The sequence below is a fragment of the Streptomyces sp. NPDC036815 genome (assembly GCF_055609205.1).
In genome coordinates this window covers 56,947-172,289 of the sequence record NZ_JBVJPW010000013.1, presented here as the reverse complement: position 1 = coordinate 172,289, position 115,343 = coordinate 56,947, and the positions used below count along the sequence as shown (strand labels likewise).

Sequence of the window (115,343 nt, the reverse complement as noted above, 5' to 3'; positions counted from 1 at the left end):
ACGAGGCGCAGCGAGCGGAAGGTATGGGGGGTCATCGAGGTTCTCCCGTGGGGACGAGGTCGGGTGGACGGGCACACCGGTGAGCGGCCGGGCCGGATCGGCACGGCCCTCACCGGTGGGGCCGCCGCACACGTTCCCCGGCGCCCCGACGGGAGTCACGGGAGGTCGGCGCCGTGTCGCCGGATGCGACCCGAACAGAGGTGCGGTGCTACCCCAACGGGGGAGAGCGCGGGTCAGCCCTTCAGCGGGCCTCCGTTGATCGCGACGCGTCGGCCGTAGCGGGTCCGCGGGTAGTAGTCGTACGTCGCGTGGTGCTGGACGCACCGGTTGTCCCAGAAGACCAGGGTGTTCGGGGTCCAGCGGACGCGGCAGGTGAGCAGCGGGCGGTGCGTGACGAGGGCGAAGAGCATGTCGAGCACCGCACGGCTCTCGTCCTGCGAAAGCTGCGGGATGCGTGAGGTGTAGGCCTGGTTCACGTAGAGGATCGGGCGGTCGGTCTCGGGGTGACGGACCACGAGCGGGTGCTCGTTGACCGGGACCTCGTAGTTCGCCGGCACGCTGTAGCCGCGGAAGCTCTGCAGCCCGTCGTGGATGGCGCTCAGGCCGTCGAGGAGCCCGCGCCAGGTGGGGGAGAGCATCTCGTAGGCCAGGTGCATGTTGGCGAACAGCGTGTCACCGCCGCTGCCGCCCTCCGGCGTCTCGGTGATGTAGAGCATCGAGCCGAGGGAGGGCTCGGCGTCCGCGGTGCCGTCCGCGTGCCAGGCGTTCCCGGCGACGTTGGCCGCCGCCGTGCTGGTCTTGATCTCCAGGACGTACGGGTCGCCCTCCGGCGGCGGCGGATTGACCGGGCGCAGCTCGCCGAAGTGGCCGGCGAAGCGCTTGTGCTCCTCGACGGTGATCTCCTGGTCGCGGAAGACCAGCACGTGGTGGTCGAGGAAGGCCGTCTTGATCTCGGACAGCTGCGTGTCGGTCAGGCGGCCGAGGTCCACACCGGAGACCTCGGCGCCGGTGAGAGGGGTCAGGGGAGCCACGGAGATCTCCCGGTAGTCCCTCGGCGGCCTGGTCGTGACGGCTTCGAGGGCATCCAGCTCGTACTGCTCCACAGCGTCCTCCTGGGGTGCGGCGGTTCGGGGTGTGTACGGAAGGCGGGGCCGGGGTCGGGCCCCGTGGGTGACGGGTGGTCAGGGGTGTGGCGGCGCGTCCTCGCTCGCGGCGTTGATCGCCGCCGCCACCGCCCCGGCGTGCGGCGGCCGGACGACGCCGTAGTGGTCGGTGGCCAGCACGCGCCACTCCAGGGCCGTCGGCAGGCGGGCGCGCCACCGGGCGCGCTGCTCCGCCGGGCTGCCGAGCGCCGGCAGCCCGGCGAGCGGCTCCTCGGCCTGCCACAGCCGGGTGGTGGTGGAGCCGATCGCGGGCACCTGATGGGTCGCCATGCTGCGCAGGTTGGCACGGCAGCAACGGGCGAGCCGGTCGGCGTACGCGCGGGCCTGACGGCCCGCCAAGTCCTCGCCCGCGAGGCCGAGTTCGGCGGCGAACACCGTGCTCAGCTGCGTGTCGTCGTACTCCTGGAAGACCGGACCGCTGCCGGGCGGCGGCGGATCGACCAGGTGCAGCGAGCGGGCCGGGGACCCGGCCGTCTCGGCTGCGGCGGCCATCTCGGCGGCCACCCAGGCCCCGAAGGACCAGCCCGCCAGGTGCCAGCGCCACGCGGCCTGCGGGAAGCGGGCCCGCAGCGCCGCCGAGTACCGCAGGGCGCGCTCGCGCAGCGTCCACCCGGGAGGGTCCGCTCGCCGCAGGCCGGGGTCGGCGATCAGGGCGACGGTCAGCCGCGGATCGAGGGCGGCGACCAGGGGACGGTAGGACTGGATGTCCCCGCCGACCGGGTGCACCAGGCACACCACGTCGGCACCTGTGCCCTCCTGCCACACCTCCAGCGTGACCCCGTCCGGGTCCGTGTCCGGTTGCCCATCCGCCGGTTCGCCCCGCTGCTCGGTCAGCAGCTCCAGGATCTCGGCGAGGCCGGCCCGGGGGCCGAAGGAGGCCAGGTCCAGTTCCACGCCGTAGTGCCGGTCGATCTTCTCGATGAGGTCGAGGAGGGTCAGCGAGTCGGCGCCCAGGTCGTACAGCGACGCGTCGGGGGCCAGGTCGTCGACGTCCAGCGCGGCCCGCGCCCACGCGGCCAACAGCTCGCCGGGTTCCTCGGCGGGGCTCTCGACGGGGGCGGTGGGGCGTGGGGCGCCGGGCACCGGTCCCGCGTAGAAGGCGCGCGACCGGACGAGGTCGGTGGTGGAGACGAGCACGTGCGGCAGCCGGAGTTCGAGCGCCCGCGCGAACGTGCGCAGGCCCTCGGCCACGGTCAGGCCCACCCCGAGGTGCGCCTGATGGCGGCTGTCGCCCCGCGGCGCACGCAGCGCCATGCCGGTCTCCCGCCACACGTCCCAGTCGATGCCGATCCGCGCGGTCCGCTCCGTCCCGTCGCCCCCGTACTGCGCGAAGGCGGCGAGCAGGGCGTTGGCCGCCGCGTAGTCGTACTGGCCGACGCCGCCGAACTGTGCCGACATGGAGGAGCAGTAGACCGCTACGTCCGGCCGGAACTGCTCGACGAGGAGCTCCACCAGCAGGGCGCCGCGCGCCTTGGCGGCGTGGGCCAGGTGTGCGGAGCCCGCCTCGCGGCGGGACAGCAGACCGCCCGCGGCCGCTCCGGCCGCGTGCACCACGGACGCCAGCGCCGCCGTGCGGGCGGCGATCAGGGCCGCCACCTCCTTCGGCGCCGCGACGGCGAGGTCCGCCTCGACGAGGTCGACGCGGTCCGCCCAGCGGGTCAACTCCTCGGGCAGCCGCGGCCGTCGGGACAGCAGCAGCACCCGCCCCTCGGTGTGCTCCAGGAGCCAGGCCGCCATGCCGGTGCCGAGGCCGCCGGTACCACCGAGGACCACGTGATCGCCGCCCGTCGGAGCCGCCGTATCCGCCGGATTCCCGTCCGCCGGAGCCGCCCCGCGTACGGGCAGCGTCACCTGTTCCCACCAGTGGCCCGCGCGCAGCGCCAGATGACGCGGGGGCGGCGCGGAGGCCGGGGCGGCAAGCAGCGCGGACAGGTGCGGGGCCCAGCCGTCCGGGGCCTCGACGTCCACCCAGTGCCCGTCCGGAGCGCCCTCCTGCGGCGCGACCTCGGTGACACCGGCGAGCAGTGCCGCTTCGGGGCGGCCGACCGTGCCGAGCACCGGCCGCGCCCCGCACGACAGCCACCACGGTCGTACGGCCAGTCCACCCGGCGCCCCCTGCAGGGCGCGGACCACGGCGGCCGGGGTGTCAAGGCAGGCCCAGACCGCGTGGTCGAGCGCCTTCTCGCCGACAGGGCCGTCGATGCCGAGCGGCAGCGTGTGCAGCCAGTCGACCTCCGTGCAGCCCTCCTCGGCGAGCACCCGCATGACGCGCCGCAGCTGTTCGGGGTCGGCCGGGTCGGCCTCGAAACGGTCGTGCTCCCCGCGGTCGAAGTGTTCCGCCGCCCTGACCCACACCACGCGGCGGTGGCCCGCGGCGAGTTCGGCGGGCGCCGCGCCGTCCGGCGGGCCGTCGGCGACGACGACCAGCGTTCGCGCACACGGCTCCGCGGCGCCCGTCGTGGCTCTCCGCAGCCGCGTCCACTGCGGCTGGTGCAGCCAGTCCGCCTCCGGCAGCCGCTCCGGCACCGCCACGGCGTCGGGCGCCGCTTCCTCGCCGGTCGGCCGCGACGACGTGGGCCGTACGGCCGTGCGGGGGAAGTCGTAGTCGGCCAGGTCGAACGCCGGGGCGGGGAGGTCCCACGGCGGCTGCGCCGGGCCGTCCGGCCAGGCGAGCGCGTGGCCCGCCAGCCAGGCGTCGGCCAGGTCGGCCGCCGGACGGCCGCGGGTCTCCAGGGCGGGCCCGGCGACGGGCTCGGGGCGCGATGCCGCCGCGGCCGCCGTCCGCAGCCAGGCCACCGCCGTCGCCGCGTCCCGGCAGACGGCGGCCGCCCGCAGCGCACCCTGCGGGCGGCCCGCCTGAAGGTGCCGCAGGGTGCGGGCGTAGCTGTCGGGGTGACGTGTGAGATGGGCGGCGATACGTGTGGCGTCCGCGGCGAGTTGGGCCTCGCTGTGGCCGGAGAGCACGACGAGCGGTACCGTCTCCGGCGCCTCCACCGCGGAGGGGGCCGCCGCCTCCACGATCACGTGCGCGTTGGTGCCACCGATGCCGAAGCTGCTCACCGCGGCGACCCGGTCCCGGCCCGCCGGCCAGTCGAGCGCCCGCGTCGGTACGTAGAAGGGCGCCGGGTCGGGGCCGATCTCCGGGTTGAGTGCGCGGAAGTCGCGGGTCGGCGGTATCCGGCCGTGGTGGACCGCGAGGACGGCCCTGATCAGGCCGACGGCACCGGCGGCCGCGCCCAGGTGGCCGATCTGACTCTTCACCGAGCTGAGGGCGCAGTGGTCCGGCTCGTCAACGCCGAGGGCCTGGCGCAGCGCACCGGCCTCCACCGGGTCGCCGAGCCGGGTACCCGTGCCGTGCGCCTCGACGTACGCCACATCGGCGCCCGCACGGCCGCTGCGGGCGAGCGCGCCGCGGATGACGGCTCGCTGCCCCGCGATCGAGGGGGCACTGTAACTGAGCTTGGCCGCGCCGTCGTTGTTCACCGCCGAGCCGCTGAGCACCGCGTAGACGGTGTCGCCGTCGCGGCGCGCCCGGGCGAGCGGCTTGAGGACGAGCACCGCGGCACCGCTGCCCCCGACGGTGCCGCCCGCGTCGTCGCTGAAGGGCCGGCAGTGGCCGTCGGCGGAGAAGATGTGCTGCGGCCGGTAGCGGTAGCCGCCGGTCAGTTCCGGGTCGACGAGGACGCCGCCCGCGAGCATCACGTCGGCGTCGCCCTGCCGCAGCAGGGACGCCGCGAGGTGCACGGCGACGAGCGAACTGGAGCACGCCGTCTGGCTGGTGAGCGCGGGTCCTGTGAGCCCGAGATGGAAGGCGGCCTTGGTGGCGAGGAAGTCCTTCTCGTGGTGGAGGGCCAGCTGGAAGTCGTCGGGCAGCGCGCCCGGATCGCCCTCGCGGAGCATCGCCCGGAAGTAGGTGTTCTCGCCCGCACCCGCGACCAGGCCGGTCCGCACGGCGCCGGGGTCCGCGATGCCCGCGTGGGCGAGCGCCTCGACGCAGGTCATGAGCAGATGGCGCTGCTGCGGGTCCATCAGCCGGGCTTCCTGGCGGCTGATGCCGAAGCGTGCCGGGTCGAACGAGAGGAGCCCGTCCAGTTGGCTGCGCGCGCCGACCAGGCCGTCCGGCGCATCGAAGTACTCGATGCCGCTCCGCCCGGATTCCACCAGGTCCCAGAAGGCCGCGAGGTCCGGCGCACCGGGTGCGCGGACGGCCATGCCGACGACCGCGACACCGTTGTCCTCCGCCGCTGCGGGGGAGCCGGCCGGCCGTGACGCGGCCGCCACCGGTTCCGTACGGTCCAGGAAGCCCGCCAGCTCCCTGGGGGTGACGTGTTCGAAGAGGTCGGCGACGGTGAAGCGGAACCCGAGCCCGGCGCTGCAGCGCAGCTGGAAGCGCATCAGGCCGAGACTGGAGGCGCCCGCCGCGAAGTAGGTCTGGTCCGGCGCGATGGGCAGCCCGGTCACCTCCTCGAACACGGCGGTGAGTCGGGCCTCCCTCGCGGACGTCGGCGACGCGGTGCCCCGGCCGGGGCCGCCGGTGAGGTCGCGGCCCGGCGCACGCAGCGCGGCGTCCCGGTCGAGCTTGCCGCTCGGGGTGCGCGGCAGCCGTTCCAGGAGCCGGAAGCGCTCGACGCGGACGTGCCCGGGGAGCAACCCGGCCAGGTGCTCCCGCAGCTCCGCCGGTGCCGGGGCGTCGCCCCGGCACTGGAGGCAGGCGACCAGCGCGGACCCGTCGACGGCGACGACGGCGCCGAGGACGGCGCCGTGCCGCAGCAGCGCGGCCTCGACCTGGCCCAGCTCAAGGCGGTGACCGCTGAGTTTGATCTGCTCGTCCGCGCGGCCGAGGCAGTGCAGCAGACCCGCGTGGTCGAAGCGGGCCCGGTCGCCGCTGCGGTAGAAGAGGCCTTCGCCGGGCAGTTGGACGAACCGCTCCTGGTTCAGCGGCGTCTCGCCCAGATAGCAGGGCTCGTCCAGCACGCCGCCGATGAGGAGTTCACCGGCGCAGCCGGGCGGCAGCGGGAGGTCCGCCTCGTCGACGACGCGCAGCACCGCGCCGCTCACCGGGTGCCCGATCGCCGGGCGGTCCGGCCAGTCGGCCGGGTCACCGTCCAGGCACAGGGCGCTGACGACGTGGGTCTCGGTCGGGCCGTAGTGGTTGAACAGCCGTGAGCCGGGCATGCCGGCGAACCACCGCCGTACGGCACCGGTGCAGACCAACTGCTCGCCCGCGGTCACGACCTCGCGGAGCCGGGCGGGGAAGCGGCCCAGGTGTACGGCGTGCTCGGCGAGCAACTGCAGCGCCACGTACGGCAGGAAGATCCGTTCGACGCCCTCCGCGTCGAGGCGGTCGAGGAGCGCGGGGACGTCCCGCCGCAGAGCGGGGTCGATCAGCCGCAGGCAGCCGCCGGTGCACAGGGTTCCGAAGATCTCCTGGAAGGAGACGTCGAAGGAGAGCATGGAGAACTGCTGGGTGAGCGCGGGCGTACCCAGGCCACCCGAATTCGCCTGCCAGTGCAGCAGGTTGCACAGCGTGCGGTCGAAGACGCGCACGCCCTTGGGGCGGCCTGTCGAACCGGAGGTGAAGAGGGTGTAGAGGGGACGCGTGCCCCGGTGCGGGGGGAGCGGTGGTGTGTCGGGGGCGGCGCCGGACAGCGTGACGTGCAGGCGGGGCACGCCGCCCGGGTCCACCGAGTCGAACTCCCTACCGTCACCCGGCGGGAGCAGCACGCACAACGGGTCGGTCTGGTCGAGGACTTGGCGCAGGAGCGCGGGCGGGTACGAGGGGTCGAGCGGCACCGCCGTCAGGTTCAGCCGGGCCAGCGCGAGGAGCGCAGCCACGTGCTCGACGGACGGTTCGAGGAACAGCGCGACGTGGCTCTGCGCGGCCGCGTCGGGCGGCTGCGGCAGCGCGGCCAGTTCCGCGGCGAGCGCGGCGGCGTACCCGTCGAGCGTCGCGTAGGTGACGGTGCCCGTCGCGGTCCGCAGCGCCGGGGCCGTGGGGGTGCGGGCGGCCTGCCGGGCGAACCCCTCGGCGACCGTCGTCCACGGCGATTCGGCGGGCGCGCCCCGGCCCGGCTCGGGCAGCGCGGCGCGGTAGGGCGCGGCCAGCTCCGCCGGCGTGGTCTGCGAGGCCTGGGTCAGCGCGGTCAGACCGTGCCGGAAGAGGCGGGCCAGGGCGGCGGCCTGATCGGCGTCGAGGCGGTCGTCGGCGTACTCCCAGAGACACTCCAGGCCTTCGGGGCGGTCGACCACCGTGAGGGTCACCGGGCACTTGGCCTCCGCGGGCACCGGCCACAGCGGACGGGCGGCGCATTTCGGCAGCGCGAGTGAGTCGTAGTCGGTGTTCTCCAGTACGAGGAGGAAGTCGAACGGCGAGGCGTCCGCGGCGCTGTGCGAGCGCGCGGCCAGGGCGTCGGTCAGCGCCACGTCCTGACGTTCCATCAACTGCCGTACGGCGGCAGCGGTTCGGGCTACCTCGTCCCGCACGGTCGCCCTCGGGTCCACGGACAGCGGGAGGAGCACGGTGTTGGCGAACATGCCGACGCTGTCGGCGAACTCCCGCACGGGCCGGTGGGCGACCGGCGCCGCCACGCGCAGCCTGGTGTGGCCGGTCACGCCGTACAGCGCCCACGCGTAGACGGCGGCCAGCAGCTCGAAGCGCGTCAGGCCGAACTCGCCGCGGAGCCGGTCCAGCGCGGCGCGGTCGGAGCCGTCGAGCGCGTCGCACAGCAGCCTGCCCGCGGCGTCGTGGCCGGGGCGGGGCAGCGGGAGCGGCAGCGCCCCGCCGGAGCTCGTGGTGTCGGCGGCGTACAGGGCTGACAGCTCGTCGCGCTGTGCCGCGTACGCGGGGCTCGCGTGCCAGCGGCGCTGCCAGTCGGCGAAGTCCACGGGCGTGGGTGTTTCCACGGACCGTGCCCGCGCCGCGTCGCCGGTGGTGACGGCCGCCGCGTATCCGGCGGACAGGTCGCGCAGCAGCACGTTGACCGACCAGCCGTCCACGGCGATGTGGTGCAGGTGCAGCAGCAGCGTGCCGCCCTCCGGGGACGGCAGCCAGCACGCGCGCAGCATCCTGGGCCGGGACAGGTCGAACGGCACGGCGAAGAAGGCGTCGTGCGGATCGTGTTGCCCAGCCGTTTCCCCGGCCGCGTCCGCCCTCGCTTCCTCCCAGGGGTCGTAGGGCTCGCCGACCCGCTGCCGCAGCCCGTCGGCGCTCGCCGCGAACGCGGTGCGCAGCGCCGGGTGCCGGGCGACCAGCGCGGAGAGCGCCGTGCGCAGGGCGCCCTCGGACACCGGGCCCGTGAGGGCGAAGGCCAGCCGGACGTCGTAGGCCCGGGAGCCCGGGGACCGCTGCTGGAGGAACCACAGGCGTTCCTGCTCGCCGGTGGCCGGTCCCGAGAGCTCACCGGTCGCGACGGCTTGCGGCAGGGCGGCGGGAGCCCCGTCACGACGTGCTTCGCGCACCGCTTCCGCGACCTCGGCGAGGTCGCCGTGGAGCACGCGGTGCGCGGGCACCTCGCAGCCCAGGCGGCGCCGGATCCCGTAGCGCAGGCGCAGCGCCTTCAGGGAGTCGCCGCCGCACGCGATCCACCGGTCATCGGGTCCGAGCCCCGGCACGCCCAGGATCTCGCCCGCGAGGCCGAGGATCACACGCAGCGGTTCGTCCACCGCCTCCGGGCCGGTGCCGGTGGCCGTCGGGTGACTGATGGCCTCGGGTCGCCACGGAGCGGCGCCGCTCGCGCGAAGGGCCGCCTCGTCGACCTTGCCGTTGGCGGTGAGTGGCAGCGCGGGGACGCGGTAGAGGTGGTGCGGACGCATGTAGCCGGGCAGGCCGGTGGCCAGGTGGTCCTCGAACTCGGCCCAGGTCAGGGCGGGTTCGGTGACGAGGTGGGCGAGCAGCTCGGCCGGCCGGCCGTTCTCGTCCCGGCGGGTGGACACGTGGACCTGCCGTACGGAGGGGTGCTCGGCGATGTGCCGCTCCACCTCGCCGGGCTCGATGCGGAAGCCGCGGACCTTGACCTGCCGGTCGGCGCGGCCGACGTAGGTGAGGTCGCCGTCGGCCGAGAGCCGTACGAGGTCGCCCGTGCGGTAGTACGCGGTGGCCGTGCCGTCGTCGTCGGGCAGGGTCACGAAGCGGCGGGCGGTCTCCTCGGGCAGGTTGCGGTACCCGGCGGCCAGACCGGCGCCGGAGAGGAGCAGTTCGGCTTCCTCACCGGGGGCGGCGGGGCGGGTGGTGCCCGGCGCGCGCAGGGCGACGCCGGTCCCGGGCAGCGGGCGGCCGAGCGGCACGACGGCGGCGTCGAAGTCCCGCGGGATCGGGTGGTGCAGCGCGAACGTGGTGCACTCGGTGGGGCCGTAGACGTTGTGGACCCGGGTGCGGCTGTCGGCGTTGTGGCGGTACCAGCGCCGGACGAGCGGCGCGTTGAGCTGCTCGCCGCCGACCAGCAGCTCGGTGAGCCCGGCGAAGCAGCCGGGCTCGGTGTCCACCACGGCGTTGAACAGCGCCGTGGTGACGAAGGCGCTGTGCACCCGTTCCCGCTGCAGTACGGCGGCGAGCCGCTCCGGGGACTGCACGTCCTCGTCGCCGATGACGACACAGCAGCCACCGGTCAGCAGCGGCGCCCACACCTCGAAGCTCAGCGCGTCGAAGGCCGGGTTCGACAGACAGGCGAAGCGGCCGCCCGCCGACTCCGGGAGGAATCCGGGGTCGGCCAGGCGCAGGATGCCGGCGTCGCGTACCTCGACGCCCTTGGGGCGGCCGGTGGTGCCCGAGGTGTAGAAGACGAAGGAGACCGGCGCGGGCGTCGCGGGCGGGGGCCCGGCCGCGGTGTGGACCGGCGCGTCGAGCAGGGAGTCGACCGGCAGCGCGGCCACCCCGTCGGGCAGCTCGGACGGGAAGGCGCCGTCGTGCACGAGGAGCCGGGCGCCGGAGTCGTCGAGGATGTGCGCGAGCCGCTCGGCGGGGCTCAGCCGGTCGGCGGGGACCACCTGGGCGCCGAGCCGGAGCACGCCCAGCATGACGCAGAGAAGTTGCCAGGATCGGGGCAGTCCCACGGCGACGGCGTCGCCGGGACCGATCCCGCGTGCGCGCAGATCGGCCGCGACTGCGGCGGCCGAGGCGTCGAGCGTGGCGTGGCTCAGCGTCAGGTCGCCGTCGCTGACGGCAGGTGCCGCGGGGGTCAGCAGGCTCTGTTCGTGCACCGCCCGGGCCAGGCCGGCGGAACGGGATGAGGTGCGCATCAGTCCTCGGTGGTGGCGGTGACGGTGGTGATGGCCGCAGTGGTGGTGGCCGCGGTCGTCGCGGCGACGGCCGTGGCGGCGACGGCCGTGGTGGCGGGCCGGGTGAGCCGCTCCGCGATCAGTCCGGCGATGCGGGGTATTCGCTCGCCCTCCAGGACGTCCCAGTGGCCGCCGTCGACCATCTCCACGGTGAGCCCGGCGTCGGCGCGGTCGCGCCAGAACCGCCGCAGCGCCTCACCCGCCGCCACGGGGTCGCCCCCCTCGGCGACCTCCGCCTCCGCGGCCTGTACGAGGAGCAGCGGGGCGGCCGAGGATCCCGGCACGTAGTCGCGGGCGGCCTCCCGGTTGTGGTTGTAGATCCGGAAGTACCGGTCGATCTGCGCGTCGTCGATCCCGGGGTACATGCCGTTGAAGCGGACCAGCTTGTCGCGGAACTCGGCGAAGTCGACCGGCGCGAACCGCTCCCGCTCCGCCGGGTCGTCCGTCCCGTGTGTGTCGAGGAGCACCACGGACACCCCGCGGTGCCCGGCCAGCGCCAGCCGCCGCCCCATCTCGTGCGCGACGAGCCCGCCGAAGGAGAGGCCGCAGATCACCAGGGCCTCGTCCGGCTCCGGACACAGCAGCGTCAGGTAGTGCTCCGCCATCGCCTCCACCGAGCGCAGCGGCTCCTCGCCCGGATCGATGCCCTGCGCCTGGATTCCCTGCACGCGGATCCCGTCCGGCAGGGCCGCGGACAACGGCAGGTAGCAGAAGGCGGTGCCGCCCGCGGGGTGGACACAGATCACCCGCTGCCTGTCCGGGCCCGCCCGGAAGTCGATGAGGCCGTCGTCGGGCGCCACCGGTGCCTGCCCGCGCAGCCGCGCCGCGAGCCGTTCCACGGTGGGGTACCGCAGCACGTCGCGGGTCGCGAGCTCCTGGCCGAACTCCTCCCGGATCAGATGCGCCACCTTGATGGCCGAAAGGGACGTGCCGCCCACCGCGAAGAAGTCGTCGGTGATGCCGATGTCGCGGTGCACGAGCACCTGCCGCCAGATCCGGTACAGCGCCATCTCGACCCGGTCGCGCGGCGCGAGGGTGTTGACCTGGTCGGAGCGCGACGCACGGGCGCGGTCGAGGACCTCTGCGCGGTCCAGCTTCCCGCTGCGGTTCAGCGGGAGCCGCTGGAACTCGGCGAAGAGCGCCGGAATCATGTAGTCCGGCAGCCGTTCGGCGAGGGCGGCGCGCCACTGCGCGGGGGTGGACTCCGGGGCCTCGCCCCGCCCGATGCCCGCGACCAGGCACAGCTCACCGGCCTCGTCCCGGTCGGCGAGGACCGCGGCCTCCTGGACGCCGGGCAGCTCCCGCAGGGCCGCCGCGACCTCGCCGGGCTCGATGCGGAACCCGCGCAGCTTGACCTGGTCGTCGACGCGGCCCACGAACTCGTAGGTGCCGTCGGGCAGTCGGCGCGCCAGGTCGCCCGTCCGGTAGACCCGCTCGCCCGGTACGAACGGGTCGTCGGGGTAGCGCTCCCGGGTCAGGTCGGGCCGGTTGAGGTAGCCCCGCGTGACGCCCGCGCCGCCGATGTACACCTCGCCGACGACCCCCGGCGGCACCAACTCGCGCCGCCGGTCGAGCAGTTGGATACGGGTGTTGTCGACCGGCCGCCCGATGGGGCTGCGCCGGTCCAGGTCCCGCGGCTCGTTGTGGGTGATGCTGTAGACGGTGGTCTCGGTCGGCCCGTAGACGTAGCAGACGCGCAACCCCGGCAGGGCCGCGCGCAGCCGCCACAGCGAACGCTCCGGCAATGGTTCGGCGCCGGTGGCCAGTTGGCGCAGCGAGAGGCCCGCGAGGCGGGCGCCCGGGTCCTCGTCGATCCAGGTGACGTAGGAGGCGGGCAGCCACGCGTGCGCGATCCGGTGTTCGCGCATCCAGTCGAGCAGCGCCTCGGGGTCGCCCCGCCGCTCGTCGGGCACGAGGTGCAGCACGCCGCCGGTGGTCGGCGGCAGGAACAGTTCGTGGACGGAGGCGTCGAAGCCGATGCTGGCCCACGCCGACGACGGCTCGCCGGGCAGGGCGCCGTAGGAGGCGAGCCAGTTCTCCAGCAGGTTGGCTATGTTGCCGTGGGTCGCGACCACGCCTTTGGGGCGTCCGGTCGAGCCCGAGGTGTAGATCACGTAGGCGGGCTGCGACGGCGACGGCGGCTCTCCGGGCGCGTCCTCGCGCTCCCCCTCGGCCTCCACCTCGGCCAGGTCGGCCCACGGTCCCGGCGGGTCCGCCACGTCGCCGAGCACCAGGGCGGGTTCGGCCTCATCGACGATGGCGCGGAGCCTTGCGTGGGGCTGGCCGGGGTCAAGCGGCAGGTACGCGGCGCCCGCCTTCAGGACGCCCCAGATGCCGACGACCAACTCCGCCGTGCGCCCGCAGTGCAGGCCGACGACCTGCCCGGGCCGCACGCCCCGGGCGCGCAGGGCGTGAGCGAGCCGGTTGGCCCGCCGGTCCAGTGCGGCATAGGTCAGGCGGGTGGCGCCGCAGACCAGCGCGGGCTCGTCGGGCCGCAGACGTACCTGCTCGGCGAAGCGCTCGACGGGCCCCACGACTGGACCCGAGGTGACCCGTCCCCGCCCCTCCGCCAGGAGTTGGGCGCGCTCGTCCGCATCGAGCAGCGCGTACCCGGTGATCTCGCGCTCGGGGTGCCGGGCCAGTTGCTCCAGGACGCGGGTGAGATAGCGGGCGAACCGCTCCACCGTCTCGTGGTCGAACAGCGCGCGGGCGTAGTCGAGGTGCCCGGCGATGCCGCCGTCCTCCTCGTGCAGCGACAGCGTGAGGTCGAACTTTGCGGCGGCGTACGGGATGTCGAGGGGCTCGACCCGGGCTCCGGGCAGTTCGAGCCAGCCCCACCGGGTCGTTCCCCAGGCGAGCATCGTCTGGAACAGCGGACTGTGCGACGGGTCGCGGCGCGGGTTCACCGCGCCCACCACCCGCTCGAAGGGCAGGTCCTGGTGGTCGAGCCCGCCGCGCAGCGCCGCGCGGACCCGGCCGAGCGCCTCGGCCCCGGTCGGGTCGCCGGACAACTCGGCGCGGATCGCGAGGGAGTTGACGAAGAAGCCGATCAGCCGGGCGTCCTCCGGTCTGCGCCGCCCCGCGACCGGGATCCCGACAACGGTGTCGGACTCCCCGGAGAGCCGACCGAGGAGGATGTGCCAGCCGGTGAGGACCGCGGTGAACAGCGTGCCCCGCTCCGCGTGGGCGGTCCTGCGCAGCGCGGCCGTCAGCTCGGGGGTGAGGCGGACCGGGACCCGGCCGCCCGTGTGGTCCTGGCGCAGGGGGCGCGGCCGGTCGGTCGGGAGCGCGAGCAGCGCCGGGGCGTCCGCAAGACGCTCCCGCCAGTAGGCGGCCTGCGCGGCGGCCTCCTCGCCCTCGACCCACGCGTGCTGGCGCGCGGCGTGGTCGGCGAACTGCGCGGGCAGCGGCGGCACGGGGTCGGGTTCGCCGCGCAGCAGGGCGGCGTACACGGTGCTCACCTCGGTCAGCATGAGCACCATCGACCGGCCGTCGTACACGGAGTGATGGACCGTCAGGAGCAGGGCGTGGTGGTCCGGCGCGAGCGTGAGGAGCTGCCCCCGGATGAGGGGTCCCGAGCCGAGGTCGAAGGGGGTGTCGCTCTCCTCGCGCTGCCGGGCGACGAGGAGCTCCTCGCTGTCCCCCCGGCCGGACAGATCCTCCGTGCGCAGCGCGAAACCGGTCGCGGGCGGCAGGATGTCCTGCCGTGCCTCGCCCTCCACCGCGACGAACCGGGTGCGCAGCGTCTCGTGCCGCGCGGTCACGGCATCGAGGGCCCGCGCGAGCACCGCCCGGTCCAGCCTCCCCCGGATGCGGTAGGCCATCTGCTCGTTGTACGCCGTGTGCGAGCCCTCGGCCTGTTCGAGCGCCCAGAGGCGTTGCTGTCCGAAGGAGCAGCGCGGCGGCGCGCCGGGTTCCGGGGCGGGGGAGGAGACGTCGCGGGAGGTGTGTGTCGCCGTCAAGGGGGCGGTCCTTCTGCCGTGAGGTGAACGGTCGATGCCGACGGGAGCCCGACGTGGTGTCGCCGTCGCGGGGGCGGACGGAGCAGGGGGTGCCGGGGCGGCGGCGGAACACGGACGGCCGGGCGAGGCTCCCGACGTCTACGCGTCACTGGTCTCTCGTGGGGGACAGGTTCTGTTGCGCGAAGGTGGGCGGCGTGCGGAATCGCGGGCTGTCGTCAGGCCTGGTCAGAGGGGCAGGGGGTCCGGCCGGTCACAATCATTGGCCTGGGTTGTTCACTGTGTCAACGGCCGCCTGTGCCCCGGTTGGTGCCCGTTTGGGCAGACCGGGCAGCAACCCGGGCATCCAGGACTGCCCTTCGGGCATCGAGGCCGGTGACCGCGACGGATCGCGGACCACCGGCCTCAGAAGCCGTCACCAGCTGATCCGGGCCGCCACCGGCAGGTGGTCGCTGCCGGTGGACGGCAGCACCCAGGCACTCATCGGTTCCACGCCGCGGACCAGGATCTGGTCGATCCGTGCCACCGGGAAGCGCGCGGGCCAGCTGTGGCCGAAGCCGCTCCCCGCCTTCTCCTGGGCCGAGTCGAGGCGCGAGGTGAGGCCGTCGAGCGCGCGGTCGTCCGTGGTGCCGTTCAGGTCGCCGAGCAGCACCATCCGCTCGTTCGGTTCGGCCGCGACGGCCTTGGCGAGCGCTGCCGCGTTGCGGTCCCGGGTGCCCGTCCCGAAGCCGTCCCCGGGAACCACGCGGACGGACCCCAGGTGGGCCACGTACACCGCCAGCGGCCCCTGGTCCGTGGCCGCCGTGGCGCGCAGCGCCCGGTTGTCGGCCCCCACCCCGCCGACCGGTCCGGCGGCGGCCAGCGGCCCGTAGTCCGTCTCGATGTCGACGGGCCGGGCGTCCGACAGCGGCAGCTTGCTCCACAGCCCGACCGTGCCCCGCACCACGTGGTACGGATACGCCTTCGCCAGCGCCTTCTCGTACAGCGGCCCGGCCTGCTCGGAGAGCTCCTCAAGGGCCAGCACGTCCGCCGTGGAGGCGGCCAGGGCGCGGGCGGTGCCGACCGGGTCGGGGTTCTCGGCCCCGACGTTGTGGCCGACGACAGTGAGGTCACCGCCCGGCCGGGACTTGTCGGTGAGCAGCCCGCCGAAAAGACTCAGCCACACCGTGACCGGCAGCAGCAGCGCGACCACCGCGGACGCGGAGCGGCGCCACAGCGCCCCGGCGAGCAGCACCGGAACAAAGAGGCCGAACCACGGCAGGAAGGTCTCCACCAGGCTGCCGAGCCCCCGGCGGTCCGTGATCTGTCCGTGCAGCAGCATGAGCAGGCCGAGCAGCACCGCCAGCGCCGCGAGGAGGAGACCGCGCTTCCACGGGCCCGGGCGGGTCAGGGAGTGGAGCGCGCGGCGAACGCGGGTCTGCCGGGTGCCGGGCCCCGTGCCGGTGCCGATAGCGGCGTCGCTCTCCTGGTGGACGGCGCTGTCTTCTCCCGCCTCCGCCGCGCCCGCCTGCGTCATCGTGTGTTCGCGCATACTGCCGCTCACTGGTGCATCCTCGGGTCCTGGGTGGGGTCGGCGTACATACGACGGCAGCCGTGCTCGATCGCGTCGGCGCGCAGTTCGTAGTGCCAGGGTTCGTTGCGGTAGATCTGGCACAGGCCGTACGCGGCACCGTGCCCGGACAGCCACGCCGCCGCCTCGGAGCGGCCGATGTCGACGGCGTCCCCCGACACGTGCGGGGACGTCGCCGTGGTGGCCACCCAGCGAGCGGCCTCCTCTTCGGAGCCGTACTTGGCGACGGCCTTGCGCAAGAGCTGCTCCTGGTACTCCGGGGAGCGCCAGCCGCTGTTGACGTAGAACTCGGTTCCGTCGGCCGCGGCGGCCGACGCGGCCCGGCGCAGGGCCTTGCGCAAATCCGGATCGAGCCGGGTCACGGCCGGAGTCGTGTCGTCGAAGACCGTCACGCCGTCGGGGACGACACCGTCGGCCTCGCCGACCGCACCGCGGTCCTCACGGCCCTCTCGGTGCAGGGAGTTCGAGGGTGAGGCGGCCGAGAAGGGCGAGTCCTTCGACACCTGGTGGAGGAAGGCCACGGTGAGCGCGGCCATCGCGGCCATGAGGACAACGACCAGGGCCGGGCGGATCCAGCGGGTCGCTGTCCGTGCCGGCCTGGAAGCCGGGGGCGGCACGGTCGGTGGGATGCGAGTCATGCCGTCAGTCAAGGCAGCGCGGTGTTGCCCACGCGTATGCCGTTTTCGATACGCCGACGATATGGACCGGCTCGTAGCATCGACGGCATGCGTGTGCTGATCGTCGAGGACGAGCCCTATCTGGCGGAGGCGGTCCGTGACGGCCTGCGCCTGGAAGCGATCGCGGCCGACATCGCGGGCGACGGCGACACCGCGCTGGAACTGCTGAGCATCAACACGTACGACATCGCCGTACTCGACCGGGACATCCCAGGGCCCTCCGGCGACGAGATCGCCGAACGCATCGTCGCCACGGGCAGTGGCATGCCGATCCTCATGCTCACCGCGGCCGACCGCCTCGACGACAAGGCGTCGGGCTTCGCACTCGGAGCCGACGACTACCTCACGAAACCCTTCGACCTCCGAGAGCTCGTGCTCAGGCTCAGAGCGCTCGACCGCAGACGCGACCACAGCAGACCTCCCGTGCGGGAGATCGCGGGGCTGCGGGTGGACCCGTTCCGCAGGGAGGTCTACCGGGACGGCCGCTACGTCGCGCTGACCAGGAAGCAGTTCGCCGTACTCGAAGTCCTCGTCGCCGCGGAAGGCGGTGTCGTCAGCGCCGAGGAGCTCCTGGAACGCGCGTGGGACGAGAACGCCGACCCGTTCACCAACGCCGTGCGCATCACCGTCTCGGCCCTGCGCAAACGGCTCGGCCTGCCGTGGATCATCGCCACGGCGCCGGGCGTCGGCTACCGCATCGACACGCAGCCGGCGGCCGGAGACGGGACCGGAGACGGGGAGGCCGACCGTGGATAGGGCGCCCGGCTTGAGCGTTCGCGTCAAACTCACGCTCAGCTACGCGGGGTTCGTGATGGTCGCCGGTGCCTTGTTGCTCTCGGCGGCATGGGTGTTCCTGGACCAGGGGACCCACATCGGGCTCGTCTTCGATCCCGAGTACCGGCTGCCCATCCTCCGGGCCTTCGCTCCGACCGTGGCCGCCGTGATGGCCTTCCTGCTGGTGTTCGGGCTCCTGGGAGGGTGGCTGCTCGCCGGACACATGCTCGCCCCCCTCACGCGCATCACGGACGCCACCCGCAGGGTCACGCACGGATCGCTCTCCCACCGGATCCGGCTGCCGGGCCGCGAGGACGAGTTCCGTGAGCTCGCCGACGCCTTCGACGCGATGCTCGCACGGCTCGAGGCGCACGTCGCTGAACAGCGGCGCTTCGCGGCCAACGCCTCTCACGAGCTGCGCACCCCGCTGGCCACATCGAAGGCGCTTCTCGACGTGGCCCGCACCGACCCGGACCGCGACACCGCCGAACTCATCGACCGGCTCGACGCCGTCAACATCCGGGCGATCGACCTCACCGAGGCCCTGCTCGTACTCACCCGCGCCGACCAGCGTTCCTTCACACGGGAGCGCGTCGACCTGTCCCTCACGGCCGAAGAAGCCGCCGAAACCCTTCTCCCCCTCGCGGAGAGACGCGGCGTCACCGTCGAGACCAGCGGCGACATCACCCCCACGAGCGGCTCATCGGCGCTCCTGCTCCAGCTGACCACGAACCTCGTGCACAACGCGATCGTCCACAACCTGCCGGGACAGGGCACGGTGTGGGTCACCACCCGTGTCCGCCCCGGAACGGTGGTGCTCACCGTCGAGAACACCGGTGAGCAGATCACCCCGGAGCTGGCCGCGACCCTCACCGAGCCCTTCCAGCGCGGTACCGAGCGCGTCCGGACCGACCACGCGGGCGTCGGACTCGGCCTGGCGATCGTCGAGACCATCACCCGGGCACACGACGGAACCCTCGTCCTGACCCCGCGGCCCACCGGTGGGATCCGCGTCACCGTGGAGCTGCCCGCGGCGCCAGGGACACGGGACGGCGGACGGCAGTAGCGGCGGGCGCCGCGCCGCCGCGGGCTCCTCGTCGATACCGCTCACCGGCTCCGCTCCGCCGTCGTCCGTCCGTCGACCCACGCACGGATCACCCCCGCGGTGGTCCCCGCGTGCTCCCGCATCATCGTCAGGTGGTCGCCGGTGTGCCCAGACAGGTGCCAATCCTGGGCGGATCGGCCTCGGCGCAGGGTCCTGTTATCGAAGCCGACCATCCCACGGTCGTTCGCAGTCACGTCTAGGTGGTGTTGAAGTGGGCTCGGCCGTGTGCACACGATGACTGAGCGGTTGCGACGGCTCTTGGCGTCCACGGGGCCGCACCGGCCGTGCGGTGCTGCTCGGTGGCGAGGAGGGCAACCATCGGGCGGTGCCACGCGCTCACAGCGAACTGCGACTGGCTCACCGGGCCCGGTGGGCGGCGTGGCGCCGCCCACCGGATGGTGCTGGTTCAGCGGGTGGTGTAGCCGCCGTTGAGGAAGATGGTCTGGCCGTTGGCCCACCAGCCGTCGGTGAGCAGATGCGTCACCCAGGGCACGATGTCCTCGATCTTGGTGAGGTCACCGTTCATCGCGGACGACTTGTGGTACGCGACGGAGTCGTCGTCCTCGGCAGGGTAGAAGAATGACGTGTCCATCGGTCCCGGAGCGATGTTGTTGACCGAGATGTTGCGGCCGAACAGCTCCTTCGACAGGGCGCGGGTGAAGTGCTCGACCGGGGCTTTGCTGCCCGCGTAGGTGGAGTACAGGCCGGTGTACGCGGCCAGCAGCGAGGTGACAATGGTGATGATCTTCCCGCCGTCCTCGATGCGGCGGGCAGCCTCGCGCATCACGAAGAACGCGGCCTTGGAGTTGACCGCGAACATCCGGTCGTACTCCTCCTCCGTGATCTCGGTGAGCGGCTTCTTCAGCACCATGCCGGCGGTGTTGATGCTGTAGTCGAGCTTCCCGAACCGGTTCACGACGTCGTCGAAGACCCGCTCCACCTCGGAGACCTGGGTCAGATCGCCCTGGATCGCGAACGCCTCGCCCGGGCCGGCGTTGATCTCCTTCGCGACGGCCTCGGCCTTGGCCCGGGAGGAGTCGCTGTTGTAGTGCACCGCGACCAGAGCACCCTGCGCTCCGAGGGTGGTGCTGATCAGCCCGCCGAGGTTACGGGACGCGCCGCCGACGAAGGCGACCTTGCCGTTGAGTGTCTTGTCCGGGGTGGTGACCATGACTGCCTCCTGCGATGTGCTGGGGTGGGACGGCCCGGCCCCGGGCGAATACCGAGGACCACGCCATATTCACCAGACTCGCCGCAGAGGCGCATGTGGATCTTGAACGATCCGATCAGAGGTGGAACAAACCACTCACGACTTCCCGCCGGCCGTCAGCGTCCGCCGTTGCCGTCCCGCAGCAGCCGTGGAGTGGCCCCGACGTAGCGCCGCATCACCCGCGTCAGATGGCTCTGGTCCGCGAAACCTGCCTCCGTCGCGATCTCCGCGATCGGCCTGCTGGTACGGGTGAGCTCCCCTCGCGCGTACTCCAGGCGCTGCTGCATCACGTACTGGTGCGGGGATTCGCCGGTCGATGCTTTGAAGACTCGGGTGAAGTGGGATTCGCTGACTTGGGCCACGGTGGCCAGTTTCGCCAGCGTGACCCGCTGGGAGAGGTTCGCGTGGATGTAGTCCATGACTTCGGCCAAGCGCCGCGGCGGCAGTCCGCCCTCTCGGCCAGGCAGCGTCCGGCCCTCGGCGGCCACCCGCAGTATCACCGCGGCGGCCGCTTGGACCAGTGACTGTGCGTACAGGGAGTCCGCGGGGCCGGGCCCGGAGTACTCCGCCACCAGACGTTCCAGCAGCATCTTCAGCAGCGGATCGGTAAAGTGGAACCGCGGAACGAGCTCTACCTGGCCGGTGGCGCCGCTCTCGGCCGCCAGCTTCTCCAGCCACGCCGGATCAATCCCCAGAAGCAGTAGCTCCACGTCGTCCTGCCAGCGAGGCCGCGACGCCCATCCGGCGGGATTGACCAGCGCCTCCCCGGCACGAAACCGCTCCTGGCGCGGTGTCCCGTCCGCTGACCAGCGCAGGTTCGCCGACTGCCCGGTGTGCACCACCAGCACATGCACGGGAGGGCCCACGGGCAGTGGGTCGACGTCCGATCTGCCCACGGCGCGCTCGATAGACCGCTCGGCCACCGCATGGCCGAGATCGGACCCGCTGCCGTCCAGACATCGCAGGTGAGGCTTGATGTGCGAAACACTCACCACACCAGTATTCACCCTCATCGCACCGCCAGCCTGCCACCTGCCGGGAGTGCCACGGCTGGCCTGTGCGCAGGCCCGGCCCCTACGGGGGGTGTACGGCCCGATCGGTTCGGGCCGGCTGTCTCCGCGTGGGGCGCAACGATGGCCGAGCGGGTTTGCGTCACATGCGCTCCGGGCGGCCCCGCAACCGCGTGCTGTCCAGCGCCAGGTGAGCGACCTCGTACCCGTTCGCCGGAAGTCCGGCCACACCGCCCGACAGCATCTCTACCTCACGCACCACGCCCGGCTGGGGCCTGTCGTTTGGATCTTGGGCAGAGTGGCTTCGTCCCAGGGAGAGAGGAATCAGGAGCGCGAGGGCAGAGAACGCGGCGCCCGTGCGTGCGTAGTTGAACGCCTCCCGTCGCGCCAGGGCCTCGGCGTGATCGGCGGGTGCTGAGGTGGCCGCTCACTGCTTGATACGGCCGTTCAGATCGAGTAGGACGACAAGCGCCCGGCTGAGAGATCTCAGCCGGGCGCTTGTCGGGGCCCACACTCCGCTGGCTACCTGTCAGTGCGCAGTAGTCGCAGGGTGCTTTGCTCCGGGCCGGTGCTTCTGTCCTCCTGGGGCGAACCGCTCACCGTCAGGTGTTCAGCAGGGGAGTGTGGTCTTGCCGGCAGCGCCGGTGGAGCCGGTGGTGCCGTCCGCGGTCGTCGTGGCGGAGGTGCCGTTGCCTCCAGGCTGGCCGGGGCATACCGGGCTGGCCGCGCCCCCGGCGCCACCCTTGCCGCCCGTGTGGCCGCCGGTGACGACGGCTGCACCGCCGTTGCCGCCCTTGCCACCGGCGATACCGGCGCCGGCGTCGCCGACACCGCCCACGCCGCCCTTGCCACCGGTGCCGCCGAGCTTGGCCTCTCCGCCATAGCCGCCGTTGCCGCCGTTGCCGTTGGCTCCGCCGGCGCCGCCCGTGCCACCGGCCCCGCCGATGCTTGCCACGCCGCTGGCGTTGCCTCCGGCGCCTCCGTTGCCGCCGTTGCCGTTGGCACCCGCGGCGCCGCCGGTTCCGCCAAGGCCACCGATACCCCCGAGGGTTCCGACTCCGTTGGCGCCGTTGGCGCCGGGAGCCCCGGCGGCGGTGCGGGTTTGGGCACCGCCTGTACCGGGTTGGGCGGAGGCGAGGGCGGGAGTAAGGGCGAGGCCGACCACGGCGATCGCCGCAACCAGGAAGGTTCGTGCAGTGTCCGTGGTGCGCATGGTGCGCATGGTGCACTTCCTTCGGTTTTCAGGTGGAGAGAATCTCCGCCTGACAACTCTCAACGTAGGGAAGTGCGACGCACCAGCGCAATCTAACTAATGAACAAATGCATTCAAATAGGCGGAATCATGCAAACTTTGGCTGAAAAGTCCAAACTTTATATCTGTCAGCCATGATGCCCTGCCTTCTGTCGCCTGGCAGGATCGTGCAGTCCTTCCGGTGGAGGGTCCGTCGGGCCGACGTGTGTGCAGCAGCGGTCGTCTGCCCGGTCGTCAGCCTGCCGGGTGCAGTCCGAACGTGGGTGTCGGCGTTGCAGGAATGCGCGGGCACCCACCCAATACGCGTGGGACCGGAACATGGGCGCGAGCGTGGGCGCTGGCCGTCATCCCCCGGCTGGAGTTCAAGCCAGGGATGACTACACCGTCGAGTCGAGGGGGCTGTCCGTTCCGATTAGACGGCCGGACGGTTCCACACTGCTGCCGACTCACACTCGTTGCACTGACCCGGCTGTCATCTATCGTGAAAAGTCGCAACTATGAGAACTGGTGGGGCAGTGGCCTCGACATGCAGAAGCTCCACGCGACGCTTAGGGGCGGGAACGTGGGCGCCGTTGCGCGGGAACTCAGCGCGACGGAAGCCACGGACCGGCTGGTCAACGAATTCGACCGTCCTGCCGTTGCCTCCAGGGGCGTAGTCCTGGAGGCCGCCGCGTGCCTGGTCGTCGCCGACCACGGGTCAGATCGTGCGCGTGCAGACCGAGCGGGTGCAGGACTCGCTTGCCACGATGTTGCCGTTCTCGTCGATCATCTCGATGACGACCCGCTGGACCCCGCCGGGGAGGGGGATGGAGAACGGCTCGTTGAGGACCTGGTCCGGGCCGCCGGCGTATGCCCAGGGGCTGCAATAGCCTTGATCCTTCGCGCTGCCGTTGTAGGCGTCGGCGCAGATCGCGCGCTGGCCGCTGGCCGCGTGCACGACGCCGCTGAGGGACGCCGTGTAGCCGCTCGTGAAGTGGATCGAGCCCGACGTCTGGCTGTTGCCGTACGTCATGGCGAAGGGCCTGTTCACGTCGCCGGTGGCCGCCTGCGCCGGTGCGGCGGCGAAACCGAGCGCCGCGGCAGCCGCGATGGTGGCCGTCAGGAGAGTCGTGCGCATGTTCGGCACCTTCTTCGGCGGACGAGATTCGGTGGACGAGCGTGAGCGACCGACATCATCGTGCCTCCCGGTGACCGCGGGCAAGGGCGTCACACCGGCCGCCGGTCACGGTGAGCCCCTCCCGCGCGTAGCCCCGTGCCACAACCCCCGCAGGATCACCCTCTGTTTTCTCCCCCTGACTGTAAGGGGGCTACCGACGAATTGGGCCGCCCCAGGTGACGAAACGCGAGCCGGTTCGGCGGACCCATAGGTGCTGAGTGCGTTCACCGTCCTGTCTCACGGGGCCTCACGCCGATTACCCACGTCGTCACGCGTGGCGGAGTGTCGGTTCTCCGAGCCAGCTGGCGTACTGGGCCGGGAGTTGAGGGTTTGGGTGCACCGGCCGGACCGTGCGGGTAGCAGGCGGCGACGGACCAGAGCGCGGCCCGCTGCGTGGACAGCACGCCCTTGGGGCGGCCCGTAGTGCCAGAGGTATAGAGCGTCCAGGCCGGATCATCGAGACCGAGCCGGTCGATGCCCGCGGCCGGGGCGCTCGTGGCGGCGGCCGCGTGCTCGAAGAGATGAGCGCCGTCCGGGGCCGGTTCGGCGCCGGTGATCGGGGTGCGGAGGTGGCCGTGCGGCGGACCGAGGCGCCGCACACGTGCCAGGTGCGCGGCGTCCGTGACGAGGTGTGCGGCGCCGCTGTCCCGAAGGAAGTGGGCGAGTTCGGCGTCGGACGATCGGGGATCGAGTGGGACGCCGACCATCCCCGCCCGCAGGACGGCGAGGCAACTCTCCACCGTTTCCACGCAATTGCCCAGGCAGAGGGCGACGCGATCGCCTCGGCGGAGTCCCGTCCCGGCCAGATGTGCGGCCAGCGCGCGGGTGCGGCGCTCCAACTCGGCGTAGGTGACGCGGCGGGAGGCGTCCGCGTAGGCGACGCGTTCCGGTGTCCGTTCGGCGTGCTCCTTCAGCAGCTCCGGAACCGGCCGGATCAGGTCGTCGCGTCCCATGGGTCTCCGCCCCTCAAATGCCCAGTTCCATAACGATGTTGAACCTAGAGGCGGGCGGACGGGCAAGGGGGCCGAACCTCCAGGTCGGAGGGAGGGGTGGCGGATGAGTCAAAGCACGCCCAAATTCGGCCCAGTTGGGAGCGCCCCTCCGCCTCGCGGTCGCCGCTGACGGCATTCCGTAAAGGCCTCGTCACCCCAGGTCACAAGGCGTGCCGTTGCCGTCCGGGCGGCCACGGGCGGTCAACGGCCGATAGATCGAGCTTCAAAGGTTGAGCACAAGTTGCACACATCCCCTCTCCAGGGCGGCTTCGATGGTCTAGATTGACCCTGCTTCACATGCGGACACGAGGCGACAAATAATGATCTATAGGTCCGATGTTCTGGGCAGCCGTGTTGTGCGCCCTTGGCATCCGACCTGGGGGAGAGCAATTCCTGTAGCCCTGGAGAGGGCCCCGGGTGCGGGGAGCACCCGGGATTCCGAAGGGTTTACGCGTACTTCGAGAGTCCGGCAGCACCTATACATCTGCTGCCGCCTGGGTGGGTTGTCGAAGTAGCGCCGATACAGCCGGATTGCCATGCGCGGGGGGCGGGGGCCTCCCGAGGGGAGGAACAGCACGGCGCGGGGGGCGGGGGTGCTTCCCGGGAGAAACGTGTTAGGCGAGCACGTCGAACCACTGGTGACCTGGGGGGTCCTGTGCAACAGGGGGAATTAGTCAACCCGTTTCCGTCGGCGCGCGTGGCGAGCGGGACAGTCAGCCGGCCGGCCAGCGACTGGGAGCAGCGCTACCGCCGCACGGTGATAACCAGCGACACGGTGGCCACCGCTTTCGTAGTGGCGGCGATCGGTAACTTCTTCGGAGTACGCGACGCGGCGAACTGGCACGAGAAGTGGGGAATTCTCGCATTCGGCACCGAGCTCCTCGTATTGGGAGCGCTTGCGGTGAGCCGTGCGTGGGCTCCGGCCGTACTCGGCCAGGGCGCCGAGGAATTCCGCAGACTCGGCCGCTCACTGTTCACGGCTGCCGTCGTCCTGGCGCTCGGCGGTATCGCTCTCACTTCGCGCAACATCAAGCTCTGGATCTTCGTCGCGATCCCGGCGATCGCGCTCGTCACCATGACCGCGCGATATCTGCTGCGCCTCTGGCTGCACAAGCAGCGGAAAGAAGGACGGTGCCTGCGCCCGGTGCTCGCGGCCGGCAGCCTGGCCACCGTGCGCGACCTGATCGCCCGGGCCCGTAAGTTGCCGCACCTCGGCTGGCGGGTGGAGGCGGTGTGCACGGCCGATGGTCTGGGGCCCGACGGCGACCACTTGGACGGAGTGCCGGTCGTCGGTCGCCTCGCGGACGTCGCGGGCCACGTCAGTCGCGACGGGTACCGCGTCATCGCGGTCACTCCGGACCCGCACTGGTCACCGGAGCGGCTGCAGCGCCTTGCCTGGAACCTCGAGGGCAGCGATGCCGAGATGGTCGTGGCCCCCGTCCTGATGGAGGTGGCAGGACCGCGGCTGCATGTCGACGCGGTGCTCGGCATCCCGCTGCTGCGGGTCAGCATGCCGACGTTCACCGGGGGCCGCCGGGCGGTCAAGGGAATCGTCGACCGGCTGGGCGCGGCGATCCTCCTGCTGCTGTTCGCGCCGCTGATGGTGCTCGTCGGACTGTTCGTCCTGGCGGACAGCCGGGGCGGGGCGCTGTACAGACAGCGCAGAGTCGGCAAGGACGGCCGCGAGTTCACGATCTTCAAGTTCCGCACCATGGTCACCGGCGCCCACCAGGCACGCGCCGAACTGGCCGAGCTCAACGAAGGCGCGGGGCTGCTGTTCAAGGTGCGCAGGGACCCGCGGGTGACCCGGGTGGGAGCGGTGCTGCGCCGGTACTCGATCGACGAGCTCCCGCAGCTCTTCAACGTCCTCACCGGTTCGATGTCGCTCGTCGGTCCGCGGCCGCCGCTGCCGGAGGAGTCCGCGGCGTACGGCCCGGACATCCGGCGGCGCCTGCTGGTCAAGCCCGGGCTCACCGGTCTGTGGCAGATCAGCGGACGCAGCGATCTGCCCTGGGAGGAGGCGGTCCGCCTCGACCTGCGGTACGTGGAGGACTGGTCGCTCGCCCTGGACACGGTGATCTTGTGGAAGACGCTGCGTGCGGTGCTCCAGGGCCAGGGGGCCTACTGATGTACGGGGGGCCGATGAACGGGGGGCGCCGTCCGATCGGCGCACGGACGGCAGGCCGCAAGGGCCTGCCCGGGGGGGAGGAGCGGTTCATGAGAATAAGCGTCTTAGGGCTTGGCTACGTGGGCTGCGTGTCGGCCGCGTGCCTGGCGAGCCTGGGTCACGAGGTCATCGGGGTCGACGTGAACCCGGTGAAGGTCGACCTGGTCAACGACGGCAAGGCCCCGGTGGTCGAGGAGCGGATCGGCGAACTCACCGCCGAGGTCGTGGCCTCCGGAAAGCTGCGCGCCACCGGTGACGTGCGCGAGGCGATCATGGGCAGCGAGGTGTCCCTCGTGTGCGTGGGCACGCCGTCGGCGCCCAACGGCAGCCTGAGCACCAGGTACCTGGAGCGGGTCACCGAGCAGATCGGCGCCGCGCTCGCCGAGCGGGACGGGCGGCACACCGTCGTGTTCCGCAGCACCATGCTGCCGGGCACCTGCCTCAACCTGCTCGTGCCGATCCTGGAGAAGTCCGTCGGCGGCACGGCAGGGGTGGACTTCGGGGTCGCGGTCAACCCGGAGTTCCTGCGCGAGGGCACGAGCGTGCGGGACTTCTTCGACCCGCCCAAGACCGTCATCGGCGAACTCGATACGGCGAGCGGCGACGCGGTCGCGGCGCTGTACGGCGGCCTGCCCGGCGAGACGTTTCGGGTGCCGGTCCCGACGGCCGAGGCGATCAAGTACGCGGACAACGCGTTCCACGGCCTCAAGATCGGCTTCGCGAACGAGCTGGGCGCGGTGTGCCAGGCGCTCGGCGTGGACTCGCACCAGGTGGTCGACGTGTTCCTGGCCGACCGCAAGCTGAACATCAGCCCCGCCTACCTGCGGCCCGGCTTCGCCTTCGGCGGCTCCTGCCTGCCCAAGGACCTGCGCAGCCTGGTGTACGCGGCGCAGCGGGCCGACGTCTCGGTGCCCATCCTGTCCCACGTACTGCCCTCCAACTCCGACCACCTGCAGCGCGCGGTGGAGCTGGTCGAGCGCACCGGCAAGCGCCGGGTCGGCCTGTTCGGGCTCTCCTTCAAGCCCGGCACCGACGACCTGCGCGAGAGCCCGCTCGTCGAGCTGGCCGAGCGGCTCTTCGGCAAGGGGTACGACCTGCGGATCTACGACGCCAACGTGAGCCTCTCGCGGCTGATGGGCGCGAACCGGGAGTACATCGAGACCCGCCTTCCGCACCTCGCGCAGCTGCTCGCCGACTCCGTCGACGAGGTGCTGGAGCACGCCGAGGTGTGCCTGGTCGGGACCAAGGACCCGGCCGTGCTCGCGGAGCTGCCCCACGGCGACGCCCCGGTGATCGTCGACCTCATCCACCTTCCCGACGCCGAAACGCGCCGAACCGAACCGGGGTACATAGGCCTTGCTTGGTGACACGTCCAGTAACGACCGCCCGGCACGGCGCGCGCTGATCCTGGTGGAGAACCTGTCGGTGCCGTTCGACCGGCGGGTGTGGCAGGAATGCACGACACTGCGCGACGCGGGCTGGGAAGTGCACGTCATCTGCCCGCAGGGGACCAAGCGGGACACCGAGCCGGAGGCGGAGATCGACGGGGTGCGGATCCACCGCTACCCGCTGCGCGCCGCCACCGGCGGACCGGCCGGCTACCTGCGGGAGTACGGAGCGGCGCTGTGGCACACCGCCCGCCTCGCCCGCAAGGTCGGGCCGGTCCACGTGGTCCACGCCTGCAACCCGCCGGACCTGCTGTTCCTGCCGGCGCGGTGGCTGACGCGGCGCGGCGCGCGGTTCGTCTTCGACCAGCACGACCTGGTGCCCGAGCTGTACCTCTCCCGGTTCGACCGCGGTCAGGACCTGCTCTACCGGGGCGTGTGCGCGCTGGAACGGATGACCTACCGGGCCGCGGACATCGTGATCGCCACGAACGAGAGCTACCGGGACGTCGCCGTGCGCCGCGGCGACAAGCGGCCGGAGGACGTCTTCGTGGTGCGCAGCGCGCCCCAGGTCGACCGGTTCCAACCGGTCGCGCCCGAGCCGGAGTTGAAGAACGGCAAGCCCCATCTGCTCTGCTACCTCGGGGTCATGGGACCGCAGGACGGCGTCGACTACGCCCTGCGCGCCCTCGCCACCCTGCGCGACGGGCTCGGGCGGACCGACTGGCACGCGGTGTTCGTCGGCTCAGGGGACGCCTTCGACGCGATGGTGGAGCTGTCCCGGCAGCTCGGGCTCTCCGACCAGGTGCGGTTCACCGGCCGAATACCCGACGCCGACCTGGTGCGTTACCTGTCCACCGCGGACGTGTGCCTCTCGCCCGACCCGCACAATCCGCTCAACGACGTGTCGACCATGAACAAGGTCCTGGAGTACATGGCGATGGGCCGGCCGATCGTCTCCTTCGACCTCCGGGAGGCACGCGTCTCCGCCGGCGACGCCGCCCTCTACGCGCCCGCCAACGACGAGGCCGAATTCGCCCGCCTCATCGCACTGCTCCTTGACGATCCGGAGCAGCGGGCGAGGATGGGCAAGACCGGCCAAGAGCGGATCACGGGGCAGCTCTCCTGGCAGAACTCCCAGCGCTCGCTGCTCGCCGCCTACGCGGCCGCCTGTGGTGGCCGCACTCCGGCGGCGCCAGGCGGCCCGGCCCGGTCAGGGAGGAGGCCGCGCCGTTGAGCGACGACACGATACGCCTGGTCACCATCGGGCGGATTCTCCGTCGGCGCTGGCGGCTCCTCGCCGTCGTCGCCGTGCTTGGCGCAGCGGTGGGCTACGGCTCCTCCCTGCTGTTCCCGCCGAGTTACACGACGTCGGCGTCGGTCCTGCTGCCGGGGCAGTGGGAGGAGCGCGAGCTGCTGACCCAGGGGGAGATCGCGACGAGTTCGGAGGTGGTCGACCGCGTCGCCGACGCGCTCCACTGGTCCGGCGTCAGCGCCACCGACCTGCGGGACCAGGTGAGCGCCAAGGCCGCCGACGGCAACATCATCAAGATCTCGGGCACGGCAGAGACCCCGGCGCGGGCGCAGCGGCTCTCCGACGAGGTGGCGGCCCAGTTCGTCACCTTCGCCGGACGGATCGCGGGTGACACCTCCGACCCCGACGCGGAGTCGGGGCCCGAGGCACTGAGGCAGAAGGTAATGCAGACCAATCGCCGTATCACCGAACTGGCCAACGCGGCCGATCCGGGACAGACCGTGGAGAGCGTGCAGGCCCGCACCGAGCTGGAGAAGCTGCGGACAGCACTGGCGGAGGCAATGAAGAAGCTGGACGAGGCCGACCCGGCGTCGAACAAGGCCAACATGGTCGTGATGGGGCCCGCGGCCCGGCCGACCGGCGAGGCGCCGCCGACGAGGACGCAGCTCGTCGTCGCGGGGGCACTGCTGGCCTTCCTGTGCGCGGTCATCGGCCACCTCGCCGCCGCGCGGATGAACCGTCGGCTGCGCACCGAGGCGGAGATCGCCGCGGCCCTCGGCTCGACCCTCCTCGGCACCGTCGACGTACCGGGGGACCGGTCCTCGTACCGACGCGCGGGCCACGGCCCGCGGGCCGTGATCCGGCGACTCCTCGGCCTCGACACGCGGTGGGACCTGCCGGCCCCGCAGGCGTCCGGCGACGAGGCGAGCAGACGCACCCGCTACCGGCGGGTCTGCGCCCGTCTTCGCAACCAACTGAGCTCGCCCCGGCCGCTCCTTGTCGTCGTTCCGGACGGCGACGAAATAGCGCGCCGGGCCGCCGGGCAGCTCGTCGCCGAGTCCGACCTCGATGCCTCCGCCTCCTCCTCGAGTCGGGGATACCCCGCGCTGCGGGCGGTGGAGATCCCGGTGCACCGGCCGATGGTGCCCGACCGCGGCACCGAGTCCGGCGCCCTGGTCGTGCTCAGCGCGGGCAGTTGGACCGCGCCGGAGCTCGCCGGCCTCGCCGAAGCGTGTACGGACGCGGGGCACGAGGTCGTCGGCATCGTCCTGGCCGGACCGGTCCGGGCCCGTCCGGAGCGCGCCGCCGGGCGTCCTCCGCGGCGCGCCGTACCGGCGGGCGCGGTGGGCGACGACGCGAGGGGCGGTGCGGTGTGACGACGGACAAGGCTTCGGAGCCGGCGGGCGGCTCGCCGCTCTTCGACCTCCAGGCTCTGGTGGTGTCGGTGCGCAGGCGCCGCCGCCTGTGGGCGACGCTCGCGCTGCTCGGGATGCTGGCCGGCGCGGCGCTGGCGGTGCTCAGGCCGCCGCCGCCGAGCGCGGCGACCAAGGTCCTCGTCACGCATGCGGAGGACCAGGCGAACGACACCGGCACGCTGATCCGTACCGACGTCGAACTGCTCGGGACCACGCGGATCGCCGCCAAGGCCCTGCAGGCCCTCAAGTCCTCGGAGAACCCCGAGGACTTCATGCAGGACTACCGGGGCACCGGCATCACCAACAACCTGCTGCGGATCGACGTGACGGCCGACAGCGACGCGGCAGCGGTGGCCCGGGCCAAGGCACTGGCCGACGCCTTCGTCGCCGACCACGTACGGCGGATGCGGGAGACCGCGAAGGCCGAGTCCAAGGCCCTGATCGAACAGCGTGACCGGATGCGGGACGAGCTCACCGCGGTCAACGAGTCGATAGGCGACCGTTCGCCGGGCGGCGACCCGAAATCGTCGGCGAGCATCGAGTCGCTCTTCGCCCGCCGGGCCGAACTCAACTCGCGGATCGCCGACTTCGACCAGCGCGCCGCGGAGGCGCGCACCGGCACGCCGAAGATCGTCTCCGGCACGCAGATCGTGGACGCCCCCCGAGCCGTGCGCCACTCCCTGCCCAGGACCGCCGTCACCAACTCCGGGATCGGGCTCCTCCTCGGACTCTTCCTCGGGCTCGCGGTGGCCGCGGTCGGCGCGGTGGTGGCGGACCGCCCCGTGCTGCGCCGGGAGATCGCGGCACACCTGGGCGCCTCGGTCATCGCCGAGCTGCGCCGCACTCCCCGCTGGCCGTCCAAGTTCTGGCAGCGCCTGCGGAGCCGGACGGCGCACGAGCGGCTCACCACGACCCTCGCCCGCACCGTGCGCGGCTCCGCGGAACCGGTCTCGTTCCTCGAACTGGGCTGCGCGCGCAGCACGTGCGAGATCGCCCTGAACGTCGCCAGGGAACTGGCGACGGAGGGGCCGCCGGTGGTCATCGTCGACGGCCTGCCGGGGCCGCAGCTCGCCAACCTCCGCCGCAAGCCCGACGACCCGGCCGTGGTCAGCGGCGAGCGCGCCGAGGCCGAGGCGCACCAGGTGCGCAGGCTCGGCGTCGGCTCGGTGGCGCCCGGCACGGCGTGGACCGACCTCCAGTACCTCGGCGGGCAGACCGTGCTCGTCGTCCGCGCCGGGCACGGCAGCGCCTCCTGGCTGCACACCGTGGCGCGGCAACTCGCCGACCAGCGCATACCGGTGATCGGCGTGGTGCTGATCGACCCCGATCCGCGGGACAGGACCGACGGGACGCTGTGGGACGGGCTGCACATCGCGCTGCGCGGCCACAGCGAGCGGCTGGACCGGCAGAGCCGGATCAGCCAGATGTGGACGGAAAGGCTGCCGATGTGGGCCGCACGCGTTCCGAACAGCGAATAGGAGGCACGGAAAGACATGTGTGGCATCGCAGGCACGTACCGGTGGCCGGACGGGAAGGCCGTGACCGACCGGCTCACCGATACCCTCGCCCACCGCGGCCCGGACGGCGCGGGCCGCTACAGCCACCTCGCCGGTGACGGCGAAGTGCAGCTCGGGCACCGCAGGCTCGCCATCATCGACCTGTCCGAGACCGGCGCCCAGCCGATGGTCTCGGACGGCCTCGCCCTGACGTACAACGGCGAGCTGTACAACGCGCCCGAGCTCCGCGCCGAACTGGCCGCCGCCGGGGTGCGCTTCCGCGGTACCTCCGACACCGAGGTCCTCCTGGAGGCCTGGCGGCGCTGGGGCACCGACTGCCTGCCCCGGCTGCGCGGCATGTTCGCGTTCGGGATCTTCGACGAGCGCACCGGCGAACTGGTGCTCGCCCGCGACCAGTTGGGCATCAAGCCGCTGTTCCTGCTGCGGCGCGGCGGGGGTCTGGTGTTCGCCTCCGAGCTCAAGGCGCTCGCCGCGGTGACCGGCGGGACGCTGGAGGTCGACCACGGGGCACTGGTGGCCTCCCTGCTGTACTACTGGGTGCCGGACTCGCGCTGCGCGTTCCGCGAGGCGGAGAAGCTGCCGCCGGGGAGCTGGCTGCGGGTCCGGCCCGACGGCCGGGTGGACCGCGGCCGGTACTGGAACCTGAAGGACGTCGCCACCGAGGGCAGGGAGCGGGCCCGCGGCGGCGAACTGCCGGACCTCGCCGCCATCATCGAGGAGTCGAACCGGCGGCACCTGCTCTCCGACGTCCCCGTGGCGACCTTCCTCTCCGGCGGTCTCGACTCCAGCTACCTGACCGCGCTCGCGGCCCGCGAGCGGCCCGGGATCTCCGCCTACACGATCGGCTTCCGTGCCGAGGACGCCAAGTTCGAGGCGATGCCGGACGACCTGCGCTACGCCCGGCAGGTGGCCGAGCAGTTCGGCGTCGACCTGCACGAGATCGAGATCGCCCCGGACGTGCTCGATCTGCTGCCGCGGATGACGTACCACCTGGACGAGCCGATCGGCGACCCCGCCGCGATCAACACCTATCTGATCTGCTCGGCCGCCCGCGAAGCCGGCGTCAAGGTGATGCTCTCGGGGATGGGCGCCGACGAGCTGTTCGCCGGTTACCGCAAGCACCTGGCCAACCTCCTCGCGCTGCGCTACCAGCGCGTCCCGCGGCCCCTGCGGCGCGGGGTCTCCGCCGCCGTGGACCGGCTGCCGGTCGCCACGGCCCGCCGGGGGTACCGGTCGGTGCGCTTCGCCAAGCGGTTCCTCTCCTTCGCCGATCTCCCGGAGGAGACCGCGTTCCGGCGCAGCTACACCATGTACGACCAGGCCGAACTGCTCGCCCTCGTCAACCCGGACCTGGCCGGAACCGTCGACGACGTGCTGACCGAGCACGCGGACGTCTACGAGGACAACGAACTCGACGACTTCGTGAACCGCATGTGCCTGGGCGACGCCCGCATGTTCCTGCCGGGACTGAACCTCGCGTACACGGACCGCTCCAGCATGGCCGCGTCGACCGAGGTGCGGGTGCCGTACGTGGACGTCGAGGTGGTCAGGGCGGCGTTCGCCGTGCCCGGCGACCGCAAGATCGTCGGCCGGCAGGGCAAGGCCGTCCTCAAGGAGGCGGCCACCTCGATCCTCCCCAAGGAGATCGTGTACCGGCCCAAGGGCCTGTTCAGCGCCCCGCTGCGGGCCTGGATGAGCCGGGACCTGGCGCCGCTGGTGCGCGAGGTGGTGAACGACGGCGAGCTCGTCCGCTCCGGGTTGCTGCGGCGCGACGCGCTGGCCCGGATGGTCGCCGAGGACGCCGCGGGGCAGCGGGACTTCTCCAAGCACCTGTGGCACGTGCTGACCCTGGAGTACTGGTATCGCGACGCGACCTCTGGCTCCGGCCAGAGCCAAGCGGCTTGACGGCATTGCAAGTTGAAACAAGAGGAGCTCGGGTGAAACAGGTCGTTCAGAACTACAAGAGTGGCGAACTGGCGCTGCTCGACGTGCCCGTGCCGGGCTGCAAGCCGGACGGTGTACTGGTGCGGAGCGCCTACTCGCTGATCTCCACCGGGACCGAGCTCATGAAGGTGTCCGAGGCCGGGATGTCGATGGTGGGCAAGGCCCGCTCCCGCCCCGACCAGGTCGCCAAGGTCATGCAGAGCGTGGCCACCAACGGAGTGCCCGCCACCTACCGCAAGGTGATGGGCAAGCTGGACTCCTACACGCCGCTGGGCTACTCGCTGTGCGGCGTGGTCGAGCAGGTCGGCGCCGGGACCGACGACGTGAAGGTCGGCGACCTGGTGGCCTGCGCCGGCAACGAGCACGCGTTGCACGCCGAGCTGAACTGGGTGCCGAAGAACCTCTACACCCCGGTGCCGGACGGCCTCGCGCCGCGGCACGCCGCCTTCGGCACCGTCGGCTCCATCGCGATGCAGGGCGTCCGCCAGGGCGAGCCGCAGCTCGGCGAGGTCGCCCTGGTCATCGGCCTCGGCCTCATCGGGCAGCTGGTGGTACAGCTCCTCACCGCCTCCGGAGTGCGCGTCGTCGGGGTCGACCCCGACCCGGCGCGCTGCGAGCTCGCCGAGCGCTCGGGCGCCGCGGCCTGCGGCGACCCGGAGTCCGCGGCGGTGGAGAGCGCCGTCGCCGAGCTCACCGGCGGCCACGGCGTGGACCAGGTGTATCTGGCCGCGGGCGGCGGCAGCAACCAACCCGTCGAGCTCGCGGCCAAGTTGAGCAGGGACCGCGGCCGGGTCGTCGACATCGGCAAGTGCCGCCTCGACCTGCCGTGGAACGCGTACTACGAGAAGGAGCTCGACGTCCGGTTCTCGCGCTCATACGGCCCCGGGCGCTACGACCCGGCCTACGAGCTGGAGGGACGCGACTACCCGATCGGCTACGTGCGCTGGACCGAGCGCCGCAACCTGGCGTGCTTCCTCGACCTCGTCGCCCGCGGCCGCGTCGACGTGGAGCCGTTGATCTCCCACATAGCCGACTTCGACGACGCGGTGGACACCTACCAGCGGCTGAAGGACGGCGACCTGAAGGCCGTGGCGGTGCTGTTCCGCTACCCCGGCCCCGCCGAGGACAAGGACACGGCGCAAGCGGTCGCCCCGGAGGTTGCCGTGCCCGCGGTCAAGCGACCCGGTGGCACCGCGTCCGCCCCGGCCCGGGCCGCGAAGACCCCGGTGCGCCTCGCGTTCGTCGGCGCGGGCAACTACGCGACATCGATGCTGCTGCCGCACCTGGCCGGGCGCGACGGCGTCGAGTTGTCCACCGTCGTCACCACGACGGCGCTGTCCGCGGCCAACGCGCAGCGCAAGTTCGGCTTCGCCGGGGCGACCACCGACCTCGACGCCGTACTCGGCGACGAGTCCGTCGACGCGGTGTTCGTGGTCACCCGGCACAGCTCGCACGCCGAACTGACCCGCAGAGCCCTCCTCGCGGGCAAGACGGTGTTCGTGGAGAAGCCCCTCGCCCTCACCGAGGACGAGCTGGCCGGGGTGCTCGCGGCCGTCGAGGAGTCGGGCAACGACCGGTTGCAGGTGGGCTTCAACCGCCGCTTCTCGCCGCTGCTGCAGGAGGCCAAGAAGCGCTTCGGCGTCCGGACCGGCCCCGCGAACCTGCGCTACCTGGTCAACGCGGGCCAACTCGGGCACGGCAGCTGGTACCTCCAGGAGGGCACCGAGGGCTCACGGTTCGTCGGCGAGGGCGGACACTTCATCGACACGGCGAGCTGGCTCCTCGGCGCCGACCCGGTGTCGGTGTACTCGACGGCCACGTCCGGCAACGAGGACCTGCAGGTCGTGCTGCGCTACCCGGACGGGTCCACCGCCACCATCAGCTACGTCACCACGGGCCCCGCGGGCTTCCCCAAGGAGACGCTGGACATGGTCGCGGACGGCCGGGCCCTGCGGCTCGACGACTTCGTGCGCGCCTCGGTCTACGGCCGCAAGCGGTGGGTGAGTTCGCGGCTGCCCAAGGCCCGGGACAAGGGCCAGAACGCCGAGCTGGCCGCGTTCGTCAGGGCCGTGCGGACCGGCGGGCCGATGCCGGTGCCGCTGGAGTCCCTCGTCGCCACCACGGCGGCCACCCTCGCGGTGCGGACCGGCCTGACCGGCGGCGCGCCGGTGACGTTGGCGAGAGCGCGATGACCCTGAGTGCGGGCTGGTACCTGCGACGCCTTTCCCGGATGGGCCCGCGGGAGGTCGGCGGCCGGGTGGGCGACGCGGTGCGCAGGCGGCGGTGGAAGTCGGCGCGCCCGGAGTGCCCGGGCGTGACCGGTGCCCGCTTCACCGCGGTGCTGCCCGCGGAGGCGATCGCCGCGGTGCCCCAGGACGCCGCGGAGCGGCTCGTCGCCGAGGCGGACCGGCTGATGGCCGGGCACGCCGAGTTCTTCGGGGTGGGCCGCGACGACCTGGTCGACCCGGACTGGTGGCTCGACCCGAAGACCGGGCGCCGGGCTCCGTGGGGCTACGCCTTCGACGTGCCCTACCGGGACGAGGAGGCGGTCGGGGACATCAAGCAGATCTGGGAGCTGTCCCGGCACCAGTACCTCACCGTGCTCGCCGCCGCCTACGCGATCACCGGCGACGAGCGGTACGCCGAGCGCGTGGCCGAGCACCTGCGGCTGTGGTGGAGGGCCAACGCGCCGCTGCGCGGCGTGCACTGGATCAGCGGCATCGAGCTGGGGATCCGGCTGCTCTCCTGGGTGTGGATCCGCCGGCTGCTCGACGGCTGGCCGGGCGCGGCCGGCCTCTTCGAGGACAATCCGGTGGCGGTGCACCAGATCTGGCACCACCAGAACTGGCTGGCCGCCTTCCCCAGCCGGGGCTCCTCGGCGAACAACCACATCATCGCCGAGGCCGCCGGACAGGCCGCCGCGGCCTGCGCGTTCGGCTGGTTCCCCGAATCGGCCCGCTGGCAGAAGGACGCGCTGCGCTCCCTCGAACGGCAGCTGCGCGGCAACACCTTCCTCTCCGGCCTCAACCGCGAACTGGCCACCGAGTACCACGGCCTCGTCCTGGAGCTCGGCCTGGCCGCGGTGGCCGAGGCGGACGCCGCGGGCGTGCCGGTCCCCGGCGCGACCCGCCTCGTGCTGCTCCGGATGACCGACGCGCTCGCGGCCGTCGTGGACAACCGGCTGCGGCCGCCGCGCCAGGGGGACGCCGACGACGGACACGGCCTGGTCGTGGACGGCGCGGGCACCGACCGCTGGGGCTCGCTCCTGGCCACCGGGGACGCCGTGTTCGGCCGCCTCGACTGGTGGCCGAAGGTCACCGGCACCGACGTGCGCACCCCGCTCCTCGCCGCGCTCGTCCGGCCGTACGCGAAGGACGGCGGCGCACCCGCCGTGGCCCGTCCGGAGAGCCGACCGGGCCACTTCGCCGACGCGGGCCTGACCATCCTGCGCGGGCCGGAGAAGATCTGGTGCCGCTGCGACGGCGGGCCGCACGGCTTTCTGTCCATCGCCGCGCACGCCCACGCGGACGCCCTGTCCGTGGAGGTCAGGCACGACGGGGTCGACGTGCTCGCCGACCCGGGGACGTACTGCTACCACGGGCAGCCCGAGTGGCGGCAGTACTTCCGCTCGACCCTCGGCCACAACACCCTCCAACTGGACGGCGCCGACCAGTCCGTCTCCGGCGGCCCGTTCCTCTGGACGCGGCACGCCCGCAGCCGCGTCCTGGCCGCGGACACGACCCGCTGGTGCGCCGAGCACGACGGCTACGAGGACTCCGTCCACCGCCGCCGGGTGGAGCTGACGGCCGCGAGCCAGGAGCTCAAGGTGGTCGACGAGGTGCGCGGCCCCGGCCGGTCCGTGCGTCTGGCCTTCCACCTCGGCCCGACCGTCACCGCGGACCTGGTGGAGAACCGGGCCGTGCTCACCTGGACCCGCGACGGCGAGGCCCGCTCCGCGGTGCTCGACCTGCCGGGGGAGCTGTCCTGGCGGGCGCACCGCGGCGAGACCGGCCCGCCGCTGGGCTGGTACTCCGCGGGCTTCGGGCGCAAGGAGCCCACCACCACACTGGTCGGCAGCGGCTCGGCCGACGGTGTGCAGGGGTTCACCACCGTGCTCAGGTTCCGGGGCTAGGGGGCGGGCGTGGTGATCAACTGGCGGACATGGGCGGGGCCGGTGGCGGCCCTCGCCCTGCTGGCGACCGGCTGCGAGAGCACGCCGGGCGCCGGGGCCGCGGAGCCGACCACCCGGCCGTCCACGTCCGCGGCCCGGTCGGTGGCCCGGGTGTGCGCCAAGCCGGAGGCCGGTCCCGCGAAGGCACCGGCGGGCGCGGTGACGGTCGACCCCCGGGTGGTCGGCGACCTGGCGGCGAAGACCAAGAAGAGCCCGGCGCACACCACGTTCTGGCTGCGACCGGGCAAGCACCGGCTCGACCCGGACCGCTACGCCCAGGTGATCCCCAAGAAGGGGAACCGCTACCTCGGCGCGCCGGGCGCGGTGCTCGACGGCCGCAAGACCAACCAGTACGCGTTCGGCGGCTCCGCCCACGACGTCACCGTCAGCCACCTGACCGTGCAACGGTTCGTGGCGCCGCCGGACGAGGGCGTGGTCAACCACGACTCGGCCGACGGGTGGCTGATCGAGCACGCGACGATCCAGCACAACTCCGGTGCCGGACTGATGGCCGGCGCCCGCCAGCGGGTCCGCGCCAACTGCCTGCGCGACAACGGCCAGTACGGCATGAACGCGTACAAGGCCAAGGGCCGGATCAGCGGCCTGGTGGTCGAGGGCAACGAGATCGTGGGCAACAACACCGGCGACTGGGAGCGCCGTCGCAAGGGCTGCGGCTGCACCGGAGGGATCAAGTTCTGGGCCGTCGACGGCGCCGACATACGCGGCAACTGGGTGCACGACAACCGGGGAACCGGGCTGTGGGCGGACACCAACAACAACGACTTCCGCATCGAGAACAACGTCCTTGAGGCCAATGACGGCGCCGCGCTGATCTACGAGACCAGCTACAACGCGGTCATCCGGGGGAACACGATCCGGAAGAACAACTGGGTCGAGGGCCGCAGGTACGCCGACCGCGACGACAACTTCCCGTACGCGACCGTCTACTTGTCCGAGTCCGGCGGCGAGCCGCGGGTCAAGGCCCGCACGAGCAAGATCGAGATCTACCGGAACGTGCTGGAGAACAACTGGTCCGGCATCACCCTGTGGGAGAACGCCGACCGGTTCTGCAACAGCCCCGCCAACACCTCCTCCGGTGACTGCACGCTGCTGGTGCCGGAGACCGACCGCTGCGCGAGGCCGAAGATCGCCGACGAGCCGCTCTACTCCGACTGCCGGTGGAAGACCCAGCGCGTGGACATCCACGGCAACCGCTTCGTCCTCGACAAGTCCGTCGTCGAGTGCACGGTGAGGTGCGACCGCATGGCGCTGCTCGCCAACTACGGCACCTATCCGGACTGGTCGCCCTACCAGGGCGAGCAGGTGGCCGAGGCGATCACCCGTGACCAGCACAACCGCTGGCACGACAACGTCTACGTCGGGCCGTGGAAGTTCGTCGCCCACGACCCGAGCCGCGTGCTCGACCCGGGGCAGTGGCAGGGCATGCCCTACCGGCAGGACAAGGGCAGCACCTTCCGGATACGGGACGGTGATTGAGCTGCGCGCGGACCACACGTCGAAGATCGTCGGGACGGTCTGGGGTCTTCTGATCCTCAACACGCTCGGCTCCGCCGGGGCGAAGACCATCGTCCCGCTGCCCCGCTCCCTCATCCAGATGGCCACCATGGGCGCGCTGGTCGCCGCGTTCACGCTGGCGCTCGCGGTCAACCTCCAGTTGCGCATCCGGCCCAGCGCCTACGTGTTCCTGCTCACCCTGCTCCTGGTGCCGAGCGTGATCTCCAGCGCGAACCTGGAGTCCGGGTTCGGCGCGCTGTTCCGCTGTGCCCGGCTGGCCCTCTTCGTGGCCACGCTGTGGCTGCTCAGCCGCTGGTGGGACGGTGGCCTCGGCTTCGTGCGGCACCACATCCGGATGTACTTCGCGGTGCTCGGATCGGTCGCCGCGGGCCTGGTCGTGTCACCGGGCGCGGCCCTGCCCGACCTCTACGGAGGACGTCTCGTCGGCGCGCTCTGGCCGCTCACCCCGCCGCAGATCGGGCAGTACGCCGCGGTGATCATCGGCCTCACCGTGCTGCTCGTCCTGGGCCGCCGGGTCGACCGGGCCGGCGCGACGCTGGTCATCGTGCCCTCGCTCATCCTGCTCGCGCTGACCCATACCCGCACGGCCACGCTCGGCCTGTTCCTCGGCCTCGCGCTGGCCATCGGCTCGCTCATCCTGACCAGCGCCGCCGCCCGCCGGTTCTTCGTCTGGACGGTGGTGATCGCCACGGTGGCCGCGGTGGGGTTCGCCTCCGCGCTCCAGGCGTGGTTCCTGCGCGGACAGAGCCAGGAGAACTTCTCCAACCTCACCGGCCGGGCCAAGGTCTGGGACGCCCTGCTCGCCGCGCCCCGGTCGACCTCGGAGCAGCTGTTCGGCATGGGCCTCGGCGACAAGTCGTTCGGCGGCCTGCCGATCGACAACAGCTGGCTGGCCGTCTACAACGAACAGGGCTTGACCGGCACTGCCATCGTGGCGGCGGTCATCCTCGTGCTCGGCGGCGTCGCGCTGTTGCGCCCGCCCTCGCTGCAGAGGGCCTGTGCGATCTTCCTGATCAGCTACTGCGCGATCGCGTCGTACACCGAGGCCGGTCTCGGCGACGCCTCGCCCTATCTGCTCCACCTGGCGCTGGCCGCCTCGCTGCTCGCGGCGCCCGCCGCGGCCACGCCCCCCTCGACGCCCGCGGTCCCGCGGCGACGTGTCCCGCGCTGGGCCAAGGATCGGAGGTGACCCCGGACATGCGCATCCTCGTAGTGCACAACCGTTACGCATCGGCGCAGCCGAGCGGGGAGAACAAGGTCGTCGACCAGGAGGTGGGGCTGCTGCGCGCGGCCGGCCACCGGGTCGAGGTGTTCGAGCGGCGCAGCGACGACATCGCCGGCATGTCCCTGGCGAGCAAGGCCAAGCTGCCGCTGCTCGTGCCGTGGAACCCGTCGGTCCGCTCGGAGCTCGCCGCCCGCCTGCGCGCCGAACGGCCGGACGTGGTGCACGTCCACAACGTCTTCCCGCTCCTGTCGCCCGCGGTACTCGCCGCGTGCGCCGACGCGGGCGTGCCCGCCGTCGCCACGCTGCACAACTACACCCAGGTCTGCCCGCCCGGCACGCTGCAGCGGGACGGCCGACCGTGCACCGAGTGCGTCGGAGCGGCGGCGCCGCTGCCCGCCGTCCGGCACGGCTGCTACCGCGACTCCCGCCTCGCGACGCTGCCGCTCGCCCTCAGTCTCCTCGTCAACCGGCGCCGCTGGTGGACCGGCGTGGAGCGGTTCTTCTGCATTTCCGCGGCGCAGCGCGACGTCCTGGTGCGGGCCGGGATGCCGGCCGAACGCCTCGCGGTCAAGCACAACTTCGTGCCGGACCCGGACGAGCGGCGATCGGGCACCGGCGAGCACGTGCTCTATCTCGGGCGGCTCGCGGAGGCCAAGGGCGTGCGGCTGCTCATGGCGGCGTGGGACGAGATCACCGCGGCCGGCGGGGTGGGCGTGCCGCTCGTCATCGCCGGGGCGGGGCCACTGGAACCCGAGGTGACCGCCTGGGCCGCGGGCCGCGACGACGTGCGGTACGTCGGCCTGTACGACACGGCGGAGTGCCGCGCGGCGATCGCGCGCTCGGTCGCCGTGGTGGCCCCCTCGACCTGGCTGGAGGCGTTCGGCCTGGTGGTCGTGGAGGCGATGGCGGCCGGGGTCCCGGCCGTCGCCGCCGGTCACGGCGCCTTCGTCGAGCTGGTGGCGGACGGGGAGACCGGGCTGTTGCACCGGCCGGGCGAGGCAGCCTCGCTCGCGTCCTGCATACGCCGGATCGCGGTCGACGACGACCGCAACCGGGAGATGGGCCGGGCGGCCCGACGCCGGTACGAGCAGGGCTTCAGCCCCGCCGTCGGCCTCGAACGCCTGGAGGAGGGGTACCGAGCCGCGATCGCGGCTCGGTCGGGCGGCGGGGACAGCCCGCCGCCGCTGGGGAACGAGAGCAAAGGCCCGCGCCGGGGGATCCGCGCGGGCAGGGATGGGGGCAGTAAATGACACGATGCCGACTCTGCGGCTCCGCGACGCTGGCCAGCGTCGTCGACCTGGGGGCGACCCCGCCGTGCGAGAGCTTCCTCGCCGCGGACCAACTGGACAAGCCGGAGCCCGCGTACCCGCTGCACCTGCAGGTCTGCACCGACTGCTGGCTCGCGCAGATTCCGCCGCTGATCACGCCGGAGGAGACGTTCAGCGAGTACGCGTACTTCTCCTCCTTCTCGACCTCCTGGGTGGAGCACGCGCGCACGTTCGTCGCCGACGCCGCGAAGCGGGTGGGCCTCGACTCCGAAGCGAAGGACGCCTTCGTCGTCGAGGTCGCGAGCAACGACGGGTACCTGCTGAAGCACGTGGTGGACCGGGGGATCCGCTGCCTCGGCATCGAGCCGTCGGTGAACGTCGGCGCCGCGGCGCGCGACGCGGGCGTGCCCACGCTCACGGAGTTTCTGAGCCCGGAGACCGGCGCGGCGGTCCGCGCCGAGCACGGTCCGGCGAACCTGGTCGTGGCCAACAACGTGTACGCGCACATCCCCGACGTCGTCGGGTTCACCCAGGGGCTGCGCGCCCTGGTCGCCGACGACGGCTGGGTCTCCATCGAGGTGCAGCACCTGCTGACCCTGATCGAGGAGAACCAGTACGACACGATCTACCACGAGCACTTCCAGTACTACACGGTCGCGTCCGCGGTCAGGGCGCTCGCCAGTGGCGGACTCGCCCTGGTCGACGTCGAGCTGCTGCCCACGCACGGTGGCTCCATCCGGCTGTGGGCCCGGCCCGCCGAGGTGGCCGGCGAGCCGTCGCGGCAGGTGGCCGAGGTCCTCGACCGGGAGAAGGCCGCCGGACTCCAGGATCTGTCGGGGTACACCGAGTTCTCCGCCCGCGTGGCCAAGGTCCGCAGGGACCTCCTCAAGTTCCTCATCACGGCGGCCGAGCGCGGCGAGACGGTCGTCGGCTACGGCGCCCCGGGCAAGGGCAACACCCTGCTCAACCACTGCGGCATCCGGCCCGACCTGCTCGCGTACACGGTCGACCGCAACCCCTACAAGCACGGCAGGTTCACGCCGGGCACCCGCATCCCGATCCTGCCGCCCGAGCGGATCGCCGCCGACAAGCCCGACTACGTCCTCGTCCTCCCGTGGAACCTGCGGACCGAGCTGGTCGAGCAGCTGTCCTTCGTGCACGAGTGGGGCGGCCGCCTTGTCTTCCCCATCCCGGAACTGAGCGTTGTCGAGGCCGCGCCGTCGAAAGAGGTCACAGCATGAAGGTCGTACTGTTCTGCGGCGGTTACGGGATGCGGATGCGCAGCGGCGCGGCCGACGACGTCCCCAAGCCGATGGCGATGGTCGGCCCGCGACCGCTGATCTGGCACGTCATGCGCTACTACGCGCACTTCGGGCACAAGGAGTTCGTCCTGTGCCTCGGATACGGCGCCCACCACATCAAGAACTTCTTCCTCAATTACGAGGAGACGACGTCCAACGACTTCGTGCTGCGCGGCGGGAAGACCGAACTGCTCTCCACCGACATAGCCGACTGGACGATCACGTTCGCCCAGACCGGCATCGAGTCACCGATCGGGGAACGCCTGCGCCGGGTGCGGCACCACCTGGACGGCGACGAGATGTTCCTCGCGAACTACGCCGACGTGCTCACCGACGCGCCGCTGCCCGAGATGATCGACTCCTTCTCCCGGCGCGACGCCGGTGCGTCGATGATGGTGGTGCCGCCGCAGTCCTCGTTCCACTGCGTGGAACTGGGCGACGACGGCCTGGTGGGGGGCATCACCCCGGTCAGTGAACTGCCCATGTGGGAGAACGGCGGCTACTTCGTGCTGCGGCAGGAGGTCTTCGACCACATACCCGAGAACGGTGACCTGGTCGCCGACGGGTGCGCCCAACTGGCCAAGCAGAACCGCCTCGTGGCGCACCAGCACCGCGGCTTCTGGAAGCCGACCGACACCGTGAAGGAGCGGGCCGCGCTCGACGAGGCCTACGCCCGCGGTGAGCGCCCGTGGGCCGTGTGGGAGCGGGACGGCGCGGGGGTGAGCGCGTGATACGGCTCGGGTCCGGGCGTCTGGACAGGATCGTCGCGGTGGGCGCGCACTGCGACGACATCGCCATCGGCGCCGGCGGCACGCTCCTCACGCTGTGCCACGGGCGGCCGGGCATCCGCGTCGACGCGCTGGTGCTCTCCGGGGGCGGCAGCGAACGCGAACAGGAGGAGCGGGCCGCGCTCGCCGCCTTCTGCCCGGGCGCCGACCTGCGGGTCACCGTGCTCAAGCTGCCGGACGGCCGGATGCCCGTGCACTGGGACGAGGCGAAGGCCGCCGTCGAGGAACTGCGCGGGGAGACCGAACCGGACCTGATCCTGGCCCCGCGCACCGACGACGCGCACCAGGACCACCGCGGCCTGGCGCAGCTGATGCCCACCGCGTTCCGCGACCACCTCGTGCTCGGCTACGAGATCGTCAAGTGGGACGGCGATCTCGGCCGCCCCTCGGCCTACCAGCCGCTGTCGCCGGAGACCGCCGAGGAGAAGGTGCGGCTCCTTCAGGAGCACTACCCCTCGCAGCGCCACCGCCCCTGGTACGACCGTGAGGCCTTCCTGGGCCTCGCCCGCATCCGCGGCATCGAATGTCACGCGCGCTACGCCGAGGCGTTCGCCGTCACCAAACTCACTCTGAACCTGGGGGATTGAACCTTGCGCGTACTACTGACCGGACACCAGGGCTACTTGGGCACCGTGATGGCCCCGGTCCTCGCCGCCGCCGGGCACGAGGTCGTCGGTCTCGACGCGGGCCTGTTCGCCGACTGCGTCCTCGGCCCGACACCCGCGGACCCGTCCGGGCACCGGGTCGACCTGCGCGACGTCACGGCGGAACACGTGGCCGGGGTGGACGCCGTGATCCACCTGGCCGCGCTCTCCAACGACCCGCTGGGATCCCTCGCACCCGAGCTCACCTACGACATCAACCACCACGCGTCGGTGCGCCTGGCCCGGCTGGCCCGCGAGGCCGGCGTGCGGCGCTTCCTGTACGCGTCGACGTGCTCCGTCTACGGCGCCGCGGGCGGCGGCGACCTGGTGGGCGAGGACGCCCCGCTGCGCCCGGTGACGCCGTACGCGGAGTCCAAGGTGCGGGTGGAGGACGACCTGCACGCGCTGGCCGACGGCGACTTCAGCCCGGTGTACATGCGCAACGCCACCGCCTTCGGCTACTCGCCCCGGCTGCGCGCCGACATCGTGCTGAACAACCTGGTGGGGCACGCGCTCCTGTCCGGCGAGGTGCTCGTGCTCTCGGACGGCACACCCTGGCGCCCGCTGGTGCACGCCGCCGACATCGCACGGGCCTTCACCGCCGCGCTGACCGCGCCCCGGGAAGCGGTGCACGACCGGGCGTTCAACATCGGCAGCGAGGTCAACAACGTCACGGTCGCCGAGATCGCCGAGCAGGTCGCCGAGGCGGTGTCGGGATCGCGGGTCGTGATCACCGGGGAGAACGGCGCCGACCCGCGGTCGTACCGGGTGGACTTCTCCCGGTTCCGCGCCGCGATCCCCGGCTTCGACTGCGAGTGGACCGTGCGGCAGGGCGCGTTCGAACTCGCCGACGCCTACCGCAAGCACGGGCTGACGCCGGAGGACTTCGAGCGGCGCTTCACCCGCCTCGCGGTGCTGCGTACGGCCTCCGAAGCCGGTTCCGTCGACGACACCCTGCGGTGGCGCCGATGACCGAGGTCGGCGCGGACATGCACGAGCTGGTGGAGCGGCTGTACCCGCTCTGCCGGAGCATCACCGGCGACGGCGTACGGGCCACCCTGCGCATCGTCGACGAGTACCTCCCGCTGACGGTGCACGAGGTGCCGACCGGGACGCAGGTGCTCGACTGGACGGTGCCGCAGGAGTGGAACATCCGGGACGCCTACGTCGCCGACAGCGCGGGGAACCGCGTCGTCGACTTCGCCGCGTCCAGCCTGCACGTGCTCGGCTACAGCGTGCCGGTCTCGGCGACCATGCCGCTGGCCGAACTGCGCGAGCACCTGTACACCCTGCCGGAGCACCCGAGTTGGGTGCCGTACCGCACCAGTTACTACAAGCCGGAGTGGGGGTTCTGTCTGGCCCGGGAGACCCTGGACGCGCTGCCGGACGGCGACTACGAGGTCCGCGTCGACTCCACGCTCGCCGACGGCCACCTCACCTACGCCGAGCACGTCGTCCCCGGGCAGGTCTCCGACGAGGTGATCGTCTCCTGCCACGTCTGCCACCCGTCGCTGGCCAACGACAACCTGGCGGGCATCGCGGTGGCGACGTATCTCGCCAGGGCCCTCGCGGAGGAAACCCCGTACTACACCTACCGGTTCATCTTCGCCCCCGGCACCATCGGGGCGATCACCTGGCTGGCCCGCAACGCGGAGCGGGTGGAACAGGTCAAGCACGGGCTCGTGCTGGCCTGCGCGGGCGACTCGGGACAGCTGACGTACAAGCAGAGCAGGCGCGGCGACGCGGAGATCGACCGGGTGCTGCGGCACGTACTGCGGGCCTCCGAACGCCCGCACCAGATCAACGAGTTCACGCCGTACGGCTATGACGAGCGGCAGTACTGCTCGCCCGGGTTCGATCTCGGCGTGGGCTCGCTCAGCCGCACCCCGTACGCGGGCTACCCCGAGTACCACACCTCGGCGGACAACCCGGACTTCGTCTCCCCGGAGGCGATGGCGGACACGCTCGCGGTCTGCCGCGAGGCCTTCACCGTGCTCGACCGCAACCGGCGGTACGTCAACCTCAGCCCCTACGGCGAACCCCAGCTGGGGCGCCGTGGGCTGTACGACGCGCTCGGTGGCCGCAGCGACACCAAGCAGGCCCAGATGGCCATGCTCTGGGTGCTCAGCCTCTCCGACGGCGAGCACAGCCTCCTCGACGTCGCCGAGCGCGCCGGGCTGCCGTTCGACACCGTCGCCGGCGCGGCCGACGCCCTGCACGGCGCCGGACTGATCAAGGCATGACGCCCATGACCACCGAGGGGGAGCAGCCCACGCCGGCGGCGGTCCCGGCGGGCGCCGGCCGGCGGAGCGCCCGGCGGGCCATCGTCGGCCGACTGTCCTGGGGCCTCGCCGACCAGGCGGCCTCCAGCCTGTCCAACTTCGTGGTGGGCATGTACGTGGCCCGCTCCCTCGGCCTGACCGCGTTCGGCGTGTTCAGCCTGGCGTGGGTGACCTACGGCGTGGTGCTCAGCGTCTCCCGGGGCCTGGCCACCGACCCGCTCGTGGTGCGCTTCAGCGGTGTGCCCGACACGGCCTGGCGCGGGGCGGTGGCCCGGTCCTCGGGCACCGCCCTCGGCGTCGGCGCCGCCGTCGGCGCGGCGTGCCTGGTGGCCGGGCTCGCCGTCGGCGGGCGCGTGGGGCCCGCGTTCGCCTGCCTCGGGGTCATGCTGCCGGGGCTGCTGCTCCAGGACGCCTGGCGGTACGCGTTCTTCGCCGCGGGCACCGGGCGCAAGGCGTTCGTCAACGACGTCGTGTGGGGCGTCGCGCTCGTCCCCGCCATGGTGGTCGCGGCCCGCGTCGGCAGTGTCTCCGCCTTCGTGCTCGCCTGGGGCGCGTCCGCCGCGGTCGCCGCGGTGTACGGCCGCTTCCAGTCCGGCATCCGGCCCCGGACGACCGGGGCACGCGCGTGGCTGCGCGAGCACCACGACCTCAGCTACCGCTACCTCGTCGAGAACGTCGGCGTCAGCGGCGCGAGCCAGCTGCGCGCCTACGGGCTCGGCGCGATCGTCGGCGTCAGCGCGGTGGGCGTGGTCCGGGGCGCCGAGCTCCTGCTCGGCCCGTTCATGGCCGTGCTGATGGGGCTCTCGCTGGTCACCGTCGCGGAGGCGGCACGCGTGCTGCGGCAGGCCCCGCATCGACTCGGCGTCTTCTGCCTCCTGCTCGGCGGCGTACAGGCCGTCGCTGCGCTGCTCTGGGGCGCCGCTCTGCTCCTCATGCCGGACCGGCTCGGCGAGCTCGCGCTCGGCGACGTCTGGAGCTCCGCCTCCGAGCTCATCGTGCCGGTCACCCTCGGTGTCGCGGGCGCGGGCCTCGGCACCGGCGCGGCGGCCGGACTCCGCGCGCTCGCCGCGGCCCGGCGCAGCCTGCGCAGCCAGCTGTTCGCCTCCGCCTGCTACGTCGCGGGCGGACTCGGCGGAGCGGCCGTGGGCAACACGGTCGGCTCGGCCTGGGGCGTCGCCTCCGCCACCGTCTGCAGCTCGGCCGTGTGGTGGCTGCAACTGCGGTCCGCCCTGCGTGAGCACCACCAGAACACGATCCCCGAAGTGAGGACCCCATGACCGCCCACCCCCGGTTGAGCATCGGCCTGCCCGTGTACAACGGCGAGGAGTACCTCGCCGAGTCGCTCGACGCCCTGCTCGGCCAGACCTACGAGGACTTCGAGCTGGTCATCACCGACAACGCCTCGACCGACGGGACCCAGGACCTCTGCCGCAAGTACGCCGCGCGGGACTCGCGCATCCGCTACATCCGTCTGCTCCGCAACATCGGCGCGGCACCGAACCACAACTACGTGTTCACCCAGTGCCGCGGCGAGCTGTTCAAGTGGGCATCGCACGACGACCTGTACGCCCGGGACCTGCTGCGACGCTGCGTCGAGGCGCTCGACGAGCGGCCGGACGTGGTCCTGGCGCACTCCGGCCAGGCGGTCATCGACGGTGACGGACAGGTGAAGGTCCCCTACGAGTACGGCATCGCCACCGACTCGCCGCGCGCGCCGGAGCGCTTCCGCAGCTTCCTGTTCGAGCCCGGCGGCGACGACTTCTACGGGGTGATGCGCGCCGACGTGCTGCGCCGCGTGAAGCCGCACGACAGCTACCACCACGCGGACCGCACGTTCGTCGCCGAGATCGTCCTGCACGGCCCCTTCCACCAGGTGCCGGAGCTCCTCTACTTCCGCCGCGACCACCCCACCCGCGCCGAGCGGGCCAACCCGGGCAAGCGCTCCCGGTGCGTCAACCTCGACCCGCGCAGGGCAGGGGCGCTGCACCCGACGCCCCGGCTGCTCGCCGAGTACGTCTGGGGATTCGCCTCGGCGATCCAGCGGGCGCCGCTATCCGCCGCCGACCGGCGCGCTTGCTACGTCCACCTGGCCGCGTGGATGACCAGCCGGGCGCGCCCGGGCACCGGCGAGCGGGTCGAGGACCGCGCCGCGGTCGACCCGGCCGAGCTCACGGTCTCCGTGGACGAGCTCGTCGCCGGGCGTGAGAGGAGGCAGGGGTGAGCGCCGCCCGCGTCGGGGTGTTCGGCCTGCTTGGCTCCGGCAACCTCGGCAACGACGGATCCCTCGAAGCCGTGCTCGGCTACCTCCGCGCCGAGCATCCGCAGGCGTCCGTGGACGCGCTGTGCGGCGGACCGGAAGCCGTGGCGACCCGGTACGGGATTCCCGCGACCCGGCTGCACTGGAACCGCGGGGAGTACCGGACCGCGTCCCGTGCGGGCGCGATCGCGGCGAAGGGCGTGGGCAAACTCGTCGACGTCGCCCGCACCGCCGCCTGGGTGCGCCGCCACGACGTGGTGATCGTGCCCGGCATGGGCGTCCTGGAGGCCACCCTGCCGCTGCGGCCGTGGGGCTTCCCGTACTCGCTGTTCCTGCTCTGCGCGTCCGGCCGGCTGTTCCGCACCCGGGTCGCACTGGTCGGTGTCGGCGCGGCCCCGATCGCCGACCGCCCGACCCGGGCCCTGGTGCGCTGGTCGGCGCGGCTCGCCACCTACCGCTCGTACCGCGACACCCTGTCCCGCGACGCGATGCGGGAGATGGGCGTGGACACCGCGCGCGACGAGGTCTACCCGGACCTCGCGTTCGCCCTGCCGACGCCTCCCGCGAACGGCCCCTCGGATGCGCCGGGACCGGTCTGCGTCGGCGTCATGGACTTCCACGGCGGCAACGACGACCGGGACAGCGCCGAGGAGATCCACCACCGCTACCTCGCAGGAACCACCCGCTTCGTCCGCGCCCTCGTCGAGGACGGCCGGCGGGTCCGGCTGCTCACCGGCGACGACTGCGACGCGACGGTGGTCGACGCGATCCTCGCCGCGGTGGACTCGCCGCTGGTCACCGCCTCCGGGGCGGCCTCGCTCGCCGACCTGATGGAGGAGATGGCGGCCGCCGACACCGTGGTGGCGACCCGCTACCACAACCTGGTCTGCGCACTGAAGGTCGGCACACCGACGCTCGCCCTCAGCTACGCGGCGAAGAGCGACGCGCTCATGGCCGAGATGGGCCTCGCCGCGTACCGCCATCCGGCGCGCGAGGTCGACGCCGACCAACTGCTCGTACAATTCCATGAGTTGGAGAAACGGTCGGCCGAGCTGCGGCGGACCCTCGCCGCGCGGAACACGGCCGTCGCCGAGCGCCTGGGACGCCAGTTCTCCGCACTGACGGCGGCCCTGTTCCCGGCGGCCGCCCCCACTCACACCCGTACGCACACGTCCACTCACACCCACGCCATGCGGGAGACTCCATGAAGGCGACCGAAGTCCCTGCGATCGACGGCGCGTTCCTCTTCGAACCGACGCCGTACGCCGACGAGCGCGGCTTCTTCTGCCGCACCTTCGACGCCGACGTGATCGGCTCGGTGGGCCTCGACCCGGACGCCTTCATCCAGGACAGCGTGTCCCGCTCGGTCCGCGGCGTGCTGCGCGGCCTCCACCTGCGCTCCGGCGGCGGCGAGGCCAAGCTGGTGCGGTGCTCGTACGGGAAGATCTTCGACGTCGTCGTGGACCTGCGCGAGGACTCGCCCACGTATCGCAACGTGGCCACCTTCGAGCTGTCCGGCGAGACGCAGGTGACCCTGTACATCCCGGCGGGCTGCGCGCACGGCTTCCAGGCGCTCACCGAGACGGCCGACACCTCGTACCGGATCGACCGCCCGCACGACCCGGCCGAGGACGTGACGATCGCCCACGACGACCCGGAACTCGCCATCGCGTGGCCGCTGCCGCCCACCTCGATGTCCCGGCGGGACCGGGAGGCGCCGAGCCTCGCCGAGGCCCTGAAGCAGAAGTCCTGAAGCACAGAGAGAGTTGAGGTCGTCGTGGACACCGAAGAATTCCAACTGCCCCGGTCACGGGAGGCGAACGAGCGCCTGCACGCCATGATCCCCGGCGGCGCGCACACCTACGCCAAGGGCGACGACCAGTACCCCGAGAACCTCGCCCCGGTCATCAGCCACGGCAGCGGCGCACACGTGTGGGACGTCGACGGCAACCGCTACATCGAGTACGGCTCCGGCCTCCGCTCGGTCAGCCTCGGCCACGCCCACCCACGTGTGACCGAGGCGGTGCGGCGGGAGATCGACCGGGGCAGCAACTTCGTCCGCCCCTCCATCGTGGAGGTCGAGGCCGCGGAACGCTTCCTGGCCACGGTGCCGACCGCCGAGATGGTGAAGTTCACGAAGAACGGCTCCGACGCGACCACCGCCGCGGTGCGCCTCGCCCGCGCCGCGACCGGCCGCCCGCGGGTGGCCATCTGCGGCGACCACCCGTTCTTCTCCGTCGACGACTGGTTCATCGGCACCACCCCGATGTCCGCCGGAATCCCGACGGCGACCACCGATCTCACCGTGGCGTTTCCCTACGGGAATCTGGCCGCCACACAGGAACTCCTGGCCCGCCACCAGGGCGAGATCGCCTGCCTGATCCTCGAACCGGCCGCCCACACCGAGCCTCCGCCCGGCTACCTCGCGGGCCTGCGCGATCTCGCCGACCGGCACGGCTGCGTCCTCGTCTTCGACGAGATGATCACCGGCTTCCGCTGGTCCGAGGCGGGCGCCCAGGGCCTGTACGGCCTCGTCCCCGACCTCTCCACCTTCGGCAAGGCGCTGGGCAACGGCTTCGCCGTCTCCGCCCTCGCCGGGCGCCGCGACCTGATGGAGCGCGGCGGGCTGCGCCACTCCGGCGAGCGGGTGTTCCTGCTGTCCACCACGCACGGTGCGGAAACGCATTCGCTGGCGGCCGCGATGGCCGTCCAGAGCACGTACGTGGAGGAGGGGATCACCGCGCGGCTGCACGCCCTCGGCGAGCGGCTGGCCGCCGGAGTCCGCGACGCCGCGGCGGGGATGGGCGTCGGTGACCACATCGTCGTCCGGGGCCGGGCCAGCAACCTGGTCTTCGCCACTCTCGACGAGCACGGGCAGCCCTCGCAGCAGTACCGCACGCTGTTCCTGCGCAGGCTCCTCGCGGGCGGCGTCCTCGCCCCGTCGTTCGTGGTGAGCAGCGCGCTGAGCGACGCCGACATCGACCGCACGGTGGAGGTGGTGGGCCAGGCGTGCGCGGTGTACCGGAAGGCGCTCGACGCAGGTGACCCCACTCCGTGGCTGGCCGGGCGACCGGTGAAGCCCGTGTTCCGCCGCCTGGCGTGACGCGACCTGACCCGCTGGGGTGACGTCCACAGAGGGCCTCACCTCAGCGGGTCTGCCGCCCTCCGGCATCGGCCGTCCGACGGGCGAACCGGTCGGCCGTCCGGTCGACCAGCCACGCGGTCACCGGAACCACCACGAGGGCGGTGCACCAGCCGCCGAGGACGTCGGTCGGATAGTGCGCTCCCAGAGCGACCTGCGCCCAGCCCATGACGGATCCTGCGACCAGCGCGGCGGCGAGCACGAGAAGCGTCCCGACCGACCTGCTCAGGCCCAACCGGCCGACCGCGAGCAGCGCCCCCACGACGGCGACCGCGGTGAGGAAGGCGGTGTGCCCGCTCGGGTAGGACAGGTTGTCGTCACCGTGGATGGTGCGTCCCACCAGCGACTTGAGCAGCGTCGCCGTCACCACGGTGATGCCAACCCCGGCAACGAGGAACGCGGCCGCGCGTCGCCACCGAAGTCGCAGGCAGCCCACCACCGCGGCCACGACGAGGACCGCCGACCCGGCGGGCTCGCCCAAGAAGTCCGTGGCCAGCGCGAGGGACCGCCACGGCCGGCCGACACTGTCGGCCGTCGGATCGATGACCCACCTGTCCGCGGTTCCGGGCTCGCTGTGACCGGCGTAGAGGACGCCGAGCGCGATGACCCCCAGCGCGGCGAGTGCCACGATCAGCCCGAGCCACGCGCGGAGTGACGCGGGCAGCACCGCGCCGCTCGCCGGCCGGCCGGTCACCCGTCCACCGCGTCCGGCCGGGGCGCGGCAGCGCACTTCTCTTCCACTCTGAGCAGGCGATCCAACGCGAGCCCCCCGTCGTGTGCGACCCACCGTGGATCCGCAAGCCTGTGCCGTCCCGAACTCGCCTGCCAGACGGTCGACTTGACAGAGACCTCGGGATCACTTCCGACGTGTCACCTTAACCAACAACCCGGCCGCGACGCACCGCAGTCGGGTGTCGTCCGCGCGGAAAGGCATTACCCGCGCCGGAAGAAGACACGTGCGCCGGGCCGGAGGGGTCGGCGGAGTGCGGGGGCCGCCGCCAGGCCGCTCACTGGCCCAAGACTTGTCCCCCGTGCGAAGGCGGTCGAACGATGCCGCGGTTCCCGAGGGGGCGGCCCGGGACAAGATCGCGGAGCGTCCGCGAACGCCGGATGCCCCTGCCCGTCTTCGGAGGTGCACCTCGTGGTCCTCGTCATCGTGGTCGCTGTTGTCGCCCTGCTCGCGGGGCTCATGGCCAACCGTTTTCTCCGGCCGAGACTGCTCAGCGATGACGACGACACCGGCATGGCCGTCAAGGACCTCGTCGGCCCGCTGCTCACCCTGACCGTCCTGCTGCTGGCCTTCGTGCTGGTCACCGCGAACGGGTCCTACGGCAAGGCGGAAGTCGCCGCCCGCGGCGAGGCCCGTGCCCTGGACCAGCTGGTGGAGGCCGCCGAGTACGCCCCGGGCGCGCAGCGTGCGAAGGTGCAGGCCGATGCCGTCTGCTACGCCCGCGCCGTCCGCGAGCAGGAGTGGCCCGCCATGGCCGACGGAAAGGGATCCACGGCCCCCAGTGTCTGGTCCACGGACCTCCGGCACACCTTCGCGTCCCTGGAGGGCAAGCCCGTCTTCGGCATGCTGGTCGCCGCCGACAACAAACGCTCCGACGAACGCGAGGAACGCCTCACCCAGGCCACCGCCAGCATCCCCGGCACCATCCTGTGGTTCCTGCTGGCCACCCTCGTCATCACGGTGATGGCCCTGGGCGTCTGCATGCCCCGCAGGAACAACCGCGGACAGCTGATCACTCTGACCGTGATCACGGCGCTGCTCACCACCGCACTGTGCATCATCCGCGACGTCGACCGGCCTTTCGGCGGCATGGTGGACGTCCGGCCCGACGCGAGCACCGAAGTCGAACGCCAGGCCACCCGCGACTTCCTGCCCCACCACGCGGCGGCCGACATCCCCTGCGACAAGGCCGGTACCCGCCGCGGAGCCTGACGCACGGCGCCTCATCCGTCGGCTGGAAGATGGTGAACTTCTCCCCGCTGCCGCCGCTGCACGTCGCGCTGCCGCCCACCGAGCCCCTCGTGGCCGACCATCTGACCCACCTCACGGGTCACGCGTCCGCGCCGGGCACCTCGCCCCGGCCGACCGCGCGGCGCCTGACCGAGCACGAGACGCGCCTGGCCGACCTCGTGCGCGCGGGCGCGACCAACCAGGAGGCCGCACAGCAGATGTTCATCTCGGTCAAGACCGTCGAGACCGTCCTGAGTCGCATCTACCGGAAACTCGGCATCCGCTCACGGACCCAACTCGCCGCCGCGCTCATCCCCTGACCGGGGCCGGGTGAGCACGGCGGCAACCGGCCTCCGGTCAGGGCTTCACGGCCACGGCGCCGAACTGGGGGAGCACCGGGGCGGATTCCGACTCGGCGCGCCACTGCGAACAGGACACGAGGCCGGGGGTGAGCAGGTCGAGACCGTCGAAGAACGCGCTGATCTCCGTACGCGTTCGGGCGGTGATCGGCGGCGTGGCGTTCTCGTTCCAGAACTTCATGGCCTCGACGTTGCCCTCACCGCCGAGGTCGGTGTCGGTGGTCGGATGGGTCATGGCGAGGTAGCTGCCGGAGGGCACCGAGGCCATGATCCGGCGCACGATCTCCAGCGCCTGTTCCGTGTCGAGGATGAAGTTGAGGATGCCCAGCATCATGACCGCGACGGGCCGCTCGAAATCGAGGGTCGCCGAGGCGCCCTCTATGACGTGGTCCGGCCGGTGGACGTCGGCGTCGATGTAGTCGGTGGCTCCCTGCGGGGTGCCGACCAGCAGGCTGCGGGCGTGGACGAGCACGATGGGATCGTTGTCGACATAGACGATGCGGGATTCGGGCGCGATCCGCTGGGCGATCTCGTGGGTGTTGTCGAGCGTCGGCAATCCGGTGCCGATGTCCAGGAACTGCCGTACTCCGCGGTCGGCGGTCAGGAAGCGGACCGCGCGGCCGAGGAAGTCGCGGTCGGCGCGGGCCACGTCCCGGATCACGGGGAACATCGTGGCGACCTGGTCGCCGACGTGCTGGTCGACCTCGTAGTGGTCCTTCCCGCCGATCCAGTAGTTCCACACCCGGGCGTTGTGTGCGACCCCCGTGTTCAATCTGCCCGACACGTCCGACGGATGCTGGCTCCCGCTCACGTCTTCCCCTCACTCATTTCTCCGCGCGCACGCACGTGATGTCCTCGGTACGCGGCCACCGCCGAGACGGTGGACCGCGCTGCCATTGTGCGGGTCATTGTGGTGCTCCTGGATCAGGGTGTCCGCGAATTCAGCTCTCGGGGAGCTCCGGCGGTCGCTGCGGTACGGGTCGCAATCCGTCCAGGGTGAGGTCGAGAAGGCGTTCGGCCTGGTCCCGTTGGTCGGGCCTCGCCGAAGTGAGGGCGATGCCCGCGAGGGCGGCGAACACGTCGGTCGGGCGGATGTCGGTGCGCAGGACACCGGCTTCCGTACCGGCCGCCATGAGGCGGGAGATGGCGGTCTGGATCATGTCGCGGCTGTGGGCGTAGGGGTCGCCTCCCGAGGCGACGACGGCGCGCAGGGCGTCGGCCATGCCGAGTTTGGCGGTGGCGTAGTCGATGAAACGGTCCATCCAGGCGCGCAGGGCCGCACGTGGCGGCAGCGTCGCCAGGAGGCCGGGGACGGCGTCGCACAGCCGCGCCACTTCGTTGCGGTAGGCCGCCTCGATCAGGACTTCCCGGGTCGGGAAGTTGCGGTACAGCGTGCCGGTTCCCACCCCCGCCTCTCTGGCGATGCGTTCGAAGTGGGCCTCCAGCCCCTCTTCGGTGAAGACGCGCACCGCCGCGTCCAGGATCTTGTCCCGGTTGCGCTGTGCGTCGGCCCTCAGCGGGCGTTCCGTGTCCCGTGCCATCGACGGCTCGCTCCTTCGTCCCCGTTGCTAAGTGGAGAAGGCTCCACTTAAGGTCGAGTCAACTGGCGGCGCCTCCACTTTCAGTCTAGGGGTGCGCTGCCCTCATCCACTTTCGGAGGCTCCTGTGTCGGGAATCGAAGGCAAGGTCGCTGTGATCACGGGCGCCAGCAGCGGGATCGGCGAGGCGACCGCGCTGCTCCTTGCCGAGCGGGGCGCGAAGGTCGTCCTCGGCGCACGCCGCCCGGAGCGCCTCGAGGCGCTGGCCGCCCGCATCGAGAAGGCGGGCGGCCAGGCCGTCCACGCCCGCACGGACGTGAAGCGGCGGGAAGACCTGTCCCGGCTGGTCGAGTTGGCCCGCGACCGGTTCGGGAAGATCGATGTCCTCGTCGGCAACGCAGGCATCGGCCTGATCTCCCCGCTGGACGACCTGCGCGTCGAGGACTGGGAGGAGATGATCGACGTCAACCTCAAGGGAGTGCTGTACGGCATCGCCGCGGCGCTTCCCGTCTTCCGCGCGCAGGGCTTCGGGCACTTCGTGAACACGGTATCGACGGCCGGGCTCCGCATCGTGCCCCAGCAGGCCGTGTACGCCGGAACCAAGAACGCGGTCCGCGCCATCTCCGAGGGCCTGCGCCAGGAGGCAGGCGGCAACCTGCGCGTCACGGTCGTCTCACCTGGCGCCACGCGCACGGAGTTCACGGACTCCATGGCGCCGGAGGTGAAGGCCCAACTCCTCGACAGGATGGGCGACATCGCCATCCCGCCGGAAGCCGTCGCCCGTGCCATCGCCTTCGCCATCGAGCAGCCGGCGGGCGTCGACGTGGGCGACATCGTCGTCCGTCCCACGGCGCAGAACTAAGTCCTGCGCCGGAGCCCCCGGGCAGTTTTACGCCTCCTCGTGTCCCGCGCCGCCACGGCGCTGGCGCAGCGGTCGGAAGACCGGCCCAGGAGGGCCGCCTCGGCCGTCCACACACCATCCAGATGCCGGTCACCACGCCGTCCGACGCTGTTCACGAGCCGCCGGGCAACTCCGTTCTCGGGCCCCTTGTCTAACGGGGTGACCAAAAGCACCACTGCACACGCACACCCTGAAGGGGCACTTCCGCATGCGCATTCACCGGACCATGGCAGCCACCGCCACCCTCGCCCTGACTCTCGGCACGGCCGGCTTAGCGGCGTCCGCCGCCCAGGCGGCCCCGTCCGCCGCGCCGTCCGCCGCCCGGGCCACGGCCTCCGTCGTCGTTGCCGACGACGAGCTCTGGTACAAGGCGGCGCCGGGCCAGCAGAACAAGGTGACCGTCGACGAGAAGATCGAGCACCGCGGCGAGCACGACTCGTACTACCTCGTCACCTTCCACGACCGGTACGACATCGCCATCTCCGCCGACGCGGCGGAGGGGAACGAGTGCGTGTACCCCGAGGAGGGCGACCACACCGCCGTGCGCTGCGCGTTCAAGATCCCGGAGAACTCGGACGACTCCGACACCTACCGCATCGACCTGGGGGACAAGGACGACACCGCGACCCTCGCGCCCACCAGCCAGGCCTGGGCCGGGATTTACGGCGGCAAGGGCAACGACGTCATCAAGGCGTCGGAATCCGCGCTCCTGCACGGCGGCGACGGGGACGACCGCCTCGACGGCGGCGGCGGCCCGTTCGGCTTCGGCCCGTGGGGCGACGCGGGGAACGACACCCTCACCCACTGCAGCCAGGACTGCTTCGGCGGCCCCGGCAACGACTCCCTGACCGGCACGGGTGAGGAGAACAACCTGCACGGCGAGGACGGCAACGACGTCCTGCACGGCAAGGGCGGAGCCGACATCCTCTACGGCGGCAAGGGCAACGACAAGCTCTACGGCGAGGCGGGCAACGACACCCTGTGGGGCAACAGCGGCGACGACGTCCTGTGGGGCGGCGCAGGCACCGACAAGCTCTCCGGGGGCGCCGGGCGCAACGAACTCCACCAGGACTGAGCTGTACTGGGGCCGAACAGTCCCGGAAACCGGGGTTTCGGCCGCGTTCGGAGGGCGGGTCGCCCCTCGGCCCGGGGCACCGGAACCGAGGGGTGACCCGCCCGCGCCTGGCGTCGCACGGGCTTCGTTCTGATCATTTGCCCCTTCCCGGCAGGGCCCGTTCCAGGAGAACCTCCGCCGCCGCCCGCGCGTGCCTGCCGTAGTCCGCTTCGTCCAGCACCATGGCCCGACTGGCCGCCCCGTCCGCGAGGGTGGCCAGTTGCTCGGCGAGTACCGCCGGTTCGCGACACCCCAGTTCCGTCAGGAGCGCGGCGATGAGGTGGGCCATCCGCACCTTCTGTTCGCGCGCGTAGGCGTGGACCGCGCTCGCCGGGTCGGGGAACTCCGCGGCGGCGTCGATGAACGGACACCCGCGCACCGGGGCCGCGTCCGTCGCGGGCTGGTCGAACAGCTTGAGGAGCCGCTCCCGCGGGGGGATGTCCTCGCGGGTCAGCACGTTCTCCAGCGTGGCACCCGACGTCGCGAGGTCCCGCAGATGGGCGATGACCAGATCGTCCTTGGTCCGGAAGTGCGCGTAGAGCGTGCGCTTGGACACCGGGGCCCGCTCCGCGACCTGCTCCATGCCGGTCGCGTTGATGCCCTGTGTCCCGAACAACTGGGCGGCCGCGGCCAGGATGCGCTCCCGGCCGCCACGTCCCCGCCGCTGAAGTGAGGGAGCAGTCGTACTCATCCGGTAAGTGTACGCCTGCGTTTACTTGAACTCCGGCGTCCTGTTAAGGTCATCTCCATAAGTAAACGCAAGCGTTTACCTGGCTGTCGATGAGGGGCTCCCATGAACAGGCCGTCACCTACCGAACTGAGCTGCTGCGCCGAGAAGTTGATACGTGGCCGGCACGCGACCCGCGCCTTCCGGCCCGAGTCCGTGCCCGAGGGCACGATGCGGGACGTCTTCTCGCTGGCCGGCGCCGCACCGTCCAATTCCAACGCGCAGCCCTGGCGGATCGAGGTGGTGAGCGGAGCGGCGCGTGAACGGCTGGCAGCCGCTCTGCGGGCGGCCCACGCGGAGCAGCGCACCTCGGTGGACTTCCCGTACTCCGAGACCATGTACGGCCCGGTGCACCGGACGCGCCGGGCCGCGTTCGGCGCCGGACTGTACGGAGCGCTGGGTATCGGCCCCGACGACCGGGCGGCACGCGCGGCCTACGACGAGGAGAGCCTGAGCTTCTACGGCGCGCCGCACGCCGCGTTCCTGTTCGTCACCGGAGACGGCGGCGTGCGGCTGGCCGCGGACGTCGGCGCCTACATGCAGACGCTGCTCCTGGCCATGACCGCGTACGGCGTGGACAGCTGCCCACAGGGGCTGCTGTCCTTCTACGCCGACACCGTCCGCGCCGAACTCGGCGTCACCGAAGGGAAACTCCTTGTCGGCATCTCCTTCGGCTACGCCGACGAGAGCGCACCGGTGAACAGGGTCGTGGCCGAGCGGGCCGCGCTCGGCTCGACCACGGCCTTCCACGCCTAAGGACAACCGGGGCCGCGTCGGACACCGCTACATCAGCAGCTGGAAAGTCACCTTCCCGCGAGCCCCACCCCGCACAGAGGCTCCGCCCTCGCCGCCACACCACCGCCGCCCCGGGTGACCAACTCCCCCGGGCATCACGCTCGTTGTGGTGTCGCCCGGATTCACGAATTGTTCGCATTGCGTATGTCGACCATTGCTCAACGGACCGTATTCGGCCAACATCCAGCAAAAATGCTGACATGTACCTGGCTCGAATGGCACGCTTCCCCGCAACACGCTGCACGTACAGCATCGCGTTGCACGCCCGCATCGTGTCCTTTTCCGCCTCGGGGGGCCCTTCCTGCCTCCCGGGCCCCCACAGATGGAGCCCGCGTGACCCCTTACATATCCCGTAAGCGTTCGACGCTCGCGATCGCCACCGCTGTCGCCGCTGGAGCGCTGCTCACCGCCGGACTGGCCACCGGCGCCTCCGCGCAGCCGGACAAGGACACCGAGCCGTCCGGCTCTCCCGTCGCCCTCTCGGCGTCGGCCCGCGCGGACCTCCTCCAGGACGCGAGCGCCGAGAGATCGGCGACCGCCGAGAAGATCGGCCTGGGCGCCAAGGAGAAGCTCGTCGTCCGCGACGTGATCAAGGACCGCGACGGCACGGTCCACACCCGTTACGAGCGCACCTACGACGGTCTGCCCGTCCTCGGCGGCGACCTCGTGGTGCACACCGCCAGGAGCGGCAAGGTCGAGAGCGTCACCAAGGCGACCGAGGCCAGCGTGAAGGTCGCCTCGACCGACGCGAAGCTCGGCAAGTCCTCGGTGGCCAAGTCCGCCGAGTCGACCGCCGCCAAGGCCAAGACCGCCGAGGCCGACGCGCAGGCGCCGCGCAAGGTGATCTGGGCCGCCTCCGGCAAGCCCGTCCTCGCGTACGAGACCGTCGTCACCGGCACGCAGAAGGACGGCACGCCCAGCAGGCTCCACGTCATCACGGACGCCGCGACGGGCAAGAAGCTGTACCAGTACCAGGCCATCGAGAACGGCACGGGCAACAGCCAGTACAGCGGCAAGGTCACGGTCGGCTCCAAGAAGGTTGCGAGCGGCTACGAGCTGACCGACAAGGCCCGTGGCGGCCACCGCACCTTCGACCTGAAGCACGCGGAGAGCGGCACCGGCAAGCTCTTCAAGGACGCCAACGACGTCTGGGGCAACGGCAAGCCCTCGAACGCGCAGACCGCCGGCGTCGACGCCGCGTACGGCGCCCAGATCACCTGGGACTACTACAAGGCGGTCCACGGCCGCAAGGGCATCAACGGCGACGGCAAGGGCGCGACCTCCCGCGTCCACTACGGCAACGGTTACGTCAACGCCTTCTGGGACGACAGCTGCTTCTGCATGACGTACGGCGACGGCGATGGCAACAAGAAGCCCCTCACCTCGATCGACGTCGCGGCCCACGAGATGACGCACGGCGTCACCTCGGCCACCGGCAACATGGAGTACTCCGGCGAGTCCGGCGGCCTGAACGAGGCCACCTCCGACATCTTCGCCAGCGCTGTGGAGTTCAAGGCCAAGAACTCCAAGGACGTCGGCGACTACCTCATCGGCGAGAAGATCGACATCAACGGCGACGGCTCCCCGCTGCGCTACATGGACAAGCCGAGCAAGGACGGCGGCTCCCTGGACAACTGGAGCGCCAACGCCGGCAACGTCGACGTCCACTACTCCTCGGGCATCGCCAACCACTTCTTCTACCTGCTGTCCGAGGGCAGCGGCAAGAAGCGGATCAACGGCGTCCAGTACAACTCGCCGACCGCCGACGGCTCCAAGGTCCTTGGCATCGGACGCGCCAAGGCCGAAAAGATCTGGTACAAGGCCCTGACGACGTACTTCACGTCGACGACGGACTACAAGGCGGCCCGTAAGGGCACGCTGCGTGCCGCGAAGGACCTGTACGGCACGAACTCCACCGAGTACAAGCGCGTGGCCGCCGCCTGGACCGGCGTCAACGTCAAGTAACCCCCGGTCGGTCACATAAGGGGCGGCGTCCGGAAACGGATGCCGCCCCTGCGGCGTTCACGGCATAAGCCCCCCGCCTGCTTTCCCGCACCTTCGGCGGATACCGCCACCAGCTAAGCGACCTGATCGCGGCGTGCTCCACGGCCCAGATCCACTCGTGCCCCCGCCCCTTGCCGAAAGCTGCTCGACTGAACAGGTCGGTAGCCCGCCCGCGGGTCGGCTCGCGCCGTGTCTGTCAGGCGGCGTTTTCCGCCGAGGTCCGGGCGGCATCAGGGACCGGGACGGCGCCCGCGTCCTTCGCCGATACCCCGATTCCGAGCTTCTCGAGAATCTTCTTCTCGACCTCCTCGGCGAGGTCGGGGTTGTCCTTGAGGAAGTTGCGGGCGTTCTCCTTGCCCTGGCCGAGCTGGTCGCCCTCGTACGTGTACCAGGCGCCCGCCTTGCGGACGAAGCCGTGCTCGACGCCCATGTCGATCAGGCCGCCCTCGCGGCTGATGCCCTGGCCGTAGAGGATGTCGAACTCGGCCTGCTTGAAGGGCGGCGCGACCTTGTTCTTGACGACCTTGACGCGGGTGCGGTTGCCGACCGCGTCCGTGCCGTCCTTGAGGGTCTCGATCCGGCGGATGTCGAGCCGCACGGAAGCGTAGAACTTCAGAGCGCGGCCACCGGTCGTGGTCTCGGGCGAGCCGAACATCACGCCGATCTTCTCGCGGAGCTGGTTGATGAAGATCACCGTTGTCCTGGTCCGGCTGAGCGCGCTGGTGATTTTACGGAGCGCCTGGCTCATCAGGCGGGCCTGGAGGCCCATGTGGGAGTCGCCCATCTCGCCCTCGATCTCGGCGCGTGGCACCAGGGCCGCGACGGAGTCGATCACGATCAAGTCGATCGCGCCGGAGCGGATCAGAATGTCGGCGATCTCCAGCGCCTGTTCACCATTGTCCGGCTGGGACAGGATGAGGTTGTCGGTGTCGACGCCGAGCTTCTTGGCGTACTCCGGGTCCAGAGCGTGCTCGGCATCGATGAAGGCCACCGAGCCGCCGGCCTTCTGCGCGTTCGCGACTGCGTGCAATGTCAGCGTCGTCTTGCCGGAGGACTCCGGCCCGTACACCTCCACCACACGGCCGCGGGGCAGGCCGCCCACGCCGAGTGCCACGTCCAGCGCGGTCGATCCGGTGGGGATCACCTCGATGGGCTCGTTGGGCCGCTCACCGAGGCGCATGACCGCACCCTTGCCGAATTTCCGCTCGATCTGCGCGAGCGCGGTGCCCAGCGCCTTTTCGTGATCGGTTCCTGCCATGAGCTTTCACCCGGTCCGATTGTGTGGCACGCCGCACGTCGGAGAACGTGAGCGTCTACTGCCGACAACGGACGTCTCGGAGATCCCAGTAAGCGAACTTCCGATCGATTTGCGTGTCCAGTGAAACGTACCAAACCGAGGGGAGCGGGACGGGACGCCACCGGACCACTCCGGAGGCGGGCCGCGCCGCCGCCCGCTTCCTCTTCGGATGCCGCGTATGGCCGTCGCTCGGTTCTCTGGTGAGGAGGCCAACCCGTGCTGGTCCTCGTGCCGGCTGGGATGCCGGCAAAGGGCGGGCCTTGGGCCCGGATGCGCGGTGGGCCACTGCAGTTCGGGCCGCGCGACCGGGGACGAGAGATCAGGAGTGGCGCGCGGCGATCCGGGCGGCCGGTGATCCGGCAGTCCGGTAAGCGACGACGTCCCCCAACAGGATGTGGTTGACCGGCAGGATGACGGGCCTGTCGGGCGAGTGGACAAGCCCACTCGCCCGAGGCCATGCGCGCCCAGCAGCCGACGGCACTCCCCGACACCCAGTCCGGTGAACTGCGGGCGGTAGGGCGCTCCCCCGGTGCCGGGTGGGAGATCCATCGTGCCGCCTGCCAGTTCGGCGACCGTCGTCTCCAGCGCGCTGGCGAGGCTGGTCAGGAAAACGATACCCGGTGACGTGATGGTCTGCTCCTCCACGTATCTGACGTAGGCGGACGCCGAGGCGGCCGCGCTTGGTCAGGCGTGGGGCACCACGGTGACGGTGGGGAACTTCCCCCGCCAAGGCGCCAAACCCCGGACATGGAGCAGCCGGAGCGGCAGTCGTCGACGCGAAGCCTCACCTGCGGCCCACTCCACGGCAGCCAGGCTCTCGTGTGAACCATCGATGCCTGCGATCACGGTGCGGGGCATTGGAGCCTCCTGAGTCGGTCGTCATCGGGACGTCCGCCCCCCCGTGTGATAGGAGCGTGCAGCAGGGGCCGTTGGTCCCTCACCGTCTCCAACAGGCCTCGGCTGTCGCCGTGCGTCCCGGGCAGGTCGAAAGGATGCATCACCGTTCGTGCAGCGGCAGCGAACAGCTCTTGCCCGGGGAGAGGGACACCGTCCGAGTGGGAAGCCTGATGTCGATCGGCGATCGCTGAGAGGCGGGCGCGCTGATACGGAGCTCACCGGCCCCTACCTGCACGGTGATCCCTTCATGCCCCTGATAGCGCACAGAGAAGCCGTATTCGGAGAGTGGCGGCAGCGAGACAGGGTCGAGCCACAGTGCTCCGTCCCGTGTCTCGAGGCCGGTGAGACCGCGCTGGACCAGGTCCAGGGTGCCGGCCATGGCGCCGAGATGGATGCCCTCTTCCGTGGTGCCGCCCTGGACGTCCGCCACGTCGCCCGCCAGTACCTCCCCGACGTATGTCCAGGCGTCCTCGCGTCGCAGGCGGGCCAGCACCCAGCCGTGCACAAGACTGCTGAGGGTGGAACCGTGACTCGTGCGCCGCACATAGTGGTCGACGGTCCTTGCCCACATCGCGTCGTCCAGTTCGTAGCCCAGCCGGGCGAAGATCTGGCGCAGTTCGGCCGGCGAGAAGAGGTAGCCGAGCATGAGGACGTCGGCCTGTTTGGAGGCCTGGTAGCGGTTGGCCGTGTCGCCCTCAGCCTCCAGGATCCGGTCGAGCCTGCGGATGTCGCCGTAATGCGCCCGGTAGGCGCTCCAGTTGAGTTCCGCGAGTGCCCCGTAGCCCTCGAACTGGCTGATGACCCCGTCGTGGAAAGCCACCCTCAGCTTCCGTGACACCTCGTCCCACCGGTCCAGTTCGCTCAACCGTAGTCCGGTTCGCTCGCGCAGTTCGTCCTGGCGAGCCTGTGGCAGTGCGCGCACCACGTCGAGCGCGCGGGCGAGTACCCAGGCGGCGGTGACGTTCGTGTAGGCGTTGTCATCGAGACCGGGCGTCGAGGAGCCAGGGCGGGCGTCGTGGTACTCGTCGGGGCCGACCACGCCGAGGATTCGGTACCGTCCGGTGCTGTCGTCGTAGGTCGCGAGATCTGCCCAGAAGCGGGCGATCTCCGTCAGCATCTCCACGCCCTTGGTGTGCAGGAATTCGGTGTCACCGCTGGCCTCGCAGTACTGCCACACGTTGTAGGCGATCGCCGATCCGACATGGTGCTGGAGTCGTGAGTGGTCGGGCAGCCATCGTCCGGAGCGGGGGTTGAGGTGCACCTGCTGGGTTTCCTCGCGGCCGTCGCTCCCGCTCTGCCAGGGGTAGAGGGCACCGGCCCGGCCGACGTCGGAGGCTGCGTTCCGTGCCTGTTCGAGACGCCGGTGGCGGTAGGTGAGCAGTGCGCGGGAAACCTGAGGGAAGTGCAGGTTCATATATGGCAGGACGAAGAGCTCGTCCCAGAAGATGTGGCCCCGGTAGGCCTCCCCGTGCAGGCCGCGGGCCGGTACGCCGACATCGAGGTCGGCCGTGTGCGGGGATAGGGTCTGCAGGATGTGGAACAGGTGCAGGCGCAGGATGCCGCCCGACTTCCCCGGTACGTCCAGCTCCGCGCTGTTCCACAGACGCAGCCAGGCCGCGCGGTGCGAGATGAGGAGCGTCTCGAATCCCGGTGCCCGGCCTGCCCTGTCGACGGCGGCGTGCAGTGGATCACTGATGGCGGGGTCGCGTGACGTGTGCAGAGCCACGACCTTGTCGACGGCTGTCGGGCGGCCGGGGGCGAGGGAGAGTCGCAGGACCTGGGTGACCCGCAGGGCGCGAAGGTCGGTGTGGCGGCGATCGACGGGGCCTACGGCGGTCACACGGCTGGCCATGCCGACGCGGATCGCGGATGTATGGGTGTGACAGGTCAGCCAGGCGGAGTCCGATGTGGCGCGCCCGGTGCGGACGTCGGTGAGGTGGTGGCCGTCGAGCTGCCGGTAGCGGGCGACGCCGTCGTTGGTGACAGCCCCGTCCAGGGCCGCCTCGATCTCCATGCTGCCCGCCCACCCCTCAGCGGTGAACTCGGTGCGCAGCGCGGCGAGATGCGGGTCCGCCATGTGGACGAGCCGCAGCTGTCGCACGGACAGCACCCGGTCACCCCCGACCGAGTAGCGCATGGTGCGTTCCAAGGTCCCGGCACGCAGGTCCAGGCGCTGATGATGGTCGAGCAGCGCCGCGCTGTCCGGCGAGAGCCAGGGCGCGTCGGCGCTCTCCGCGTCGACCCTGAAGCGCAAGGGGAGCCAGTTGGGAAGGTTGACGATGTCCTCGTTCTCGACGTCGCGGCCGGCCACCGTGGAGGTGAGCCGGTCGTAGCAGCCCGCGGCATACGTGCCGGGGTAGTGGGCCTCGCCGGCCGGGCACTCGGGCGCGGCACCACGAGTGGCGAAGTAGCCGTTGCCCAGCGTGCAGAGTGCCTCGCGCAGGCGCTCCGACGCCGGGTCGTGCCCGTAGTACTCCCAGGTCCATCCGGTCACGGCTGGACCTCCCCGTCGTCGTCGAAGAGTTCGGCCAGGTCCGTGACCACGACGTCGGCGCCCCGTCCCAGCAGCGCGGCGCCCGTGCCCGGAACCGCGGTACGGTCCACGCCGATGACGAGGCCGAACCCGCCGCGGCGACCCGCCTCGACCCCCGCCAGGGCGTCCTCCACCACTGCGGTGTGCTCCTCCGGGGTGCCGAGTCTGCTGGCCGCCTCCAGGAACAGAGCGGGATCCGGTTTGCCCGGCAGCGCCAGACGAGCCGCTTCGGCGCCTTCCACCACGGCCACGAAGAGCTCGAACACCCCGGCGCCCCGCAGCAGTTCGACTGCGTGACGGGACGCGGAGACCGCGGCCATCGGCACGCCTCGGGCGTGCAGCACCCGTAACAGCCGGACCGTTCCGGGATACGCCTCGATGCGGCCCTGGTTCAGGCGCTCCACGAAGAGCTGCTCCTTGCGGGCGGCGACCGCCCCCACGGTGGCGGTTCCCGGGGGGTCGTTGAGGCAGCCTGCCGGGAGCCGCAGCCTTCGCGAGGCGAGGAACGAGGCGGCACCGTCGAGCCGCGATCTGCCGTCCACGTAGCGCAGGTAGTCAGCGGAGAGGTCGAAGGGCCGTTCGGGCCCGGGGCCCCGTGACGGGTGTGCGCGCAGACACGCGTCGAAGGCGGTCTTCCAGGCGGCGGCGTGGAGCCGTGCGGAGTCGGTGATGACTCCGTCGGTGTCGAACACGACGGCTCTCACGTCTCGCAATAGGGGGAGGCGTGTCCGGTCCCGAGCGGGCGCGTGGCCTCGATCGGCGGCGGTGGGTCCGGGATCGGCGGTGGCGGTGCCGCGGAGTTTGTCTCCTGTGGTCCACGGGTGTGCGCTCATGACGGCTCTCCTGTAATCGACGGGCTCCGGGCACTCGCGAGGCAGGAGCGGATGGCGCCGCGAGGGATCGATGCGCTGGTGGCGCAGTGGCGCAGTGGTGGGGGGCGGAGGAGCTGGTGTACGAGGGGTAGCCCGGCCGGGGCGATCGCCTGGTCAGGCATACGGTACGACGACCATCGGGCAGCGGACGTGGTGCAGTGCCGAGTGGATCGTCGGCCCCGTGAACGGATCGGAGCGGGGCCGGTCGCGCCGGCCGAGGACGAGGAGTCCGGCATCGGACGCGGCGTGCAGCAGCAGGCTCTGCGCACGGCCCCGGAGCGCCGCGGTCGTCACCGCCGTGCGGGGGTACTTCGCCCGCCACGGCTGCACCAGCGCGTCGAGAGCCGACTCGTGCTCCACTGCCGCCTCGCGGCCATCCCCGGCGCCCCGGCCCATCGCCGTGATCGAGGGCAGCCGGTAGCCGTACAGGACCTGGACGGCGGCGCCGCGCGACTGTGCCGCCTCGAAAGCGAAGGCGATGGCCTCCTCGCTGGGGTGTGCCAGGTCCACTCCGAGCAGCACAGCACGGTACGGAGTGTCCGTCGAACTATGACCTTCTACGTTCAACTGGTGTGCGTCTGCTGCCTGTTCGCCCGCCCGTACGAGGGCGACGGGGGTCGCGGACAGCGCCGTGAGGCTCAGGCTCACCGATCCCGTGAGGTAGCCGGTGAAGCCGTTGAGCCCTCGTGATCCCAGCACAAGAAGCGCGCCCTGCGACGACGCTTCCAGGAGTACGGCCGGAGCGGGTCCCGGCATCTGAGCTTCCTCGACTTGCAGGTGCGGATACAGGGATCCGAGGTGATCGTGGGCCTCGCGCAGGATGCGCTGCGCCCACTGGCGCTGGCTGGTCGTCGAGGGGACGGCGGCGGAGGGATGCGGGGACCATGTCCAGGCGTGGACGAGGCGCAGTGCCGTGTCACGGCACTGCGCCTCCCGCGCCGCCCAGCCGGCGGCGGCCAGGCTCTCGGGAGATCCGTCGATGCCGACGATGACGGGACGGAGCATGATGCTCGCCTCCTGTTGGATGTAGCTCTGCACAGACGCGTTCGGTTCGCACAAGCTCGTTCGGTTCACCCTCGCACCGGCTGCGGTAACACAAGAGAGGCCACCCGGCGTCGGCACGGGGCCGAACGGCCCCTCTCCCGCCGTCCGTTGCGGCGACCACGATGGGGGCAGTGCGAGACCGTCCGTGATCGTCAGCGCGGTCAGCGGCCGTCCACGGCCGAGCGGTGACCGTCGTCGGCCAAGGGCCCCTGCCGCCGGTGGGGCGGCCGCCCGGACCGGCTCGCCATCACCCAAGGGAGCGAGACATGGACAGTCCTGCCCAGGGAGACGCCCGTTACCTCGACGACATCGCACTCGCGTCGCTGGACGCACACTGGAGGGCCGCGAACTACCTGGCCGTCGGCCAGATCTACCTGATGTCCAACCCGCTCCTCAAGGAGCCGCTGCGGCCCGAACACATCAAGCCCCGGCTGCTGGGCCACTGGGGAACCTCGCCCGGCCTCAACCTTGTGCACACCCACCTCAACCGCGTGGCACGGGAGTGCGGACAGGACACCGTGTGTGTCTGGGGGCCCGGCCACGGCGGTCCCGCAGTCCTCGCGAACTCCTGGCTGGAGGGCACGTACTCCGAGACCTATCCGGACGTCAGCCGGGACGAGGCCGGCATGGGTCGGCTCTTCCGGCGATTCTCCTTCCCCGGCGGAGTGCCCAGCCACGTGGCGCCGGAGACGCCGGGGTCGATCCACGAGGGAGGCGAGCTGGGATACGCGCTGTCCCATGCCTATGGCGCGGCCCTGGACAATCCGGATCTCCTCGTCGGATGCGTGATCGGCGACGGTGAGGCCGAGACCGGTCCGCTGGCGGCCTCGTGGCACTCCAACAAGTTCCTGGACCCGGTCCACGACGGAGCCGTCCTGCCGATCCTGCATCTCAACGGCTACAAGATCGCCAACCCGACCGTCCTCGCACGCCTGCCCAGGGAGGAACTCGACGACTTCCTGCGGGGTGTGGGGCACGAGCCCTTGCACGTCGAGGGTGGCGAACCGCTGCGGGTGCACAGCGCCATGGCGCACGCGATGGACACCGCGCTCGACCGGATCAGGACCGCGCAGCGGCGCGCCCGCGAAGAAGGCGTGAGCGAACGCGTCCGCTGGCCGATGATCGTCCTGCGCACACCCAAGGGGTGGACCGGACCGGCCGAGGTCGATGGGCTGCCGGTCGAGGGGACGTGGCGCGCCCATCAGGTCCCTCTGAGCGAAGTGCGCGAAAACCCCGACCATATGCGCCAGTTGGAGCAGTGGATGCGCTCCTATCGGCCCGAGGAGCTTTTCGACGAGGCCGGGCGGCCCGTCGACGCCGTACTGGACTGCGTACCGGCCGGAACGCGGCGGTTGGGGGCGAGCCCGCACGCCAACGGAGGGTTGCTCGTCCACGACCTGCCGATCCCGCCGCTGGACCGGCACGCCGTACTCGTCGACAAGCCCGGCAGCACCCTGCACGAGCCCACCCGGGTTCTGGGTGGCCTCCTGGAAGGGGTGATGGAGAACACCGCGCGGCGGCGTGACTTCCGGCTGGTGGGACCGGACGAGACCGCCTCCAACCGCCTCCAGGACGTGTACGGGGCGAGCGGCAAGGCCTGGCAGGCGCAGACACTGGACACCGACGAGCACCTGGACCCGCACGGCCGGGTGATGGAGATCCTCTCGGAGCACACCTGTCAGGGATGGCTGGAGGGCTACCTCCTCACCGGCAGGCACGGCCTCTTCTCCTGCTATGAAGCGTTCGTCCACATCGTCGACTCCATGGTCAACCAGCACATCAAGTGGCTGCGCACCTCCCGGCGGCTACCCTGGCGGCGTCCCATCGCTTCGCTCAACTACCTGCTCACCTCGCACGTGTGGCGGCAGGACAGCAACGGTTTCTCCCATCAGGACCCCGGCTTCATCGACCACGTCCTCAACAAGTCACCGGAGGTCGTACGGGTGTACCTGCCGCCGGACGCCAACACGCTGCTGTCCGTGGCGGACCACGTCCTGCGCTCCCGCGACTACGTCAACGTCGTCGTGGCGGGCAAGCAGCCTTGCTTCGACTGGCTGACGCTCGAGGAGGCCCGGGGGCACTGTGCCCGCGGTGCGGGGATCTGGGACTGGGCCGGCAGCGACAACCACGACGGGGAGCCCGACGTCGTCCTCGGGTGTGCGGGGGACGTTCCCACCCTGGAGGTCATGGCCGCCGCCCAGCTCCTGCGGCGCCACCTGCCCGACCTCGCCGTCCGGGTCGTCAACGTGGTCGACCTGGCCCGCCTGCTCCCGCGGGAGGAACATCCGCACGGAATGTCGGACGCGGACTTCGACGCCCTGTTCACCCCCGACAAGCCCGTCGTCTTCGCGTACCACGGTTACCCGTGGCTCATCCACCGCCTCACCTACCGGCGCACCGGGCACGCCAACCTGCACGTGCGCGGATACAAGGAGGAGGGCACCACGACCACGCCCTTCGACATGGTGGTGCGCAACGACCTCGACCGCTACCGGCTGGTCATGGACGTCATCGACCGCGTCCCCGGCCTCGCCGTCCGCGCCGCCGCCGTCCGCCAGGAGATGGCGGACGTACGACTGCGCCACCACGCGTGGATCCGCGCACACGGCACCGATCTCCCCGAGGTCAGCGACTGGGTCTGGACCAACTGACCTCCAGGGACACCCGGAACCAGAGCAGGCGGAGCCGTCGTGTCGATATCGTCAGATGTCCACCCCATCGTCGGATGGCCACCCCGACCCGACCCACGAAGCGGGCCTGAGCCGGGGACCGGCTGCCCGGCTGTTGACCGAGTGCGGCCCCAACACGCTCGCCCCGCCCATCGCGATCCCCCTGTGGTCCCGCGTCTTAGCGCAACTCCACGACCCGCTGGTCGTCCTGCTGCTGGCCGCGGTGGCACCGACCGTCGCCACCGCGGACTACGCCGACGGACAGTACGGTGAACAGCGAGGAACCGGTTCGAACTGCCTTGTCTGCTGTGTCGGTCGGAGGAAGTCATGAGCGGGGATGGACGCGGCGGTTCCGAGGAGCACGTGCCCAAGCTGCGGCTCGACGAACTGCTGGGCGAGCTGCAGGTGCGCATCGACGCGGTCCGCGGCACCCGGGACCGCCTGCACAGCCTGCTGGAGGCCGTCCTCTCGGTCGGACGGGAACTCGACCTGCCCCAGGTACTGCGCAGCATCGTCGAGGCCGCGGTGCTGCTGGTGGACGCCGAGTACGCAGCGCTGGGCGTGATCGGCGGTGACCAGAGTCTGTCAGAGTTCCTGACCGTCGGCATCGGCGAAGAGGGACGCTCGGAGATCGGGGCACTGCCCAGCGGGCACGGTCTTCTCGGCGAGCTGATCCGCCATCCGGTGCCATTGCGGCTGCCGGAGCTGTCGGAGCACCCGGCGTCGTACGGCTTTCCGGCGAACCACCCGCCGATGCACTCCTTCCTGGGCGTACCGATCCGGGTGCGCGACGAGGTGTTCGGAAACCTCTACCTCACCGAGAAGCGCAGCGCCAGGGAATTCGACGCGGAGGACGAGTCCGTCCTGTCGACGCTGGCAGTGGCCGCCGGGGTGGCCATCGAGAACGCGCGGCTGTACGAGGAGACGAGGCTGCGCGAGCGCTGGCAGCGGGCCAGCGGCAAGGTCACCAGCATGCTCCTGACCGGTGCGCCGAGCGCGGAGGTGATGGAACTGATCGTCGACGAGGCCCGGAAGATCGTCTCCGCTGACATGGGTCTGATCGCGGAGCGCGTACCGGGCGAGGAGACACTGCGACCGGCCCTGGCGGTCGGCCTGGGCAGAGAGGAACGCGGCGGTGTGGTGTTGTCCGCGCGGGGCGGTTTCGTCGGAGCGGCACTCGGCGCGATGGAACCAGTGGTCAGCGCCGACGTCGAGCACGACTCCCGCACGGGCGAAGGCGAATCCCAGTGGGCCGGGCTCGGACCCGTGGTCGCGGTGCCGCTCGGCGCCGGCGGGAAAGCACGGGGCGTGTTGCTGCTGGGGCGTGTACCGGGCGGTACGCCGTTCGGTGAGGTGGACTCCGGGCCGTTGCTCGGGTTCGCCGACCAGGCGGCGCTGGCGCTGGAGCTGGCAGAGCGGCGACGGGACGCGGAACAGATCACCCTGCTCCAGGACCGGGACCGCATCGCCCGCGACCTCCATGACATCGCCATCCAGCGGCTTTTCGCGGCCGGCATGACCCTCCAGAGTGCTCAGCGTTTCATGGAGCACCCCGAGGGCATGGAGCGGTTGACACGGACCGTCGACGACCTCGACGACACCATCAAGATCATCCGGTCTGCGATCTTCGGACTGCGCACCCACGGCGGGGGCGGGCGGGAGAGCGACGGCTTGCGCGGCCGGGTCTCCGAGGCGGTGAGGGACTCGGCCACGTCACTCGGATTCCCGCCCGCGTTGCGCATTGAGGGGCTCGTCGAGACCGATGTCCCCGGCGACATCGCCGACCACGCGGTCGCGGTACTCGGCGAGGTGCTCAGCAACGCGGCCCGGCACTCCGGAGCACAGGCGGTGGACGTCCGACTTCAGTGTGCCAGGGGCGAGTTGACGCTCACGGTGACGGACGACGGCTGCGGGGTGCCGGACGGCGTCGGGCGCAGCGGGCTGAAGAACATCCAGGAGCGGGCCGTCGCCCTCGGCGGAACACTGACACTCGACGAGCGGCCGGAGGGCGGCGGCACGCGACTGGTGTGGCGGGTTCCCGTGAGTGCGGACGGAGCCGCGGCCGGAGGCTGACCGCACACGGACCCGGCCCGGTAGCAGGTCCGGACGATGAGGAGGGGCATGACGGGCTCATCGCATCGGGTGGTCGGTGGAGTCGGGCCGTTCGAGATGGCTGGCCAGGACCGCCGCTTGGACGCGGCGTTGGACGCCGAGTTTGGCCAGCAGCCGGGAGATGTGGTTCTTCACCGTTTTCTCGGACAGATAGAGCTTCTTGCCGATCTCGCGGTTGGTGAGCCCGTCACCGATGAGCGTGAGGATGTCTCGCTCGCGAGGTGACAGGCTGGCGAGCTCAGGTGCGAGTGCGGGTCCTTCGGCGGGACCCGCGCGCAGGGAGCGCATCAGGCGGGCAGTCATCGTGGGGTCCAGCATCGACTGGCCGGAAGCGACCGTGCGGACCGCCGAGACCAGGTCGGAGCCCTTGATCTGCTTGAGCACATAGCCCGCCGCCCCGGCCATGATCGCGTCGAGCAGAGCCTCTTCGTCGTCGAATGACGTCAGCATCAGACAGGCCAGCTCCGGCATCGCGCTGCGCAGCTCGCGGCAGACACTGATTCCGTCACCGTCCGGCAGGCGTACGTCGAGGACGGCCACGTCCGGGCGCAGCGCCGGTGCGCGCACCAGCGCGCGCTCTGCGCTGTCCGCGTCACCGACCACCGAGATACCGGGCTCGGAGTCCAGCAGGTCGGTGAGACCGCGTCGTACGACCTCGTGGTCATCCAGCAGGAAGACCCGGATCGGGTTGTGTTCCGTGAAGGTACGAGCCCCGGCCATGACGACCTCTCGTTCGATGGTGAACTACGGATCACGCGCCGACTGTGATGACCATCGTCGCCCTTGGGCGGCGGACGCACCAGGGCCGAGTGGTCCAATACGGCGACGGCCGTCGGATTCGGCCGCCGGTCATTGCTCCGGGCGGCGAGCCGGGCCGGCGAGCTTGCACTCCACGTCCACCACACCCTCGACGGCCCGCACCAGGCGTGCGGCCACGGGCACCAGAGAGGTGTCCCTGACCCGTCCGGAGAGTGTGACGACCCCGCCCTTCACGCGCACGTGGACAGGCGGGAACGACGCGGGGAACAGGTACGACACGACTTCCCTGCGGACCTCCTCGGCGACTTCCTCGTCGACCCGCAGGAACACCTTCAGGAGATCCCCGCGGCTGACAACCCCTTCCAGCCGGGCTGTATCGTCGACGACGGGCAGCCGTTTGACCTTGGCGTGCGCCATGATGCGGGCAGCCTGCGCGAGGGTCGCGTTCGCGTGGACGGTCAGGGCCGGGGATGTCATCAGCTCCTCGGCGGTGACGGCGCCGGCCTTGGCGAGATCGGAGAAGCGCCGCAGCTGTGTGGGGCCTTCGGGGTCGGCGTCGCGGAACTCCTCCTTGTACAGCAGGTCGGCCTCGGAGACGACGCCGACCACCCGGCCATCGCCCTCCAGAACGGGAAGGGCACTGACGTTCCACTCTTCCATCAGCCGCGCGATCTCCTTGAAGTCGGCCCTGCGGCCGATGGAGGCGACGGTGTGTGTCATCACGTCGCTCACAATGTGCGGGCTGCCGTGCACGGTGACTCCTTGGTCGGTTCCGACGGTTGCATCGTGGTCGGATCAGCGCGAGGTGCCGCTGCCGTAGGGCGCGTACACGTCCAGCAAGCGGGTCCTCGCCGACCGCAGCCGACGGGCGACGATCTCTCCCACCCACCGGGTCACTGCCACTCCCAGCACGGGATCGGCCCGGCACATGACCCCTACGGCCTCGGCGTCGAACTCGTACGCGCGCACCGGACTCGTCGTCTCGGCACCCAGACACCAAGCGTGCGGTCCGAACAACCAGGACCAACCCACGAGTTCGTTGTGCCCGAGTACCTCGATGATGGCTGCTCGGCGACCGGCCACGTGCAGGTCGAGGGCGATCGTGCCCGTACGGATGATCCAGAATCGGTCGGCGCGCCCGCCCTCCTTGAAAAGGCGGGTGCCCTGCGGGAACGACACCTCGCGGGCGAGGCGCATCAGCTGATCCCGGTGCTCGACCGGCAACGCCCGCAGCATGGTGGATATGGGGAAAGCGTTCATGGCCCTGCCTCTTCCTGGAGCGCGACCCTGCCGACTCCACTCTCTTCCCACCCCCTCTCCTCCGCCATGGGCCACTCGGCCCCCAGGCCGGGCCGCATGGCCACAGCCCTCGCCCCGGGAGGGAGCGCCGAGACGGTGAGCCGGACGGGTCGAGTGCCACTTCCGGTTGAGTCAGGCCACTCGAAGGCAGGTAGCTTCCCAAAGAGGGCACGTCCCGCAGAACAATGCAGAGCTCGCAACACGATCTTGTTGAAGTGCCCAGGTGGGGCGTGACCGATGTGACGATTCGGCCGTGGACCGTGGATGACGACTTGGATGTTGATCGAGCCGCTGCTGCCTCCTTGGCCGGAGAAGTCGCCGGGGCCACGGCCGGTTCCGTTCGCCGAGCTGAATGCGGCCGGCGAACTCGACTGGTCCCGCGCCTGCGTGGACGGTTTCCACGTCCGCGCGAAAAAAAGGGGGAGCCGGTGCCGGTCCGTCGCCGGCGGAAGACGGGAAGCAAACACCACCTGATCTGCTGGAGACGCCTCAAGGTGCACCGATCATGATCGTGTTACGAGCTCTGTGGGATTTCACAGAACCGGGGTGTTGTACTGCCTTCCTAGAGGGACAGTGATGCGGAAACGGTCGCTGTCATCAGCGAGAGCGTGAATGTCCTCGGGCACAGGAAAGACGGCGGTGCGGGACCGCGGTATCGAGACCGTGCCGATCCTTCGCACGAGCACCGCTGTTTCGCTGTCCGGTTCTGCCCGGTAGAGCCCGACCGGAACCCGGCTGCCCGGCGTGAAGCCGAAGACGAGCAACCGCCGGGTGTCGCCGTCCAGCCAACTGCGGTCGGGTACTGACGGGAGTTCGACCGACTGATCACGGGTCGCGGAGACCTTGCCAGATCGCGCACTGACGGTCAGCTCCAGGACGTCGGCCAGGCTTTCCCGGGCCGAGCTCGGGGGAACGAAAGGCCACATCTCGCTCTGCCGGAGCCCCTTCCCCACGTCGTACAACCGCAGTTGACCTCCGCGGAAGAGGGTGCTGGACGGCTCGGCATGCTGGAAGGTGACGCTTCCCTCAGCGGAAACCGTAGTGGTGGGGTACTCGTGACCATTCACTGAGACTGTGACGGCGACGTCGCCGACAGGGAACCCGAAGAGGCAGAGCGAGACATGCTCGGGGATGCGCAGGCTCTTGCGGCCGTTGATGCTGCTGCTCACCCAAACAGCAGGACTGTCGGACTGGTGATCGGGGAGCTTCTCGAGGTCCTCGGCACAACTTGATGTCGCGCCGTTTCCGGCAGCCAGAAGGTCGATCTGTCGCGAGAGCAACAGATCGGTGTCAGGGCCTATGGACTGCGAACTCGTAGCAACGCTGGGTTGAGCTGTGGTGGCCGACCGGGAACCGTCCTTGCCTGCTGAGGACGAGATCGTGTTGGGCTCCGACGTTTCCTTGTCGGTGTCATGGGGTGAGGTGCACCCGGCTGTGATCGTGCAGAGCAGTGCCATGGGAACGACCACTGCCGCGGTCGCCCTGATCGAGGCCACTTTCATCGCTGCCCCTCTTCTCTTTTATCCTCTTCGAGCTCTATGTGTTCCTTGTGATTCCGGTGGGTTCAAGCGCACCGTGTACGGGCGGCGTCCGCCTCCTGTGCGTAAGCGAGCCGGTACTTCTCGGGCAACTCGGGGCTCACCTGCTCGGCGCGTACGGCTTCCCGAAGCTGCCGCAGCGACTCTTTCTGGGCGGCCCGTGCCGTCGCCGTATCGCAGCGGGCCAGCGCCCAGGAGGCCAGCAGGCCTTTCCACAGGCCGCGTTGCAGGAAGCGGGGCTGAAGAGCCAGGGCCTCCTCGATGAGGTCGGACGCCCGCTGCAGATCCCCCTGCTCCGCCGCGTGCACAGCGGCGATGGATGTAGCGAGCGAGCGCAGTTCCTTGACCGGCTTTCCTCCTTCGGCGGCGCGTACGCTGGTCGTGAGCCGTTCGACCGTGCCGTCGTCGGTGATGAGTCCGGCCGTGATGCGGCACTGCTCCACCTGGGCCAGGTTGATCTTGGCCTTGAGACGGCCGAGACGGGTGAATGCCGTGTTGTTGTTCAGTCGGCGCAGGGTGCCTGAGGCACGCGCGAGCGCCGCTGCGCTGACAGTGCCGCGGCGGCAGCTCGGCTTCGCGCCCAGCGCCAGCCGATAGCCGTTGCCCGCCAGACTCAGCTCTGCCCGCAAGCCGACGGGGGAGCTGAAGGGGACAGTCAGGTAGTCGGTCCGAGCGGCCCTCAGCAGCTCCTGTCGGACAGTGCCTGATGCAGCGGCTGCCTGTTGCTCCAGGGCGTGGCCACGGAAGAGCCTGACCATGTCAGAGGTGACGAACCTGCTGTTCGGCCCGCCTGCGCCGACTCCCCGATTGCTCGGGCTCGGACGGTGGCTCTTGTCGGTCGCAGGGAGCAGTTCTTCCAAGATCTGGCTCGCATGTGCGGCCTTGCCAGTGCGCCATGCATCCAGAGCGTCGATAAAGGCTGCCAGGTGCTTTGCGCGCCGAACGAGCTCGGTGACGACCTCTTCGCGGCTGCGCGCAGACTGCCAGCCTTGGTCCATGGCGATCGATTCGCTGAGGTACCAGCCCACGAGCTCCGGCGCGTCGGGGACTTGATCGGCTCGGATGTACACGGCGGGGCGTACGTCGATCTGCCCGCCGGGCGCTGCGGCGACGATGCCGCCGATGAGGATCTCCGCGCCGGTCTGATCGACGAACTTCCGTGTTCGTTCGTCGAGTTCGTTGCCGCCAGTGCGCCTCAGGGCGTCCAGCGGCAGCGTGGTCTCGGTCGCATAGCTACGCACCTTGGCGGTGGCTGGCAGCGCCTTTTCGAGCGAGGCGGCGAAGGCGCGGGACACGTCATCAAGTACCTGCTCATCCTCGGCGTCGGCCGGCCCGGTGAACCCGACGACCGCTACATCGCGGGCACCCGTCATTCGGGTGAGCGGTGCTGTCGGTTCGCGAAACAGGTACAGGACAAGCACGCTTGTGACGAACAGGCCGCACGACAGAAGGCCGAAGAGCACCCTCGTACGGCGTGAGCTGTCCGCGAAGCTCTCCTGAAGAGTCATTCGAACTGTCAGTGCGAGAGGCAGCAGCATCCCCGACAGCACGAAGGCCGTCGACACACTGCTCAACCGTGTGCCGAGCTCGTCCGCCACCAGCAGCGCGGACGGCAACGCGGCGGTCAGCACTGCCACCACCGCCCAGGCCCACCGTGACAAGCCATTCCCCGGCGATCCCGCGTCGGACGGCACGGAGGCGGATAAGGGCGGGGGTACCGGGGACTCCGGTGTGGTCGGGGTCGGCATGGCAGGTGCCGACGTCGCAGGTGCAGTCAAAGGGTGTGGTGGCGCTGGCACTTGTCCGCTTAGTGCCTGGTCAGCCTGCGCCTCTGCAGAAGAATGCGTAACGGAGTCAGTCGGCGGATCACCGCTACTTGCTGAGGACTGCTGCTGGTCGGGCATGTGACTCCTCATACCCGGTTAAGGCTGGGTACGGCCCCACCGAGTAACGATACGACCGTGATACACCCACGTCGACCGGCACCGCAGCCGAAGTCGAGCCTTGGCTTGCAGGCAACGTTTTGGTGTACTGACCTACTGACTTTCGCAGCGTTTCTTCGGATCATCGGAGCGTTGGTCGATGTGTGTCGTCAGGTCTTCAGCTCCCTGCTTGCCGACGCCGACGGTGCCCGCGAGCAGGGCGTCGCGATCGACTCCACGATCGGGCGGGCTCATCAACGCGCCGCCGGGGTCCGTCAAAAGGGGTGCCCCGGCCGGGGAGCCTGCCGACCATGGCCTTGGTCGGTCCCGCGGCAGGCTGACCACGAAGATCCACCTCGCTGCCGATGGCTGCTGCCGACCGCCGGCTTTCGTCATCACATTCGGCCAGGCCGGCGACGCACCTGCATTCGAGCAGGCCATGCCAGAATCCGGGTGCCCCGCCGGACAAGCCGCCTCAGGGTCACGTCGGAGGCGGTGTTGACCGGCAAGGCGTATCCGTCCCGGGCGATCCGCCGTCATCTGCGACGGCGCGGCATCCGGGCGGAGTGAAGCAGGCAGTGACGGTCTTTCCGTCCTGTTGCTCGTGGGTGTGCCAGTGGTCGGCGACCGCGTCGACCAGTGCGAGCCCGCGTCCGCCGGACGAGGTGCTGTCGGGCGCCCGAGGCGTGGGCAGGTCGGGATCAGAGTCGTGCACGCTCACGTGCAGGCACCGGCTGTCCCAGGTCAGGATCAGCTGCGCGTCGCTGTGCGCGTGCACGTGAGCGTTGGTGATCAGCTCCGACACGGTCAGCAGCACGTCGTCCACCGTCTCCGGGGTATACGCGGTCCACTCCAGGGAGTCCAGGTGCTTGAGTGCCCAACGTCGCCCCTCCCGTGCTCCGCTGGATACGGGGAACGACCGAGCCCAGCCCACGGCCCTCATCGACATGTCGGTCACAACGTCTCCTTCCAACCGGGGACCTACCGTCTACCCGCGTGTCCGCGAAGCAAAGGCCACACGGGCCGAAGCGCGGCGCACCGGTGGTGCCGACCTTGCCGACCGGTCCGTGCCTCGACCGGATCGTCGTGACTGAGTGCCGCTGTGCGAGAGGCGCGGTGTATGGCGTGGGAGCGGCAGGGTCGCGCGGGCACGCGCTTTGCTCTGAACCAGCCCTGTGAACACCCGCCAGCCGTGCAGGGCCCCGCGCGGGGAGGATCACCACATGGAACAGCCGGTGTCAGGACCCGCCTCGGAAGAGCCCGAGCAAGCGGCACTGTTCGCGTGGTCGACCGCTCCCCGGTACGGACGGCGCCCGGGGTGTTGCGGGACGCTCCGCAGGCGCGCCGTCTGCTTGACGTGCGCGAGGTCTACGCGGAGCCGACGGCCCCCGACTCGCCACGCGGCCGTCAGATCACGGTGCGGCTGCCCGGGGTGCCTGTGACGGAGGTGGGCAGCCACTGGCCCATCCGCTCCCTGCACGGGAATGACTGCAACATCACACGGTGGGTCCGCATCAAGACCGAGACGCTTGTCCTCGAGGTCAGGCGTCAGCTCGTGACCCTCCCCAACGGCAGGCCCGTGTGGGGCGCCGACGAGGCTCCCGGCGCTCACCCCGCAGCGTCCCACGCCGACTTCGTCACGCCCGGCCTCCTTCCTGGCCGAGGCCGGGCCCGGCTGTGCGCGCGACCCCCGCGCCGCCCCATGAAAATGGTGACGGAAAATGTTGGCGTCACACCGACCGCCCGACCAGAAGGGAAGCCATGAGTACCGAGACGCTGGAGTTTCAGGCCGAGGCACGGCAGTTGCTGGAGCTGATGGTCCACTCGATCTACTCGAACAAGGACATCTTCCTTCGCGAACTCGTCTCCAACGCCTCAGATGCCCTGGACAAGCGGCGCCTCGCCGGCCTGAAGGACGACAACCTCAGAGCGGACGACCTGCACATCGAGATCGAGGCCGACAAGGAGGCCCGCACGCTGACCGTGCGGGACAACGGCATCGGCATGACGCGCGACGACGTGGTGGGTCTGATCGGCACCATCGCCAGGTCCGGCACGGCCGAGACGCTGCGTCGACTCAAGGAGAACAAGGAATCGGCCGAGCTGATCGGCCAGTTCGGCGTCGGCTTCTACTCCGTGTTCATGGTCGCCGACAAGGTCACCCTGCTCACCCGCAAAGCCGGTGAGACGACGGGGGTGCGCTGGGAGTCGGACGGCGACGGCACGTACACGATCGAGACCGTCGAGGACGCGCCCGAGGGCACGTCGGTCCGCGTGCACCTGCGGCCCGCCGACGAGGAGGACGCGCTCTACGACTACACCGATGAAGGGAAGATCCGGGAGATCGTCAAGCGGTACTCGGACTTCATCTCCTTCCCCGTCCGGATGGGGGAGACCACCCTCAACTCGATGAAGGCGCTCTGGGCCCGCCCGCGCTCGGAGGTGAGTGAGGAGGAGTACCGGGAGTTCTACCGGCACATCAGCCATGACTGGACGGACCCGCTCGACATCATCCAGATGCGGGCCGAGGGCACCTTCGAGTACGAGGCCCTGCTGTTCCTGCCCTCACGGGCCCCGCACGACCTCTACCAGCGGGACGCCCGCCACGGCCTCCAGCTCTACGTCAAGCGTGTGTTCATCCTGGACGACAGCCGCGAACTCCTGCCCGGCTACCTGCGCTTCGTCAAGGGCGTCGTCGACGCCGCCGACCTGTCGCTGAACATCTCCCGCGAGATCCTCCAGCAGGACCGGCACATCCAGCTCATCCGCCGCCGCCTGGCGAAGAAGATCCTGGCGTCCATCAAGGATCTGATGAGCAAGGACGCCGAGAAGTACCGCACGTTCTGGCGCGAGTTCGGCCCCGCCGTCAAGGAGGGTCTCCTCGACGGGGCGGAGGACCACAAGGCGATTCTCGACATCGCGTCCTTCACCTCCACCGTCGGCGAGGAGCCCACCACCCTGGCCGACTACGTCGCGCGGATGCCGGAGGGCCAGGACAAGATCTACTTCATGACCGGCGACAGCCGCGCCCAGATCGAGAACTCCCCGCACATGGAGGCGTTCCGCGCCAAGGGGTACGAGGTGCTGCTGCTCACCGACCCGGTGGACGAGATCTGGGTCGAGGCCGTCCGCGACTACGAGGGTACGGAGTTGCAGTCCATCACCCGTGGCGCGGTGGACCTGCCCTCCGAGGAGGAGCCGTCGCCGGAGGAGGCCGGGGCGTACGAGGCCGTCCTTGCCTGGCTCAACGAGACGCTCGACGACGTCAAGGAGGTGCGGCTGACGACCCGGCTCACCAGCTCACCGGCGTGTCTGGTCAGCGACACCGACGGCCTCACACCGGCCCTGGAGAAGATGTACAAGGCGATGGGACAGGAGCTCCCGTCGGTCAAGCGCATCCTTGAGCTGAACCCGAAACACCCGCTGGTCAGCGCGGTCAGGACTGCTCACGGCGAGCGGCCCGACGACCCGGAGCTGAGCGAGACGGCCGAGCTGCTGTACGGCACCGCCCTGCTCGCCGAGGGAGGCGACCTGGCCGACCCGGCGCGCTTCGCCGCCCTGCTGGCCGACCGCCTCAGCAAGACGGTCTGAACTGCGGCCCGAAATGCCGCGTGAGCTGTGAGTTGCGAGCGCCGAGTCGTGAGCCGTGAGGCGGGGCTCGGCGCGTAAGGGGCCGCGTTGCCGTATCTGTCCAAAGGGTGCGCGGCCCCGCACTCGGCCCCGCACGTCACTTGCGGTGCGTGGTGGCGAGGGCCGAGGTGAGGCTGTCGGCGAGGGCGGTGTCGTCGTGGTCTGCGCTGGCCCAGGCGATATGGCCGTCGGGGCGGACGAGGACGGCGCGGACGTCGGTGTACTCGGCCGGCGGCTGGTACGGGGTGGCGGTGTGGACGTGCAGTCCGCGGCGCGCGTATCCGGCGAGGCGGCCGCTGCCGGTGAGGTCCAGCAGGAGGTGACCGTCGACGCGCAGCAGCGCGAACAGGCCGGTGTCGCCGAGGGTGAGGTCGGGGGCGCGGGTGCCGGTCAGCGGGTGGGCGCCGGGGGTGGTGGCCGGGTAGGTGACGGCGAGGGAGCTGACCTGGGCGGCCAGGTGGTCGTTGAGGTCGGGCAGGGTGGTGATCAGCCGGGCGAGCAGGCCGCGCAGGTCGAGTCCCTCGGGGGTGAAGGCGGTCATCAGGGCGACCTGGGCGCGGCTGGTGGCGGTGAGCTCGGCGCCGACAGGGTGGCGTTCGGCGTGGTAGGTGTCCAACAGGCCTGCGGGCGCCCAGCCGTTGAGGGTGGCCGCGAGCTTCCAGGCGAGGTTGGCGGCGTCCTGGATGCCGACGTTCATGCCGACGCCGCCGGCGGGGAAGTGCTGGTGAGCGGCGTCTCCGGCGAGGAAGACACGGCCCTTGCGGTACTCGTCGGCGAGGCGGGTGGCGTTGCCGTAGCGGGAGAGCCAGGCCGGGTCGCGCAGGCCGAAGTCGGTACCGGCCATGGCGACCACGTTGTCGCGCAGTTCGTCCAGGGTGAGGTCGCCGGGCCAGGTGGTGGTGAGGTCGCGGGGGGTGATGCCGACCAGGCGGTGGATGCCGCCGGGCATGGGGGCGGCCATGAGGGCGCCCGCGGGGCCGAAGTAGCTGTAGCCGGGTGCGGGCGGGTCGTCCAGGACCACGTCGCCGAGCCAGCCGAGCACGGTGGAGGGGGTGCCGGGGTAGTCGATGCCGGCCGCGGTGCGCACGGTGCTGCGGGCGCCGTCGCAGCCGACCAGGTAGGCCGCTTGGAGGGTGGAGGGCCCGTGTGGTCCGGTGGTGTGCACGGCGATGTGGTCGGGGTGTTCGGTGAAGCCGGTGACCTCGTGTCCGCGCAGGATGTGCGCGCCCAGGTCGAGGGCCTGACCCTCAAGGAGTGCCTCGGTGCGCTCCTGGGGCAGGGCGAGGGTGTGGGGGAAGGGGCTGGGCAGGCGGCGGAAGTCCAGGCGGGAGTCGAGGGCGCCGAAGTGGCCTCCGGGCAGCGGTATGCCCTCGCTCACGAAGGGCTGGTGCGCGCCGCGGGAGGCAAAGGTCTCGATGGTGCGGGGGTGCACGGTCAGGGCGCGGGAGCGGGAGTCGCGTTCGGGGCGGGGCTCGATCACGGCGACGCTGATGCCCGCGCGGCGCAGTTCGCCTGCGAGCCACAGGCCCACAGGCCCGGCACCTGCGACGACAACCTGAAAGTTCATGGTCGTTCTCCTCCTCGACACCGACTCTTGGTCGGTGACCAATGATGGGAGTGGAGTAAACTAGGTCAGTGACCAAGAAGCAAGCCGGAGAGGACGCCGCGGGCCAGCTCACCCGCGCCGCTGTGATCGATGCCGCCCTCCAGGTGCTGGACGAGCGAGGCCTGGGCGGGCTCTCCACCCGGGCGGTCGCCGACCGCCTCGGGGTGCGGATGAACACCGTGTTGTGGCACGTGAAGACCAAGGCGCGAATGCTGGAGCTGATGGCCGACGCCGTCCTCGCCGGAATCCGCTACGACGGCCTGCCCGAGGCCCCTCTGGCGCGCGCCCGTGAGCTGGTCGGCCGTTACCGTCAGGCCTTGCTCGCCCGTCGCGACGGCGCCGCGCTGGTCACCGGCACCTATCCGGCCGAACCGAACACGCTGCGCTTCGCCGACCGCCTCGTCGGCGCGTTCCTGGAAGCCGGTGCCGATGAGCGGCAGGCGGCGTGGACGGCTTGGACGGTCAACTACTTCACCCTAGGCCTGACCCAGGAGGAGCAGGCCGAGGGCGAGGCGGACGAGGCGAGGCTCGCCCAGGCCCTCGAAGGCGGCGTACATCCGGCGCTGCAGCGCGTCCTGCCCCATCTCCAACAGAACTTCGACGAGCGCTTCGCCTTCGGGTTGGAGGCGGTCCTGTCCCGCATTCCCGCCTGACAGTGCGGCCTCTCCTGGGCCAGGGGATGGGGGCCCGGCTGCCGTTCCCTTGCGGCCCAATTGCCGCGCGGCGGCATGCACCTCCGGCCCGGCCAGTGTCCCGTGGGGATGCTCAGACTCTCGGGCGGTGTGGTCACCCTGGTCGCGGGCGCGCCGGGTCTGCCCACTCGGGCCCCCAGTGGGACGTCAGTTGGCCGCCAGCACCCGCTCCAGCCAGGAACGACGGGCCTGCCACGCCGCCCGGCTGATCGCCGCGTCCGGGACCACCAGGTCGAACGTGTGATAGCCGCCGGACCACACGTGCAGCTCGGCAGAGCCACCGGCCCGCCAGATCCGGTCGGCGTAGGCGACGGCCTCGTCGCGCAGCGTTTCCGCGGAGCCGACGTCGATGAAGGCGGGCGGCAGTCCGGACAGGTCCGTGGCGCGGGCGGGCGCGGCGTAGGGCGACACGTCCGGGCCCCCGCACGCGGAACCGAGCAGGGCCTTCCACCCGAAGCCGTTCCAGCCCCGGTCCCAGACGTCGACACCGTCCATCTGATGGGCCGAAGCGCTGTCGTTGCGGTCGTCGAGCATCGGGCACATCAGCAACTGCCCGACCAGCCGCGGACCGCCCTTGTCGCGCACCGACAAACTCAGCGCGGCGGCCAGGCCGCCGTCGGCACTCGTCCCCGCGACGACGATCCGGTCCGCGTCCAGGCCGAGTTCGGCCGCGTGCTCAGCGGTCCACACAAGCCCGGCGTAGACATCGTCGAGCGGTGCGGGATGCGGATGTTCCGGCGCGAGCCGGTATCCCGCCGAGATCAGCGACGCCCCGAACCGCTCGGCCTCGTCCAGCAGCGGTTCGAGGAAGAACAGGTGCCGCGGGTCGCCGCTGAAGTAACCGCCGCCGTGCACGAAGTAGATGACCGGGCGCGACGCGGCCGGGCCCGAAACGGCGGCAGGTGTGCAGATCAGCAGCTCGGCCGCTGACGTACCGGACGCCCGCGGAACCGGGTGCGAAGTCACCTCGAACCGCCCGCCCCGCCGCAGCTCGTCGAGCGTCGCTACCTCTGCGGCGTCTTCGGCCCGGACCGTCGGCAGCCGCTCCAGGCGCATCGGGCCCGAACCGGCCTCACGCACGGCGCGGTATCCGTCCAGCAGCGCCGCGTCGAAAGGTATTGCCACCATCGGTCCACCTTCGTCGGAATTCGCGCGCAATCCTCGGGGACGGCGATCGGGTGCTCCGCATGCGCGCCCCGCGATCCGTCGCTGGAAGCGAGAGTGCAGCCGCCGGGGGCAGTGTAGATCTTTCCCGATGCGGCCAACCTCCAGGGTGTTCTGTAGCCCGCACCGCGACTGCTACCCCGGCGACACACACGCCCCTTAAGCCGCTGCTGGCCGGACCTCATCACCCCTCTGCTGTGATTCCTGACGCCACGTCTTCGAGGACAAGGTCCGGAAGAATGGCGAGTCCCAGATCCTGAAGATCCACGTACGGGCTGGCTGCCTTCTCTGCAACGCGGGGCTGCCAGGAGGCCAGCCGGTCCAGTGCAGATACCAAGCCTTCTCGGTCCTCACTGAGCAGGGCTGCCATGAGCGCCACGACATCGGCGCGGGAGCTGCCTGCTGGAGCCGGGAGAGCGGTCAGCCTTGAGAGTGTGCGCTGGTCACGAGTACTACAGAGCGCCGCGAGGGCGGCGAGAACGAATCGGGCGGCATCGCTCTCGTCTTCCCAGCGGGACAACAGCACCGGCAGCTCGCTGCCAATGGCCCGCCGTGTCAGAGATTCAGCGGCAGACTCCTGCCACACCTTCCCGAGCGCGGTGGCGCGATCGGCCAGGGAGACTGCGGCCGCCGGCCCCGAAGCAGCGAGCCGCAACAGGTCGCTGAGCAGAACCAACCGGCTGCCGGGCGCGACGTTGTCGTCGCAGACCAGCTCCATGAGGAACGGGACAGCCTCGACGGTGGTGTCGGTGCAGGTGCCTTGGTGGGCCACAGCATTCGCAAGATCGCCGAGGAACTCACCCGTCGACTCGTAGGGTTCGCCGAACGCGAAGTCCTCATCGAGCAGCCACCCGACGGCATCCGGAACATCCTCCGCGCTGCCGTACATGCGCTGTACGACCGCCACCACGGCCTGGACCAGCACTGCGGGCTCACCGACTTCACTGACCTTCCACGGCGGCCGGGCCGGAGGACGCGCGGGGTCCTTGGGCAGAGGATTCGGAAGGGCGACGCTGGCGCCGGCCTGCTCATGCACCAGGCCGTCCCGGGTGAAGACTCCTTCGAGAGTCTCTGCATGCCCCTCGCTGGCCCCCTGCTGAAAACCGCCGTGGGCACGGGCTACTTGGGCCGCCCGAATCCGCTCACTGCGAAGGAACGGTTCGAGAGCCATGCGCTCGTACCCGCTGTAGACGGCCAGTGAGAAGACCTGCCACCACCCTTCCAGCTCCGGGTCCATCGACGGCTGGCCGTACAAGAAGCTCGACGGGACGAACCGGAAGTGGCCGTGGACGCGCGCGGCCGTCAGGCGGTGCCCCATCCGGGACAGCTCAGCCGCGGCCGCGCGAGCAGCGCCCTCACTGGGCAGGCTCAGCATGTACTGGACTCCCCAAGCGGGAGGTGCCGCGGCCATCAGCTGCACTGCCAGGTGAACATCGCCCGCTCGAAGCGCCGCTCGGCCAGATCCTCCGGGCGGATCAGCCAGTACAGGGCTCCGCCGTCACCCCACATCATGCCCGCGGCGTCCTCGCTGTCGAACTGGGCCAACAGCACCCAGTCGCCCGCCTCTTCGGACAGCCGGGGATCGTCCCACGACACCTCACCGTTCAGGGCCGCCTCCGCGATCTCGATCTCCACAGGGTTCTGCACCGAGTGAGGGTGGCCGCCGATCTGATGCCCCACCTCGTCGTCGAACTCCCAGAGCGCGTCGAGGAACTCCTGAGAGCAGACCGGGTGGTCGTACCGATTTCCCAGCGGGGCGCTTGGGGCGAAGGCGGCTCGCACGGACGGATGCCAGGGCTCGGCCGCCGTCATGTCCACCCGAGCGGTAAGCGGCACCACGGGATACGGCGTGATCCCTTCCGGCGTCCCACGCTCCGCCACCTCCTCGTCGGCCGGCACATGGAGAACGCGGGCGCCCGCCCAGCTCTCCCGGTCCTCTGCCAGAACGAGAGCTTCGCCGTCGTCCAACTGCCCATCGAAATGGAAGAACAACAACGTCCCCGCCAAGGGCAGATCGATGTCCAGCGCGGCCGTCGGCAGACGCGCGCAGTCGATCGAGGCGACGAAGGAGAGCGGGCCATGCCCCTCCCACACCGGCCACTCCGAGGTGGCCGCCAGGGCGGGAAGGCCACCGAGCCGACCCGCGACGTCATCAGAGCCGGTCGCTACCTCAAGACGCACGCCAGGGCGAAGCAGACCCATCCACTTCTCAGCATCCTCGGGCGACAGATGCTGCAAGGCAAGGGAGCGAAGTGCGTCCCGGGAACCATGTGTCATGTGCCCGATCATGCACGGTGCTACTGACATAGCCCCCGGCGGCCCTCCAGCAGCACGCGCAGCCGCTCAGAAACCATCTTGAACTCCGGTGGGTGCTACCGCCGTTGCTGGGTCGGGAGCCCAATGCTGGGTGAAAGGTTACCCCTATCGCGATATACGATATTTGCGGTAGCTCCTGATTGAAAGGCCGCTTAGGGTCAGGTTCCGAAGGCCCGCCTTGCCCTTCCCCTATCTGCGGCCGGGCCTTCGTTGCCGTACTCAGAATTACCCAAGTTTACGTGTGGCAGTTTGCGTAGGAGTGGTGCCTACGAGCTTCGCGAGTCCCCCGCGCTATGGCGCGAACACCCGTGTGCATACCGGTGATTGGCACAGGTCGCATGCATATCTCGAAAGGTGATGTGCTGACGCCCCTTTGTCGGGGGCTACAAGGCACAGAAGTCCCCGCATCCGCATACCGAGCGTAGAAGAACCAGAAGTGGAGCCCCGCTCATGGTCGTCACCCTCGAACAGCCCGCACGTGCCCGTCTCATCACCCCCGAGGGTCGCGAACGCGCTGTGCCCGTCGCCCTGCGCTACTCGTCGGAGGACCCTCTGGCCATCCAGATTCTCTTCCCCTCGCAGGCGTCGCTCGACGGCGCGGAGGTCACGTGGATCTTCGCCCGGCAGCTCCTCGCGGATGGCATAGGTGCGCCGGCGGGCAGCGGTGACGTACACATCCGGCCGTGCGGGCGAGCTCGGACGGTCCTTGAGTTTCACTCGCATCAGGGGCTGGCCCTGGTGCAGTTCGACAAGTGCGTGCTGCGCCGGTTCCTGGTGCGGTCGTACGCCGTGGTGCCCGCGGGCGGCGAGGAGGAGCGCCTCGACCTCGACCAGGGGCTTTTACGCTTGCTCGGCGACGTCTGAGGTGTGAGGGACCTGAGCGAGCAGCAGCGGCAGGGGAGGCAATAGTGATTCCTCAGGTGACGGGGCCCGCCACGCCACACGCGACCAGCATGAGCATGCTGATGCTTCCCGTGCTTCTGGAGCGCGCGCCGCGGGCGCCCTTTGAGCGGGAGCGGTGGCCCCAGTACGTTCGAAGGTCAAGGTCCCGCCCCATCTTCTCGCCAGCGTGGAGGAACAGTGCTCAAAGGCATGACGGCCGTCGTCACAGGCGGATCCCGGGGGATCGGTCGGGCGATTGTTGAACGCCTCTGCCGTGAGGGGGCGCATGTGGTCTTCAACTACGCCACCAGCGAGGAAGCCGCCGCCGACGTCGTCCGCGTCGTCCAGGCGGACGGTGGCAAGGTCCGAGCCGTGTGCCTCGACCTGAAGGAGCCGGACGCGCCAGAGCGGCTGATGGAAGCCGCCGAGACGCAGCTCGGCGGCCTGGACATCCTGGTCAACAACGCGGCGATGGTCTTCAGCCCGGTCCCGCTCGCCGAGACCGAGGTGGAGGTGTTCGACAGCGTGATGGCGGTCAACACCAGGTCGGTCTTCCTGACGATGCGCTACGCAGCCAGGAAGATGCGCGATGGCGGGCGGATCGTGAACATCTCCACCATGAACACCGTGCGTCCCGTGCCGGGCATCGGGCCGTACGCCGCCAGCAAGGGCGCGATCGAGCAACTGACCGCGGTCGCCGCCCGGGAGCTCGGGCCACGGGGCATCACAGTCAACAACGTCTCTCCCGGTGCGACCGATACGGACATGCTCCGTGGCGCCAACCCTCCGGACGCACTCCAAGCGGTCGTCGGCATGACACCTCTCGGACGCCTCGGGGAGGCGTCCGACGTGGCTGCTGTCGTCGCGTTCCTCACGGGTCCGGAGGGCAGGTGGATCACCGGCCAGAACCTGCGGGCGACGGGCGGACTGGCCTGAGCGCGGCTCGCATCTCGCGGACCCGGAGGCGGGCGGCAGGGTCGGGTCCGCCGGGGCTGACTACGGCCGCCTGGACATCCTGCGCGAGATGCTCGACGGCACGACCGGTGTCGGCGCAGGCAGCGGCGGTTGCGGCGGGAGGAATACGCGTTGTCGTCGCCGAGAGCACGAGTAGGTTGGCAAGCGATGAGCGGTGTCCGTGCTGTCTGCACGACGTGGGCGTAGCGGCGGTCATGGTGCCGCAGGTCATGGCCACCATCGCGGTCACCTTCCAGGGCGAGTCCCAGGCCAAGGCATTCGGCATGTACGGCATGATCATGTCCCTCGGCGGCGTCCTCGGGCCCGTCCTGGGCGCCGTCCTGACCGCCGCCGACATCGCCGGTCTGGGCTGGCGGACGATCTTCCTGATCAACCTGCCGATCGGCCTGGCCACCGTGCTCTTCGCCCTGAAGTTCATCCCGGAGTCCCGTGACCAGCAGGCCCGGCGCCTGGACCCGCTGGGCATGCTGCTCTCCGCCGCGGGTCTCCTGCTGATCGCCTACCCGCTCACCGTGGGCGGCGAGAAGCACTGGCCCACCTGGAGCTTCCTCATGATCGCCGCAGGCGTGGCCGTGCTGGCCGCGTTCGTGGCCCAGCAGCGCGCCAAGACCGCCAAGGACGGGTCCGCGCTGGTGGCGCTCACTCTCTTCAAGAGCAAGGCATTCGCCGGCGGACTCGCCGCACAGCTGGTCTTCGGCCTGGTGTCCGGTGTCTTCCTGCTGACGTGGGTGCTGTTCATGCAGTCCGGCCTCGGGCTCTCGCCCGGGCGGTTCGCCCCGGCTTCGGTGGCCATCTCCATCGGCGGCATGGGCGGGGCGATGCTCGCCTCCAAGTGGGCGGGCACGCACATGCGGCGCGTGCCGCAGGCCGGGGCGGTGCTCATCGCCCTCACCCTGGTCGGCTACCAGCTGCTGGTCTCCGCTCAGCAGACCGAGACGCCGTTCGTGGCCGCCGTCGCCCCGATGATCCTCGTCGGGGCCGGTTTCGGCATGGTCGGCGCAGGGCTCGCCGGACTCACCCTCAGCCAGGTCGGCCACGAGGACGCAGGATCCGCGGCGGGACTGTTCAACACCGCCATGCAGCTCGGCACCGCACTCGGTATCGCGACGGCCTCCGTGGTGTTCTTCAACCACGCCCCCGCGGGCAGCCACGGGACCACCGTGACCCACGCCTTCGCGGGCAGCGTCTGGTACGTCATCGCCGCGGTCACGGTGATGTGGACGCTGATGTTCCGGCTCCCCAAGCCGGTCGAGGCCGCTTGACCCACCGCCGGGGCCCGCCCTCACCGGGCGGGCCCCGGCCCCCTCTTCCGTATCTGCAGGTCGTGCTGGCGGGCATCCGCCCGTACACCCACCGCGTGAGCGGCGGCCACGCCCGCCCCCCTCCACCGGCCCAGTACTAGCTGCGGTACCACCCACCAGGCGCACACGCTGAAGGCACATCGCATCGCCCCTCGGCCACGCCACCCCCCGCGGGCGACAGCCCTCCGACCGACACCGCAACGGAGCCCCGCCCATGCCCTTCGCCCCCTGCCTCAGCGTGAAAGACACCGCCGCCAGCATCGCCTTCTACACAAGCCTCGGCTTCGACGTCGACTCCAGTACCGCCCGCGAGGGCGACGACATCCACATGCTGCTCCACCAGGGCGAATTCTGCGCGATGATCTACCTCAACGCGGACCTGAAGAACTGGCTCCCGGTACTCGTCGACACTCCCATCGGCTTCGCCGGAATGTTCTACCTCCCCGTCGACGACCTCGAAGCCGCCTACGAGCACGTCGCCCAGCACGCCGAGATCATCAAACCCCTCACCACCGACCACAACGGTCAGCGCGAGTTCTACTTCCGGGACCCCGACGGCTACGTCATCGGCTTCAACGACAAGGCCGCCCTCGAAAGCAGCGACCTGGGCAAATACGCCTGAACTGGATACCCTCGCGACGGCGGCCGGACCGGTGAGGATGGCCGGTGGACGGCTTCTCCGCCTTTTGCCAGCTCCGTAGCGTGCCGCCCAGGTGACCATCCAAGGAGCGGGGGGACGTTCAGGATGGGACGCAGGGAGAAGCCGGTCGATCCGGCGGCGGGGCCGGTGGCGCGGTTCGCGGTCGAGTTGCGCAAGCTGCGCGAAGAGGCCGGGGGAATCGCGTATCGGGCGCTGGCCCAGCGCACCGGCTATTCGACCACGGCACTTTCCCGGGCCGCCGCGGGGGAGAAGCTCCCCTCCCTGGCTCTGACGCTTGCCTATGCCAAAGCCTGCGGAGGCGAGGAGCAGGACTGGGAGCGGCGATGGCGTGCCGCCGCCCGTGAGGAGTCCGAGGCCGCGGCCGCCAGTGAGAGCACCGCCGAGGCCCCGTACCGGGGCCTGGCCCGTTTCGATACCGGCGACGCGCATCTGTTCTTCGGCCGGGACCACCTGACCGACCTCCTGATGCAGCTGGCCAAGCGGCATCGGGTGACGGTTGTCTTCGGGCCTTCCGGGAGTGGCAAGTCATCGTTGCTGCGGGCCGGGGTCATCCCGCGCCTGCTCCACCCCGATGCCGACGGGCCGTGTCCGGTGGCGGTCCGGATCCTTACTCCGGGCGCACACCCCCTACGCGCCCACACCGACATCCTGGCGCCCGCGCCGGCCGACGGAGACACCTGGCTGGTCGTGGATCAGTTCGAGGAGGTCTTCACCCTTGCCCACGACTTCTCCGAGCGAGGTGAGTTCATCGCACGCCTGCTGACCGCCCGCCACCCCGAGAACCGGCTGCGCGTACTGCTGGGCGTACGTGCCGACTTCTACGCACGCTGCCTCGAGCATCCCGAACTCGCCGCGGTCATCCGGGAGTCCAGCCTGCCGGTTCCTCCCATGTCCTCCAGTGAACTGCACGAGGCCATCGTCAAGCCCGCCGCAGGTGCGGGCCTGCTCGTCGAACGCGCGTTGACGGCGCATCTGATCGAGGAGGTGGGACAGGAGCCGGGGGCGTTGCCGTTGCTGTCGCATGTGCTGCTGGAGACCTGGCGTCGGCGCCGTGGCCACACTCTGACCATGGAGGCGTACGAGGCGGCCGGCGGTCTGCACGGCGCCATCGCCCAGACCGCCGAGACCGTCTACATTCAGCTCCCCGCCGCCCAGGCCGCCACCGCCCGGGGCATTCTGCTGCGGCTGATCACCCCGGGCGACGGCACCCCTGACACGAGCCGCCCCGTCGACCGGAACGAGATCGACCCGAGTCCGGCCACCCAGCTGGTCCTGGAACGGCTGGCCAGGGGACGGCTTCTCACCCTCAACGGCCGGTGCATCGACTTGACGCACGAGGCACTGATCGCCGCTTGGCCCCGGCTCCGTGCCTGGATCGAGGAGGAGCGGGAGAGCCTGCGTCAGCAGCGGCGCCTGACGGAAGCCGCCCGGACGTGGAACGAACTCGGCCGCGACAGCGGAGCGCTGTACCGGGGCGGTCGGCTCGCCACCTGGCGGGAGACAGCGCGGCGCGAAGGCTCCCACGGCGACCTCTCGTCGTTGGAGAGGGAGTTCCTGGACGCCAGCATCGCCGGGGAGGAGGCCGAGCGGGCCGCAGCCTCGCGACGCAACCGCCAACTACGGCTGTTGGCCCTCTGCCTGGCCGTGCTCCTTGCGGTGGCCGCGAGCGTGGGGGTGATCGCGCTCCAGCAGCGGGGGGATGCCGTACACCAACGACAGGTGGCATTGCACCAGCGGCAGCTCACGATCTCGCGCCAGCTGGCATCCCAGGCCCTGGGACTGGCCCAGCACCGGCCGTCACTGGCGAAGCTGCTGAGCCTGGCGGCATTCCGGGCCGCGCCGACAGCCGAAGCGCGCGGCGCCCTCCTCTCGATGTCCACTTACCAGTACCACCAGGGTGAACTCACCGGGCACGGGGATGCCGTATCGGAGGTCGCGTTCAGTCCGTCGGGCATGTTGGCCTCCGTGAGCCGTGACCGTACGGTCGCTCTGTGGGATACCCGGCGTCATGCGCGCCTCGCTGCACTCAGAGGTCATCGCACCTGGCTGCGGGCGGTGGCGTTCAGCCCCGACGGGCGCCTGATGGCTACCGGTGGCGACGACGAGAAGGTGGTCCTGTGGGACACGGCCACCAACGAGGTGAAGACCACTTTGACCGGCCACACGGAATTGGTCACCGGTCTTGCCTTCAGTCCCGACAGCCGCCGCCTGGTCAGTTCGGCTGCCAACGGCAGGGTCCTGCTGTGGGATCTCGCGGGCCGTACCCGCAGCCGCCTCCTCGGCAAGGCGGCGGGGAACGTCGTCGACGTGGCCTTCAGCCCCAGTGACGACACGGTGGCCGCGGCCTCCACCGACGGCACCGTGACCCTGTGGGACGCGGGGACGGGGAGACGCACAGCTGTCCTGGCCGGACATCGCGGCACCGTCTTCGGGGTGGCCTTCGCCCCCGACGGGCGGACGCTCGCCACGGCGGGAGAGGACCACAAGGTCATGCTCTGGGACGCCGTACGCGGTACCCGGCGGGCCGTCCTCACCGGCCACATCGGATCAGTACGCGCCGTTGCCTTCAGCCCGGACGGGCGTCATCTGGTCTCGGCCGGACTCGATCGTTCCGTCATCGTGTGGGATCCGGCACGCGGTGTCCGCCGAGCCACACTCACCGGTCACGGCACCAACGTCTACAGTCTGGCTTTCTCTCCCGGCCCGGACTCTCTGCTCGCCTCCTCGGGGGAGAACGGGACGATCACGTTGTGGGACGTGGGTCGGATCGCTCTGACGGGACACAGCGACCGGGTGAACAAGGCCGCGTTCAGCCCGGACGGCCGGACGCTGGCCACCGCGAGCGACGACGGGACCGCCGCGTTGTGGGATCTACGCGACGCAACGCGCAGTGCCACGTTCAACCGCCATACGGGCGGCGCGAATTCGGTTGCCTTCAGCCCCGACGGCGGCGGCCTCGCGGTCGCCACTGGGGCCGATACTCGTCCGCCCACGCCGGGGGTTCTGCACCTGTGGCAGGTAGCGGATCCCCCTGAACGCGCCGCCGCCCTCACCGCGCGTGCCGATCGGTTCTTGGACGTGGCGTACAGCCCCGATGCCCGTACGGTGGCGACAGCCGGGGCCGATGGCACCGTGGTCCTCTGGGATGCCGTCCGGCGGACGCGGCTGGCGAGCCTCTCCCACAACGCGCCCCCAACGGCAGGAGGCGTGTCCAAAGCCCCCGCAAGGACGGCGCCGGGGGCGGTTTTCGCGGTGGCCTTCAGCCCCGACGGCCGCACCCTCGCCTCGGCCGGCCACGACGGCACCACCGTTTTGTGGGACGTGGCCGACCGGACCCGCAGGCTCACCCTGAAAGGACACACCGGCTCCCTGCGGGATGTGGTCTTCAGCCCCGACGGCCGGACCGTGGCCACCGCGGGGCTCGATCGCCGGACCATCCTCTGGGACGCCGCCCGCGGCACCCGCCTGGCCACAATCTCTGGCGACTCCTCCGGCTTGGCCGTGGCCTTCAGCCCCGACAGCCGCACTCTGGCCACCGCCGACGCCGATGCCTCTGTCCACCTGTGGCGCGTCTCCGACCGCCACCTGCTGGCCGTGCTGACCGGTCACAGCCGACAAGTTCGGACCCTGGCCTTCAGCCCTGATGGCCGGACCCTGGCCAGTGGCGGTGTGGACGGCACGGTGCTGCTGTGGAACACGAACGCCGCGCGCACGGCCAGTCAGCTGTGCAGGGCGGTCGCACGCGACCTCACCCGCGAGGAATGGTCCAACTTCGCCCCCCACACCGCGTACCGCAGGATTTGTCCCTTGCTGCCGCCCCGCACGGCGTGAAGGTGGCCCGTGCCGCGGACCCGATTCCCGGCCGGGCGTTCAAGGGTGCTCCTTCAGCACCGCAGCAGCGAGACGCTGCCGCAGGAGCACATCAGCCCTGATCCGCGCCAGTTCGTCGGCGTGCTGCTTGACCGCACGAAGCTGATAGGCGAGTTCCACGGCGTACCACACACCCACCAGATTGGTCTGTTCTTTGCAGCGCGCATCGGTGGCGGCCACGGCACGTTCGCGGGCCGAGGCCGTCGCCGTACGCCAGGCGGGATCCGCCGCAGCTTCGTCCGGGTTCGCGTAGCGGTAACCGTGTCTCTTCATGCAGCCGGACCACCTGCCGTACGCCCTGAGTACCCTGTCGTCCCGCTCGGATGCCTGAAACGTCTCGAGGTTGATGCGGTCGACGAGCGGGGCGTCACCACCTGCCTGACGGTTGTCGGAACGCAGTGCTCGCAGCGCCTCGCCCCGGCACCCGCCCGTCGGCACCGTCCGTCCGGCGACCCGCGTACCGCTGGAGGCACGCGTCGAACCCGGCTTGACGTGGGGGTCGTTCGTGCCGTTGAGCACAAGGGTCTCCCGGGCGGGCAGCGACTCGGCCGGCACCCGGTGTGGCTGCTGCCGGCCTGCACCGGCCGGGGTGTACCCGTGGCGGGCCGCGGCGGCGGCGTCGGTGATGCCGTACCGCAGCTGGGTGAGCGTGCGGGGCCTGAACTGCTGCGGCACGGCCGGGGCCCGGTACACGAAACCGAAGCGGGTCATGCACCGTTGGACGAGCACCGCCTTGGCCAGGTCGAGGCGGTCATTTTGCGCGTTGGTGAGGAGAAAGTCCTGGACTGGCAGGCGTTCGTCGGCCGCGGACACGAGCCGCGGGATCGCGGCGGCCTTCGGTGCGGCGGTGCTGGGGCGCACGCCACCGGAGGGATGCCCGGGGCCCCCGTCGGCGCATCCGGCGGTGAGCACCAGCACGACGAGCCCTGCCACCGCCGTGCCGCGCGCCCTGCGGGCGGCGCCGATCAGCGTCATGAGGTACGGCCCTTCTCGAGTGCGACGGGTGGTGCGCCGCCCGCGCGAGCGGACGGCGCACTTGGGACACCCGGCTGGGTCAACTGAACTTTCCGGACGCGTTGTTGTTGTGCAGGGCCGAGTTGAGGTTCGCCTGCCCGCCCGCGGAGATGGTCTGGCGGGCTCCCACGTAGTTCGGGCTGTAGTAGATGGTGATGGCGTTGTTGAAGTCCCAGTTGTCGACCGAACCGGCGTTGTTTCGCACCACTTGGCCCGCCCCTTCGCTTCCGTGGGAGGACGTGCTGGTGACGAAGCGGTTGTTGCCGTAGTCCGGGTCGTTGTTGTACTGCTTGTAGATGGCTCCGGTGTAGCCGGGGTGGTAGAAGAGGCAGGCGTAGCCCGAGGAGCAGCTGGCCGCGGTCGGCGCGGCGGTCGCGGCGGAAGCGGGCGCCGACAACGCCAGCCCGCTGCCCGCGGCGGCCAGCGCCACGACTCCGGCGACCATGGAGCGCTTGAGGTACATGGGTCCTCCCGTTGTGTGAGAGCGGCCGTTCTGCCGCCCTCGACCATCGTGCTGGGAGCTCTTGGGCGCCGGGAACCGTCTTCCAGCAGCGTCGAAACGCCCAGGTAAGGCCCAGACCCATGGGCGGAGTCGGTCAATGGACGTCCGCGGGGGTCGGGGTGGAGATTCCGACGACGGCCGTCCTGACCAGCGAGGAGCCGGTCGGCGTGCGGACGTGCAGCACGACCGACCCGTGCCGGAAGGACCGCAGCAGTCCGCAGTTGCGCAGGGCCGAGAGGTGATGGCTGACCGCGGGCGCCGACACCCCTGCACAACGGCCCAGTTCACCGGAAGTGGTGGCGGTTCCTGCCGCGACGAGAATGGCGGCACGTGTACTGCCCAGCACCCGGGCCAGCGCTCTGTTCGCTGCTTCTGCTCCGGAGGTTGACTGTGCGGCGGGGTGGATGAGGACGGCGGGCCTGCCGGGACGGCAGCGCAGGTAGGCCCTGCCGCCGCAGAAGTGCGAAGGGACCAGGAGCAGGCCTCTTCCCTCCAGGTACAGGTCGTGGCCCGCGTCCCCCGGAACATGCAACACCGGTGGCTCCCAGCGCATGAACGGTGCGTAGCTGCGCAGGTGCCCGTGGATCCCGCCGTCCAGAAAGGAGCGGGCACGCAGCAGCCGGTCGCTCTCCACGCTGCTTCGGATCTCCTCCCAGTGCGGGCTGATCGCACACGCGTAGTAGTCCCACAGGAGCGACCGCAGGTCGTCTCGGCCCGTCCTCCTCTGCCCGTGTTGCGGCCGTTCCTGACGTGCGGTACGGGAGGCGACTCGCTCACGGCCCGGCCGGCCCAGGAGCCGGTCGACGGGCACGGGGGCGATCGCCGCGATCCGGGCCTCGATGCTGTCCCGCGCGTCGCCGTCCGGGACCAGGAAGTCCGGTACGGACCCGGAGCCGGGCAGGAGCGGCATGAGGACCCGGCGCACGCGTCCCAGAAGATCACCCCGATCGGCCGCCTGGTGGCGCACCCGTTGCCGCCAGATGCCATGGCGGGAGGCGGGAGCACCGTCGCGTAATCGCTGGACGCTCAGGACCAACTCCCACATCGGATCGGGCGTGGACGCCATCCGGATGCACAGCAGGTCGTCGCTCGTCATGTTGATACGCACATCGTCCCCCTGTTCGACGCGACTGGTGCGGTGCCCACGACGGGCGGCAGGTCACGGAACTGGCCGCCTTCGCCTGAACCCGTCGACCGCGGGATGAAGTCTTCGGCCCGGTTGTTTGTTCCGCAGCCCCGAACCGGTGCGTGGAACAATCCCGGTCTCGTGGCTGAGCGGGACCTGCGCGTGCACGGTCCGCAGGTCTGTCTTGGCGGGGGAGAGAGGAGGAGGACCGGCGGGCGATGATTTTGCGGGACTTCCACTCGGTGCCGGTCCGCTTCATTCCGCCTCATCGGCCGTCAGCTGCGGGCCCTGCCTGCCGTACGCCGACGATTTGGTGGCCCACGGGGACTGCGCCGAGGTAGCCCGCCACGAATGGCCGACGGCCGGCGCGGCGAGCGAGGAGCCAGCACCGGGGCCTCGCGGCCGTCAGTCGCCGACCTGGAGTTGTACCGCGGTGGGATTGGACTTAATGATCCCGAACTCACGGACGTGCTTCTCTCCGTGACCTCTTCGAAACGCTGGGCCGGCACAGCGAGCTCACTGCGGGCGATGGTTCTCGGGCACGCGGGCTCTCCTGCCAGATCACAAAAACCGCAGATAACAGGACTCCACGATGCCGCGCCCGCACCCCGTGCCATCATCCCTCGCGTGGGCGCCACCCAAGAGTGACGTAGGTGCAGGAGGCGTCCGCGAGGGATGGCTGCAACTGGGCCAGATCCTGGCCGGCGTCGCTGCGATGTTCATCGGCTATTACAAGCTCGGCGAGCGCAGCTACTTCCTCAAGCGGACTCCCGACACCGTCGACGAAGAGACCGGCGCCGTCGCCCTCGGCCCCTACAGCGATTTCGGCCCCCCAAGGAACGGAAGCATTGAAATTGTGCACCCAGCGCGTCGACGATCCTCGCTACGAACAGGGGCGCTGCCAAGAGCAATTGGACCAGCCCGCCGACCAGACTGCCCTGTTCGGGCGGCCGTCGGCAGCGACCTGGTCCGAGCTTTCGCTATCGCTCACCATGATGCCTCCGCATCGATCAGGGATTCCTGGGCGAGATGGCGGGCGCGGACGCTGCGGTTTGGCAGGGCCTGACGGCCGCTCGGCATATCGCCCGCCGCAGATCAGCGCGGAGAGGGAGCGCCCTCTTTCGCGCCGGTGTCCCCTTAGAAGAAGCCGGGCTTCTTCGGCGCGTACGACACCAGGAGGTTCTTCGTCTGCTGGTGGTGCACGCTCAACCTTGCTCCTGACCTGAGGCAAAGGGTGAAGGAGCTCGGTGTGAGGTTGAGTTGGTCCGCAGCTGGTTCGGGCCTTGGCTGGAAGTCCGGGATGTCAGCGAATGGCCCTCGTGGTCCACATGGCACGGTCGGAAATTCCGTCCGTAGCCGTCCAGGGAGTCCACGTAGGACGTGAAAGTTCAGGTCACAGCGTTCTGGTAGCTGGGCATCTCTCCCGTCCGTGAGAGCTGGGTGGGAGAAGGAGAGCCCCGGTCGTGAGCCGAGGTTCTCTCCGGGGCAGCTTCGCGGCACAAAAGAGGGACGGCTCCCGGGGTCTGGGGGAGACCGTCCCTCTCAGTCTGTTCGTGGCCCTAACCCGTACGGCCACCATGGGGATCCGTCACACGGGTCAGGTGATCACTGCACGGATTCGCGGGCCTTGGCCCGAGCTGCCTGGAGAGCTTCGCTCTCCTCCGGAACCGGGCATGGACACGGGCAGTCCTCTTCGAGCCCGATGACCAACCGCGCGCCTTCCACAACGACCGCACTCGTGAGCACACAGTCGTGCTGCCCGCCGGCCCTGTCCTCCAGGAGCACGCGAAGACACGGCGCACAGGGCACGACAACACGGGCCACTGCGGGAGGGCACTCCTGGCTGTGGACAACACCGCGAATGGGAGGCCCGGAAAGGGACGCGCAAAGGCGTGGCTCGTTGGCCTCGCCTTCACGCACGATGCAGCCGCACCGGCCGCACCGAGGAGGCTCTGAGCTGCTCAGCATGCAGACCCCCTCTGGGGAGTCACAGGAGGCTCGGGCTCCTTCAGGAGGGTCTGCACGGCCCGCAGTGCTCGGCGCATCCGCGCCCCCTCTTCGCACTCATCGGTGCGGCAGGCGGGGCAACTGAGCGTGTGCCCGCGCAGACGTCCGTTCAACGCGTACGCCGCCCCCTCCGGACTGAACAGTGAGGCGGCTGCTACCCCCTCGTTGGCGATCATTGGGCCCCCCGTGCCCGCGCTTCGCGTTCGAGGTGGATCAGAGCGGCGACGCCCGGGACGGCGCAGAGGTCCCCCACGTCGCGGGGGCGCACGGCCCAGTGATGACCGAGCGGCCCGGTGAGGTCTGAGGCGGGGACGCTGAGGAAGTGCCCGAAGCCGAGCATGGGAGCAGCCTCCCGGTGGGCCCACCGTGCCACCGGGGACACCTGGGTCAGCGGGTAGTACATGCGCTGCACGCAGTTGTGGATGACCGGCCCGTCCAGCAGCTCGGCCAGTGTCTGCGCCACGATGTCCAGGTCATCCGACCCGACCGCGCTGTTCACGAGACGGGCCTCCAGGCACACCGTGTTGAACCTGGCGCCCAGAGGCAGGAGCGCCATCCCTCGTTCCTGCCACTCCCGGTGTGCGTAGCGCGGCTCCCGGAGGGCGCTCGCCAACCAGTCGAAGGCCGCGTGCACTGGTTGGGGGGTGGTGCCACTTTTCGTCTTCCCTGCACGGCCCGTACTGTCTGCCATGTCGGCTCCTAGCAGTCGGCTAGCCGCCCGATCACCCTGCATGTGGTCGGGCGGTCCTGCGTCGCAGCCAGGTAGAGGGGGGCTCCCTAGTCGGGAGCCTCGCGCCCGTACGAGGCCGCTTACCGAGGGTCGACCCCCTAGACGGACGTAACTGCCCACGGACAGGGACAGTTGAGATGTCCAGGCGGTAGTTTGGAAAAGGCCCAAATGTCGGGGGGAGAAGCCTTGAATACATCGCTTCGTCAGGCTATGGACGCAGCCAACCAGTCGCCACGGCGGTTGGCTGTCGCTATCGGGGTTACAAGCAAGACGGTGGAGCGGTGGTTGGCGGATGCCGAGTTGAGACCACACGCCCGGAACAGGGAAGATGCCGCCCGCGCGTTGGGAGTAGATGAAGACATGCTCTGGCCTAAATCCGTCAAGGAGCGGCTGAAGACAGGCGGGGACGTGGAGATCGTCCAGAGCTACCCGTACCGATCTGCGGCGCCGTCCACCCTGTGGGGTTCCTTGATCGAAGAGACCCGAGACGAACTCTTTCTAGGCGGGTACACCAACTACTTCTTCTGGACCTTGGTGCCCGCCTTCTCACAGACGCTGCGGCGCAAGGTGAAAGAGGGTGTGAGAGTCCGCTTCCTCCTGGGGGACCCGGACGGAGAGGTCACCAGACAACGTGAGGTGATCGAGGATGTGGCACTTACGGTCTCCACACGCATCCACATGACCCTCGAAGAGCTGAAGCGGATCGGGGACCAGGACGGCTTGGAAGTCCACTTCAGTGCGCCGGAAGACGCAGTGAACCACGTCTCCTTGTCCGTCTTCCGTTTCGATGATCAAGAGCTTGTGACACCCCACCTGGCACGACTGGTGGGCCACGACTCGCCCCTCATGCATCTCCGGCGCGTCAAGGACGGTGGCATGTTCGACCGCTTCTCGGAGCACGCGGAGGAGCTCTGGTCGCGCTCCAGGCCGGCGACCGAGCCGACCGAGTAGCAACGTGTAGCAAAGCAGTGAGTGCCGCCTCAGGATGATGTCGGGCCCGGGCTGTTTCCGCTGTCCCGTTGTGGCCGCAGGGGGTGGGAGAGAGACCGCGAGCGGCGAGGGCGAGGGCGTTCCGCGTGAGCACGTAGCACCCCGATGACCTCCTTCGCCCGAGCCGCAGGTAACAGGCTTTGCCTCCCGCTCCAACTCATCGGCCGGTAGGCCGAGAAGCTCTGAGACGAGCTCCGTATCATTGTCGAACAGCCTCAGAGCTGTTGCCGCTGCCTCACGGGCGACACGTCAGCCGACTCCTTCGAGGCTGCCGCCTCCACTGCAGCCTTCCGCGTCGTTAGGACAATCGCCGCTGCCAGCTCACGAGTCCTCGCCTGGAGCGCCGCAATCGCCCGTACCCGGCGGTGTCGCTCGGCTTTCCCTGGCCGTTCGTGGCGCCGACGATCGGGGCGGTCGTGCCTGGCGTGGGTGTCTTCCTCCTCGGCGGGAGCCGGGGATTCGTCGTGACGGACGCGCGGTGACCCCCCGGGACCACGGCCGCCGAGCCCGCGAGGCGGCGACCCCTCGTGCTAAGGGGCGGACTTGGTCCGTCCGATGATGGAAGCGGACACCAACCCCCGGCTCGGTGGTCGGGCCAAGCGCCGTATGTACATCGGCAGTTGTTGAGCCCGAGGCATCCGCCACGGCGAGGGCGAAAGCATCCGTCCAGTGCTCGAACGGCTGTCAGACGTTGCCGCCACTCCAGCCCTACCGCTGATGCGTGAGCTGCTGAACGAAGAGCTGGTGGACAACTGCTCACCCGGCGGTACGGGGTGACCACGTGCACCACTCGGCCCGTTCCCACGCCGTGGCATAGAAACCGTTCCCGTGGCCCCCTGTCACCTGGTATGGACTTCCAGCGCAGTGCGGATCGCCGATTCGATGGCTCCTTCGATCCATGCGGGCTTGAGGGAGGTGTGACAGCCCGCGAAGTGCAGGGGGCCTTCGGAGGTAGGGATGTCGGGGAAGAGTTCGGTGTGCTGACCTGGAAGAAGGACGGATGCTTCCCCGTAGGCGTAGGGGTCGCGCATCCACGACTGGGTGCGGCCCTTTCCCGTGTAGAAGATCTCGGTGCGCTGGCCGTATACCTCCTGAACTCCGGTGAGTGCCAGGGGATACCGCTCTTCGTCGTCGTAGGCGTCCCACTTCAGGGCGTCGTCGGACCAGCTGTAGCAAGCGAGCAGAACTCCCCCCGGACTGCCGGGGACGGGATGTGAGGGTTCCCAGATGAAACGATTGGGATTGTCGGTGGTCGAGCCGCCGCCGATGACCCGCGCAGCTTCGGGCTGGTTTCGCTGGGGAGCACGGTGTGCCGCGTAGTGGATGCGCTGGCGCTCGGGAACCTGGCCCTCGGGGACGGAGGGGTGGGCGCCGAGCAACGAGCCGTCCGTGGGTGCCTTTCCGGTGCGGTATGCCTCGTACAGACCGGGGTGTACGGCGTCGAGTTCGCGTTTCCAGTCCTGTTCGGTGAACTCCCACCACCGGCGTGAGAACTCCAGGAGCACCTTGGTGGCCGCGTCGTAGTGGAGTTCGGTGATGGCACGCCGTTTCCGGTAGGAGATGGCGGGGGTGAAGGTGACGTGGCGCAGCCCGGAGAAGGGCACGGTGATGATCGCTTCGTCGCCGCTGAACTCTTCGGTCACGGGCTGGCTCGAGCGGCTCTCGGAGACGGTGTGCACGGTGACGCCGCTGCCGGGCCGGTGTTCGATGCGTACGGCGCGCCGGTCCAGGTGCACCAGGTCGCTCACCCGCTCGTAGAGGGCGTCGGCCAGAGTGGCGGTGCCTCCGGCCAACTCGTAGAAAGCGGTGCTCGGGCTGATCAGGGCCGCGGAGAGGAAGCTGTGGAGGAAGGAGAGATGCAGGCGGGAGGTGAGGTTCTGGAGGGTGCCGATCAGGGCGATGGTGTTGTCGTCGAGTCCGGCTCGCTCCTTGAGGTAGCGGTACATCGACCAGTGCCCGTACTCGTGGAGCACGCTTGCCCAGCCCTGGACGAGTTCGCGGCCGCTCTTGCCCTCGACCCGTGCCCGGGCCGGTGCCAGTGCGGCGCGCAGCAGGTCGGCCGCGGGAGTGTTCTCGTGCTGCGCGGGGACGCCGAAGGAGCGGTTGATCCGCCGGGGCCTGTCCTGGTAGTCGGCGCGGCGGGCCCGGATGCCGTTGACGTGGATCCATGTACGGTTCGCGGGTTTCCCCGAGGCGTCCACGTCGATGAGGTGGAAGCGGCGACGCTGGAGGCCGAGTGATTCCGTCAGCCCGGTCACCAGAGGGTGGCTGTCGGGAATCCGCATCGCTCCGGCCTCCGCGTACTGAGCGGGGTCGGCGAACGGCTGCTCGGCGTTCTCGTGGCCGCCGGTGCGGAAGGTCTTGATGCGCCCGCCGACCCGGTTGGCGTTGGCCTCGAGCACGGTGACGTCGTGCCCGCCCTCTCGTAGCAGGTGGGCGGCCACGAGGCCGGCCGGTCCGGCCCCGATGACCAGGACCTTCCTGCGCACCCTCCCACGGGGCAGGCCCTTGCCGAGCAGGATATTGGTGTACGCGGGGGTGAGGGGACGGTTGTCCTCGTCGAGGACGAGGATGGCCCGGGCGACTGCCAGGCAGGTCTGCCAGGTGGCGCCCTCGACCGGCGCGTAGGGCGTGGCCGGGGGCGCGAGAGCGGATGCGGCGGTCGCCTGTGGGACGGAGGCGCTGAGGCCGGCGGTGAGGGCGGTGCTGCCGGCCGCGGTCATGACGGAGCGTCTGGAAGGCTGTTCGTTCATGGTCACAGCCTCGCCCCGCGACCGTGCTGTCCCTGGCCGGGACACCACGTTGGAGAGCGCGGGTCACCCGGTCGGACATACGCTCTTCTCCCGGACCCGCATGCGCTCTCCTTGCGGTACCTGGGCGCGAGGCTGCCCGCCGCGCTCAGGGGTCGCCATGCGCGCCTGGCGACAAGATGATGATCTGGTCGTGATGGGTGTAACTGACGCGTTCCGCCTTGTCGGGGTTGATCAGAACCCCGTAGTCGGGCGGCAGTTGGGCCCGGTCGTGGAGGCGGTGACCGATGGCGATCTCACCGCGCCGGGCGGCCGCGGCGGTCACTGAGTAGAAGTCGGTGTCCGCACCGGTCCGTACGTAGCCGGCCATGGGGCGCAGGCTGATCTGGACACCCTGCGGTCCGAGCAACTCGTCGAAGACCTGGCTCAGATGAGGGTTCTCGGAGAGCTGGGCAAGGCACAGGCTGACCAACTCGCTGCTCACGATGAAGTCGTCCGCCTTCGCCGCCCGGACCAGGGCGCGGTTTCGGTCGTCGGCGATCTCCGTGGCCAGGGAGAAATCGTAGGAGTGCCGGGTCGCCAGATCGCGTAGCTTCAGCAGTGTGGTGAGGGTGCGGGCATCGGATTCGCGGGGTTCCCGCTCATTCGGACAGATGACCATGACGTGGTCGTAGGCCCCCAGTCCGGCGGACTCCAGCACGTCCCGCCGGGTGGTGTCGGCCCGGCGGAAAGACACCTCCGGGACACCGTCGCCCTCGCCGGTGAGCAGTTTCGCGGCGCCGGTGAGGTCACTGTCGGCGATCACATCCACCCGGGACCCCGCGGGCAACTGCGTCTGGAGCTGGCGGACGATGTCAGGCGCGTGCCGGCTCCACCCCACCATCAGCACCTGGCGGCCCGGCCGCTCGGGGACATCGGGGAGTGAGATCGCCGTCTCGTCGACGGCGGGCACCGTCTCGGACAGCAGCACTGTGTCGTCGTCCCGGCTGATGGCGACGACCTGGTCCTGCTCGCGGAACACCGTGTCGTGGCGAGGGTTGAGCCGTACGCGACCGGAGGCGTCCATCAACCCGATCACGCACGAGGTCTGGAAGGCGGCCAGCGTCTCACCGAAGGTCTGTCCGACCAGCTCGGGCTGCCGCTGCATGTAGATCTCATCGCCTTCGAAGTCCAACAGGCCGGTATAGACCGTGGACAGCCCGCACTGAAGGCTCATCTGCACCATCAACCGGGAGATGAATCCCTGAGCGCTGATGACATGGCAGGTGGCACCGCCGGCCAGTCGCGCCACGGACAGATTCTGTGCCTCCTGGACACTCGCCACGATCACTGGTGCGCCTTCGCGGCCCTGCCCGCCAGGAGCCCGGCTGCTCTCCACGGCCAGCAGTGACTTGACGACCGCGATGTCAGGATCGTCGCCCTCCGGCGGGATCACGATGATCGAGCGTGCGCTCGAAGGATTGACGATGGCGATGTCGACCGGGTCGGTGGGGTCACCGCTGCGGCACACGACCCTGGTGGTGGCGGTACGCCCCACCCGTTCCCGGATCGCGGCTTCCATCTCCGGACGGTCCTTCTCCGCGAGGATGGTCACGCAGGCACGGCGCTGGTTGCGATTGGCCTCCACCAACTCGCAGAGCACGGTATGGACATGGGGAGACCAGCCCAGCACGATCGTGTGCCCGCTCTCCACCACGGCCGAACGGCCGCGGCGCAAGCGGGCCAGCTGGTTCTGGAGTCCTGCGCTGATCACCGGAATCAGCGTGCTCATCAGAAAGATCCCGCCGAAGGCCATCAGCACCGCAACGGCCAGGAACGGAGCCGGCCCCCTGTCCCTGGCGATCACCGCTGGGCTGATGACCCGCAGGAAACCGGACCACAGCCACGACCCGCCACCTTCCGAAGGCGCCCCCGCCGGAGCGAGCAGCAACAACAGTGCCCCGTTGAGCAACACGAGTACGCAGCACGCAACGGCCAGTACTCCGATGAGCGCCGGGGTGCCGCGCGCCATGACATTGTCGAACCTGTAACGCAACCGCTGAAGCAACGTCGCCCCTCGACCTCGGCCTCGGCCCGCGTCCCTTCCGCCACCCGAGCTCAGCCCAGCTTGCGCCCCACCTCGCGGCTTGAACGTCCGGCGTGGGCGCGATCGCCCGGTCAGACCACTTCGTTCATCCATCCGCCCCACGCCGGCTCCGGCCCCTCGAAGAACGCGCTGTTCGGCGGCCGGACTCGACCACCGTGGCGGCCACCCAGTACGAAGACCTGTTGTGGCTGGTGCTGACCTCCGGGGCGGCCGGAGCGGACCGGACGGCCCTACGATCTCCGGCGCGCCGGAATCTCGTTCTGGCTGTATTCCGGTGTGTGGATCCGGCCGAATGCGCTTGCCGCGCCGACCAGAGCATTGCGGTCCTCTTCCGGTGCTGCCAAGTTCCCGGATGGCGTGAGGGAGCAGGTCGGCCGCTTGATCGAGCAGTCCATGCTGGGGTGGGACCGCAGTGCCCACACAGAAGGCACCTGACTGGCAAAAGCCCAGGTCAGGCGCCTTTTTTCGTGCCTCTAGAAGAAGCCGAGCTTCTTCGGCGAGTACGACACCAAAAGGTTCTTGGTCTGCTTGTGGTACAGGCTCACCATAGCCTCTGAGCTGCGACTATGGGTGGAAGCGGCTGCGGCTGGGCCGAGTTGGCCGCATCTGGTCCGGATCTTGGTGAGCAGGCGGTGCCAGCGGGCGCTGCGGGTTGCCTGGCCGAGGACGGTGAGGGCGCGGGCCGCCTGTTGGGCGGTTTCCTGTGCGCTCTGCGGCTCGACGGGCCCGCTGGTCGGGTGGGGCGCGAGGGAGGGAAGTGCGGGGTCGTTCTCCAGACTTGGCGGTGTCTCATGAGACACCGCGATCAGATGGTGGCGGCGCCGGACGCACACCCAGTTCCCAGTTGTAGGCCGCGCGAACCTGACCGGAACTGGTCCACGGACATACCGTAGGCGCCGACCGACGGCCGCGCGACCGCGTAGCCGTCGGACTCGACCGCGCTCCCGAAGGCGGGCTCGGCTCACGGTCCGCGCCAGAGGTTGGCGAAGGCGGCGTTCTCGATGGTCCGCCTCTGGCGTACGGCCTCCAGCTCCATCACCGCGTCGTGGACGGCGGCCAGCACGGTCGTCACCGCCTCGTCATCGAGGCCGGGTTCATCGTCGGATCGTTCGTCGTCGATGCCCACGGCCGAGGCGAGGGAGGCCAGGACGGGTTCCTTCTCTTTCCAGCGGTCGGCTGCACGTCGGCGCGCGGGCGTATCGACCAGTTCCACGCGCTGCGAGCCGAAAGGCAACCGGCCGCTGAGCTGCGGCTTCAGCTCATCGTTCTCCTCCATGGCGGCCTGGTACGCGGCCGAGAGGTCTCGGCCCCGGCGCCACATCCAGTCCTCGATCCGCTCGTAGGGCGCCTGCTGAGTGAGCCCTGCCGCAGCCTCGCCCATGAACCGATCGTCCAGCGTCGGCTGTCCAACCGGCACGATGCGGTCGCCGTCCACGGTGACCACCCCCGCACCGATGAGATCGATCAGCTCGGCTCCCGCGAGTGCGAGGGATAGATCGCCCTGTCCCACGGAATGCTTCAGGTCCATGGCGATGATGAACAGGTCTTTCGCCGTGGTCATGAACGGCTCCCCTCGGAGGCATCGACAAAGGAGCGTCCCCACCCACCGGGCCCGCGTCCGAGGCCAGCGCGGCGGTGGGACGACTGTCACCACCAGTATCGCCCCGCCTGCGCGGCCGAAGCCTTTTCGCCAGGTGGCGGGAGCTTCTGCCGACGACGTCGGAACGGCGGGTCTTCGCTGTACCGGATCCCGAGCCGATTCGTCCGCCTGTCCCTCGAGCGGCTGCGAACGGTCGATGAGAACAAGATCATCAGGAGGGTGGCGTCTTCGCACGAGTCCTGCCGCATGGAGGGATGAGACATGTTGGAGCATCTGGAGAAGCGTGGAATTCGGCTCGTACCGTGAAGTTCGCGAGCTGAAGGCCGACGCGCACAATGCTGTTGAGCACAGGGACAGCGATCCGCCAGTGAAGGCACAGGTCCCTCCTGTTCGCGTCGGCGGCCGGGAATAGGCCTAGTCGCACCACTGAGGCGCATTTACCGTGCGCCTATGGGTGAGCTGCGCACACGCAAGTACGAGCGGTGGTTCCGTGCCGCAGACGTCGACGGCGACAGCGCGATAACGCGGCAGGACGTCGTCACGATGAGCGAGCGCTACGTCCGGGCCAGGGGTATCGCCCCCGACTCCCCTCAGGCGCGGCAGATGTACGAGACCATGCACGGGTTCTGGGAGTCCGTGATCGCCCCCGCCGACGCCGACAAGGACGACAGGGTGACCTTGGCGGAGGTCACACAGGCGCTCGCCGCCACTTTCACCGATCGCACCCGCTACTCCGAGGAGCTTGCGCCGGTCGCCGACCGCTTCTTTGACCTCGCCGACGGCGATGGCGACGGTGCGATCAGCCGCACCGAGTTCACACACATCTTCGGAAGCACTGGACGGGCCGCCGACGACGAGTGCGCCGAGGTGTTTGACGCACTCGACCTTGATGCATCCGGATCCCTCTCGCGGGTCGAATATCACAAAGCCGTCTCCGAGTTCTTCTATGGAGACGATCCCGGCTCGCCGGCCAACCACATCTTCGGCCGTCTCGCATAAGGGAATTGGGCTGGCTCCCTTACGCACATCGAGACCTGAAGCTCCGATGGAACCCCAGAGTGCCGACTCCAGGTTCCAAGGTCGGGCCGACCAGCTTCAACGCCCAGACCAACCACTCCGTTCAAGGAGGCCGCCATGGCGCATAACAGCACCGAGCGGAAGTTCACCTTCCTGTTCACATGGTTCGACCGCACTAGCGACGGCTACCTCACCCGCGATGACTTCCAGCAGATCGGTGAGGTGTTCGCCGCGGTAGCGCCGGACGAGAGCAACAAGAACGCGCTGCGCGAGGCATTCATGCTCTGGTGGGACGTCCTGGGCGAGGCCGGTGCTCCGGACGCTCAGGGCCGCATCGGGCGCCAACAGTTCATCACCGCCATGCGCTCCCACATCGCCGCTGATGCCAAGACCGTCGAACGCCTGGTGACGCCCATCATCGACGCCCTCATGCGCGCCCTGGACACCGACAAGAGCGGCATGCTCACCGCTGATGAGTACGTCCGCATGTACGAGGCCCTCGGTATCGACCCGGCCACCTCCAGCGCGGCCTTCCAGCGCCTCGACCGCAACGGCAGCGGCACCATCACCCACGACGAGTTCCGCACCGCCATCGAGGAGTTCTACCTCAGCACCGACACCGAGGCACCCGGCAACTGGCTGCTCGGCTCGCCACTGCCGCGCAGCTGATCGGTCCCGATACGGGCAGGCTGCCCCCGGGACCTGATCACGGCCGTGTTGGCGACGAGCTGACAGCGTGAGGTCACGAATGGGTGAGGCTTTCGTGGTCCCACTGCTCCAACGGAAGGCGGTGTGAGCTTCGGGCTTCCCGCTGCGGCGGCGCCCGAAGGCGTCGCTGACGACGGTGTACACCGAGAAGTCATGATTCTCCAGGCGCTGCCAGGACCAGGTGGCTCGGCGACTCCACTCGTACCACGCTCGCCGGAAGGTCTTCTCCGCTTCCGCTCCCAACCCGGCGAAGCCGGGATCGCCGGAGAACTGAGGCGTGGGCAGGACGCGTACGGCAGCCGCCTCCAGCAGATGGGTCGGCTGGACGAGGTCCGCGAAAGCCCGACGTTCGGCGTCGAGGACTGCGGTGAGCCGACTCTGCAGCCCCTCGTCCCACGGGGCGAGGAACGGGTAATCGGCTTACTGCCTGGTTGCTCCGTATCAGGTAGGAGTGCAGTTGCCGCCAGTGTGAAAGGCGTGCGTAGCGGAGAGCACGGGCGCGGTCATAGCGTTCCCACTCCTCGTCGTGCCCAGCGTCGTTGTCTTCCGCCTCCGCGTCGCCGACTTCGTTGGTGTGAGGCGGGTAGTCGCTGGTGGAGAGGGCGATTGCCGCGTCACGCTCGGCCTTGATGGCACCCTCGTCCCCGGGGTCCCTGTCGAGCCAGATGGTGAGAGAGTCCGCGTCGTTCACCGCCGCGCCGAGCGGCAGGATCGGGCTGTTCGTGAACAGAGCCCACCGGCAGTTCGTACAGAGCCGCTCGACGGCTTCGCCGACCGGGATGTCGAACTGGTTCACAGAGGCGGCTGACCGCAGTGAGCGGCACTCGGGGCTTCCGTGGAGCTTGCCCTGCCCGTTGCCGAGGCGTGGCACCTGATGGGGGTGTCCCGGGTCGGCCCGAGGGGAACCTCGGGCCTGAAGATCGAGCCGAGCATGACGTGGCGGAGCTCACCGGTATTCGAGGGCATGTCGGCAGGCTATGCGCAGGCACTGACAGTCCGCCGGGTCCGCCGGGTAATCGGTCCCCACCACTTTGGGCTGAGTTGACACACGACGCCAGGCACATGGCCGCCAGCGCGATGGTCATGGGGACCATGTGATGCAAGCGTCGGGTTCGAAGCGTGTCCATGCCCATGGAGCGTGTTGCAGGGCCCGAGCGGTTCCGCTATGTCGTGCCACCACGGGTGTCAGAGGCTTGCCGCCTGCCTCACCCTGGACGGCAGTCTGGTCCGTGACTGGTCCGGGGACAGTCCTCGTGCAGGTCGACGGTCGACCTGGGGCAGCCTGTTGCTTACCCAGCGTGACTCCCGCGTCGGACTGCCTGGAGCGCAACGGCGTCTCCAGGCAACCGACTTCAGGCTCTAGAAGAACCCAAGTTTCTTTGGACTGTATGAAACAAGAACGTTCTTGGTCTGCTGATAGTGCTCCAGCATCATCTTGTGCGTCTCGCGGCCGATGCCTGACTGCTTGTAGCCACCGAACGCCGCATGCGCCGGATACGCGTGGTAACAGTTCGTCCAGACACGGCCCGCCTGGATGGAACGGCCCGCCCGGTACGCGTTGTTGATGTCACGCGTCCATACTCCCGCCCCGAGCCCGTAGAGCGTGTCGTTGGCGATCTTGATGGCGTCGTCGAAGTCGTTGAACGAAGCGACCGATACGACAGGGCCGAAGATCTCCTCCTGGAAGATCCGCATGCGGTTGTCACCCTCGAAGATCGTCGGCTGGACGTAGTACCCGCCGGCCAACTCGCCGTCATAGTCGACGCGCTGGCCGCCCGTCAGTATCTTGGCGCCTTCCTGCTGGCCGATGTCCAGATAGGAGAGGGTTTTCTCCAGCTGATCGTTGGAGGCCTGCGCGCCGATCATGGTGTCGGTGTCGAGCGGGTGCCCGGCCTTGATCTGCTCGGTGCGCGCGACGGCCGCTTCGAGGAACTCGCCGTAGTGCCCACGCTGCACCAGGGCCCGTGACGGACAAGTGCACACTTCGCCCTGGTTGAGGGCGAACATGGTGAACCCCTCCAACGCTTTGTCCCGGAAGTCGTCGTCGGCGGCCCACACGTCGTCGAAGAAGATGTTCGGCGACTTGCCGCCCAGCTCCAGCGTCACCGGCTTGATGTTCTCGGAGGCGTACTGCATGATCAACCGCCCCGTGGTGGTCTCCCCGGTGAAAGCCACCTTGGCGACGCGCGGACTGGAGGCCAGCGGCTTGCCGGCCTCCACCCCGAACCCGTTGACGATGTTGACGACCCCAGGCGGCAACACGTCGGCGACCAGGCTCATCCAGTAGTGGATGGAGGCCGGGGTCTGCTCGGCCGGCTTGAGGACGACGGCGTTCCCCGCGGCGAGCGCAGGCGCCAGCTTCCACGTGGCCATGAGGATCGGGAAGTTCCACGGGATGATCTGCGCGACGACACCGAGCGGCTCATGGAAGTGGTACGCGACGGTGTCCTCGTCGACCTCGCTCAGCGACCCCTCCTGCGCGCGGATGACGCCCGCGAAGTACCGGAAGTGGTCGATGGCGAGCGGAATGTCGGCGGCCAGCGTCTCGCGGATCGGCTTGCCGTTTTCCCAGCTCTCCGCGACTGCGAGCTCTTCGAGGTGGGACTCCATCCGGTCGGCGATCTTCCGCAGGACATCCGCCCGCTCGGTGACGGAGGTACGCCCCCATGCGGGCGCGGCCGCGTGCGCCGCGTCGAGGGCCCGCTCGACGTCCTCGGCGGTGCCCCGGGCGACCTCGGTGAAGGTCCGGCCATTGACCGGGCTCGGGTTCTCGAAGTACTGGCCACGGGCGGGCGCCACATACTCGCCGCCGATGAAGTGGTCGTAACGCGACTGGTAGGAGACGATCGCACCCTCGGTACCGGGCGCTGCGTAACGGGTCATCTTGGCTGGCCTCCCGGGGAAGACTGCCCGCCGTCGGGCAGCTCTCGCCCGGAGGCTAGGAGCACGGACGTTGCGCCGACGTTGCGCCGCCATCCGCTCGGAGGGGAGACACCCCCGAGACTTCAGCCAAGACGCGTATCTGCTTACTGCTGGGTGCCTGTTTCGAGCTCCCAAACGATTCGCATCGGCCGGAGCGGCCTCACTGATGAAGGGCCGACGACGGCGCGACAGATGAGCTCCAGGAACACGGCGAGTGAACGGCACGTCGGTTACCGCAGCCCTGTCCCTGGCCACGGAACGGACATGCCCGGTTCAGTGTGCGGCCAGATCAGCGTCGAGCTCCCGCAAGCGGGCCAGCACCGGCGCGGTCGGACGCAGCGATGCGAGCGCCCGCCACACCGTCAGGTCGTCTTCACCCCATGGCGTGTGAGCCCAGTCCGCGAGCAGGTCCGGATCGTTGCGGTCGATGAGGGCATGCCGCAGCTGATCGGCAAGTCTGCGTCGGAGCCGGACCAGGGCAGGCGCCTGCGACTGGGGCAACAGCGGCCCGGCGTACGCCGCTGCGGCCGCAGTCACCGCCCCCGCCCCCAGACGACGCTCGACGGTGTCGAGGTCACACTCGACGGGAGCCGCCAGCCGGTACGGCCGCGACCGGAGCAGCTCGGCTCCGAGGACCCGGCGCAGCCGCGCCATCTCGGCCCGCAATGTCACTGGAGGTACCGACTCGTCCTCGTACAGCGCACACAACAACTCGTCCCCGCTCAGCCCTTCCGGATGGCGGGCCAGCAGCACGACGATCTCGCTGTGCCTACGGCTGAGCCGCACCTTGCGCCCACCCGCGACGAACAGTGCCTCGTCCCGGCCCAGCGCGGCCAGCTCGACGGCTTCGCCGGTGCTCGTCGATGGGGCGGTCAGGGCCAGCTGGCATTCCGCCGCCCGTGCGACTGCCTGCACGAAGGCGAGGCTGTGCGGGTGCGCGAGGCTGTCCCCTCCGGTGATGTCGACCGCACCGATGAGTCGTCCCGTGCGCGGGTCGTGCACGGGAGCCGCCGCGCAGGTCCACGGTTGAACACGCCGCATGAAGTGCTCGGCAGCGAAAACCTGGACCGGCCGGTCCACGGCGACCGCCGTCCCCGGTGCGTTCGTCCCCATGGCGGACTCCGCCCACCGCGCCCCCGGCACGAAGTTCATCCATCCGGCACGCTGCCGCGCCTGCGGGTGACCTTCGACCCACAACAGCCTGCCCTGTGCGTCGCATACGGCGAGCAGATGCTCCCCGTCGGCCGCGAAGGTACCCATCAACTCCCGGAACAGCGGCATCACGCGTGCCAGCGGATGCTCCGCCCGATACGCGCCGAGATCACCGTCGGTCAGCTCCACCGCCGCGCCGGTGCCTTCAGGGCAGACCCGCGCCCTGGCTGACCGTCGCCACGAGTCGGCCACCACCGAGCGCACCGGCCGGGAAACGGTGCCCATGCCGGTGAACCTTTCATGGGCCCGGCGCAGCATCCTCACCCGCTCGTCGGGATCAGCACCCGGCTCCAGTGCCACCCATGGATCGGTCAACTCGGCCTCCCGGGACGGCGATGCGGTGCAGCCATCGTCGCCCCGGAGGGGAGAGCCGACAAGGACGTGGCACGGGAACGCGTCCTGAAGCCGAACACCGCTGGAGCTGGGAGCCGGGGGCTCGGAGCTGGGACCGGGGTGCTGGATGCCGGGGACTGGGAGCTGGGAGCCGGGAGGAGGCGGAGGCAATCCCTGTCCCCGGCCGGTGAGGTCGTTCAGGCGAAGTTGACGAGGCGTAGGTAACGCGACCAGTCCCAGTACGGGCCGGGGTCCGTGTGGTCCGAGCCGGGAACCTCATGGTGGCCGATGATGTGCTCACGGTCCTTGGGAATTCCGTACTTGGAGCATACGGCCGCTGTCAGAGCGGCGGACTGCTCGTACATCGCGTTGGTGAAGTACTCGGGTTTGTCGACCCACCCTTCGTGCTCGATGCCGATGCTGCGTGTGTTGTAGCTCCAGTTCCCCGCGTGCCAGGCGACGTTGCGCTCG

Annotated in this window: 83 protein-coding genes and 1 pseudogene (2 of these 84 only partly in view); 43 read left to right on the top strand and 41 right to left on the bottom strand. The window is 70.5% G+C overall.

Features of this window, described 5'->3' with window-relative positions; all coding sequences use genetic code 11:
- The 6 genes from ACZ69I_RS25535 to ACZ69I_RS25510 all read right to left on the bottom strand — a co-directional run.
- Positions 1-35 carry the 5' end (the start) of a hypothetical protein gene (locus ACZ69I_RS25535; protein WP_470834844.1) on the bottom strand. Its footprint begins 583 nt before the window's first position, so 35 of the gene's 618 nt are visible here — the first part of the coding sequence; the start codon lies at positions 33-35; its stop codon lies off the left edge, out of view.
- A 198-nt stretch (positions 36-233) separates the two neighbouring features.
- On the bottom strand, positions 234-1,103 hold the full coding sequence (locus ACZ69I_RS25530; protein ID WP_470834842.1) for a TauD/TfdA dioxygenase family protein: 870 nt from the start codon (positions 1,101-1,103) through the stop codon (positions 234-236).
- A gap of 78 nt (positions 1,104-1,181) precedes the next feature.
- Positions 1,182-10,397 (bottom strand): amino acid adenylation domain-containing protein, encoded by a 9,216-nt coding sequence (locus ACZ69I_RS25525; protein WP_470834840.1) that lies wholly within the window; start codon positions 10,395-10,397, stop codon positions 1,182-1,184.
- Positions 10,397-14,398 carry a non-ribosomal peptide synthetase gene (locus ACZ69I_RS25520; RefSeq protein WP_470834838.1) on the bottom strand — a complete coding sequence of 1,334 codons (4,002 nt, stop codon included), beginning with the start codon at positions 14,396-14,398 and terminating at the stop codon, positions 10,397-10,399. The genes ACZ69I_RS25525 and ACZ69I_RS25520 overlap by 1 nt, the downstream gene beginning before the upstream one ends.
- Positions 14,399-14,810: 412 nt before the next feature.
- Positions 14,811-15,911, bottom strand: a complete 1,101-nt coding sequence (locus tag ACZ69I_RS25515; RefSeq protein WP_470834891.1) for an endonuclease/exonuclease/phosphatase family protein — start codon at positions 15,909-15,911, stop codon at positions 14,811-14,813.
- 23 nt (positions 15,912-15,934) lie between these two features.
- Positions 15,935-16,603, bottom strand: coding sequence for a M15 family metallopeptidase (locus ACZ69I_RS25510; protein WP_470834836.1), 669 nt, complete (start codon positions 16,601-16,603; stop codon positions 15,935-15,937).
- A gap of 87 nt (positions 16,604-16,690) precedes the next feature.
- Here ACZ69I_RS25510 and ACZ69I_RS25505 point away from each other — a divergent pair, with 87 nt between their 5' ends.
- Both ACZ69I_RS25505 and ACZ69I_RS25500 read left to right on the top strand, forming a co-directional pair.
- Positions 16,691-17,398: a response regulator transcription factor gene (locus tag ACZ69I_RS25505; protein WP_470834835.1), complete on the top strand. Its 708-nt coding sequence runs from the start codon at positions 16,691-16,693 to the stop codon at positions 17,396-17,398.
- A 10-nt stretch (positions 17,399-17,408) separates the two neighbouring features.
- Entirely contained in the window at positions 17,409-18,482 is a 1,074-nt protein-coding gene (locus ACZ69I_RS25500) for a sensor histidine kinase (RefSeq protein WP_470834833.1), read from the top strand.
- A 445-nt stretch (positions 18,483-18,927) separates the two neighbouring features.
- On the opposite strand, the gene ACZ69I_RS25495 is transcribed toward ACZ69I_RS25500, so the two are convergent.
- The 5 genes from ACZ69I_RS25495 to ACZ69I_RS25475 all read right to left on the bottom strand — a co-directional run bounded on the left by ACZ69I_RS25495 (position 18,928) and on the right by ACZ69I_RS25475 (position 24,102).
- Positions 18,928-19,692, bottom strand: a complete 765-nt coding sequence (locus ACZ69I_RS25495; protein ID WP_470834831.1) for an SDR family oxidoreductase — start codon at positions 19,690-19,692, stop codon at positions 18,928-18,930.
- Positions 19,693-19,847: 155 nt separating this feature from the next.
- On the bottom strand, positions 19,848-20,723 hold the full coding sequence (locus ACZ69I_RS25490; RefSeq protein ID WP_470834830.1) for a helix-turn-helix domain-containing protein: 876 nt from the start codon (positions 20,721-20,723) through the stop codon (positions 19,848-19,850).
- A 628-nt stretch (positions 20,724-21,351) separates the two neighbouring features.
- Positions 21,352-21,963, bottom strand: a complete 612-nt coding sequence (locus ACZ69I_RS25485; RefSeq protein WP_467681597.1) for a hypothetical protein — start codon at positions 21,961-21,963, stop codon at positions 21,352-21,354.
- A 727-nt stretch (positions 21,964-22,690) separates the two neighbouring features.
- Complete coding sequence (locus ACZ69I_RS25480; RefSeq protein WP_467681585.1) at positions 22,691-23,110, bottom strand: hypothetical protein; 420 nt, start codon at positions 23,108-23,110, stop codon at positions 22,691-22,693.
- Positions 23,111-23,373: 263 nt separating this feature from the next.
- Positions 23,374-24,102 (bottom strand): AMP-binding protein, encoded by a 729-nt coding sequence (locus tag ACZ69I_RS25475; protein WP_470834827.1) that lies wholly within the window; start codon positions 24,100-24,102, stop codon positions 23,374-23,376.
- Positions 24,103-24,796: 694 nt separating this feature from the next.
- On the opposite strand from ACZ69I_RS25475, the gene ACZ69I_RS25470 reads away from it, so the two are divergent.
- From ACZ69I_RS25470 to ACZ69I_RS25370, 21 genes are all read left to right on the top strand, one after another.
- Positions 24,797-26,269 carry a sugar transferase gene (locus ACZ69I_RS25470; RefSeq protein ID WP_470834825.1) on the top strand — a complete coding sequence of 491 codons (1,473 nt, stop codon included), beginning with the start codon at positions 24,797-24,799 and terminating at the stop codon, positions 26,267-26,269.
- 89 nt (positions 26,270-26,358) lie between these two features.
- Positions 26,359-27,675 (top strand): nucleotide sugar dehydrogenase, encoded by a 1,317-nt coding sequence (locus ACZ69I_RS25465; RefSeq protein ID WP_470834823.1) that lies wholly within the window; start codon positions 26,359-26,361, stop codon positions 27,673-27,675.
- Positions 27,665-28,930: a glycosyltransferase family 4 protein gene (locus tag ACZ69I_RS25460; protein WP_470834821.1), complete on the top strand. Its 1,266-nt coding sequence runs from the start codon at positions 27,665-27,667 to the stop codon at positions 28,928-28,930. Before ACZ69I_RS25465 ends, ACZ69I_RS25460 begins: the two co-directional genes overlap by 11 nt.
- Entirely contained in the window at positions 28,927-30,324 is a 1,398-nt protein-coding gene (locus ACZ69I_RS25455; protein ID WP_467681575.1) for a Wzz/FepE/Etk N-terminal domain-containing protein, read from the top strand. The genes ACZ69I_RS25460 and ACZ69I_RS25455 overlap by 4 nt, the downstream gene beginning before the upstream one ends.
- Positions 30,321-31,841: a Wzz/FepE/Etk N-terminal domain-containing protein gene (locus ACZ69I_RS25450; protein WP_467681573.1), complete on the top strand. Its 1,521-nt coding sequence runs from the start codon at positions 30,321-30,323 to the stop codon at positions 31,839-31,841. The genes ACZ69I_RS25455 and ACZ69I_RS25450 overlap by 4 nt, the downstream gene beginning before the upstream one ends.
- A gap of 15 nt (positions 31,842-31,856) precedes the next feature.
- The gene (gene asnB / locus ACZ69I_RS25445) at positions 31,857-33,785 is read left to right on the top strand and encodes an asparagine synthase (glutamine-hydrolyzing) (RefSeq protein WP_470834819.1); all 1,929 of its coding nucleotides are present in this window, start codon (positions 31,857-31,859) and stop codon (positions 33,783-33,785) included.
- A gap of 32 nt (positions 33,786-33,817) precedes the next feature.
- The gene (locus tag ACZ69I_RS25440; protein WP_470834817.1) at positions 33,818-36,016 is read left to right on the top strand and encodes a bi-domain-containing oxidoreductase; all 2,199 of its coding nucleotides are present in this window, start codon (positions 33,818-33,820) and stop codon (positions 36,014-36,016) included.
- Positions 36,013-37,956 carry a heparinase II/III family protein gene (locus ACZ69I_RS25435; protein WP_470834815.1) on the top strand — a complete coding sequence of 648 codons (1,944 nt, stop codon included), beginning with the start codon at positions 36,013-36,015 and terminating at the stop codon, positions 37,954-37,956. The genes ACZ69I_RS25440 and ACZ69I_RS25435 overlap by 4 nt, the downstream gene beginning before the upstream one ends.
- A gap of 9 nt (positions 37,957-37,965) precedes the next feature.
- Entirely contained in the window at positions 37,966-39,492 is a 1,527-nt protein-coding gene (locus tag ACZ69I_RS25430; protein WP_470834813.1) for a right-handed parallel beta-helix repeat-containing protein, read from the top strand.
- A 1-nt stretch (position 39,493) separates the two neighbouring features.
- Positions 39,494-40,720 (top strand): O-antigen ligase domain-containing protein, encoded by a 1,227-nt coding sequence (locus ACZ69I_RS25425; RefSeq protein WP_470834889.1) that lies wholly within the window; start codon positions 39,494-39,496, stop codon positions 40,718-40,720.
- Between the two features lie 8 nt (positions 40,721-40,728).
- Complete coding sequence (locus ACZ69I_RS25420; protein WP_470834811.1) at positions 40,729-42,006, top strand: glycosyltransferase; 1,278 nt, start codon at positions 40,729-40,731, stop codon at positions 42,004-42,006.
- Entirely contained in the window at positions 42,003-43,265 is a 1,263-nt protein-coding gene (locus ACZ69I_RS25415; protein ID WP_470834810.1) for a class I SAM-dependent methyltransferase, read from the top strand. The genes ACZ69I_RS25420 and ACZ69I_RS25415 overlap by 4 nt, the downstream gene beginning before the upstream one ends.
- Positions 43,262-44,056, top strand: coding sequence for a sugar phosphate nucleotidyltransferase (locus ACZ69I_RS25410; protein ID WP_467681558.1), 795 nt, complete (start codon positions 43,262-43,264; stop codon positions 44,054-44,056). Before ACZ69I_RS25415 ends, ACZ69I_RS25410 begins: the two co-directional genes overlap by 4 nt.
- Positions 44,053-44,700 carry a PIG-L deacetylase family protein gene (locus ACZ69I_RS25405; RefSeq protein ID WP_470834808.1) on the top strand — a complete coding sequence of 216 codons (648 nt, stop codon included), beginning with the start codon at positions 44,053-44,055 and terminating at the stop codon, positions 44,698-44,700. The genes ACZ69I_RS25410 and ACZ69I_RS25405 overlap by 4 nt, the downstream gene beginning before the upstream one ends.
- A gap of 3 nt (positions 44,701-44,703) precedes the next feature.
- On the top strand, positions 44,704-45,729 hold the full coding sequence (locus ACZ69I_RS25400) for an NAD-dependent epimerase/dehydratase family protein (protein ID WP_470834806.1): 1,026 nt from the start codon (positions 44,704-44,706) through the stop codon (positions 45,727-45,729).
- On the top strand, positions 45,726-47,000 hold the full coding sequence (locus tag ACZ69I_RS25395; protein ID WP_470834805.1) for a DUF4910 domain-containing protein: 1,275 nt from the start codon (positions 45,726-45,728) through the stop codon (positions 46,998-47,000). Before ACZ69I_RS25400 ends, ACZ69I_RS25395 begins: the two co-directional genes overlap by 4 nt.
- A 5-nt stretch (positions 47,001-47,005) precedes the next feature.
- Positions 47,006-48,316, top strand: a complete 1,311-nt coding sequence (locus tag ACZ69I_RS25390; RefSeq protein ID WP_470834804.1) for a hypothetical protein — start codon at positions 47,006-47,008, stop codon at positions 48,314-48,316.
- Positions 48,313-49,260 carry a glycosyltransferase family 2 protein gene (locus tag ACZ69I_RS25385; protein WP_470834802.1) on the top strand — a complete coding sequence of 316 codons (948 nt, stop codon included), beginning with the start codon at positions 48,313-48,315 and terminating at the stop codon, positions 49,258-49,260. Before ACZ69I_RS25390 ends, ACZ69I_RS25385 begins: the two co-directional genes overlap by 4 nt.
- Positions 49,257-50,504, top strand: a complete 1,248-nt coding sequence (locus tag ACZ69I_RS25380) for a polysaccharide pyruvyl transferase family protein (protein WP_470834800.1) — start codon at positions 49,257-49,259, stop codon at positions 50,502-50,504. Before ACZ69I_RS25385 ends, ACZ69I_RS25380 begins: the two co-directional genes overlap by 4 nt.
- Positions 50,501-51,049 carry a dTDP-4-dehydrorhamnose 3,5-epimerase gene (gene rfbC, locus ACZ69I_RS25375; protein ID WP_467681545.1) on the top strand — a complete coding sequence of 183 codons (549 nt, stop codon included), beginning with the start codon at positions 50,501-50,503 and terminating at the stop codon, positions 51,047-51,049. The genes ACZ69I_RS25380 and rfbC overlap by 4 nt, the downstream gene beginning before the upstream one ends.
- A gap of 24 nt (positions 51,050-51,073) precedes the next feature.
- Positions 51,074-52,399 (top strand): glutamate-1-semialdehyde 2,1-aminomutase, encoded by a 1,326-nt coding sequence (locus ACZ69I_RS25370; protein ID WP_467681543.1) that lies wholly within the window; start codon positions 51,074-51,076, stop codon positions 52,397-52,399.
- A gap of 43 nt (positions 52,400-52,442) precedes the next feature.
- Here ACZ69I_RS25370 and ACZ69I_RS25365 read toward each other — a convergent pair whose 3' ends face one another.
- A complete protein-coding gene (locus tag ACZ69I_RS25365) occupies positions 52,443-53,132 on the bottom strand; it encodes a phosphatase PAP2 family protein (RefSeq protein WP_470834798.1) in 690 nt (229 codons plus the stop codon).
- A 447-nt stretch (positions 53,133-53,579) separates the two neighbouring features.
- On the opposite strand from ACZ69I_RS25365, the gene ACZ69I_RS25360 reads away from it, so the two are divergent.
- Together ACZ69I_RS25360 and ACZ69I_RS25355 are read left to right on the top strand one after the other, a co-directional pair.
- Positions 53,580-54,380 carry a bestrophin-like domain gene (locus ACZ69I_RS25360; RefSeq protein ID WP_470834797.1) on the top strand — a complete coding sequence of 267 codons (801 nt, stop codon included), beginning with the start codon at positions 53,580-53,582 and terminating at the stop codon, positions 54,378-54,380.
- A gap of 29 nt (positions 54,381-54,409) precedes the next feature.
- Entirely contained in the window at positions 54,410-54,718 is a 309-nt protein-coding gene (locus ACZ69I_RS25355) for a response regulator transcription factor (protein ID WP_470834795.1), read from the top strand.
- A gap of 37 nt (positions 54,719-54,755) precedes the next feature.
- Here the strand turns inward: ACZ69I_RS25355 and ACZ69I_RS25350 are convergent, their stop codons facing one another.
- Together ACZ69I_RS25350 and ACZ69I_RS25345 are read right to left on the bottom strand one after the other, a co-directional pair.
- Positions 54,756-55,568, bottom strand: coding sequence for an SAM-dependent methyltransferase (locus ACZ69I_RS25350; protein WP_470834793.1), 813 nt, complete (start codon positions 55,566-55,568; stop codon positions 54,756-54,758).
- Between the two features lie 130 nt (positions 55,569-55,698).
- Positions 55,699-56,298 carry a TetR/AcrR family transcriptional regulator gene (locus ACZ69I_RS25345; RefSeq protein ID WP_470834791.1) on the bottom strand — a complete coding sequence of 200 codons (600 nt, stop codon included), beginning with the start codon at positions 56,296-56,298 and terminating at the stop codon, positions 55,699-55,701.
- Between the two features lie 124 nt (positions 56,299-56,422).
- Between ACZ69I_RS25345 and ACZ69I_RS25340 the strand changes: the two genes are divergently transcribed.
- Both ACZ69I_RS25340 and ACZ69I_RS25335 read left to right on the top strand, forming a co-directional pair.
- A complete protein-coding gene (locus tag ACZ69I_RS25340; RefSeq protein ID WP_470834790.1) occupies positions 56,423-57,157 on the top strand; it encodes an SDR family oxidoreductase in 735 nt (244 codons plus the stop codon).
- Between the two features lie 247 nt (positions 57,158-57,404).
- On the top strand, positions 57,405-58,271 hold the full coding sequence (locus tag ACZ69I_RS25335; RefSeq protein ID WP_470834788.1) for a calcium-binding protein: 867 nt from the start codon (positions 57,405-57,407) through the stop codon (positions 58,269-58,271).
- A gap of 133 nt (positions 58,272-58,404) precedes the next feature.
- Here ACZ69I_RS25335 and ACZ69I_RS25330 read toward each other — a convergent pair whose 3' ends face one another.
- Positions 58,405-59,001 (bottom strand): TetR/AcrR family transcriptional regulator, encoded by a 597-nt coding sequence (locus ACZ69I_RS25330; RefSeq protein WP_467681527.1) that lies wholly within the window; start codon positions 58,999-59,001, stop codon positions 58,405-58,407.
- A gap of 102 nt (positions 59,002-59,103) precedes the next feature.
- On the opposite strand from ACZ69I_RS25330, the gene ACZ69I_RS25325 reads away from it, so the two are divergent.
- Both ACZ69I_RS25325 and ACZ69I_RS25320 read left to right on the top strand, forming a co-directional pair.
- Positions 59,104-59,793 (top strand): nitroreductase, encoded by a 690-nt coding sequence (locus ACZ69I_RS25325; RefSeq protein WP_470834786.1) that lies wholly within the window; start codon positions 59,104-59,106, stop codon positions 59,791-59,793.
- A 372-nt stretch (positions 59,794-60,165) separates the two neighbouring features.
- A complete protein-coding gene (locus ACZ69I_RS25320; protein WP_470834784.1) occupies positions 60,166-61,797 on the top strand; it encodes a M4 family metallopeptidase in 1,632 nt (543 codons plus the stop codon).
- A 235-nt stretch (positions 61,798-62,032) separates the two neighbouring features.
- On the opposite strand, the gene recA is transcribed toward ACZ69I_RS25320, so the two are convergent.
- The 5 genes from recA to ACZ69I_RS25295 all read right to left on the bottom strand — a co-directional run bounded on the left by recA (position 62,033) and on the right by ACZ69I_RS25295 (position 68,440).
- Positions 62,033-63,094 (bottom strand): recombinase RecA, encoded by a 1,062-nt coding sequence (recA, locus tag ACZ69I_RS25315; RefSeq protein ID WP_470834783.1) that lies wholly within the window; start codon positions 63,092-63,094, stop codon positions 62,033-62,035.
- Positions 63,095-63,817: 723 nt separating this feature from the next.
- Positions 63,818-63,991 (bottom strand): universal stress protein, encoded by a 174-nt coding sequence (locus tag ACZ69I_RS25310; RefSeq protein WP_470834781.1) that lies wholly within the window; start codon positions 63,989-63,991, stop codon positions 63,818-63,820.
- A gap of 139 nt (positions 63,992-64,130) precedes the next feature.
- The gene (locus ACZ69I_RS25305; RefSeq protein ID WP_470834779.1) at positions 64,131-66,524 is read right to left on the bottom strand and encodes a glycoside hydrolase family 65 protein; all 2,394 of its coding nucleotides are present in this window, start codon (positions 66,522-66,524) and stop codon (positions 64,131-64,133) included.
- The gene (locus ACZ69I_RS25300) at positions 66,521-67,276 is read right to left on the bottom strand and encodes an HAD family hydrolase (protein ID WP_470834887.1); all 756 of its coding nucleotides are present in this window, start codon (positions 67,274-67,276) and stop codon (positions 66,521-66,523) included. Before ACZ69I_RS25300 ends, ACZ69I_RS25305 begins: the two co-directional genes overlap by 4 nt.
- Positions 67,277-67,549: 273 nt before the next feature.
- Positions 67,550-68,440 (bottom strand): universal stress protein, encoded by an 891-nt coding sequence (locus tag ACZ69I_RS25295; protein WP_470834777.1) that lies wholly within the window; start codon positions 68,438-68,440, stop codon positions 67,550-67,552.
- A 305-nt stretch (positions 68,441-68,745) separates the two neighbouring features.
- Here ACZ69I_RS25295 and ACZ69I_RS25290 point away from each other — a divergent pair, with 305 nt between their 5' ends.
- From ACZ69I_RS25290 to ACZ69I_RS25280, 3 genes are read left to right on the top strand one after another with little or no spacing between them, the layout of a single operon-like run.
- Entirely contained in the window at positions 68,746-71,130 is a 2,385-nt protein-coding gene (locus tag ACZ69I_RS25290) for a phosphoketolase family protein (RefSeq protein WP_470834776.1), read from the top strand.
- 55 nt (positions 71,131-71,185) lie between these two features.
- Positions 71,186-71,479: a cation-transporting P-type ATPase gene (locus ACZ69I_RS25285; RefSeq protein ID WP_470834774.1), complete on the top strand. Its 294-nt coding sequence runs from the start codon at positions 71,186-71,188 to the stop codon at positions 71,477-71,479.
- Positions 71,476-73,221 carry a sensor histidine kinase gene (locus ACZ69I_RS25280; protein ID WP_470834773.1) on the top strand — a complete coding sequence of 582 codons (1,746 nt, stop codon included), beginning with the start codon at positions 71,476-71,478 and terminating at the stop codon, positions 73,219-73,221. Before ACZ69I_RS25285 ends, ACZ69I_RS25280 begins: the two co-directional genes overlap by 4 nt.
- A gap of 57 nt (positions 73,222-73,278) precedes the next feature.
- Here ACZ69I_RS25280 and ACZ69I_RS25275 read toward each other — a convergent pair whose 3' ends face one another.
- The 5 genes from ACZ69I_RS25275 to ACZ69I_RS25255 all read right to left on the bottom strand — a co-directional run bounded on the left by ACZ69I_RS25275 (position 73,279) and on the right by ACZ69I_RS25255 (position 78,496).
- On the bottom strand, positions 73,279-73,980 hold the full coding sequence (locus ACZ69I_RS25275) for a response regulator (RefSeq protein ID WP_470834771.1): 702 nt from the start codon (positions 73,978-73,980) through the stop codon (positions 73,279-73,281).
- Positions 73,981-74,109: 129 nt separating this feature from the next.
- On the bottom strand, positions 74,110-74,772 hold the full coding sequence (locus tag ACZ69I_RS25270) for a CBS domain-containing protein (protein WP_470834769.1): 663 nt from the start codon (positions 74,770-74,772) through the stop codon (positions 74,110-74,112).
- A 42-nt stretch (positions 74,773-74,814) separates the two neighbouring features.
- Positions 74,815-75,279, bottom strand: a complete 465-nt coding sequence (locus ACZ69I_RS25265; RefSeq protein WP_470834767.1) for a cyclic nucleotide-binding domain-containing protein — start codon at positions 75,277-75,279, stop codon at positions 74,815-74,817.
- A 572-nt stretch (positions 75,280-75,851) separates the two neighbouring features.
- Positions 75,852-76,820: a hypothetical protein gene (locus ACZ69I_RS25260; RefSeq protein ID WP_470834766.1), complete on the bottom strand. Its 969-nt coding sequence runs from the start codon at positions 76,818-76,820 to the stop codon at positions 75,852-75,854.
- Between the two features lie 62 nt (positions 76,821-76,882).
- Positions 76,883-78,496 carry a hypothetical protein gene (locus ACZ69I_RS25255; RefSeq protein ID WP_470834765.1) on the bottom strand — a complete coding sequence of 538 codons (1,614 nt, stop codon included), beginning with the start codon at positions 78,494-78,496 and terminating at the stop codon, positions 76,883-76,885.
- Between the two features lie 598 nt (positions 78,497-79,094).
- Here ACZ69I_RS25255 and ACZ69I_RS25250 point away from each other — a divergent pair.
- Positions 79,095-79,209: pseudogene (locus ACZ69I_RS25250) on the top strand (IS5/IS1182 family transposase); the annotation flags it as partial.
- Positions 79,210-79,259: 50 nt separating this feature from the next.
- Here the strand turns inward: ACZ69I_RS25250 and ACZ69I_RS25245 are convergent.
- Positions 79,260-79,721, bottom strand: a complete 462-nt coding sequence (locus tag ACZ69I_RS25245) for an ATP-binding protein (protein ID WP_470834885.1) — start codon at positions 79,719-79,721, stop codon at positions 79,260-79,262.
- Positions 79,722-80,539: 818 nt separating this feature from the next.
- On the opposite strand from ACZ69I_RS25245, the gene htpG reads away from it, so the two are divergent.
- Positions 80,540-82,369, top strand: a complete 1,830-nt coding sequence (gene htpG / locus ACZ69I_RS25240) for a molecular chaperone HtpG (RefSeq protein WP_467681521.1) — start codon at positions 80,540-80,542, stop codon at positions 82,367-82,369.
- Positions 82,370-82,505: 136 nt separating this feature from the next.
- Here the strand turns inward: htpG and ACZ69I_RS25235 are convergent, their stop codons facing one another.
- The gene (locus ACZ69I_RS25235) at positions 82,506-83,975 is read right to left on the bottom strand and encodes an FAD-dependent monooxygenase (RefSeq protein WP_470834764.1); all 1,470 of its coding nucleotides are present in this window, start codon (positions 83,973-83,975) and stop codon (positions 82,506-82,508) included.
- A gap of 68 nt (positions 83,976-84,043) precedes the next feature.
- Between ACZ69I_RS25235 and ACZ69I_RS25230 the strand changes: the two genes are divergently transcribed.
- Positions 84,044-84,667: a TetR/AcrR family transcriptional regulator C-terminal domain-containing protein gene (locus ACZ69I_RS25230; RefSeq protein WP_467681517.1), complete on the top strand. Its 624-nt coding sequence runs from the start codon at positions 84,044-84,046 to the stop codon at positions 84,665-84,667.
- 186 nt (positions 84,668-84,853) lie between these two features.
- Here the strand turns inward: ACZ69I_RS25230 and ACZ69I_RS25225 are convergent, their stop codons facing one another.
- The 3 genes from ACZ69I_RS25225 to ACZ69I_RS25215 form a co-directional block, all read right to left on the bottom strand.
- Entirely contained in the window at positions 84,854-85,834 is a 981-nt protein-coding gene (locus ACZ69I_RS25225; RefSeq protein WP_470834762.1) for an alpha/beta hydrolase, read from the bottom strand.
- A gap of 220 nt (positions 85,835-86,054) precedes the next feature.
- A complete protein-coding gene (locus ACZ69I_RS25220; protein ID WP_470834760.1) occupies positions 86,055-87,245 on the bottom strand; it encodes a hypothetical protein in 1,191 nt (396 codons plus the stop codon).
- A 35-nt stretch (positions 87,246-87,280) separates the two neighbouring features.
- Complete coding sequence (locus ACZ69I_RS25215; RefSeq protein ID WP_470834759.1) at positions 87,281-88,147, bottom strand: YwqG family protein; 867 nt, start codon at positions 88,145-88,147, stop codon at positions 87,281-87,283.
- A 489-nt stretch (positions 88,148-88,636) separates the two neighbouring features.
- Between ACZ69I_RS25215 and ACZ69I_RS25210 the strand changes: the two genes are divergently transcribed.
- From ACZ69I_RS25210 to ACZ69I_RS25190, 5 genes are all read left to right on the top strand, one after another.
- A complete protein-coding gene (locus tag ACZ69I_RS25210) occupies positions 88,637-89,050 on the top strand; it encodes an SsgA family sporulation/cell division regulator (RefSeq protein ID WP_470834757.1) in 414 nt (137 codons plus the stop codon).
- 228 nt (positions 89,051-89,278) lie between these two features.
- Positions 89,279-90,004, top strand: a complete 726-nt coding sequence (locus ACZ69I_RS25205; RefSeq protein WP_470834756.1) for an SDR family oxidoreductase — start codon at positions 89,279-89,281, stop codon at positions 90,002-90,004.
- Positions 89,959-91,305: an MFS transporter gene (locus ACZ69I_RS25200; RefSeq protein WP_470834755.1), complete on the top strand. Its 1,347-nt coding sequence runs from the start codon at positions 89,959-89,961 to the stop codon at positions 91,303-91,305. The genes ACZ69I_RS25205 and ACZ69I_RS25200 overlap by 46 nt, the downstream gene beginning before the upstream one ends.
- A gap of 253 nt (positions 91,306-91,558) precedes the next feature.
- Positions 91,559-91,966 (top strand): VOC family protein, encoded by a 408-nt coding sequence (locus ACZ69I_RS25195; protein ID WP_467681498.1) that lies wholly within the window; start codon positions 91,559-91,561, stop codon positions 91,964-91,966.
- Between the two features lie 123 nt (positions 91,967-92,089).
- Positions 92,090-95,836, top strand: coding sequence for an nSTAND1 domain-containing NTPase (locus ACZ69I_RS25190; RefSeq protein WP_470834754.1), 3,747 nt, complete (start codon positions 92,090-92,092; stop codon positions 95,834-95,836).
- A gap of 39 nt (positions 95,837-95,875) precedes the next feature.
- On the opposite strand, the gene ACZ69I_RS25185 is transcribed toward ACZ69I_RS25190, so the two are convergent.
- The 4 genes from ACZ69I_RS25185 to ACZ69I_RS25170 form a co-directional block, all read right to left on the bottom strand.
- The gene (locus ACZ69I_RS25185) at positions 95,876-96,850 is read right to left on the bottom strand and encodes a hypothetical protein (protein WP_470834753.1); all 975 of its coding nucleotides are present in this window, start codon (positions 96,848-96,850) and stop codon (positions 95,876-95,878) included.
- Positions 96,851-96,929: 79 nt separating this feature from the next.
- Positions 96,930-97,352: a peptidase inhibitor family I36 protein gene (locus ACZ69I_RS25180; protein WP_470834752.1), complete on the bottom strand. Its 423-nt coding sequence runs from the start codon at positions 97,350-97,352 to the stop codon at positions 96,930-96,932.
- Between the two features lie 133 nt (positions 97,353-97,485).
- Positions 97,486-98,487 carry an ArsR/SmtB family transcription factor gene (locus tag ACZ69I_RS25175; RefSeq protein ID WP_470834750.1) on the bottom strand — a complete coding sequence of 334 codons (1,002 nt, stop codon included), beginning with the start codon at positions 98,485-98,487 and terminating at the stop codon, positions 97,486-97,488.
- 2,209 nt (positions 98,488-100,696) lie between these two features.
- Positions 100,697-101,080, bottom strand: a complete 384-nt coding sequence (locus ACZ69I_RS25170; RefSeq protein ID WP_470834749.1) for a hypothetical protein — start codon at positions 101,078-101,080, stop codon at positions 100,697-100,699.
- 384 nt (positions 101,081-101,464) lie between these two features.
- Here ACZ69I_RS25170 and ACZ69I_RS25165 point away from each other — a divergent pair, with 384 nt between their 5' ends.
- Positions 101,465-102,205: an XRE family transcriptional regulator gene (locus tag ACZ69I_RS25165; RefSeq protein ID WP_470834747.1), complete on the top strand. Its 741-nt coding sequence runs from the start codon at positions 101,465-101,467 to the stop codon at positions 102,203-102,205.
- Positions 102,206-103,083: 878 nt separating this feature from the next.
- Here the strand turns inward: ACZ69I_RS25165 and ACZ69I_RS25160 are convergent.
- From ACZ69I_RS25160 to ACZ69I_RS25145, 4 genes are all read right to left on the bottom strand, one after another.
- Positions 103,084-104,997, bottom strand: a complete 1,914-nt coding sequence (locus ACZ69I_RS25160) for an FAD-dependent oxidoreductase (RefSeq protein ID WP_470834746.1) — start codon at positions 104,995-104,997, stop codon at positions 103,084-103,086.
- Between the two features lie 145 nt (positions 104,998-105,142).
- Entirely contained in the window at positions 105,143-107,005 is a 1,863-nt protein-coding gene (locus tag ACZ69I_RS25155; RefSeq protein WP_470834744.1) for a CASTOR/POLLUX-related putative ion channel, read from the bottom strand.
- Positions 107,006-107,553: 548 nt separating this feature from the next.
- Positions 107,554-107,880 (bottom strand): hypothetical protein, encoded by a 327-nt coding sequence (locus tag ACZ69I_RS25150; RefSeq protein WP_470834742.1) that lies wholly within the window; start codon positions 107,878-107,880, stop codon positions 107,554-107,556.
- 161 nt (positions 107,881-108,041) lie between these two features.
- Positions 108,042-108,641 (bottom strand): GOLPH3/VPS74 family protein, encoded by a 600-nt coding sequence (locus tag ACZ69I_RS25145; protein ID WP_470834740.1) that lies wholly within the window; start codon positions 108,639-108,641, stop codon positions 108,042-108,044.
- A 489-nt stretch (positions 108,642-109,130) separates the two neighbouring features.
- Between ACZ69I_RS25145 and ACZ69I_RS25140 the strand changes: the two genes are divergently transcribed.
- Positions 109,131-109,679, top strand: a complete 549-nt coding sequence (locus ACZ69I_RS25140) for an EF-hand domain-containing protein (protein ID WP_470834739.1) — start codon at positions 109,131-109,133, stop codon at positions 109,677-109,679.
- 135 nt (positions 109,680-109,814) lie between these two features.
- Positions 109,815-110,366, top strand: coding sequence for an EF-hand domain-containing protein (locus ACZ69I_RS25135; RefSeq protein WP_470834738.1), 552 nt, complete (start codon positions 109,815-109,817; stop codon positions 110,364-110,366).
- A gap of 1,398 nt (positions 110,367-111,764) precedes the next feature.
- On the opposite strand, the gene exaC is transcribed toward ACZ69I_RS25135, so the two are convergent.
- The 3 genes from exaC to ACZ69I_RS25120 form a co-directional block, all read right to left on the bottom strand.
- A complete protein-coding gene (gene exaC / locus ACZ69I_RS25130) occupies positions 111,765-113,288 on the bottom strand; it encodes an acetaldehyde dehydrogenase ExaC (protein WP_470834737.1) in 1,524 nt (507 codons plus the stop codon).
- A gap of 312 nt (positions 113,289-113,600) precedes the next feature.
- Positions 113,601-114,854, bottom strand: a complete 1,254-nt coding sequence (locus ACZ69I_RS25125) for a winged helix-turn-helix domain-containing protein (protein ID WP_470834735.1) — start codon at positions 114,852-114,854, stop codon at positions 113,601-113,603.
- Between the two features lie 215 nt (positions 114,855-115,069).
- Positions 115,070-115,343 carry the 3' end of an N-acetylmuramoyl-L-alanine amidase gene (locus ACZ69I_RS25120; protein WP_470834733.1) on the bottom strand. It continues 326 nt past the right edge of the window, so the window shows 274 of its 600 coding nt (coding positions 327-600); its start codon lies beyond the right edge, outside the window; it ends in the stop codon at positions 115,070-115,072.

Coding starts and splice junctions, on each gene's coding strand:
- ACZ69I_RS25525 (WP_470834840.1), bottom strand. CDS start 10,397: ATGCGCACCTCATCCCGTTCCGCCGGCCTGGCCCGGGCGGTGCACGAA.
- ACZ69I_RS25515 (WP_470834891.1), bottom strand. CDS start 15,911: ATGACGCAGGCGGGCGCGGCGGAGGCGGGAGAAGACAGCGCCGTCCAC.
- ACZ69I_RS25510 (WP_470834836.1), bottom strand. CDS start 16,603: ATGACTCGCATCCCACCGACCGTGCCGCCCCCGGCTTCCAGGCCGGCA.
- ACZ69I_RS25505 (WP_470834835.1), top strand. CDS start 16,691: ATGCGTGTGCTGATCGTCGAGGACGAGCCCTATCTGGCGGAGGCGGTC.
- ACZ69I_RS25495 (WP_470834831.1), bottom strand. CDS start 19,692: ATGGTCACCACCCCGGACAAGACACTCAACGGCAAGGTCGCCTTCGTC.
- ACZ69I_RS25485 (WP_467681597.1), bottom strand. CDS start 21,963: ATGCGCACCATGCGCACCACGGACACTGCACGAACCTTCCTGGTTGCG.
- ACZ69I_RS25480 (WP_467681585.1), bottom strand. CDS start 23,110: ATGCGCACGACTCTCCTGACGGCCACCATCGCGGCTGCCGCGGCGCTC.
- ACZ69I_RS25475 (WP_470834827.1), bottom strand. CDS start 24,102: ATGGGACGCGACGACCTGATCCGGCCGGTTCCGGAGCTGCTGAAGGAG.
- ACZ69I_RS25465 (WP_470834823.1), top strand. CDS start 26,359: ATGAGAATAAGCGTCTTAGGGCTTGGCTACGTGGGCTGCGTGTCGGCC.
- asnB (WP_470834819.1), top strand. CDS start 31,857: ATGTGTGGCATCGCAGGCACGTACCGGTGGCCGGACGGGAAGGCCGTG.
- ACZ69I_RS25435 (WP_470834815.1), top strand. CDS start 36,013: ATGACCCTGAGTGCGGGCTGGTACCTGCGACGCCTTTCCCGGATGGGC.
- ACZ69I_RS25420 (WP_470834811.1), top strand. CDS start 40,729: ATGCGCATCCTCGTAGTGCACAACCGTTACGCATCGGCGCAGCCGAGC.
- ACZ69I_RS25415 (WP_470834810.1), top strand. CDS start 42,003: ATGACACGATGCCGACTCTGCGGCTCCGCGACGCTGGCCAGCGTCGTC.
- ACZ69I_RS25410 (WP_467681558.1), top strand. CDS start 43,262: ATGAAGGTCGTACTGTTCTGCGGCGGTTACGGGATGCGGATGCGCAGC.
- ACZ69I_RS25395 (WP_470834805.1), top strand. CDS start 45,726: ATGACCGAGGTCGGCGCGGACATGCACGAGCTGGTGGAGCGGCTGTAC.
- ACZ69I_RS25390 (WP_470834804.1), top strand. CDS start 47,006: ATGACCACCGAGGGGGAGCAGCCCACGCCGGCGGCGGTCCCGGCGGGC.
- ACZ69I_RS25385 (WP_470834802.1), top strand. CDS start 48,313: ATGACCGCCCACCCCCGGTTGAGCATCGGCCTGCCCGTGTACAACGGC.
- rfbC (WP_467681545.1), top strand. CDS start 50,501: ATGAAGGCGACCGAAGTCCCTGCGATCGACGGCGCGTTCCTCTTCGAA.
- ACZ69I_RS25355 (WP_470834795.1), top strand. CDS start 54,410: ATGGTGAACTTCTCCCCGCTGCCGCCGCTGCACGTCGCGCTGCCGCCC.
- ACZ69I_RS25345 (WP_470834791.1), bottom strand. CDS start 56,298: ATGGCACGGGACACGGAACGCCCGCTGAGGGCCGACGCACAGCGCAAC.
- ACZ69I_RS25335 (WP_470834788.1), top strand. CDS start 57,405: ATGCGCATTCACCGGACCATGGCAGCCACCGCCACCCTCGCCCTGACT.
- ACZ69I_RS25330 (WP_467681527.1), bottom strand. CDS start 59,001: ATGAGTACGACTGCTCCCTCACTTCAGCGGCGGGGACGTGGCGGCCGG.
- ACZ69I_RS25325 (WP_470834786.1), top strand. CDS start 59,104: ATGAACAGGCCGTCACCTACCGAACTGAGCTGCTGCGCCGAGAAGTTG.
- recA (WP_470834783.1), bottom strand. CDS start 63,094: ATGGCAGGAACCGATCACGAAAAGGCGCTGGGCACCGCGCTCGCGCAG.
- ACZ69I_RS25310 (WP_470834781.1), bottom strand. CDS start 63,991: ATGCCCCGCACCGTGATCGCAGGCATCGATGGTTCACACGAGAGCCTG.
- ACZ69I_RS25295 (WP_470834777.1), bottom strand. CDS start 68,440: ATGCTCCGTCCCGTCATCGTCGGCATCGACGGATCTCCCGAGAGCCTG.
- ACZ69I_RS25290 (WP_470834776.1), top strand. CDS start 68,746: ATGGACAGTCCTGCCCAGGGAGACGCCCGTTACCTCGACGACATCGCA.
- ACZ69I_RS25285 (WP_470834774.1), top strand. CDS start 71,186: ATGTCCACCCCATCGTCGGATGGCCACCCCGACCCGACCCACGAAGCG.
- ACZ69I_RS25280 (WP_470834773.1), top strand. CDS start 71,476: ATGAGCGGGGATGGACGCGGCGGTTCCGAGGAGCACGTGCCCAAGCTG.
- ACZ69I_RS25275 (WP_470834771.1), bottom strand. CDS start 73,980: ATGGCCGGGGCTCGTACCTTCACGGAACACAACCCGATCCGGGTCTTC.
- ACZ69I_RS25265 (WP_470834767.1), bottom strand. CDS start 75,279: ATGAACGCTTTCCCCATATCCACCATGCTGCGGGCGTTGCCGGTCGAG.
- ACZ69I_RS25260 (WP_470834766.1), bottom strand. CDS start 76,820: ATGAAAGTGGCCTCGATCAGGGCGACCGCGGCAGTGGTCGTTCCCATG.
- ACZ69I_RS25245 (WP_470834885.1), bottom strand. CDS start 79,721: ATGAGGGCCGTGGGCTGGGCTCGGTCGTTCCCCGTATCCAGCGGAGCA.
- htpG (WP_467681521.1), top strand. CDS start 80,540: ATGAGTACCGAGACGCTGGAGTTTCAGGCCGAGGCACGGCAGTTGCTG.
- ACZ69I_RS25235 (WP_470834764.1), bottom strand. CDS start 83,975: ATGAACTTTCAGGTTGTCGTCGCAGGTGCCGGGCCTGTGGGCCTGTGG.
- ACZ69I_RS25225 (WP_470834762.1), bottom strand. CDS start 85,834: ATGGTGGCAATACCTTTCGACGCGGCGCTGCTGGACGGATACCGCGCC.
- ACZ69I_RS25220 (WP_470834760.1), bottom strand. CDS start 87,245: ATGCTGAGCCTGCCCAGTGAGGGCGCTGCTCGCGCGGCCGCGGCTGAG.
- ACZ69I_RS25215 (WP_470834759.1), bottom strand. CDS start 88,147: ATGACACATGGTTCCCGGGACGCACTTCGCTCCCTTGCCTTGCAGCAT.
- ACZ69I_RS25210 (WP_470834757.1), top strand. CDS start 88,637: ATGGTCGTCACCCTCGAACAGCCCGCACGTGCCCGTCTCATCACCCCC.
- ACZ69I_RS25205 (WP_470834756.1), top strand. CDS start 89,279: ATGACGGCCGTCGTCACAGGCGGATCCCGGGGGATCGGTCGGGCGATT.
- ACZ69I_RS25195 (WP_467681498.1), top strand. CDS start 91,559: ATGCCCTTCGCCCCCTGCCTCAGCGTGAAAGACACCGCCGCCAGCATC.
- ACZ69I_RS25190 (WP_470834754.1), top strand. CDS start 92,090: ATGGGACGCAGGGAGAAGCCGGTCGATCCGGCGGCGGGGCCGGTGGCG.
- ACZ69I_RS25185 (WP_470834753.1), bottom strand. CDS start 96,850: ATGACGCTGATCGGCGCCGCCCGCAGGGCGCGCGGCACGGCGGTGGCA.
- ACZ69I_RS25180 (WP_470834752.1), bottom strand. CDS start 97,352: ATGTACCTCAAGCGCTCCATGGTCGCCGGAGTCGTGGCGCTGGCCGCC.
- ACZ69I_RS25175 (WP_470834750.1), bottom strand. CDS start 98,487: ATGACGAGCGACGACCTGCTGTGCATCCGGATGGCGTCCACGCCCGAT.
- ACZ69I_RS25170 (WP_470834749.1), bottom strand. CDS start 101,080: ATGGCGCTCCTGCCTCTGGGCGCCAGGTTCAACACGGTGTGCCTGGAG.
- ACZ69I_RS25165 (WP_470834747.1), top strand. CDS start 101,465: ATGGACGCAGCCAACCAGTCGCCACGGCGGTTGGCTGTCGCTATCGGG.
- ACZ69I_RS25160 (WP_470834746.1), bottom strand. CDS start 104,997: ATGAACGAACAGCCTTCCAGACGCTCCGTCATGACCGCGGCCGGCAGC.
- ACZ69I_RS25155 (WP_470834744.1), bottom strand. CDS start 107,005: ATGGCGCGCGGCACCCCGGCGCTCATCGGAGTACTGGCCGTTGCGTGC.
- ACZ69I_RS25145 (WP_470834740.1), bottom strand. CDS start 108,641: ATGACCACGGCGAAAGACCTGTTCATCATCGCCATGGACCTGAAGCAT.
- ACZ69I_RS25140 (WP_470834739.1), top strand. CDS start 109,131: ATGGGTGAGCTGCGCACACGCAAGTACGAGCGGTGGTTCCGTGCCGCA.
- ACZ69I_RS25135 (WP_470834738.1), top strand. CDS start 109,815: ATGGCGCATAACAGCACCGAGCGGAAGTTCACCTTCCTGTTCACATGG.
- exaC (WP_470834737.1), bottom strand. CDS start 113,288: ATGACCCGTTACGCAGCGCCCGGTACCGAGGGTGCGATCGTCTCCTAC.